General features: G+C 71.3%; 113 protein-coding genes (1 of these 113 only partly in view). 67 read left to right on the top strand and 46 right to left on the bottom strand.

The features are described 5' to 3' along the window. Positions 1-735, bottom strand: the 5' portion of a protein-coding gene (locus tag G6038_RS04385; protein WP_165036100.1) for a ferritin-like domain-containing protein. Its footprint begins 228 nt before the window's first position; 735 of the gene's 963 nt are visible here — the first part of the coding sequence; its start codon is at positions 733-735; its stop codon lies beyond the left edge, outside the window. A gap of 156 nt (positions 736-891) precedes the next feature. Continuing rightward, positions 892-1,521, bottom strand: a complete 630-nt coding sequence (locus G6038_RS04380) for a class I SAM-dependent methyltransferase (RefSeq protein ID WP_165036099.1) — start codon at positions 1,519-1,521, stop codon at positions 892-894. Positions 1,522-1,764: 243 nt separating this feature from the next. On the opposite strand from G6038_RS04380, the gene G6038_RS04375 reads away from it, so the two are divergent. From G6038_RS04375 to G6038_RS04365, 3 genes are all read left to right on the top strand, one after another. After that, positions 1,765-2,304 carry a nitroreductase family deazaflavin-dependent oxidoreductase gene (locus G6038_RS04375; protein ID WP_346772739.1) on the top strand — a complete coding sequence of 180 codons (540 nt, stop codon included), beginning with the start codon at positions 1,765-1,767 and terminating at the stop codon, positions 2,302-2,304. A gap of 287 nt (positions 2,305-2,591) precedes the next feature. Continuing rightward, on the top strand, positions 2,592-2,789 hold the full coding sequence (locus G6038_RS04370; RefSeq protein ID WP_165036098.1) for a hypothetical protein: 198 nt from the start codon (positions 2,592-2,594) through the stop codon (positions 2,787-2,789). An 89-nt stretch (positions 2,790-2,878) separates the two neighbouring features. Next, positions 2,879-4,102, top strand: coding sequence for an EAL domain-containing protein (locus G6038_RS04365; protein ID WP_165036097.1), 1,224 nt, complete (start codon positions 2,879-2,881; stop codon positions 4,100-4,102). Here G6038_RS04365 and G6038_RS04360 read toward each other — a convergent pair. Further along, positions 4,089-5,732 carry an FAD-binding oxidoreductase gene (locus G6038_RS04360; RefSeq protein ID WP_165036096.1) on the bottom strand — a complete coding sequence of 548 codons (1,644 nt, stop codon included), beginning with the start codon at positions 5,730-5,732 and terminating at the stop codon, positions 4,089-4,091. The genes G6038_RS04365 and G6038_RS04360 overlap by 14 nt on opposite strands. A 25-nt stretch (positions 5,733-5,757) precedes the next feature. Further along, on the bottom strand, positions 5,758-7,413 hold the full coding sequence (locus G6038_RS04355) for an alkaline phosphatase D family protein (protein WP_165036095.1): 1,656 nt from the start codon (positions 7,411-7,413) through the stop codon (positions 5,758-5,760). A gap of 222 nt (positions 7,414-7,635) precedes the next feature. Here G6038_RS04355 and G6038_RS04350 point away from each other — a divergent pair, with 222 nt between their 5' ends. Then, positions 7,636-7,836, top strand: a complete 201-nt coding sequence (locus tag G6038_RS04350; protein WP_240918297.1) for a hypothetical protein — start codon at positions 7,636-7,638, stop codon at positions 7,834-7,836. 37 nt (positions 7,837-7,873) lie between these two features. Here the strand turns inward: G6038_RS04350 and G6038_RS04345 are convergent, their stop codons facing one another. Beyond that, complete coding sequence (locus G6038_RS04345) at positions 7,874-8,356, bottom strand: SRPBCC family protein (RefSeq protein ID WP_165036093.1); 483 nt, start codon at positions 8,354-8,356, stop codon at positions 7,874-7,876. Next, the gene (locus G6038_RS04340; protein ID WP_043799194.1) at positions 8,353-8,685 is read right to left on the bottom strand and encodes a metalloregulator ArsR/SmtB family transcription factor; all 333 of its coding nucleotides are present in this window, start codon (positions 8,683-8,685) and stop codon (positions 8,353-8,355) included. Before G6038_RS04340 ends, G6038_RS04345 begins: the two co-directional genes overlap by 4 nt. A 67-nt stretch (positions 8,686-8,752) precedes the next feature. On the opposite strand from G6038_RS04340, the gene G6038_RS04335 reads away from it, so the two are divergent. The 6 genes from G6038_RS04335 to G6038_RS04310 all read left to right on the top strand — a co-directional run bounded on the left by G6038_RS04335 (position 8,753) and on the right by G6038_RS04310 (position 18,424). Beyond that, positions 8,753-9,250 (top strand): DUF2505 domain-containing protein, encoded by a 498-nt coding sequence (locus G6038_RS04335; protein WP_206024250.1) that lies wholly within the window; start codon positions 8,753-8,755, stop codon positions 9,248-9,250. A gap of 114 nt (positions 9,251-9,364) precedes the next feature. Continuing rightward, complete coding sequence (gene recC / locus G6038_RS04330) at positions 9,365-12,661, top strand: exodeoxyribonuclease V subunit gamma (protein WP_165036091.1); 3,297 nt, start codon at positions 9,365-9,367, stop codon at positions 12,659-12,661. Next, on the top strand, positions 12,658-15,954 hold the full coding sequence (locus G6038_RS04325) for a UvrD-helicase domain-containing protein (protein ID WP_346772738.1): 3,297 nt from the start codon (positions 12,658-12,660) through the stop codon (positions 15,952-15,954). Before recC ends, G6038_RS04325 begins: the two co-directional genes overlap by 4 nt. Then, positions 15,951-17,834 carry an exodeoxyribonuclease V subunit alpha gene (gene recD, locus G6038_RS04320; RefSeq protein ID WP_165036089.1) on the top strand — a complete coding sequence of 628 codons (1,884 nt, stop codon included), beginning with the start codon at positions 15,951-15,953 and terminating at the stop codon, positions 17,832-17,834. Before G6038_RS04325 ends, recD begins: the two co-directional genes overlap by 4 nt. A 24-nt stretch (positions 17,835-17,858) precedes the next feature. Further along, positions 17,859-18,062: a hypothetical protein gene (locus G6038_RS04315; RefSeq protein ID WP_006948033.1), complete on the top strand. Its 204-nt coding sequence runs from the start codon at positions 17,859-17,861 to the stop codon at positions 18,060-18,062. Next, positions 18,059-18,424 carry a type II toxin-antitoxin system death-on-curing family toxin gene (locus tag G6038_RS04310; protein ID WP_165036088.1) on the top strand — a complete coding sequence of 122 codons (366 nt, stop codon included), beginning with the start codon at positions 18,059-18,061 and terminating at the stop codon, positions 18,422-18,424. Before G6038_RS04315 ends, G6038_RS04310 begins: the two co-directional genes overlap by 4 nt. Here the strand turns inward: G6038_RS04310 and G6038_RS04305 are convergent. From G6038_RS04305 to G6038_RS04290, 4 genes are all read right to left on the bottom strand, one after another. Next, entirely contained in the window at positions 18,369-19,586 is a 1,218-nt protein-coding gene (locus G6038_RS04305) for an NAD(P)-binding domain-containing protein (RefSeq protein ID WP_165036087.1), read from the bottom strand. The genes G6038_RS04310 and G6038_RS04305 overlap by 56 nt on opposite strands. 115 nt (positions 19,587-19,701) lie before the next feature. Further along, on the bottom strand, positions 19,702-21,330 hold the full coding sequence (locus G6038_RS04300) for a helix-turn-helix transcriptional regulator (protein ID WP_165036086.1): 1,629 nt from the start codon (positions 21,328-21,330) through the stop codon (positions 19,702-19,704). Positions 21,331-21,418: 88 nt separating this feature from the next. Then, positions 21,419-22,168: an ABC transporter permease gene (locus G6038_RS04295; RefSeq protein ID WP_165036085.1), complete on the bottom strand. Its 750-nt coding sequence runs from the start codon at positions 22,166-22,168 to the stop codon at positions 21,419-21,421. Positions 22,169-22,268: 100 nt separating this feature from the next. Further along, positions 22,269-23,084: a mycofactocin-coupled SDR family oxidoreductase gene (locus tag G6038_RS04290; protein ID WP_165036084.1), complete on the bottom strand. Its 816-nt coding sequence runs from the start codon at positions 23,082-23,084 to the stop codon at positions 22,269-22,271. Positions 23,085-23,306: 222 nt separating this feature from the next. On the opposite strand from G6038_RS04290, the gene G6038_RS04285 reads away from it, so the two are divergent. Together G6038_RS04285 and G6038_RS04280 are read left to right on the top strand one after the other, a co-directional pair. Further along, a complete protein-coding gene (locus G6038_RS04285; RefSeq protein WP_165036083.1) occupies positions 23,307-23,966 on the top strand; it encodes a TetR/AcrR family transcriptional regulator in 660 nt (219 codons plus the stop codon). Continuing rightward, the gene (locus G6038_RS04280) at positions 23,963-24,622 is read left to right on the top strand and encodes an enoyl-CoA hydratase-related protein (RefSeq protein ID WP_165036082.1); all 660 of its coding nucleotides are present in this window, start codon (positions 23,963-23,965) and stop codon (positions 24,620-24,622) included. The genes G6038_RS04285 and G6038_RS04280 overlap by 4 nt, the downstream gene beginning before the upstream one ends. A gap of 43 nt (positions 24,623-24,665) precedes the next feature. On the opposite strand, the gene G6038_RS04275 is transcribed toward G6038_RS04280, so the two are convergent. From G6038_RS04275 to G6038_RS04250, 6 genes are all read right to left on the bottom strand, one after another. After that, entirely contained in the window at positions 24,666-26,189 is a 1,524-nt protein-coding gene (locus G6038_RS04275; protein WP_165036081.1) for an ATP-dependent DNA ligase, read from the bottom strand. A gap of 76 nt (positions 26,190-26,265) precedes the next feature. Next, on the bottom strand, positions 26,266-27,348 hold the full coding sequence (gene ugpC / locus G6038_RS04270) for a sn-glycerol-3-phosphate ABC transporter ATP-binding protein UgpC (protein WP_165036080.1): 1,083 nt from the start codon (positions 27,346-27,348) through the stop codon (positions 26,266-26,268). Between the two features lie 29 nt (positions 27,349-27,377). After that, positions 27,378-28,259, bottom strand: a complete 882-nt coding sequence (locus G6038_RS04265) for a carbohydrate ABC transporter permease (RefSeq protein WP_165036079.1) — start codon at positions 28,257-28,259, stop codon at positions 27,378-27,380. Next, positions 28,259-29,224, bottom strand: a complete 966-nt coding sequence (locus G6038_RS04260) for a sugar ABC transporter permease (protein WP_165036078.1) — start codon at positions 29,222-29,224, stop codon at positions 28,259-28,261. Before G6038_RS04260 ends, G6038_RS04265 begins: the two co-directional genes overlap by 1 nt. Beyond that, the gene (locus tag G6038_RS04255) at positions 29,221-30,549 is read right to left on the bottom strand and encodes a sugar ABC transporter substrate-binding protein (protein ID WP_165036134.1); all 1,329 of its coding nucleotides are present in this window, start codon (positions 30,547-30,549) and stop codon (positions 29,221-29,223) included. Before G6038_RS04255 ends, G6038_RS04260 begins: the two co-directional genes overlap by 4 nt. Before the next feature lie 61 nt (positions 30,550-30,610). Continuing rightward, positions 30,611-31,615: a sugar-binding domain-containing protein gene (locus G6038_RS04250; RefSeq protein WP_165036077.1), complete on the bottom strand. Its 1,005-nt coding sequence runs from the start codon at positions 31,613-31,615 to the stop codon at positions 30,611-30,613. Between the two features lie 116 nt (positions 31,616-31,731). Here G6038_RS04250 and G6038_RS04245 point away from each other — a divergent pair, with 116 nt between their 5' ends. The 4 genes from G6038_RS04245 to xylB are packed head-to-tail and all read left to right on the top strand — an operon-like array spanning position 31,732 to position 36,564. Then, on the top strand, positions 31,732-32,748 hold the full coding sequence (locus G6038_RS04245; RefSeq protein ID WP_165036133.1) for an NAD(P)-dependent alcohol dehydrogenase: 1,017 nt from the start codon (positions 31,732-31,734) through the stop codon (positions 32,746-32,748). 11 nt (positions 32,749-32,759) lie between these two features. After that, on the top strand, positions 32,760-34,235 hold the full coding sequence (locus tag G6038_RS04240; RefSeq protein ID WP_165036076.1) for a mannitol dehydrogenase family protein: 1,476 nt from the start codon (positions 32,760-32,762) through the stop codon (positions 34,233-34,235). Further along, on the top strand, positions 34,232-35,158 hold the full coding sequence (locus G6038_RS04235) for a carbohydrate kinase (RefSeq protein WP_165036075.1): 927 nt from the start codon (positions 34,232-34,234) through the stop codon (positions 35,156-35,158). The genes G6038_RS04240 and G6038_RS04235 overlap by 4 nt, the downstream gene beginning before the upstream one ends. Then, complete coding sequence (gene xylB, locus G6038_RS04230; protein WP_165036074.1) at positions 35,155-36,564, top strand: xylulokinase; 1,410 nt, start codon at positions 35,155-35,157, stop codon at positions 36,562-36,564. Before G6038_RS04235 ends, xylB begins: the two co-directional genes overlap by 4 nt. A gap of 10 nt (positions 36,565-36,574) precedes the next feature. On the opposite strand, the gene G6038_RS04225 is transcribed toward xylB, so the two are convergent. Continuing rightward, entirely contained in the window at positions 36,575-36,748 is a 174-nt protein-coding gene (locus tag G6038_RS04225; protein WP_165036073.1) for a hypothetical protein, read from the bottom strand. Positions 36,749-36,894: 146 nt separating this feature from the next. On the opposite strand from G6038_RS04225, the gene G6038_RS04220 reads away from it, so the two are divergent. Then, a complete protein-coding gene (locus tag G6038_RS04220; RefSeq protein ID WP_165036072.1) occupies positions 36,895-37,365 on the top strand; it encodes a VOC family protein in 471 nt (156 codons plus the stop codon). Between the two features lie 57 nt (positions 37,366-37,422). Next, a complete protein-coding gene (locus tag G6038_RS04215) occupies positions 37,423-38,739 on the top strand; it encodes an MFS transporter (protein ID WP_165036071.1) in 1,317 nt (438 codons plus the stop codon). 3 nt (positions 38,740-38,742) lie between these two features. Here G6038_RS04215 and G6038_RS04210 read toward each other — a convergent pair whose 3' ends face one another. Further along, a complete protein-coding gene (locus G6038_RS04210; RefSeq protein WP_165036070.1) occupies positions 38,743-39,387 on the bottom strand; it encodes a LysE family translocator in 645 nt (214 codons plus the stop codon). Positions 39,388-39,482: 95 nt separating this feature from the next. Between G6038_RS04210 and G6038_RS04205 the strand changes: the two genes are divergently transcribed. The 6 genes from G6038_RS04205 to G6038_RS04180 all read left to right on the top strand — a co-directional run bounded on the left by G6038_RS04205 (position 39,483) and on the right by G6038_RS04180 (position 44,637). Further along, on the top strand, positions 39,483-40,373 hold the full coding sequence (locus tag G6038_RS04205; protein WP_165036069.1) for a LysR family transcriptional regulator: 891 nt from the start codon (positions 39,483-39,485) through the stop codon (positions 40,371-40,373). 214 nt (positions 40,374-40,587) lie between these two features. Beyond that, on the top strand, positions 40,588-41,415 hold the full coding sequence (locus G6038_RS04200) for an IclR family transcriptional regulator (protein ID WP_165036068.1): 828 nt from the start codon (positions 40,588-40,590) through the stop codon (positions 41,413-41,415). Positions 41,416-41,460: 45 nt separating this feature from the next. Beyond that, complete coding sequence (locus G6038_RS04195; RefSeq protein ID WP_165036067.1) at positions 41,461-42,255, top strand: 2-keto-4-pentenoate hydratase; 795 nt, start codon at positions 41,461-41,463, stop codon at positions 42,253-42,255. Next, positions 42,252-43,040 carry a fumarylacetoacetate hydrolase family protein gene (locus G6038_RS04190; protein ID WP_165036066.1) on the top strand — a complete coding sequence of 263 codons (789 nt, stop codon included), beginning with the start codon at positions 42,252-42,254 and terminating at the stop codon, positions 43,038-43,040. The genes G6038_RS04195 and G6038_RS04190 overlap by 4 nt, the downstream gene beginning before the upstream one ends. A 2-nt stretch (positions 43,041-43,042) precedes the next feature. Next, entirely contained in the window at positions 43,043-43,240 is a 198-nt protein-coding gene (locus G6038_RS04185; RefSeq protein ID WP_006933877.1) for a tautomerase family protein, read from the top strand. 131 nt (positions 43,241-43,371) lie between these two features. Then, positions 43,372-44,637 carry an acyl-CoA dehydrogenase family protein gene (locus G6038_RS04180; RefSeq protein ID WP_165036065.1) on the top strand — a complete coding sequence of 422 codons (1,266 nt, stop codon included), beginning with the start codon at positions 43,372-43,374 and terminating at the stop codon, positions 44,635-44,637. 751 nt (positions 44,638-45,388) lie between these two features. Here the strand turns inward: G6038_RS04180 and G6038_RS04175 are convergent. The 5 genes from G6038_RS04175 to G6038_RS04155 all read right to left on the bottom strand — a co-directional run bounded on the left by G6038_RS04175 (position 45,389) and on the right by G6038_RS04155 (position 49,049). Beyond that, a complete protein-coding gene (locus G6038_RS04175; RefSeq protein ID WP_165036064.1) occupies positions 45,389-45,706 on the bottom strand; it encodes a DUF3263 domain-containing protein in 318 nt (105 codons plus the stop codon). Between the two features lie 15 nt (positions 45,707-45,721). Beyond that, complete coding sequence (locus tag G6038_RS04170; protein ID WP_165036063.1) at positions 45,722-47,005, bottom strand: FAD-dependent oxidoreductase; 1,284 nt, start codon at positions 47,003-47,005, stop codon at positions 45,722-45,724. Next, positions 47,002-47,325, bottom strand: coding sequence for a 2Fe-2S iron-sulfur cluster-binding protein (locus G6038_RS04165; protein WP_165036062.1), 324 nt, complete (start codon positions 47,323-47,325; stop codon positions 47,002-47,004). The genes G6038_RS04170 and G6038_RS04165 overlap by 4 nt, the downstream gene beginning before the upstream one ends. A 75-nt stretch (positions 47,326-47,400) precedes the next feature. Further along, on the bottom strand, positions 47,401-47,712 hold the full coding sequence (locus tag G6038_RS04160) for an EthD family reductase (RefSeq protein WP_165036061.1): 312 nt from the start codon (positions 47,710-47,712) through the stop codon (positions 47,401-47,403). A 23-nt stretch (positions 47,713-47,735) separates the two neighbouring features. Continuing rightward, on the bottom strand, positions 47,736-49,049 hold the full coding sequence (locus tag G6038_RS04155) for a cytochrome P450 (protein WP_165036060.1): 1,314 nt from the start codon (positions 49,047-49,049) through the stop codon (positions 47,736-47,738). 139 nt (positions 49,050-49,188) lie between these two features. Here G6038_RS04155 and G6038_RS04150 point away from each other — a divergent pair, with 139 nt between their 5' ends. Continuing rightward, positions 49,189-50,202 carry an AraC family transcriptional regulator gene (locus G6038_RS04150; RefSeq protein ID WP_206024248.1) on the top strand — a complete coding sequence of 338 codons (1,014 nt, stop codon included), beginning with the start codon at positions 49,189-49,191 and terminating at the stop codon, positions 50,200-50,202. 180 nt (positions 50,203-50,382) lie between these two features. Here the strand turns inward: G6038_RS04150 and G6038_RS04145 are convergent, their stop codons facing one another. Next, a complete protein-coding gene (locus G6038_RS04145; protein ID WP_165036059.1) occupies positions 50,383-51,408 on the bottom strand; it encodes an AraC family transcriptional regulator in 1,026 nt (341 codons plus the stop codon). A gap of 129 nt (positions 51,409-51,537) precedes the next feature. On the opposite strand from G6038_RS04145, the gene G6038_RS04140 reads away from it, so the two are divergent. Together G6038_RS04140 and G6038_RS04135 are read left to right on the top strand one after the other, a co-directional pair. Further along, positions 51,538-52,755 (top strand): cytochrome P450, encoded by a 1,218-nt coding sequence (locus tag G6038_RS04140; RefSeq protein ID WP_165036058.1) that lies wholly within the window; start codon positions 51,538-51,540, stop codon positions 52,753-52,755. Between the two features lie 2 nt (positions 52,756-52,757). Beyond that, positions 52,758-53,786 carry a 2Fe-2S iron-sulfur cluster-binding protein gene (locus G6038_RS04135; RefSeq protein WP_165036057.1) on the top strand — a complete coding sequence of 343 codons (1,029 nt, stop codon included), beginning with the start codon at positions 52,758-52,760 and terminating at the stop codon, positions 53,784-53,786. A gap of 53 nt (positions 53,787-53,839) precedes the next feature. Here G6038_RS04135 and G6038_RS04130 read toward each other — a convergent pair whose 3' ends face one another. Then, complete coding sequence (locus G6038_RS04130) at positions 53,840-54,862, bottom strand: AraC family transcriptional regulator (protein WP_165036056.1); 1,023 nt, start codon at positions 54,860-54,862, stop codon at positions 53,840-53,842. 218 nt (positions 54,863-55,080) lie between these two features. Here G6038_RS04130 and G6038_RS04125 point away from each other — a divergent pair, with 218 nt between their 5' ends. Next, positions 55,081-56,643, top strand: coding sequence for a 4-hydroxyphenylacetate 3-hydroxylase N-terminal domain-containing protein (locus tag G6038_RS04125; RefSeq protein WP_165036055.1), 1,563 nt, complete (start codon positions 55,081-55,083; stop codon positions 56,641-56,643). 28 nt (positions 56,644-56,671) lie between these two features. Next, complete coding sequence (gene nphA, locus G6038_RS04120) at positions 56,672-57,202, top strand: NADH-dependent flavin reductase (protein WP_165036054.1); 531 nt, start codon at positions 56,672-56,674, stop codon at positions 57,200-57,202. 121 nt (positions 57,203-57,323) lie between these two features. Here nphA and G6038_RS04115 read toward each other — a convergent pair whose 3' ends face one another. The 5 genes from G6038_RS04115 to G6038_RS04095 form a co-directional block, all read right to left on the bottom strand. After that, positions 57,324-57,752: a tautomerase family protein gene (locus G6038_RS04115; RefSeq protein ID WP_165036053.1), complete on the bottom strand. Its 429-nt coding sequence runs from the start codon at positions 57,750-57,752 to the stop codon at positions 57,324-57,326. A gap of 65 nt (positions 57,753-57,817) precedes the next feature. Next, positions 57,818-58,570, bottom strand: a complete 753-nt coding sequence (locus tag G6038_RS04110) for an SDR family oxidoreductase (RefSeq protein ID WP_165036052.1) — start codon at positions 58,568-58,570, stop codon at positions 57,818-57,820. A gap of 163 nt (positions 58,571-58,733) precedes the next feature. After that, positions 58,734-60,212 carry an aldehyde dehydrogenase gene (locus G6038_RS04105; protein WP_165036051.1) on the bottom strand — a complete coding sequence of 493 codons (1,479 nt, stop codon included), beginning with the start codon at positions 60,210-60,212 and terminating at the stop codon, positions 58,734-58,736. Positions 60,213-60,227: 15 nt separating this feature from the next. Beyond that, a complete protein-coding gene (gene dmpG, locus G6038_RS04100) occupies positions 60,228-61,316 on the bottom strand; it encodes a 4-hydroxy-2-oxovalerate aldolase (RefSeq protein WP_165036050.1) in 1,089 nt (362 codons plus the stop codon). Beyond that, the gene (locus tag G6038_RS04095; RefSeq protein ID WP_165036049.1) at positions 61,313-62,191 is read right to left on the bottom strand and encodes an acetaldehyde dehydrogenase (acetylating); all 879 of its coding nucleotides are present in this window, start codon (positions 62,189-62,191) and stop codon (positions 61,313-61,315) included. The genes dmpG and G6038_RS04095 overlap by 4 nt, the downstream gene beginning before the upstream one ends. Before the next feature lie 220 nt (positions 62,192-62,411). On the opposite strand from G6038_RS04095, the gene G6038_RS04090 reads away from it, so the two are divergent. Then, positions 62,412-63,506 carry a VOC family protein gene (locus G6038_RS04090; RefSeq protein ID WP_165036048.1) on the top strand — a complete coding sequence of 365 codons (1,095 nt, stop codon included), beginning with the start codon at positions 62,412-62,414 and terminating at the stop codon, positions 63,504-63,506. A 68-nt stretch (positions 63,507-63,574) separates the two neighbouring features. On the opposite strand, the gene G6038_RS04085 is transcribed toward G6038_RS04090, so the two are convergent. Beyond that, entirely contained in the window at positions 63,575-64,504 is a 930-nt protein-coding gene (locus G6038_RS04085) for a sigma-70 family RNA polymerase sigma factor (protein WP_165036047.1), read from the bottom strand. A gap of 75 nt (positions 64,505-64,579) precedes the next feature. On the opposite strand from G6038_RS04085, the gene G6038_RS04080 reads away from it, so the two are divergent. The 3 genes from G6038_RS04080 to G6038_RS04070 all read left to right on the top strand — a co-directional run bounded on the left by G6038_RS04080 (position 64,580) and on the right by G6038_RS04070 (position 66,050). Continuing rightward, positions 64,580-65,035, top strand: a complete 456-nt coding sequence (locus tag G6038_RS04080) for a carboxymuconolactone decarboxylase family protein (protein WP_165036046.1) — start codon at positions 64,580-64,582, stop codon at positions 65,033-65,035. Between the two features lie 105 nt (positions 65,036-65,140). After that, positions 65,141-65,530: a hypothetical protein gene (locus tag G6038_RS04075; protein ID WP_165036045.1), complete on the top strand. Its 390-nt coding sequence runs from the start codon at positions 65,141-65,143 to the stop codon at positions 65,528-65,530. Positions 65,531-65,705: 175 nt separating this feature from the next. Beyond that, entirely contained in the window at positions 65,706-66,050 is a 345-nt protein-coding gene (locus G6038_RS04070; RefSeq protein WP_346772737.1) for a hypothetical protein, read from the top strand. A gap of 30 nt (positions 66,051-66,080) precedes the next feature. Here G6038_RS04070 and G6038_RS04065 read toward each other — a convergent pair whose 3' ends face one another. Together G6038_RS04065 and G6038_RS04060 are read right to left on the bottom strand one after the other, a co-directional pair. Next, complete coding sequence (locus G6038_RS04065; RefSeq protein ID WP_165036043.1) at positions 66,081-66,512, bottom strand: polynucleotide kinase; 432 nt, start codon at positions 66,510-66,512, stop codon at positions 66,081-66,083. A 119-nt stretch (positions 66,513-66,631) separates the two neighbouring features. Then, positions 66,632-68,329 (bottom strand): fumarate hydratase, encoded by a 1,698-nt coding sequence (locus G6038_RS04060; protein ID WP_165036042.1) that lies wholly within the window; start codon positions 68,327-68,329, stop codon positions 66,632-66,634. A 273-nt stretch (positions 68,330-68,602) separates the two neighbouring features. Between G6038_RS04060 and G6038_RS04055 the strand changes: the two genes are divergently transcribed. Both G6038_RS04055 and G6038_RS04050 read left to right on the top strand, forming a co-directional pair. Continuing rightward, positions 68,603-69,358 (top strand): CPBP family intramembrane glutamic endopeptidase, encoded by a 756-nt coding sequence (locus tag G6038_RS04055; RefSeq protein WP_165036041.1) that lies wholly within the window; start codon positions 68,603-68,605, stop codon positions 69,356-69,358. A 35-nt stretch (positions 69,359-69,393) separates the two neighbouring features. Then, entirely contained in the window at positions 69,394-69,918 is a 525-nt protein-coding gene (locus tag G6038_RS04050) for a 2'-5' RNA ligase family protein (RefSeq protein ID WP_165036040.1), read from the top strand. 10 nt (positions 69,919-69,928) lie between these two features. Here G6038_RS04050 and G6038_RS04045 read toward each other — a convergent pair whose 3' ends face one another. Continuing rightward, positions 69,929-70,144 carry a maltose regulon activator MalT gene (locus G6038_RS04045; protein WP_100056402.1) on the bottom strand — a complete coding sequence of 72 codons (216 nt, stop codon included), beginning with the start codon at positions 70,142-70,144 and terminating at the stop codon, positions 69,929-69,931. Between the two features lie 90 nt (positions 70,145-70,234). Continuing rightward, positions 70,235-71,026: a helix-turn-helix transcriptional regulator gene (locus G6038_RS04040; RefSeq protein ID WP_165036039.1), complete on the bottom strand. Its 792-nt coding sequence runs from the start codon at positions 71,024-71,026 to the stop codon at positions 70,235-70,237. Positions 71,027-71,167: 141 nt separating this feature from the next. Here G6038_RS04040 and G6038_RS04035 point away from each other — a divergent pair, with 141 nt between their 5' ends. Next, positions 71,168-71,503 (top strand): DUF1330 domain-containing protein, encoded by a 336-nt coding sequence (locus G6038_RS04035; protein WP_165036038.1) that lies wholly within the window; start codon positions 71,168-71,170, stop codon positions 71,501-71,503. 12 nt (positions 71,504-71,515) lie between these two features. On the opposite strand, the gene G6038_RS04030 is transcribed toward G6038_RS04035, so the two are convergent. Next, positions 71,516-72,082, bottom strand: coding sequence for a mismatch-specific DNA-glycosylase (locus tag G6038_RS04030; protein ID WP_165036037.1), 567 nt, complete (start codon positions 72,080-72,082; stop codon positions 71,516-71,518). 155 nt (positions 72,083-72,237) lie between these two features. On the opposite strand from G6038_RS04030, the gene G6038_RS04025 reads away from it, so the two are divergent. Together G6038_RS04025 and G6038_RS04020 are read left to right on the top strand one after the other, a co-directional pair. Further along, positions 72,238-73,182: a winged helix-turn-helix domain-containing protein gene (locus tag G6038_RS04025; protein WP_006933925.1), complete on the top strand. Its 945-nt coding sequence runs from the start codon at positions 72,238-72,240 to the stop codon at positions 73,180-73,182. A 124-nt stretch (positions 73,183-73,306) separates the two neighbouring features. Continuing rightward, positions 73,307-74,029 (top strand): DUF1906 domain-containing protein, encoded by a 723-nt coding sequence (locus G6038_RS04020; protein ID WP_165036036.1) that lies wholly within the window; start codon positions 73,307-73,309, stop codon positions 74,027-74,029. Here the strand turns inward: G6038_RS04020 and G6038_RS04015 are convergent. The 3 genes from G6038_RS04015 to G6038_RS04005 all read right to left on the bottom strand — a co-directional run bounded on the left by G6038_RS04015 (position 74,016) and on the right by G6038_RS04005 (position 76,839). Beyond that, positions 74,016-75,443: an MFS transporter gene (locus G6038_RS04015; protein ID WP_165036035.1), complete on the bottom strand. Its 1,428-nt coding sequence runs from the start codon at positions 75,441-75,443 to the stop codon at positions 74,016-74,018. The genes G6038_RS04020 and G6038_RS04015 overlap by 14 nt on opposite strands. 121 nt (positions 75,444-75,564) lie before the next feature. Next, positions 75,565-75,912 carry a hypothetical protein gene (locus G6038_RS04010; RefSeq protein ID WP_165036034.1) on the bottom strand — a complete coding sequence of 116 codons (348 nt, stop codon included), beginning with the start codon at positions 75,910-75,912 and terminating at the stop codon, positions 75,565-75,567. 99 nt (positions 75,913-76,011) lie between these two features. Beyond that, positions 76,012-76,839, bottom strand: a complete 828-nt coding sequence (locus tag G6038_RS04005) for a hypothetical protein (RefSeq protein WP_165036033.1) — start codon at positions 76,837-76,839, stop codon at positions 76,012-76,014. Positions 76,840-77,197: 358 nt separating this feature from the next. Between G6038_RS04005 and G6038_RS04000 the strand changes: the two genes are divergently transcribed. Next, a complete protein-coding gene (locus G6038_RS04000) occupies positions 77,198-78,445 on the top strand; it encodes a mannosyltransferase (protein ID WP_165036032.1) in 1,248 nt (415 codons plus the stop codon). Here G6038_RS04000 and G6038_RS03995 read toward each other — a convergent pair. Beyond that, positions 78,390-78,677, bottom strand: coding sequence for a 4a-hydroxytetrahydrobiopterin dehydratase (locus G6038_RS03995; protein ID WP_165036031.1), 288 nt, complete (start codon positions 78,675-78,677; stop codon positions 78,390-78,392). The two genes, G6038_RS04000 and G6038_RS03995, sit on opposite strands and share 56 nt — an antisense overlap. Positions 78,678-78,702: 25 nt before the next feature. On the opposite strand from G6038_RS03995, the gene G6038_RS03990 reads away from it, so the two are divergent. The 6 genes from G6038_RS03990 to G6038_RS03965 all read left to right on the top strand — a co-directional run bounded on the left by G6038_RS03990 (position 78,703) and on the right by G6038_RS03965 (position 84,822). Further along, entirely contained in the window at positions 78,703-79,107 is a 405-nt protein-coding gene (locus tag G6038_RS03990; protein WP_165036030.1) for a (deoxy)nucleoside triphosphate pyrophosphohydrolase, read from the top strand. A 265-nt stretch (positions 79,108-79,372) separates the two neighbouring features. Beyond that, the gene (gene typA, locus G6038_RS03985; protein WP_165036029.1) at positions 79,373-81,259 is read left to right on the top strand and encodes a translational GTPase TypA; all 1,887 of its coding nucleotides are present in this window, start codon (positions 79,373-79,375) and stop codon (positions 81,257-81,259) included. A gap of 84 nt (positions 81,260-81,343) precedes the next feature. Then, complete coding sequence (locus G6038_RS03980; protein WP_165036028.1) at positions 81,344-83,233, top strand: ABC transporter family substrate-binding protein; 1,890 nt, start codon at positions 81,344-81,346, stop codon at positions 83,231-83,233. Then, the gene (mshB, locus tag G6038_RS03975) at positions 83,230-84,123 is read left to right on the top strand and encodes an N-acetyl-1-D-myo-inositol-2-amino-2-deoxy-alpha-D-glucopyranoside deacetylase (protein ID WP_165036027.1); all 894 of its coding nucleotides are present in this window, start codon (positions 83,230-83,232) and stop codon (positions 84,121-84,123) included. Before G6038_RS03980 ends, mshB begins: the two co-directional genes overlap by 4 nt. Before the next feature lie 50 nt (positions 84,124-84,173). Further along, positions 84,174-84,332 carry a hypothetical protein gene (locus tag G6038_RS03970; protein WP_006933951.1) on the top strand — a complete coding sequence of 53 codons (159 nt, stop codon included), beginning with the start codon at positions 84,174-84,176 and terminating at the stop codon, positions 84,330-84,332. 52 nt (positions 84,333-84,384) lie between these two features. Next, positions 84,385-84,822, top strand: a complete 438-nt coding sequence (locus G6038_RS03965) for a hypothetical protein (RefSeq protein WP_165036026.1) — start codon at positions 84,385-84,387, stop codon at positions 84,820-84,822. Here G6038_RS03965 and G6038_RS03960 read toward each other — a convergent pair. The 3 genes from G6038_RS03960 to G6038_RS03950 are packed head-to-tail and all read right to left on the bottom strand — an operon-like array spanning position 84,785 to position 87,545. Then, positions 84,785-85,519 carry a uracil-DNA glycosylase gene (locus G6038_RS03960; RefSeq protein WP_165036025.1) on the bottom strand — a complete coding sequence of 245 codons (735 nt, stop codon included), beginning with the start codon at positions 85,517-85,519 and terminating at the stop codon, positions 84,785-84,787. The two genes, G6038_RS03965 and G6038_RS03960, sit on opposite strands and share 38 nt — an antisense overlap. After that, the gene (locus G6038_RS03955; RefSeq protein WP_165036024.1) at positions 85,516-87,069 is read right to left on the bottom strand and encodes a PH domain-containing protein; all 1,554 of its coding nucleotides are present in this window, start codon (positions 87,067-87,069) and stop codon (positions 85,516-85,518) included. The genes G6038_RS03960 and G6038_RS03955 overlap by 4 nt, the downstream gene beginning before the upstream one ends. Further along, positions 87,066-87,545, bottom strand: a complete 480-nt coding sequence (locus tag G6038_RS03950; RefSeq protein ID WP_165036131.1) for a PH domain-containing protein — start codon at positions 87,543-87,545, stop codon at positions 87,066-87,068. The genes G6038_RS03955 and G6038_RS03950 overlap by 4 nt, the downstream gene beginning before the upstream one ends. A gap of 174 nt (positions 87,546-87,719) precedes the next feature. Here G6038_RS03950 and G6038_RS03945 point away from each other — a divergent pair, with 174 nt between their 5' ends. From G6038_RS03945 to G6038_RS03895, 11 genes are all read left to right on the top strand, one after another. Further along, positions 87,720-87,908, top strand: a complete 189-nt coding sequence (locus G6038_RS03945) for a hypothetical protein (RefSeq protein WP_006933961.1) — start codon at positions 87,720-87,722, stop codon at positions 87,906-87,908. 60 nt (positions 87,909-87,968) lie between these two features. After that, a complete protein-coding gene (locus tag G6038_RS03940) occupies positions 87,969-90,602 on the top strand; it encodes a bifunctional FO biosynthesis protein CofGH (RefSeq protein WP_165036023.1) in 2,634 nt (877 codons plus the stop codon). Then, positions 90,599-91,300, top strand: a complete 702-nt coding sequence (locus G6038_RS03935; RefSeq protein ID WP_165036022.1) for a hypothetical protein — start codon at positions 90,599-90,601, stop codon at positions 91,298-91,300. The genes G6038_RS03940 and G6038_RS03935 overlap by 4 nt, the downstream gene beginning before the upstream one ends. Positions 91,301-91,429: 129 nt before the next feature. Beyond that, positions 91,430-91,753 (top strand): ferredoxin, encoded by a 324-nt coding sequence (gene fdxA, locus G6038_RS03930; RefSeq protein WP_006933964.1) that lies wholly within the window; start codon positions 91,430-91,432, stop codon positions 91,751-91,753. A 35-nt stretch (positions 91,754-91,788) separates the two neighbouring features. Continuing rightward, positions 91,789-92,874 carry a succinyldiaminopimelate transaminase gene (gene dapC / locus G6038_RS03925; RefSeq protein WP_165036130.1) on the top strand — a complete coding sequence of 362 codons (1,086 nt, stop codon included), beginning with the start codon at positions 91,789-91,791 and terminating at the stop codon, positions 92,872-92,874. 174 nt (positions 92,875-93,048) lie between these two features. Continuing rightward, positions 93,049-94,689 (top strand): L-glutamate gamma-semialdehyde dehydrogenase, encoded by a 1,641-nt coding sequence (gene pruA, locus G6038_RS03920; RefSeq protein ID WP_165036021.1) that lies wholly within the window; start codon positions 93,049-93,051, stop codon positions 94,687-94,689. Further along, on the top strand, positions 94,686-95,705 hold the full coding sequence (locus G6038_RS03915; protein ID WP_165036020.1) for a proline dehydrogenase family protein: 1,020 nt from the start codon (positions 94,686-94,688) through the stop codon (positions 95,703-95,705). Before pruA ends, G6038_RS03915 begins: the two co-directional genes overlap by 4 nt. Before the next feature lie 76 nt (positions 95,706-95,781). Next, positions 95,782-96,477, top strand: a complete 696-nt coding sequence (locus tag G6038_RS03910) for a rhomboid family intramembrane serine protease (protein WP_165036019.1) — start codon at positions 95,782-95,784, stop codon at positions 96,475-96,477. Positions 96,478-96,482: 5 nt separating this feature from the next. Continuing rightward, positions 96,483-97,901 (top strand): acyl-CoA synthetase, encoded by a 1,419-nt coding sequence (locus tag G6038_RS03905; protein ID WP_165036018.1) that lies wholly within the window; start codon positions 96,483-96,485, stop codon positions 97,899-97,901. A gap of 131 nt (positions 97,902-98,032) precedes the next feature. Continuing rightward, entirely contained in the window at positions 98,033-99,298 is a 1,266-nt protein-coding gene (locus G6038_RS03900) for a helix-turn-helix domain-containing protein (protein ID WP_165036017.1), read from the top strand. Between the two features lie 78 nt (positions 99,299-99,376). Then, positions 99,377-100,999: a substrate-binding domain-containing protein gene (locus G6038_RS03895; protein WP_206024245.1), complete on the top strand. Its 1,623-nt coding sequence runs from the start codon at positions 99,377-99,379 to the stop codon at positions 100,997-100,999. 37 nt (positions 101,000-101,036) lie between these two features. Here G6038_RS03895 and G6038_RS03890 read toward each other — a convergent pair whose 3' ends face one another. After that, positions 101,037-102,425 carry an amino acid permease gene (locus tag G6038_RS03890; protein ID WP_165036016.1) on the bottom strand — a complete coding sequence of 463 codons (1,389 nt, stop codon included), beginning with the start codon at positions 102,423-102,425 and terminating at the stop codon, positions 101,037-101,039. A gap of 16 nt (positions 102,426-102,441) precedes the next feature. Next, complete coding sequence (dapD, locus tag G6038_RS03885) at positions 102,442-103,395, bottom strand: 2,3,4,5-tetrahydropyridine-2,6-dicarboxylate N-succinyltransferase (RefSeq protein WP_165036015.1); 954 nt, start codon at positions 103,393-103,395, stop codon at positions 102,442-102,444. 73 nt (positions 103,396-103,468) lie between these two features. Between dapD and dapE the strand changes: the two genes are divergently transcribed. The 10 genes from dapE (at position 103,469) to G6038_RS03835 (ending at position 111,968) form a co-directional block, all read left to right on the top strand. Next, complete coding sequence (gene dapE, locus G6038_RS03880; RefSeq protein ID WP_165036014.1) at positions 103,469-104,545, top strand: succinyl-diaminopimelate desuccinylase; 1,077 nt, start codon at positions 103,469-103,471, stop codon at positions 104,543-104,545. A 56-nt stretch (positions 104,546-104,601) separates the two neighbouring features. Further along, positions 104,602-105,408 carry a TIGR00730 family Rossman fold protein gene (locus tag G6038_RS03875; protein ID WP_165036013.1) on the top strand — a complete coding sequence of 269 codons (807 nt, stop codon included), beginning with the start codon at positions 104,602-104,604 and terminating at the stop codon, positions 105,406-105,408. Then, positions 105,402-105,989, top strand: a complete 588-nt coding sequence (locus tag G6038_RS03870) for a TIGR00730 family Rossman fold protein (RefSeq protein WP_165036012.1) — start codon at positions 105,402-105,404, stop codon at positions 105,987-105,989. Before G6038_RS03875 ends, G6038_RS03870 begins: the two co-directional genes overlap by 7 nt. Before the next feature lie 69 nt (positions 105,990-106,058). Continuing rightward, complete coding sequence (locus tag G6038_RS03865; RefSeq protein WP_165036011.1) at positions 106,059-107,831, top strand: long-chain-acyl-CoA synthetase; 1,773 nt, start codon at positions 106,059-106,061, stop codon at positions 107,829-107,831. Between the two features lie 59 nt (positions 107,832-107,890). Further along, entirely contained in the window at positions 107,891-108,772 is an 882-nt protein-coding gene (gene folP, locus G6038_RS03860) for a dihydropteroate synthase (protein ID WP_165036010.1), read from the top strand. Further along, a complete protein-coding gene (locus G6038_RS03855; protein ID WP_165036009.1) occupies positions 108,769-109,686 on the top strand; it encodes a glucosyl-3-phosphoglycerate synthase in 918 nt (305 codons plus the stop codon). Before folP ends, G6038_RS03855 begins: the two co-directional genes overlap by 4 nt. Positions 109,687-109,724: 38 nt before the next feature. Then, positions 109,725-110,114 (top strand): DivIVA domain-containing protein, encoded by a 390-nt coding sequence (locus G6038_RS03850; RefSeq protein WP_165036008.1) that lies wholly within the window; start codon positions 109,725-109,727, stop codon positions 110,112-110,114. A gap of 2 nt (positions 110,115-110,116) precedes the next feature. Beyond that, on the top strand, positions 110,117-110,740 hold the full coding sequence (locus G6038_RS03845) for a DNA-3-methyladenine glycosylase I (protein ID WP_165036007.1): 624 nt from the start codon (positions 110,117-110,119) through the stop codon (positions 110,738-110,740). Between the two features lie 96 nt (positions 110,741-110,836). Next, positions 110,837-111,004: a DUF3117 domain-containing protein gene (locus G6038_RS03840; RefSeq protein WP_003936084.1), complete on the top strand. Its 168-nt coding sequence runs from the start codon at positions 110,837-110,839 to the stop codon at positions 111,002-111,004. A gap of 112 nt (positions 111,005-111,116) precedes the next feature. Continuing rightward, entirely contained in the window at positions 111,117-111,968 is an 852-nt protein-coding gene (locus tag G6038_RS03835) for a putative RNA methyltransferase (protein WP_165036006.1), read from the top strand. 10 nt (positions 111,969-111,978) lie between these two features. Here the strand turns inward: G6038_RS03835 and glgA are convergent, their stop codons facing one another. After that, complete coding sequence (gene glgA, locus G6038_RS03830; RefSeq protein WP_165036005.1) at positions 111,979-113,154, bottom strand: glycogen synthase; 1,176 nt, start codon at positions 113,152-113,154, stop codon at positions 111,979-111,981. An 87-nt stretch (positions 113,155-113,241) separates the two neighbouring features. Here glgA and G6038_RS03825 point away from each other — a divergent pair. Next, positions 113,242-113,772 (top strand): sugar phosphate nucleotidyltransferase (locus G6038_RS03825; protein WP_165036004.1); only part of this gene is annotated, 531 nt, incomplete at its 3' end.

Here is a 113,772-nt window from a genome sequence, read left to right as displayed (position 1 = left end):
GTGGATCGCCCGGGCGGTCCCGTCCGCTCCTTCGCGGCGGGTGACTCGTTCGGCGGTCTCGAGCGCGGCGTCCCGGCTGGCCGTCAGGGTCTTCGTGGCGACGTCGCCGGCATGTGCGCCACGTGCCAGCAGCGAACCCAGGGCGGGCCGAGTGGAGCGGGCGGCGTCGATCGCGCGGTCGATGCCGCGCGTGGACCACATCAGCGGGATGTTGACGATCCGCACGGCCGCACCGGCGGCGGCCTGCAGCGGGGTGCGCCGCAGCGCGGCGGGTCCGCCGAGTGCATCCTCGGCCAGGACGGTGGTCAGCCACTCCACGGTCGCGCTGTGGGCGGTGATCAGCCGGTCGGCCAGGCCGACGACCGTGGGGGCTGGGGCTGTCGTGGCGAGGGCCTTGAGGTAGCGGGCGCGGTCGAGGAGCTGGTGCTCGAGCGCGAGGTCGCCGAGCAGTGCCTCGTCGAACGGCTGGGCCTGTTCGACCGTGGCCTTCACCGCGGCGGCGGCGCGGCCGACGAACGGGCCGATGACGTCGGGCAGTCCGCCCAGCTCGCGGATGGTGCGCTCGATGGCCTCGGCGCGGGCGCGGCCGTTGGCGGCGTTCTCGGTCAGTTCGCGGCGGACCGCCTCGGTGCGGGCCTGGGCGATGCGGGTCTCAGCGACCTGGATCTCGGTGTTGGTCAGGTCGAGCAGTGCTCGCAGCTGTGTGAGCAACGTAGCGGTGTCGGTCTTGGTCATCGTGCGTTCGCTCCTTCGGTCGATGTCATCGATGGGGCTCACCGACGTGACACGATTCGGCTACCCGGCTCCTACCGGCGGGTAACACGGTGTGAGGGAGGACACATCCACGGGGGTGTGGCCGGGGGCCTGCTGGTCCGGCCCCGACGCCGGCGATCAGTCCGCGCGCGACATCACCGCCACCAGGAACTCGGAATCGTCGGTGAACGGGCGCAGATCCCAACTCGAGAGCTTCAGGTCCACCGCGAGGCCGCTGGCCGCGGCGTCGGCGAGGAACTGCGGGAACTCGTAGCCCCGGTCGGCGCCGAACCCCACGACCGCCCGGCCCGTCGGGGCGAGATGGCGGGCGAATCCCGCCAGTACCGCGCCCCGGGTGGAGGGCGCCAGGAAGGTCATCACGTTGCCCGCGCAGACGATGACGTCGAAATCGGCGGCGACCCCTCGGGCCGGCAGATCCAGCTCGGCGAGATCACCGACGAGCCAGGTCGGGCCGGGATGGTCCTCCTCCGCAGCGGCGATCAGCACCGGATCGACATCGACGCCGACCACCACGTGGCCGGCGTCGTGCAGATAGCCACCGAGGCGGCCCGGGCCGCATCCTGCGTCGAGGACGCGTCCGCCGCGACCGAGCATCGCATCGACCAGCCGGGCTTCGCCGACGATGTCCTTGCCTTCCGCCGCCATCGTCCGGAAGCGCTCCACGTACCAGGTGGAATGCGCGGGGTCGGCAGCGGTGATCTCTTCCCACTGACTGGGGGTGCGATCGCTGGGAGTATGTGCACTCATCGTCGGTTCCTCCTCGGTTCGGCCGCGCGGCGAGCCGCTGTCACCGTGTGCGGCCCACCTTAGGCACCCGGGGCGTCGGCTTGCCGATTGCCACCCGCCCCATGCCCGGTCGCCGACCTGTCTCGGGCAGGTTGACATTTCCGCGCGCTGGGGCAAATCTCCGATGGGACGAATCCGACGACGGCGGCCGCGGCGTGCGCCGTGCAACCTGCCCACTCGACCTCCGGTGCAAAGGAGCGCGACGTGAATTCCCGCGATGTGAATTCCCACGCCCAGCCCGATCGTCCGGTTCCGGACGAGGCGCCCGTCGCCGAGGACCGGCCCGGCACGCCCCGGCAGGTCCGCCGGTATCGCAGGGGCCGGGCCCATCGCCTGGAGAACGCCCTGATGAGCGCGCTGGTCCGGGCCGGCGTCGTCCCGCACTCGTACCTGCTGACCACCCGGGGCCGGCGCACCGGCCGGAAGCGCGCCAATCCGGTCACGGTCGTCGAGCATGCAGGCCGGCGTTGGCTGGTAGCGCCCTACGGGGCGGTGCCCTGGGTGCTCAACGCGCGCGCTTCCGGCCGCATCGGCCTGACCCGCAGGTTCCGCACCCGTCACTACACGATCCGGGAGGTGCCGGCGCGGGAGGCCGGACCCGTCCTGCAGAAGTACGTGGCCATCGCATCCGCGACCCGGGACTACTTCCAGGCCGACAAGAACGCCTCCACGCAGGAATTCGAGGCCGAGGCCGACCGCCACCCGGTGTTCGAACTCGCCCCATCCGGTGCGTCCGAGGGCTGAACCGGACCTCTCCGGCACCGAACCGCTCCGGAACCGCGGCACCCCGGAGAGGCGGCCGGATCCGAAGTCGGATTCCCCCCCGGGGCTGTTATTCATTCGTGACCGTTTGTTGCCGTTCGGTGATGTCGGCAGGGGTAGGAATGTCACCGTAGCGGGGCATGCTCATGCACGTCAGGCTCAGGAGCATCAGCAGCAACGGTCGAGCGACGACCGTGCGGTGCGTACGAGGTTGGGACGTGACCATGGCTACCAGACCGGCATCCCCCGCTGTGTCCTCCGAACGGGCTGTGTCCTCCGAACGGGCCGCGTCCTCCGAACGGGCCGCCTCGCTCGTAGAGAACCCCGGGGTCGGCTGGATTCTGTTGACGCTCTTCGGTCTCGGTGGGGGACTGGTGGCGGCCTCGATCGCCGGGTCGTTCCTGATCGGGATCTCGGTGGTGGTGCTCGTCGGCGGGCTGGCCGCGGTGCTCGTCGCCGCCGTGTGATCTCCGGTCCCGGCTGGGGAAGGTCGGGACCGGGCCCGTCGCCCGCACCGGGCCTATGCGCAGCGGGTCGCGCGTGCGACGCTGGGGTCATGGTGTTCGTCCTCTCCGACCCCACCCGGCACGCGGATACCGAGGCCACGGGCCTGCAGGTGACACCGTCCTACGCGCCGGTGCGCCGACTGGACTCCGGCGCGCTCGCGGCGGTGGAGGTCCAGTTGCGCGGCCCCGCGGACGGGCCGCTCGCCACCGCGGAAGCCCTGCGGGTCGCGGCGCGGACCATGAGCGAGAAGCGGCACCTCGACCGGCTCAAGTGGTCGGTCGCGCAGTCGCGGCCGGTCCGGAACGTACCCGCGCTGGTGGCGATGGACCTGGAGTCGGTCGAGAGCCTCGACGCTCCCGATTCGGAGGGATTGCGGCGCGACGTCGTGGTGATCACCGAGGAGTCCCTGACCGCCAACCCGTCGCGGACGCTGCGCGCGGTGGCCGACGCCCGCCGCGGCGGCAAGGTCGTCGCGGTCGACGAGGTCGGCTCGCGTCCGCAGTCCCTGGCCCTGTTGCCGCTCGTCGAACCGGACGTGATCATCCTCGCGGCGCGGCTGCTGGCCCATCGTGCGGACACGGACACCGCCCGCACCGCGCACGCCGTGGCCGCCCAGGTCGAACGAACGGGCGCGCTCGTGATCGCGGACGGCGTCGACTCCGAACTGTGCCGGCGACGGGCGCTGGGTCTCGGGGCCACGTACGGGCTCGGGGCGCTGTACCCCGCCGTCGACACCCCCGAACAGCTCGACGAAGAGGGGATCGACCCGTTTCCGCCCGCCCCCGTCCGCAGCGTCCGCCCGGAGGAGGTCCGCACCCCGTTCGCGATCGCCTCGGTGGGGCGCCGGCCCGTGCGCAGCCTCAAGCGCCTCCTGGTCGCGATGAGCACGAATCTCGAGAAGCAGGCCGGCGCCGCGGGCCCGGAGACCGTCGTGCTCGGCACCTTCCAGTACGCCCGGCACTTCGGTGAGCGCACCCGCGCGCGGTGGCACTACATGGCGGACCGGATCGCGTACGCCGGGGTGTACGGCGTGGGCCTCGGGCACTACGCGGAGGCGGGCATCCACCACGCACCGCTCGACCCGGACGACCCGCTGGTCGAGGAGTGGAACGTCGTCGTCCTCGGCCCGCACTTCGCGTGCGTGCTGTCGGCCGTGGACCTGCATCGCGGCACCGCCGACCTCGACCGCGAGTTCGACTACGTCGTCTCGTACGACCGCGACACCGTGGTGCGATGCGCCCGCTCGATCATGGACCGGTTCACGACGACGTAGGGCCGGCCGGCGCGGGTGCCACCGGTCCGATCAGGACCCCCGGGTTCAGGATGCCCGCCGGGTCGAGAGCCGACTTGGCCGCCCGCAGGACCGCCGCGAACGGGTCGGGACGTTGACGGTCGTACCAGGGCCGGTGATCCCGGCCGATCGCGTGGTGATGGGTGATCGTGCCGCCTGCGGCGAGGATCGCCTCCGACACGGCGGCCTTGATGTCGTCCCACTGGGCCACCGTGCTGCCCCACCGGCCCGCGGCGTAGATGCCGAAGTAGGGTGCGGGGCCGTCCGGGTACACGTGGCTGAACCGGCACGCGATCACCCCCGGCGCGCCCGCCCGGCGCAGCGCGTCGTTCGCGGCGTCGTGCACCGCCGCCCGTAGAGAGTCGAATGTGTCCCACGTGCAAGCGGTTTCGAAGGTCTCGACGATCATCGACCGCGCGGCGAGGGCGTCGCGCAGGTACGGCATGCGCAGGAACGACGACCGCCACCTGCCCGCGGCGCCCGTGCCCCTCTCGTCGCCGGTGGAGTCGGTCCGCCGCGGCGCCTCCGGCGCGGTGCCGCCGTGTTCGCGGCACAGTTCGACGGCGCGGTCCATCCAGGCGTCCACGGGGTGATCGGCCGACTCGAAGGCGAGCAGGAGGACGCCGCCCGCCGACGGCGTGGCCGCGTTGACGAACGCCTCGACGGGGTCCAGCAACCGGCAGTTGGCGGGCCGGAGACCGGACTGGGCGACGGCGCGGGTCGCCGCCACCGCCGCTCCGTAGTCGGCGAAGTGCACCGACGCGTCCGCCCGCCACCGGGGGCGCGGATGCAGCCGCATCCAGGCCTCGGTGACGACACCGAGGACCCCCTCCGAACCGAGGAACAGGCGATCCGGCGACGGTCCCGCTCCCGAGCCGGGCAGGCGACGCGATTCGCACGTGCCCGCGGGGGTGACGACCCGCATCGACTCGACCAGATCGTCGATGTGGGTGTATCCGGTCGCGAAGTGACCTCCCGAACGCGTGGCCAGCCAGCCTCCCAGTGTGGAGAACTCGAACGACTGCGGGAAGTGGCGCAGGGTCAGACCGGACGGGCGCAGTTCGTCTTCGAGCGCGGGGCCCAGGGTGCCCGCCCCGATGCGGGCCGCCCGGCTCGTGCGGTCGGTCTCCCGAACTCCTTCGAGGGCACCGAGATCCATGCTCACCGCACCGGAGAAGTCGCCGTCGAGCCGGGGCTCGACACCGCCGACGACGGAGGTGCCGCCGCCGAACGGAATCACGGCGACGTGCGCCCGGGCGCACCAGTCCAGGACGTCCACGATCTCGGCCTCGACGGTTGGCCGCACGACGAGGTCGGGCGGATGGCGCAGGTCGCCGAGCAGGTTCCGGACCACATCCCGGAACGCGCGCCCGTGGGTGTGGGCGGCTCGGTCCGCCGGGTCGGAGGAACACAGCGCCGCAAGGGAATCCGGTGGGGCGATCCGCGCGGGCGGCAGTCCGAGCGACTGCACGGCGGGCGGCGGGTGGTCCGTCAGGTCGGCGCCGGGCAGCAGGGCCGAGGCACGATCGACCAGGTCCCGCAGCTCGACGCCGCGCACCGCGTCCTCGACCGTGCCCCAGCCCCACCAGGACCGCGTGCCGGATCCCGTCACCGGACCCGCCTCGCGGTCCGCTGGCTCACAAGGCCGCGTCCGGCGTCGACAGCACGAGGTCGGCGGTGGTGGTGAAGCCGGTGGGCCCGTGCGGGACCCGGCCGGCCCGTTCCAGCACCAGATGCGCGGCGCGGCCGGCCAGGCGCAGCGTCGCTATCTGGTTGCCGAAGAACGGTCCCGTCGCCTTGGTCCACTCGATCGGCACCGGCGGCACCTCCGACACGCGCCCGAGCGCGAAGCGCACGGTCCGTTCCATCGCCCGGCTCCAGGAGACGCGGAACACCGCCCGGACCGCGGCGGGCACGTAGTTGTGCAGCGGCGAGCAGGTCAGCTGGTACACCCGGGTCGACATCGGATCCGGGAACCACGCCTGCGCGACGTAGGCGTGGTGCACGTCGCCCGAGAGCACGCAGATCGTCGCGGGGGGACGGCCGGACGGGCCGGTGCAACGGCCCCGGCCGATGTCGGCGAAGAGCCGGGCGAGCCGGTCGAACGAGTCGCGGAACGCCGCCCAGTGCTCGAGATCCGCGCCGCGACGGACGACCTCCGCCCAGCGGGCGACCCGATTCCCGCGCACCCCGGCGGCGAGCCGCTCGTCCCAGGACTCGAGATCGTGCAGCGCCCGCGGCAGCAGCCACGGCAGCGACGTCCCGACGAGCAGGTGGTCGTAGTCGCCCTGGGTCTGCCGCTCGATCCAGGAGAACTCCGGGTCCGAGACCATCTCCCGCCGGCCGCCGGACAGGACCCGCCCGCACCGCGAGTCGATCACGAGCAGCCGCACCCTCCCGAGGTCGCGCCGGTAGGACCACTGGGCGCCCTTCGCGCCGTCGGCCTCCTCGTCCGCGGCCGACGCGAACTCGCGCAGCAGCGGCTCGGCGTCCCCGTCGGCCTTCCGGACGCGCTGGTACAGCGCGTTCTCCGCCAGCTGGACGGGGTCGAGGTTGCCGAGGTGCTGGTACACCCAGTACGACGCCAGCCCGCCGACGATGCGTTCCTCCCACCACGAGGTGGCCTCGACCTCGTCGCGCCAGGACTGCGAGGTGTTCCAGTCGTCGTGCACGTCGTGGTCGTCGAAGATCATCGAGGTCGGGACGGTGGACAGCAGCCACCGCACGTGCGGATCGGACCACGACTCGGCGTAGAGCCAGGTGTACTCCTCGTAGTTGCGGACCTGCGGGCCGGGAGGCTCGTCGAGGTCGTGGCGTTCGCGGATCCGCTCGAGGGTCTGTTCGGACAGCTCGTCGGCGTAGACCTGGTCGCCGAGGAGCAGCAGCGCGTCGGGCCACCGGTCCGGCGACCGGGTCATCATGCGCTGCGCGTACGCGTCGAGGGCGTCGGCGCCGAGCTTGTCGTCGTTCTCGGTGGCGGACGTGGTGGCGAACCGGCACGAGCCGAAGGCCAGTTCGAGCGGCCCGCCGTCGCTGAGGGTGCGGACGACGGACGCGGGGAAGTCCGGGTGCGGCCAGACCGGATCGCCGTCGAGGCGAACCTCGTACGCGGTGGTCGAGCCGGGCTCGAGGTCCTCGATCACCACCAGTGCGTAGTGGTGGCCGGCCACGGTCCAGGTGTGCTCCCGGTGGCCGAGAATCTCGACGCTGCACGGGTCCGACGTCTCCACCCACACGGTGGCGTCGCTGCGACCGACGTGCCGAAGAACCGGGCCCAGGATCAGCTCTGCCATGGCGCCACCTACCTCGGGGTTCGGATCGGCGATACAGCCATGCGCACGAGCCTACTGGTCCGCGGGGTCTCCGCGGCCCGGCTCGGCCGATTCGTCGCCGGGGGTGGTGCCGGGCGCCGATGCGGAGGATGGTGAGGGGTGCCGGGCGACCGGCGAGCAGGTGTGCACCGCGAGGGGATCGGAGCGAAGCCGTTGAGTACCGAGCACAGGCCCGAGGATCCGCTGGAGAACATCGACGAGGACACGAAGCGCCGGGCGAAGGAACAGGCGGAGGAGATGCAGCGCCGTTACGAGCCGGGGGCTCGGCCGACGGTGACGCTGCCCGGGACCGGGGGGACGGTGTCGGGCACGGCGTTCGCCGACCTCGTCGACACGGGGTCCGACGAGGTCGACGAGGAGGGCGACACCGCGGGCGGGCGCTGAACCCGCACCGCGGGCGGGCGCCGAGCCCGGACGGCGGTCACGTCCGGGCGAGCAGCGCGTCCAGCGCGACGTAGCTCTGGCCGAGGCCCTCCGCCATGCCGGAGTTCAGCATGCCGTCGCGTTCCTCGGGCGTGTGGAACTGCGAGACGGTGACCACGCGGGTGCGGCCGTCGCCGAGGTCCTCGAACGTCGCGGTGTCGATGGCGACGTATGCCGGCATCCCGTCCCACTCGAAGGACTGCACGATGCGGTCCTTGGGCGTGATCTCCCGGAACCGCCCCTCGAATCCGTGGGTTTCGCCGTCGCTGTGCTCGACGAACCGCCAGCGTCCACCCCGTTCGAACTCGTAGCGTTCGACGTCGAGCCGGTTGCCCCGACCCCACCACTGGGCGAGCAGTTCGGGCTCGGTGTAGGCGGCCCACACGCGGTCGCGGTCGGCGGCGAAGACGCGCTCGACCCGGATCTCGCGCTCGCTGGGAGTCGTAACGGCAAGCGGAGCAGAGGGATTCGTGGTGGTCATGACGTTCCTTTCGTTCGGTCGAGGAACTCCGCAAGGCGGTCCATGCGGCCCTCGATCATCTGCTGGTGGTTGCGGATCCAGTCCGCCTCCCGCTCGAGCGGGTTGGTGCCGAGCCGGCAGTAGCGCACCCGGCCCTTCTTCTCGGTGACGACGAGACCTGCCTCCTCGAGTAGCCGGACGTGTTTGGTGATCCCGGTCGGTGTCATCCGATACCGGGCGGCCAGGTCGCTGATCGAGGCCGGTCCGGCGCGCAGGTCCTGGAGGATCCCGCGCCGGGTGGGGTCCGACAACGCCGCGAACGTGGCATCGAGACTCGAATACTGAACCATTAGGTTCAGTGTTGCACCCGGGGCGGAGCCCTGTCAACGGTCCGGGCGGGCCGATACTGTGCAGTTCATGCCGAAGTCCTTCGCCTTCACCACCGAACTGGACCACCACGTCCGGGACGTGCACGCGGCCCTGATCGACGAGCGCTACTGGCTCGACCGGGTGGCGGACCGGGCGAGCGCCACCACGGTGGTCGAGGAACCGCACGGTCCGGGCACCGTGCGGGTGACCGTCACGGACCGGTCCGAACCCTCGGAGCTGCCGTCGATCGTGCGCGGGATGCTGCGCGGACCGCTGGTCGTCGAGCGCACGGACGAATGGGGTCCGCTGGTAGGCGAGGCCGCCGAGGGGCGGCTGTCCGGGGGCGCCACCGGCCTGCCCGTCGCCCTCGAGGGACGCTCGCGGCTGCGGGTGAGCGAGACCGGCGGCACGTTCATCGACGTACAGGGGCAGGTCGTCGTCCGGGTCCCGCTCCTCGGCGGCCGGATCGAGTCGATGGTGCACGGGATGGTCCTGCAGATCGTCGAGAACGATCGGATCGCGATCGCGGCGTGGCTGTCGCGCTGACCTGCCGCGACCGCCCGTTCCGCGCCTGCTGCGCCGCCGCGGCGGCGAGCCCTGTCGCCGCGGTGTGATAAGCCGGTGCAGGACCGGAACACACCGAGCGACGAGGGGACCTGCGTGCTGACGCTGCACCGCGCCGAGCGCGCCGACACCCTGGCGGCCGCCCTCGCCGACCTGCTCGCCGCGCCCCTCGCCGACCCGTTCGCCCGCGAACTCGTCGCCGTCCCCGCCAAGGGGGTCGAGCGGTGGCTGACCCAGCGGCTGTCGACGGTGCTCGGGGGCGCCCGCGGCGACGGCGTCGCCGCCAACATCGACCACCCGTCGCCGGCACGGCTGGTGGACGAGGCGCTGGCCGCCGCCACCGGCCGGGCGGCGGAGGACGACCCGTGGCACCCCGACCGGATGCTGTGGACGCTGCTCGACGTCGTCGACGACTGCCTCGACGAACCGTGGTGCACCGTGCTCGCCCGGCACCTCGGCCGCGACGGCGTCGATCACCGCACCGGCCGTCGCTACGCCACCGCCGCCCACCTGGCCGGCCTGTTCCGCAGCTACTCCACGCAGCGCCCGGAGATGCTCGTCGACTGGGCCGCCGGACGCGACACGGACGGCACCGGCCACGGCCTCGCCGACCACCTCGGGTGGCAGGCACGGCTGTGGCGGCGGCTGCGCGAGCGCATCGGCGACGACAGTCCCGCCGAGCGGCTCACCGCCGCCTGCGCGCGGTTACGCACCGAGCCCGCGCTCGTGGACTGGCCGTCGCGGTTGTCGCTGTTCGGACCCACCCGGCTCACCGTCGCCCAGTGCGCCGTGCTGTCCGCGGTCGCCGCGAACCGCGAGGTGCACCTGTGGATTCCGCATCCCAGCCCGGCCATGTGGGAGGGCCAGGCGGCCGCGGAGCCGGTGCGCCGGCGCGCCGACGACCGCAGCGCCCTCGCGGTGCAGCACCCCCTCCTGGCGAGCCTGGCCCGGGACGTGCGCGAACTGCGCGCGCACCTGGCCGGTCCCGGAGTCGCCGACGTGCACCACCCCGGCCGGCCCGGCCCCGGCACCCTCCTCGGCCGGCTGCAGGACGACCTCCGCGCCGACCGGCCCCCGGCCCGCTCCGCGGCCGCAGACGGCACGATCCGCATCCACGCGTGTCACGGTCCGGCGCGGCAGGTGGAGGTGCTGCGCGAGTGCCTGCTGCACCTGTTCGCGGACGATCCGGGTCTCGAACCACGCGACGTGGTCGTCATGTGCCCGGACGTGGAGACCTACGCGCCGCTCGTGCAGGCCGCCTTCGGCCAGGGCGCCCTCACCCCGCACGACGCTTCCGGACACCCCGGGCACCGGCTGCGGGTGCGTCTCGCCGACCGGGGCCTGCGCCGCACCAATCCGGTGCTGGCGGTCGTGTCGACCCTCGTGGACCTCGCCGACGCGCGGGTGACCGCCAGCGAGGTCCTCGACCTCGCCGCCGCCGCGCCGGTGCGCCGGCGGTTCGGCTTGGTCGACGACGACCTCGAACGGCTGCAGGAGTGGACCGCCGTAGCCGGCGCCCGATGGGGCATCGGCAAGGGGCAGCGAAACACCTTCGGCCTCGGGGACTTCCCGCAGAACACCTTCGGGACGGCGCTGGACCGGATCCTGCTCGGCGCGGCCGCCGACGAGTCGCAGGGCGAGTGGCTCGGGCTCACCCTCCCGCTCGACGACGTCGAGAGCAACGACATCGACCTGACCGGACGGTTCGCCGAATACATCGACCGGCTGACGGTGGCGCTGCACGGCCTGCGCGGCCCGCAACCGGCCGCGCAGTGGGCCGCCGCCCTCGCCCGCGCACTGGACCTGCTGACCGACGTCGAACCCGCCGACGTCTGGCAGCTCGCCCAGGCGCACCGCGAGCTCGCGGCCGCCGTCGAGCACGCCGGGCCGGCGCCGCTGCGGCTCGCCGACGTGCGGGCCATGCTGACGGCCCGGCTCGCGGGGCGGCCGACGCGCGCGAACTTCCGCACCGGTGAACTGACCGTGTGCACGATGGTGCCGATGCGGTCGGTGCCGCACCGGGTCGTGGTCCTGCTCGGCCTCGACGACGAGGTCTTCCCGCGCACCGCGCACATCGACGGCGACGACGTGCTGGCATTGGATCCCTGTCTGGGGGAACGTGATCCGCGCAGCGAGGACCGGCAATTGCTGCTCGACGCCGTCATGTCGGCGGGGGAGAAGCTGCTGCTGTTCTACACCGGCGCGGACCCGGTCACCGGCGCCCGCCGGCCCCCGGCGATCCCGCTCAGCGAGCTGCGCGACGTGGTCGAGACGATGGTCGGTCCCGAGGGCATGGCCGACGTCGTCACCCGGCATCCGCTGCAGCCGTTCGATCCGCGCAACTTCCGGCCCGGCCGCCCGCTGAGCTTCGACCGGGCCGCACTCGCCGGGGCGCGCGCCGCGCAGCATCCGGCGCGGCACCGGCCCGGGCTGCTGGACCGGCCGCTCGCGCCCGTCCCGCGCACCGACGTCGACCTCGCCGACCTCGTCGCGTTCGTCACCCACCCCACCCAGGCGTTCCTGCGGCAGCGGCTCGGGGTGCGGGTGCCCGACCGGGACGAGGACATCGCGGACGCCCTCGACGTCGGCCTCGACCCGCTCGCCCGGTGGGACCTCGGCGACCGCATGCTCGAGGCGCTGCTCGCCGGAACGGACCCCGCGGACTTCCGGGCCGCCGAATGGCGGCGCGGGACACTGCCGCCGTACCGGCTCGGTGAGCTCGCGCTCGACGACGTCGCCGGTACCGTGGACGCCCTGGTGGCGGTGTGCCGGCCGATCTACACGGGACCGGCCGACACCGTCGACGTGAACGTCGACCTCGGCGACGGCCGGCGGCTGACCGGCACGGTCGGCGGGGTCCACGGCACCGTCGTCGCCCGCAGCACCTTCTCCCGGCTGGCGCCGAAGCATCGCCTCACCGCCTGGGTGCACCTGCTCGCCGTCGCCGCGTCGGACCGCCCGGGGCAGTGGCAGGCGATCACCACCGGCCGCGGCCGGTTCCGCAGCACCCCGGCCTGGCGGTCCACGATCAACGCCCCCGCGGACGCGCTCGAGCAGCTCGCCCGGCTCGTGGACCTGCGCGATCGCGGGCTGCACGAGCCGCTGCCGACGGCCACCGCCGCGGCCGCGGAGTACGCCGAGCGGCGTCACCGCGGCGACTCCGTCGAGATGGGCGTCGACGCCGCCGCCCAGGAGTTCGGCTCCACGTACGGCGAACGCACCGACCGGCACATCACCTACCTGTACGGCTCCGGGGTGACGCTGCGGGACCTGACCGCCCTCGCCGCCCGCGACGACGAGCAGGCGTGGCACGGCGAGCCCACCCGGTTCGGCGCCCTTGCGCGTCGCCTGTGGGAACCGTTGCTGTCCAACGAGATCCAGGGGCGTCCGTGACCCGAACCGTGTCGAAGTTCGACCTGCTCGGGGCGCTCCCGACGGGCACCACCGTGCTCGAGGCCAGCGCGGGAACCGGCAAGACCTATGCCATCGTCGGCCTGGCCACCCGGTTCGTCGCCGAGGGGGCGGCGGAGCTGTCGCAGCTGCTGCTGGTGACGTTCAGCCGCGCCGCGACGCAGGAACTGCGCGAACGCACCCGGGACCGGTTCGCCGGCGTCGCGCGGGCGCTGGCCGACCCGGAGGCTGCCCGGCACCACCCCGACGAGCTGATCCGGCACCTCGCCGGCGGCGACGTGGCCACGCACCGGCGGCGGCTGCTGCGGGCCCTGTCCGACTTCGACGCCGCCACCATCGCCACCACGCACGGGTTCTGCCAGCGCATGCTCGACGAGCTCGGTACCGCCGGCGAGCGGGACACCGACGCGGTGCTCGTCGAGGACGTCGACGACCTGACCATCGAGGTCATCGCGGACCTGTACCTGCGCCGGTACGGGCGGGCGGACGCGGCACCGATCTCGCACGCCGAGGCCGCGGAGGCCGCGCGCGCCGCGGTCTTCGATCCCCAGGCCGCCCTCGCCCCCGAGGGTGCCGACGGCACGCCCGCCGGGGAACGCGTCGAGTTCGCCCGGGCCGTGCGGGCCGAGGTCGACCGGCGCAAGCGCCTCGCGGGCCTGCGGGACTACGACGACCAGCTCGCGCTGCTGCACGCGGTGCTGACCGACCCGGAGCACGGCGAGGCCGCGTGCCGCCGCATCGGCTCCCGCTTCCGCGTCGTGCTCGTCGACGAGTTCCAGGACACCGACCCGCTGCAGTGGGAGATCCTGCGCAGCGCGTTCCACCGCCGCACGACCCTCGTCCTCGTCGGCGACCCGAAGCAGGCCATCTACGCGTTCCGCGGTGCCGAGGTGCTGAGCTACCTCGGTGCGATGGAGTTCGCCGACGGCCACCAGGAACTCGTCTGCAACTGGCGCAGCGACGGGAACCTGCTCGCCGCCCTCGACCACCTGTACGGCGGTGCGGCCCTGGGAGATCCGCGGATCGTCGCGCACCGGGTGGAGGCGGCGCAGCCGGCGTCCCGGATCGCCGGGACGGCGCCGCTGCGGCTGCGGCACCTGCCGCGTACCGGGGCCGGCCCGTGCGGCGCCTCCGGTTTCCCGAAGGCCCAGGCGCTGCAGGAACGGGTGGCACGCGACGTCGCGGCCGACGTCGCGGCCCTGCTCGGTGGCGACGTCACCGTCGACCTCGGTGCCGGCGGCCGGTCCGTCGAACCCGGGGACGTCGCGGTTCTGGTGCGCACCAATGCGCAGGTCGCCCTCGTCCACGGTGCGCTCACCGGTGCCGGGATCCCGGCCGTCCTGGCCGGCGGGACGAGTGTCTTCGCGACCCCGGCCGCGCGGGAATGGCTGCGGGTGCTGCAGGCACTCGAACAGCCGCACCGCCCCGACCGGGTGCGGTTGGCCGCTCTGACCTCGTTGATGGGCCGCACCGCCGAGGACATCGATATCCGGGGCGACGAACTCGTCGCCGCGATCGGCACCCTGCTGCGCGAACTGGACGTCGTGTTCGAGCGGTCCGGGTTCGCCGCGCTCTTCGAGCGCCTCGCCGCGTTCTGCGACCTCGAACCGCGCCTGCTGGGATGGCCGGGCGGCGAGCGGGAACTGACCGATCTGCGGCACCTCGCGCAACTGCTCGACGAAACGGCGTCGGCCGAGGCGCTCGGTGTCACCGCGCTGACCCGCTGGCTGACGGAACGGATCGCCGAGGCGGGTACGGCCCGCGCCGACCGCAGCCGCCGCCTCGACAGCGACGCCGCCGCGGTGCAGGTGCTCACCGTCCACGCCAGCAAGGGCCTCGAATTCCCCGTCGTCTACGTGCCGTTCGCGTGGGAGTCGGGCGTGCGGTCGAAACCCGACCGGCTCCTGCTCCACGACGACGACGGTCGCCGCATCCTCGACGTCGGCGGCGAGGGCAGCGCCGGCTACGGCGAGCGCCGCCGGCGCCACGACGAGGAGGTGGCCGGCGAGGAACTGCGCCTGCTCTACGTCGCGTTGACCCGCGCCCGCTGTCACCTGGTGCTGTGGTGGGCTCCGGGGTACAGCACCTCCGGTGCCCCGCTGCACCGCCTGCTCTTCGGCCGCGCGCCGGGCACGTCCGAGATCGCCCACAAGGCGCGCGTGCCCGAGGACCCGATCGTGGCGCAGCAGCTGACCGGGTGGGCCGGCCGGGCCGCCGGAACGGTGTCCGTCGAGGCCGTCGGATCGGCGCCGATCCCCGCCGCCACGTGGGTGCGGGCGCACGAGACCGTCGTGGAGCTCGAGGCCGCCCGCTTCGACCGCGAGCTCGACGACGCCTGGCGGCGCACCTCGTACACCGCCCTCACCGCCGCCGCCCACGACGGGCCGGGCCCGGCCGGCGAGGCCGAACAGCCCGCGAAGACCGACGAACCCGAGGAACCCCCGCTACTGCCGGCCGGCGCGGCGGACGACGGCATCGTGTCCCCGATGAACCCCCTGCCCGGTGGGGCCGTGTTCGGCACCCTCGTGCACGCGGTGCTCGAGGTCGTCGACACCGCGGCCGTCGACCTCGAGGCGGAACTGCTGCGTTGTTGCCGCGACACCGTCGCCGAACAGCTCTCCGACGTCGACCCCGAGGAGCTGGCCGTGGCCCTGCTGCCGGTCCTGCGCACCCCGCTCGCCGGGGGCGCGGGCACGCTCGCCGACATCGCCCCCGCCGACCGGCTCGCCGAACTCGACTTCGAGCTGCCCCTCGCCGGTGGGGACGACCCCGTCGCCACCACCGTCACCCTCGACGGTGTCGCCCGGCTGCTGCGTGCCCACCTGCCCGCCGGCGACCCGTTCGCGTCCTACCCCGATCTCGTGGGCACCCTCGAGCCCACCCCGCTGCGCGGCTACCTCACCGGCAGCATCGATGCGGTGCTGCGGATCCACGGCACCGAGCCGCGGTTCGTGATCGTCGACTACAAGACGAACCGGCTCGGGCCGGAGGAGCTCACCACCGCCCACTACACCCGGAACCGGATGGCCGAGGAGATGCTGCGCGCCCACTACCCGATGCAGGCGCTGCTGTACGCCGTTGCCCTGCACCGGTATCTGCGGTGGCGGCTGCCCGGGTACGACCCGGCCGTGCATCTCGGCGGCGTGCAGTACCTGTTCGTGCGCGGCATGGTCGGTCCGGACACCCCCGCGGGCTGCGGCGTGTTCGACTGGGTGCCGCCGCCCGCCCTCGTCGCCGAACTGTCCGACCTGCTGGCAGGCAAGGAGATCCCGTGACGAACGCCCAGGTGGCCCAGCGCGGCAAGGGGGCCCTGCGGGCCTTCAACGAGGCCGGGGTGCTCGCGGCCGCCGACGTGCACGTCGCGCTGCGGCTGGCCCAGCTGTCCGGGGAGACCGCCGAGGACGTGCACCTCGCGACCGCGCTGGCCGTGCGTGCCGTGCGCGCCGGTTCGGTGTGCCTGGACCTGACCCGGTTGCGGGAGGTCACCGTCGACGAGGCCGCCGAGGTCGATCTCGCGGCGCTGCCGTGGCCGGACGACGACGCCGTCGTCGCCGGGTTGCGGCGCAGTCCCCTCGTCGTCGGGGGCGACCGCGGCCCGCTGCGTCCGCTGCGCCTGGTGGACACCGCCGACGGGCCGCTGCTGTACCTCGACCGCTACTTCCGTCAGGAGGAGACGGTCCGGCAGATCCTCGACGCCCGCGGGCTCGATCATCCCGTCGTCGACGAGCAGACGCTCGAGCGGGGGCTGCGGGAATTGTTCCGGGATCAGCACGACCCCGGCCGCCCGTCCGCCGCACCGGATCGGCAGCGCATCGCCGCGGCGCTGGCTGCCACCGGATGGACCACGGTCATCGCCGGCGGGCCGGGCACCGGCAAGACCCACACCGTCGCCCGGATCCTGGCGCTCCTGACCACGCTGCACGGTCCCGCCCTGCGCATCGGATTGGCCGCACCCACCGGCAAGGCCGCGGCCCGGCTGCAGGAATCCGTCCGGGAGCAGGCCGAGCCGCTGGGCCTGCGCGCCGACCTGTCCGCGATGACCCTGCACCGCATGCTCGGCTGGCAGCGCGGCCGCACCCGGTATCGCTACCACGCCGGCAACCATCTGCCCTACGACGTCGTGGTCGTCGACGAGACGTCGATGGTGTCGCTGACCATGATGTGCCGGCTGCTCGAGGCCGTCCGCTCCGGCACCCGCCTGATCCTGGTGGGCGACCCCGACCAGCTGACCTCCGTCGACGCCGGCGCCGTCCTGGCCGACCTCGTCGCCCGTCCCGTCACCGCCGCGGGGAACCCCGTTCTCGGCCGCGTCGTCGGACCCGACCTCGACGCCGGCGACGACCCCGCGGAGGCGGCGCTCTCGCCGGGGGAACGGAACCGGCTGCGCGGCGGTGTGATCCGGCTCAGCCGCGGCCGGCGGTTCGGTGGTGACATCGCCCACCTGGCCGTCGCCGTGCGGGAGGGCGACGCCGACGCGGTGCTGCGGATCCTCGAGGGCGGGGGCACCGAGGTGTCCTTCCACGCGCCGGATGACCTGGAGGCCCTGCGGCACGACGTCGTCACCACCGCCGCGACCGTCACCGCCGCCGCCGTCGCGGGCGACGCGGCAACCGCGCTCGACCAGTTCGAGACGCACCGCCTGCTGTGCGCGCACCGCGAGGGACCCTACGGGGTGCAGTGGTGGGCGCGGCGGGCGATGGAGTGGATCGCCACCGACACCGGCCGGCGGCTCGACGCCGAGCGCTGGTACCCGGGTCAGCCGCTGCTCGTCACCGCCAACGACCACGAGACCCGCATCTACAACGGCGACACCGGCGTTGTGGTCGTCGACGCAGACGGCGAACCCGTCGCGGCGTTCGCGCGCGGCAAGGAACCGTTCCGGCTCCACCCGAGCCAGCTGTCGGCCGTGCAGACCGTGTACGCGATGACGATCCACCGCAGCCAGGGCAGCCAGTACGGCACGGTCTCGGTGATCCTGCCCCCACCCGAATCCTCTTTGCTGACCCGCGAATTGCTGTACACCGCGATCACCCGGGCGCGCGGTCACGTGCGCCTGATCGGCACCGAGGAAGCCGTCCGCGCCGGGGTCGAGCGGCGGGTGCTGCGGGCCAGCGGTCTGCGCCGGCAGCTGCCGGGCCCTCGCGCCGTCCAGTGATACCAAAGTGGTAGCATCGGACTCGTGGCCATGACACTCCGGTTGACCGAAGAGCAGGAGCGAGCACTTGCGCTGTTGGCGGAGGCCGACGGTGTGAGTAAGCACGAGGCGACGGTGCGTGCCATCACGGAGGCGGCGGCACGGCGCGTGCGCGACACGCGGGTGCAGGCGTTGTCCCGTGACGGCCGGGAGCGATACGCCGCGCTGCTCGACCGATTGGCTCAGTGAACGTCGAGTACCTGGAACTCGAGGATCTGCTCGCGCTTGCGGCGGATCTGGGAGTGCCGCATATTCGCGATCTCGGTCTCCTGGATTCGGCCGCGCACCGACCTCGCTCCTCGCTTTTCGGGCGTGATGCCTATCCGTCGATCCACGAGAAGGCCGCGGTGCTGCTCGAATCGATCGCGCGGAACCATCCGCTGGTCGACGGCAACGAGCGGCTCTCGTGGGTGGCGGTGTTCGTCTTCTACGGCCTCAACGGGCTCGATCTCGATGCGCCGGACGACGACGCGTACGACCTGGTGATCGCCGTCTCTACCGGGATGATCGACTACCGGGCAGCAGCCGAGACACTCGCCGGCTGGACGTAGCGTAGGTCCCCGACGAGCCGTATGAACGGCCGTGCGCCGGAGCGCCGCGTCGGGTCGGAACCCCGGCGGCGACGGGCGCGCGGTGCTCGGCCAGGTGCCGGACGACGTGCCCGGCGTCCGCGCCGGCCCCGCCGACGAGCATCGAGCGGAACGACGACTGGAAGCACAGGCCGGTGAAGTACAGGCCGGGGATGTCGGTCACCACCCCGTGCTCCTCGAGCGGCCAGCCGTCCGGGTCGAGCACCGGCAGATCGATCCAGTCGTAGACCTGACGGAAACCGGTGCACCACAACACGTTCGTCACGTCGAGGACGCGCCCGCCGGCGAGGACCGGGCGGCCGTCGACGACTCCGGTGACCCGTTCGGTGATCCGTTCGACGCCGAGCTCGGCGAGGTCCTCCCGCTTGACCCGCAAAAGCGGTGCGCCGTGGCGGCGTTCGAGTTCACGTACCTTCCGGCCGAGCGGGGTGCGTACGGAGAGCACGTGGCCCCACGCGAACCACACGATCGGGAAGAGCACCCGCATCCGGCGGCTCTCGAGCCGCACCGGGAGCTGTCCCGTGTCGCGGCCGCACAGGATCGTCGGATGTGACGTCGCCACCTCGTAGGCGAGGTCGCCGCCGGAGTGGGAGGCGCCCACCACGAGCACCGGGCCGTCGTTCAGCTGGGCCGGATTGCGGTACTCGCTCGAGTGCAGCTGCACGATCCGCGGGTCCAGCTCGGCCGCGAAGTCCGGGATGCTGGGTGTTCGGCCGAACGTGCCGGTGGCGACGACGACGTTACCGGCCTCGATCCGCATCTCGCCGCAGTCGAGGACGAAGTGGTCGTCCTCGCGCGACAGCCGTCGCACGCGGGTGCCGCCCGTGACGGGGAGATCGAACCGCGCGGCGTACGCCTCGAGATAGTCGGCGACGTCGTCCTTCGTCGGGAAGCGGTGCGGATCGCCGGGGAACGGCATGCCGGGCAGGCCGTCGTATCCGGCGGGGCTGTACAGGCGCAGCGAATCCCAGTGGCTGCGCCAGTTGTCGCCGATCCGCCGGTTCGCGTCGACGATCAGGAAGGGGCGGCCGTGCCGGGCGAGGTGGTAGCCGGCGGACAGACCCGCCTGGCCTGCGCCGATCACGACGGTGTCGATCCGTCGGGGTGCACTGTGGGTGGTCATCGGAACTCCCGGGCTCGAGGGGACTGGACGGATGACGTTAGGCGCCGCCGCCATCGGCCGCGTCGGGCGAAGTATGTAGCCGTCCGCGGACCCCGGATGGGTAGTTCTGTGCAGCTCAGAGCAGGTGGTGCTCGTACGCGTATGCCGTCGCGGCCGCCCGGGACGACACGTCGAGCTTGGTGAAGATGTTGCTCAGGTGCCGCGCCACGGTCTTCTCGCTCAACACGAGCTCACGGGCCACGGCCCGGTTGGTCTTCCCGGTGGCGACGGCCCGCAGCACCTCGACCTCGCGCGGGGTCAGCCGGCCCCGCGCGGCCGGCCGCGTCGGCATTCGCGCGAGGTCCCGCAGGTCCGGCTCGGCGTGCAGGTCCCGGAACGTCGCCGCCGCGGCCTCGTATTCGAGCCGTGCCGTCTCGGCATCGCCGAGCGCGTCACAGCAGCGGCCCTGCAGCACCCGCACCCGCGCGCACTCGTAGGGCGCCTCGAACCCGCGCCAGAGCCCGCACGAGCGGCGCAGCCGGTCGAGCGCGGCGCGCGGTGCGCCCTCGGCGAGCAGGACGGCCCCGGTGACCTGCTCGGCGATCGCGCTCAACGCCGGAGCGTCCTGTTCGCGGGCCAGCGCCGCGAGTTCGTCGGCGCTGTGGCGCGCGGCCGCGACGTCGCCGACGGCGAGCGCGATCTCCACGTGGCCCGCCAGCAGCCGCGGACGATAGAGCGGAAGCGATTCGCCGAGCGCCCGCCGGATCCCGGCGAGCGCCGCGTCGGTGTCGCCCTGACGCAGACGCAACAGCGCCATGCCCGGCTGGATCTCGCGGCCCAGCCGGCCGGCGCGGCGGTAGGCGTCCTCGGCCTCGTCGAACTCGCCGCGCAACCGGTGCAGTTCGCCCTGTTCGTACAGGGCCATGCCGACGGCCGGTTGACCCGGTGGGTCCGACAGCCGCCGGAACGCGAGCCGGGCCAGGTCCATGGCCTCCGTCCAGGCGCCCTCGAGTTGCAGGATCTGCGCGCGGTGTACGAGGCACTGTCCCCGGAACGGGACGAGGCCGGGCTGGGCGTCGCACCAGCGGCCGAGTGCCCGCGTCCATTCCCTGGCCCGCTGCAGCTGGAACGTGCCCTGGCAGGCCTCGATCACCGCGCAGTACACCAGGCCGGCCACGACCGGCGAGACCTCTTCGAGGGTCACGCCGACCATCACCTCGTCCAGCGTGCCGAGACCGCCGGTGACGTCGCCGAGCAGGATGCGGCACTGCCCCATGCCGAGGGTGCTCAGCGCGACGAGGTCGGCGTCGCCGCAGGCTCGGCCGATCGCCTGGGCGGCGGTGAACGTGGGCAGGGCGTCGGCCGGCCGGTTCGCATGCATGTCCTGCACCGCCGCCGGCAGCATCAGGAGGCCGCGTGTCGCGCAGTCCGGGCGTCCGGGCTCGGTCAGGTGCTGGGCCCGGGCGAGCCAGCCGCCGGCGCGCGCCACCTCACCACGGTTCATCAGCAGGAAGCAGAGCCAGAACGCACTGAGTCCGGCCCGCTCGGGGTCGTCGGCGTCGAGATGGGCCGAGAACGCACGTTCGCACAGCGTCGCGCAGTCGTCGTCCCGGCCGACCAGATACGCCGACCGTGCGAACAGGTCGAGGTCGTCGGCGGTGAGGGGCTCGTGCGCGTCGGCGGCGCGGAACGCGTCGAACGCCCGCGTCCAGTCCCGCGCGTGGAACGCTGCCCGCGCGTGGTCGAGCACCGTCGACGGGCCCATCCTCGCTCCCTGCGGCGACCGAACGTGCACCGAGTGGTTGCCTGCGATCCTACGCCCACCGGCCTCCCGGTCCGGGGCGCAGCGGAGGTCAGTCCGGCAGGCCGGGCCGGGTACGGACCGGTGCCAGACCGGAGACGAGGACGACGGCGGTGATCGTTCCGGCGGCCATGATCGCGGCGAGCACCACGATCTGGAAGCGCCCGGCCTCGAGCGGGGACACACCCCCGAAGATCGCGCCGACGAAGGCGCCCGGCAGCGTCACCAGCCCGGTGGTCTTGGTCTGGTCGGTCGACGGGATCAGCGCCGAGTGGACGGCCAGTCGCGTGAGCTCGCGGGTGGACTGCCGTGGCGTCGCACCGAGCGCGAGCCAGCCCTCGACCGTGTCCCAGTTGTCCCCGGTCAGTTCCGTGAAGCGCCGCCCCGCGAGGGTCGCGATGGTCATCGCGTTGCCGACGACGATGCCGCCGATGGCCAGCACGTACCGCGGGGAGAACTCGATGGCGCCGGTGACGAAGACGATCGTGAGCGTCACGGCGATCCCGAGCGCCATCGCACCGGATACGAGGGCCACGTGTCCCGGGCTCCAGCCGATCCGGCGCGACGCGGTGAGAGCCGCCACGGTGAACATGACGAGCAGGGCGGCGCCCACCCAGAGGGGATTCGTGATCACCCCGGACAGGACCACGCTGATCAGGGCCAGTTGCACGGCGCCCCGCAGCACCGCGATCGCCGGCGCGAAGTGGTGCGGGGCGCGGTAGCCCCACAGCACCGCGGTCGTCGTCCCGACGAGCAGTGCCACCCCGACGGCGGTGGGCACCAACTCCAGGGACCAGGTCACCCTCCGGAGGGTATCCGCCGGCGGACGGGGGTGGCCGAATGTGACATGCGTTCGATCAGATCGAAGCGGTGTGACATTCGGCCACGCTGGGTGGGGGCGCTCAGCGGATCAGGTTCCCCAGGTCGACCGGGATCTGCGCGCCGGTGATGTACTTCGCCTCGTCCGAGCACACCCACGCGACGACGGCCGCGACGTCCTCGGGCTGCAGGATCTCGTAGGGCAGGGAGTTCATGTAGATCGGGCCGAGGGTAGTCGCGTATTTCGCGATGAGCGGGTGCAGGTCGCTGACCTTCATGCCGGTCTCCACGCCGGCCGGGTGCACGGTGTTGACCCGGATCCGATGCTCGCCCAGCTCGTTCGCCATCGTCTTCGCCAGTCCGGTGATGCCGTGCTTCGTCGCGACGTAGTGGCCGGTGAACGGGGTGCCCTTGAGACCCGAGACGGAGCTGGTGAAGACGACCGCCCCACCCTCGCCCTGCTCGATCAGGTAGGGCACGGCGGCCTTCGCGGTGTGGAACACCCCGGTGAGGTTGACGTCCACCGTTTCGCGCCACTGCTCGAGGGTGATCTCCCACGACAGCGCGCCCGAGCAGATGCCGGCGTTGGCGACCACCACGTCGAGCCGGCCGAGCCGCTCGACGCCGTCGGCGAGTGCCCGTGAGAGCGCGTCGAAGTCCCGCACGTCCGCGGTCGTGGCGACGATGCGACGCCCGGTCTTCTCGACCAGCCGCACGGTCTCCGCGAGATCCTCCTCCGTGGCGCCCGGGTAGGCGGTCGAGGCGAAGTCGATGCACGCGTCGATCGCGATGATGTCGGCGCCTTCGCGGGCGAACTGCACCGCCTCGGCGCGGCCCTGGCCGCGCGCCGCGCCGGTGACGAAGACGACCTTGTTCTCGAAACGGTCGGCGGCATCCATGCTCGTCTCCTCGGCAGTGGGGCGATCGTCGGGTCGGACGCGGATTCTCCACGTCCGAAGCGGCGGGCGATACCACGGGTTCCGCTCAGCGGGACCGGGGCCCTGGTCCCGGCGTTCGTCGCGCAGGATCTCCACGGCCGATCGCGGTTCGGCACCGCAGCCGATCGCCCCCCATGTGGTTACCGACTAGTAATAGAGCATATGTTCTGTTACGGTCCCGCTATGCCCCGCCCCCGCATCCATGACCTCGACGAGGTTCTCGACGCCACCGAAAGGCTCGTGGTGGAGGGTGGCGCGAGTGCGGTGACGCTGCGTGCGGTCGCCGCGGCCACGGGGATGTCGAACGGGGCTCTGTATCACGCGTTCGGCTCACGGGGCGGGCTGGTGGGCCGGGCCTGGCTGCGCGCGGCCCACCGCTTCCTCGACCTGCAACACGCGTCGGTCGACGAGGTTCTCGGCTCCGCCTCGGCGCCGGCCCGGGCCGTCGGGGTCGAGGCCGTCGTCGCGGCTGCCGATACCCCGGCGGCGTTCGCCGCCCTCTTCCCCGAGTCCTCGCGTCTTCTGCTCACCGTCCGGCGCGACGAGCTGCTCGGGTCCGACCTGCCGGAGGATGTCGCCGCCGAGTTGAGCCGGCTCGATTCGGTTCTGGTCGCGCTGCTCGTCCGCCTGTCCCGGACGTTGTGGGGCCGCGGCGACGCGCGTGCGGTCGCGGTCGTCGAGGACTGCGTCGTCGGTCTGCCCACGGGGCTGTTGCTCCGGCGTCGGCACGTCCCCGACACGGCCTTGCGGCAACGCCTCGAGGCCGCGGTCCGTGCGGTTCTCACCCTCGATCCTCCGCCGGCGCCGCCCCGGCGCGGCGGCCACACGAAAGGTTCTCGATGACTGTCACTCTGACCTACCGGGACAAGATCGCCGTCCTCGACCTCGGCGACGACGAGAACCGGTTCTCCCCGGACTGGCTCGACACCGTCGACCGGCTCCTCGACGAAGCGCAGCAGAACGCGCACGCGCTCGTCACCACGGCGACGGGGAAGTTCTACTCCAACGGCCTGGACCTGGAATGGTTGACGGCGCACGGTGATCGGGCGCAGTGGTACGTCGGCCGGGTGCAGGCGCTGTTCGGCCGCGTCCTCACCTTCCCGTTGCCGACGGTCGCCGCGGTGGTCGGGCACGCGTTCGGGGCGGGCGCCATGCTCGGCATCGCGCACGACTACCGGGTGATGCGCGCCGACCGGGGCTACTACTGCTTCCCCGAGGTCGACATCCACATCCCGTTCACGCCGGGCATGGCCGCGCTGATCCAGGCCAAGCTGAACCCGCAGACTGCAGTCACCGCGATGACCACCGGTCACCGCTACGGCGGCCTCGAGGCCGAGGCCGCCGGCCTGGTCGACCGCACAGCCGGCGAGGGCAACGTCCTGGATGCTGCCGTCGAGCTCGTCACCCCGCTCGCGGGGAAGGATCCCGGCACTCTCGGTGCCATCAAGTCCACCATGTTCGCCGCCGTGGTCGAGTCGCTCGCCCAGGGGCGGGCATGACCGGCCACGAGCGACATCCGGTACCGGACGGAGGTCCGCGGGGCTAACCGGGCTCCGTCCCGGGCAGCAGCGCCCGCACCGCGTCGATCGTGTCCGCGTCGTCGGCCGTCTTGTCGGGGCGGTAGCGCAGCACGCGAGCGAAGCGCAGCGCCACCCCGCCGGGGTAGCGGGGGCTGACCTGCACCCCGTCGAGTTCGATCTCCACGACCAGTTCCGGTCGCAGGTACACCGTGTGCGCGTCGCGGCTGCGTTCGTGCCGCGGGAATTCCTCGGTCTGCCATTGCAGCAGGGCGTCGGTCAGCCCCTTGAACGTCTTACCGACCATGACCGGTTCCCCGCCGTCCGGGTCTCGCGCGCCCAGATGGAGATTGGACAGGTAGCCGGTGCGGCGGCCGTAGCCCCACTCGGCGCCGAGCACCACCAGGTCGAGCGTGTGCTCCGGCTTGACCTTCTGCCAGGCGCGGCCGCGCCGGCCCGCCGCGTAGGGCGCGGTGAGGTCCTTGACGACGACGCCCTCGTGTCCGGCGGCGAGCGCGGCATCGAACTGGGCCTCGGCTGCGGCGTCGTCCGGCCGTAGCACGCCCGGGATCCGGTGCTCGGAGGCGACCCGATGCAGGGCGTCGAGACGCTCGGCGAGCGGTGCGTCGAGCAGGTCGACGCCGTCGAGGTGCAGGCAGTCGAAGAAGTACGGGTGCAGCAACAGATCGTGGGCGGACTCGGCGCCGAAGCGGCTCATGGTCTCCTGGAACGGCCGGGGCCGGCCCGCGGGGTCGAGCGCCAGGGTCTCGCCGTCGAGCACCACCGACGTGCACGGCAGCGCGGCGACCAGATCGACGAGTTCCGGTACGCTGCCGGTGATCTCGCGCAGAGCGCGAGTGAACACCCGCACCGTTTCGTCGTGGCGGTGCACCTGGATGCGGGCGCCGTCGAGCTTGTACTCGACGCTGACGTCGCCGCCGAACCGGCTGTAGGCGTCGGCGAGGGACTGCGCGGGAGAGGCGAGCATCGGCCTGATCGGCCGGCCCACCTCGAGACGGAACGCGGTGAGCGCGTCGGCGCCGCCGGTGAGCGCGGCGGCCGCCGTCACGGACAGTTGCCCGGAGAGCATGAACGCCCGGCGCACCGTCTCGGCGGGCAGACCGGCCGTGGCGGCCACCGCGTCGGTCATCACTCCCTCGAGCGCGCCCTGCCGCAGATCCCCGGTGAGCAGCCGCACCAGGAACTCCTGCTCGGCAGTGGTGGCCGCGCCGAGCAGCGTGGCGAGCAGTTCGCGGCGCCGCCCCGTCGAGCCGGACCCGGACAGACCGGCGAGCTCGGTGAGGGCCCGGTCGACGTCGGAGACGGTCAGCGAGGGCGCGTCGGCCGGGTCGACGCGGGCCCCGGCGAGGGTGCGCCAGCCCACGCCGATGCGGCCCTGGCGCGGCTCGCCCGCCAGCCACGACACCGCCGGCTCGACCTCCACGGGATCGAGGACGGCGAGGAGGCTGCACAGTTCTTCCACCTTGGTCCGGCGCGACCGGGTGGCACCGACGGCCCGTGAGGTGGCGACGATCGTCGAGAAGAGCACGTCCCGACCGTACCGACCACCGCCGGTTCCGGCGCGGATTCACCGCCGCTTCCGACGCGGGTTCGCCGCCGGTCGGTCAGTCGCCGACGCGTTCGCCCGTCTCCGGATGGAACAGGTGCACCGAGCCCTCCCGCTTACGCAGCCGGATCGTGTCCGCCAGCCGGGCCGGCGTGCGCGTGAGCGACCGCGCGACGAGGGTGGCGTCGCTGCGCGCGACGCGGGTGTACACGTACGACTCGCTGCCGAGTTCCTCGACGAGGTCGACGATGGCCTCGACGCCGTCGCCGTCGGTGATCTCCAGCTGTTCGGGCCGGATCCCGACGGTGACGGTCTCGAGGCCGGCGCGGTGCAGCGAGGCCATGCGGTCCCGTTCGACGTCGACGACGGTGCTGCCGATCTGCACGCCGCCGTCGACGATCCGCGCGTCGAGCAGGTTCATCGCGGGCGAGCCGATGAACCCGGCGACGAACGCGTTGGCGGGCCGGTCGTACAGCTCGGTGGGGGAGGAGAACTGCTGCAGCGTGCCGCCGCGCAGCACCGCCACCCGGTCGCCCATGGTCATCGCCTCGACCTGGTCGTGCGTGACGTACACCGTGGTGGTGCCGAGACGCCTTTGCAGCGCGGCGATCTGGGTGCGGGTCTGCACCCGCAGCTTGGCATCGAGGTTGGACAGCGGTTCGTCCATGCAGAACACCTGCGGTTCGCGGACGATCGCCCGGCCCATCGCGACGCGCTGCCGCTGGCCGCCGGAGAGCTTGGCGGGCTTGCGGTCCAGGTAGTCGGTGAGGTCGAGCAGCTTCGCCGCCTGCTCGACCTTGCGCCGCCGTTCGTCGGCGCTCACGCCGCGCATCTTCAGCGCGAAGCCCATGTTCTCGGCGACGGTCTTGTTCGGGTACAGGGCGTAGTTCTGGAAGACCATCGCGATGTCACGATCCTTCGACGGCACGCCGACCATGTCGCGGCCGCCGATACTGATCGAGCCCTCGTCGATGTCCTCGAGTCCGGCGAGCATCCGCAGCGCGGTGCTCTTGCCGGAGCCGGACGGTCCGACCAGGACGACGAACTCCCCGTCCTGGATGTCCAGGTTCAGCGAGTCGACGGCGAGGGTGTCGGAGTTCTCGTAGATGCACGAGGCGTTGCGGTAGGTGATCTCGGCCATGACGATTCCTTCGAAAGTGATCGGGAGAGTTACTTGATTGCGCCGAACGACAGGCCGCGCACGAGCTTGTTCTGGGCGATCCAGCCGGCGAGGACGACGGGCAGCGCCGCCATCGTCGCGGCCGCGGACAGGCGAGCCCAGTACAGGCCCTCGCCGGTGATGAAGCCGACGAGAAACACCGGAATGGTCTGCGCCTGCACCGCCGTGAGGTTGACGGCGAAGAAGAATTCGTTCCAGGAGAAGATGACGCAGATCAGGGCGGTGGCGGCGATGCCGGGCGAGACGAGCGGCAGGATCACCTCGCGCACCGACGTCCACAGGCTGGCGCCGTCCATGTTCGCGGCCTCGAGCAGCTCGCCCGGCACCTCGAGGAAGAACGAGCGCATCATCCACACCGCGATCGGCAGGTTCATCGCGGTGTAGAGGATGATCAGTGCCCAGATGTTGTCGAGCAGACCGATGTTCGCGACGATCACGTAGAGCGGGATGATCGCGGCGACGATCGGCAGCATCTTCGTGCTGATGAAGAAGAACAGGGCGTCCTTGGTCTTGCGCACCGGCCGCAGCGACAGGGCGAACGCGGCGGGCACGCCGAGCAGCAGGACGAGGATCGTCGACACGCCGGTGGCGAACGCGGAGTTGAGCAGGCTGACACCGACGCCGGTGTCGAACACCGCGCGGAACTGGTCGAGGGTGGGAGTGAAGAAGAACTTCGGTGGATCGGAGTAGGCGTCGGCCTCCTGCTTGAAGGCGGTGAGCACCATCCAGAACACCGGGAAGAAGAACCCCAGGGCGGCGATCCAGGCGACGACGCCCCAAGGGTTTGCCTTGCGGTGCTTGCGTTTCCGGGATCGTGACGGGACGGTCTCCGGTGCGGGTAGCTGCTGTGTGGTGGGGGCGGTGGTGCTCATCAGGCGGCCTCCTCTTTGCCCGTGAACGATGTGAAGATCAGCCGCAGCGCGACGGTGGCCACGACGATGGTGGCGACGACGACCACCACACCCATGGCGGCGGCCTGGCCGATGTCGAAGCCGAGGAACGCCCGCTGATAGATGTAGAACGGCAGGTTGGAGCTGGCGGTACCCGGTCCGCCCTGGGTCATCATATAGATGGCGTCGAAGGTGTTGACCAGGTGGATCGCGCCGAGCACGGCGCCGAGTTCGATGAACCGTCGCAGGTGCGGCAGGGTCAGCTCGCGGAACAGGGCGAAGGCGCCGGCCCCGTCGACCCGGCCGGCCTCGAGGGTGTCACGCGGCATGGACTGCAGCCCGGCCAGGATGAGCAGCATCATGAACGGGGTCCACTGCCACACCAGGTTGGCCATGACCGCGGCGAGCGGATAACGGCTGACCCAGTCGATCTGCCCGACGCCGAACGGGGAGAGCACGAAGTTGACGATGCCGAACACGGGATCGAACATCGCGGTCTTCCATATCAGCGCCCCGGCGACGGGGGTGACGAGGAACGGCGTGATGAGCAGGGTGCGGACGATGCCGCGGCCGAGGAAGACCCGGTCGAGCAGCAGCGCGAGCAGCAGGCCCAGCACGACGGAGATCAGCACGGTGCCGACGATGAGGATCACGGTGTTGACGGCGACCTCGCGGAACTGGCTGTCGCGGAAGACGTCCGCGTAGTTCTGCAGGCCCACGAAGCTGCGCGAGCCCGGGCGCACCAGGTTCCACGACTGCGTGGAGTAGTAGAGGGTGAACACGAACGGGATCTGCGTGACCACGATCATGAAGATCAGGGCCGGCAGCAGGGGCCCGCGTCGGCGCCAGCCCTCCGCGCGGGAGACCGCATCGCTCTTGGCGTCCCGCACCCGGCGGATGCGTTCCGAGTCGTCGGCGGTGGGTGCGCCGACTGCCACGGTTGTCATTGTTGATCCTCCCGGTAGGTGGCACCGACGACGTCGGCGTATTCCTGGGCCTGTTCCAGCGCTTCGGTGACGGTCTTCTGACCGGCGATCGCAGCGCTGACCTGCTGGCTCACCCGCGTTCCGAGGTCCTGGAACTCGGGGATGGCCAGGAACTGGACACCGGTGTAGGGCACCGGATCGACCGTCGGGGCGTCCGGCGTCGCGTTCTCGATGGACTGGAGGGTGAGCGGCCCGTAAGCGGCTGCGGCCTCACGGTATTCGGGGATTTCGTAGGTGGACAGCCGGCTGCCGGGCGGCACCCGCTCCCAGCCGAGGGTCTCGCCGACGGTGCGCAGGTACTCCTTGCTCGTCATCCACGAGACGAACCGCCACGCCGAGTCCGCGTTGTCGCTGTCGACGGGGATGCCGAGCGACCAGCTGTAGAGCCAGCCCGCGTCGTCCTTGACCCGGATCGGTGCCGGCGCGTACCCGATCTTTCCGACCACGTTGCTCGACGCGGGGTCCTCGAGGGTGGACACCGCCGACGTGGAGTCGTACCACATCGCGACGCGGCCCTGGGCGAGCTGCGTGGCACATTCGCTGAAACCGCTGGTGGCCGCGCCCGGCTGGCCGTGCTCGCGCACGAGGTCGACGTAGAACTGCACGGCCTCGACGACCTCGGGACTGGTGAGCTGCGCGTTCCAGTTCTCGTCGTACCACCGGCCGCCGAAGGTGTTGATCACCGTGTTCAGCGGGGCGAGCACCTCACCCCATCCGGGCTTGCCGCGCAGGCAGATCCCGGCGGTGTCGGGGCTGTCGAGGCGCGCGGCGGCGGCGGCCACCTCGTCCCACGTGGGGGTGGGGGACAGGGCGATGCCGGCCTGCTCGAACAGGTCCTTGCGGTACATCAGGAACGAGGACTCGCCGTAGAACGGCACCGAGTACATGTCGCCCTCGTAGGACAGCGAGTCGCGCAGGGAGGGAATGAAGTCGTCCTCGTCGTAACCCTCCGTCTGCCGGGCGTAGTCGGAAAGGTTGGTCAGCCATCCGTTCTCCGCCCACTGCGGAGTCTCGTAGTTGCTGATCATCACCACGTCGAACTCGCCGCCGCCCATCGCGGTGGAGGCCGTGATCTTCGCGCGGGCCTGGTTCTCCGAGAGCGTGACGAACCGCAGGTCGATGTCCGGGTTCTCGGCCTCGAACTGTGCGGCGAGTTGCTGGGCGTCCTGCATCTGGGAGTTCGACACCATCGCGATGGTGACGGTCTGGTCGGAGGCGCCGATCGAGCCGGCGCCGGCGCAGCCGGTGAGCGTGAGGCTGAGCGCCCCCGCCCCGGCCACCAGCATTCGGGTGGTCGTTCTGGATGTGTTCACCGATCGTCGCCTCTTCTTCGGTCTCTCCGTGGGGTTATCGGTCGAGTAGCCAACGTGCGCACTCGATGTCGCACACGAGCATGGTGGCCAGGCCGCCGCGCAGCGCCCCGAGCGCGGCCTGGTGTTTGGCGGCCCCGCCGGTGACGAGGACCGCGCCGGGGCAGGCCCGGATGTCGTCGAGCGAGACCGACACGGCGCGGCGGTCGAGGTCCCCGCCGACCGCGGTTCCGTCCGCGTGGAAGAACCGGCCCGCGATCTCGCCGACCGCGCCGAGCTCGGTGAGCGCGTCGAGCATGGCGGTGTCGAGGTAGCTGCCCTCGAACAGGGTGGTCGAGGTGGACACCGCCCCCACGCCGAACATCATCATGTCGGCGCGGCGGCCGATGTCCAGGGTGCGGGAGATCATCGAGTCGGCACGCATGGACGTGACCGTCGCGGGGTCGGCGTACAGGGGAACGGGGAGCCGAACCATCTTGGCCTGCAACTGTTCCGCGCATCGCCCGAGCACGTACTCGGCGCCGGTCTGGTAATCGGACGCGGTGACGGCGCCGTCGAGCTGGACGATCGTCGCGCAGGTCGCCCCGCCCGGCGGCAGGGCCTGCGCGACGGCCACGGTCTCCGGGCCCCACGTGAATCCGAGGGTGTCCGTCGCGCGGATCCGCCGGCTGATCAGGGCGGCGGCGGCCCGTCCGACGCCCGCGAAGCTGGCGGCCTCGTCGAGCGGGCCGGCCGCGTCCACGCCGTCACCGACGACGACGGCCTCGAGCAGACCGAAGCGCTCCTCGAGGGCGCGTTCCTCGTCGGCGTGCAGGTCGTCGCGCAGGTTGGCCGGCACGTTCACCTCGATGCGCACCAGGCCCTGCGCCCGGGCCCGGGCGACGAGGCGTCCCGCGGTCGGCCGGGAGACGCCGAGCCGCGTCGCGACCTCGGCCTGGGTGAGGCCGTCCAGGTAGTACAGCGTCGCCGCGCGCAACGCCAGGCGCAGCTCCTCCGGCGCGGCGGTAGCCGCGGGCTGGTTCGTCACGTGGGGGACGGTCACGACATCTCCTGGTTCGGAGGAACACCGTGAGCAAATGCTCATGGGTGCGTTCATCTGCTCAGTACGCTAGCATCGGAAGTGTGACCCACACAACACCCCCGTCGATCCCGGCCGGCATGCGCGCCGCCGTCCTCGTCGAACCCGGACGGATCGAGATGCGCGAACGGCCGGTCCCCGAACCCGCACCCGGCGACGTGCTCGTCCGGGTCACCTCCGTCGGCGTGTGCGGATCGGACACGCACTACTACCGGGAGGGCCGCATCGGCGAATTCGTCGTCGAGGCGCCGCTCGTCCTCGGCCACGAGGCTTCCGGCACGATCGCCGCGGTCGGCGCCGGCGTCCCCGCCGACCGGGTCGGGCAGCGCGTGTCCATCGAGCCGCAGCGCCCCGACCCCACCACCGACGAAACCCGGCGCGGACGCTACAACCTCTGCCCGCACATGCGGTTCTTCGCCACCCCACCCGTCGACGGCGCCTTCTGCGACTACGTCACCATCGGGGCCGAATTCGCCCACCCCGTGCCCGACACCGTCTCCGACGACGCCGCCGCCCTCTGTGAACCGCTGTCCGTGGGCATCGCCGCCGTCCGCAAGGCGGGCGTCACCGCCGGTTCCCGGGTCCTGGTCACCGGCGCGGGCCCCATCGGGATCGTCACCGCGCAGGTCGCCCGCGCGTTCGGCGCCACCGACATCGTCGTCACCGACCTCGACGCGGACCGGCGCGCGCTGGCCCGGAAGTTCGGGGCGACCGCCGCGCTCGACCCGCGCACCGACGACGTCACCGGCCTGCACGTCGACGCCTACATCGACGCCTCCGGCGCCCCCGCCGCGGTCGCCGCCGCGATGCGGGCGGTCCGGCCCGCCGGCACCGTCGTCCTCGTCGGCTCCGGCGCCGAGACGATGAACCTGCCGGTCCAGCTGATCCAGAACCGCGAGCTGGTCCTCACCGGCGTCTTCCGTTACGCCCACACCTGGCCGACGGCGATCGCCCTCGCCGCCACCGGTCGCGTCGACCTCGACGCGATGGTCACCGCCCGCTTCCCGCTCGAGAGGGCGGCCGAAGCACTCGAATCCGACCGGACACCCGGCAACATCAAGACCGTCGTGCGGGTGCACCCCGGCGACGACACGTAAGGAGCCCCGAAGTGGACCTGGGCGAGAACACCCTGACCACCCTGCCCGTCCCCGGCCCGACCTACTCGCGCCGCGACATCGGCGTCGGCATCGTGCATTTCGGGGTCGGCGGATTCCATCGTGCCCATCAGGCGATGTACGTCGACCGGCTGCTCGAACGCGGCGCCGCCCGCACCTGGGGCATCTGCGGCGTCGGCGTCCTGCCCGGCGACCGCCGCATGCGCCACGCCCTCGCGGCCCAGGACGGCCTCTACACGCTGATCCTGCGCCACCCGGACGGCAAGTGGGAACCGCGGGTGATCGGTTCGATCGTCGACTACCGCTACGCCCCCGAGGATCCCGAGGCGGTGATCGAGCTGATCGCCGCACCCACCACCCGCATCGTCTCGCTCACCGTCACCGAGGGCGGCTACAACATCCGCCACGACACCGGCGAATTCGACGTCGACGACCCCGCCGTCCGCCGCGACGTCGAGCACCCCGACGCACCGGGCACCGTCTTCGGCCTGGTCACCGCCGCGCTCGCGCGCCGCCGGGAGCGCGGGTTGCCGTCGCCGACGATCATGTCGTGCGACAACATCGAGGGCAACGGCACCGTCGCCCGGCGGGCCTTCACGTCCTTCACCGAGCTCGTCGACCCCGATCTCGCCGGCTGGATGCGCGAGCACACCCGGTTCCCCAACTCGATGGTCGACCGCATCACCCCGGTCACGACCGACGACATCGCCCCGGAACTCGACGCCCGCTTCGGCGTCCGCGACCGCTGGCCCGTGGTCGCCGAACCGTTCACCTCGTGGGTGCTCGAGGACGACTTCTCCTGCGGCCGTCCGGCCTTCGACGAGGCCGGGGTGCAACTCGTCGACGACGTCGCGCCGTACGAGCTGATGAAGCTGCGCCTGCTCAACGCGAGCCACCAGGCGCTGGCCTACTTCGCCCACCTGTGCGGCTACCGCTACGTACACGAGGCCGCCCAGGACCCCCTGTTCGCGGAGTTCCTGCTCGACTACATGGACACCGAGGCCACCCCCACCCTGCGGCCCGTGCCCGGCATCGACCTCGCACAGTACAAGCACACCCTGATCGAGCGCTTCGCCAACCCCGAGATCCGCGACACCGTCGCCCGGCTGTGCGCCGAATCCTCCGACCGCATCCCGAAGTGGCTGCTGCCGGTGGTGCGGGAGAACCTCGCCACGGGCGGATCGGTGCGCCTGGCCGCCGCCGTCGTGGCCGGCTGGGCCCGCTACGCCGAGGGCATCGACGAGGCCGGCGAACCCATCGAGGTCGTCGACCGGCTCGCCGACACCCTCGGGCCCCGCGCCCGCAGCCAGCGCGACAATCCGACCGCGTTCCTCGAGAACCGCTCCGTCTTCGGGGATCTCGCCGATCAGCCGCGGTTCGTCGAAGCCTACCGGTGGGCACTCGGGTCCCTGCACCGTGTCGGGGCCCGCGCCACCCTGCAAGCCCTGCGCAGCAAGGTCGAATCGTGAACGGGCCCGTTCTCGTGATCGGCGAGGCGCTCGTCGACATCGTCCGCCGGGGCGCGGCCGAGCCCGTCGAACACGTCGGCGGCAGCCCGCTCAACGTCGCCGTCGGCCTCGGCCGGCTCGGCCGCGACGTCGAATTCGTCACCCACATCGGCGACGACGACCGCGGCCGTCGTATCGTCGGCCACCTCGCGGCCTCGAAGGTGCGGCTCGCCGCCGGCAGCAGCACCGCGGCGCGCACCCCCACCGCGACCGCCCTCCTCGACGAGAACGGCTCCGCCACATACGAGTTCGACCTCGAATGGCAATTGCCCGATCCTCGTCCCACACCCGGTGCCCGGCACGTGCACACCGGATCCATCGCGGCCCTCCTCGAACCCGGTTGCGAGGCCGTGGCCGCGCTGCTCGACCGGCACGTGCCCACCGCGACGATCAGCTACGACCCCAACGTCCGGCCCGCGCTCGTCGGCGAGGACCCGCGCGCCCGCGACCGCATCATCCGGTTCGTCGCGGGCGCCGACGTCGTCAAGGCCAGCGACGAGGACCTGCGCTGGTTCGCCCCCGACCGCGACCCCCGCCACGTCGCGCGGGAGTGGCTCGCACTCGGGCCGGCGCTCGTCGCGGTGACCCTCGGCGCGGGCGGTGCCGTCGCCGTCGCGCGGTCCGGCGCCGTCGAGGTCGCCGCGCATCCGGTCGAGGTCGTCGACACCGTCGGCGCCGGTGACGCGTTCATGGCCGGCCTGCTCGACGCCCTGTGGACCCAGGAGCTGCTCGGCGATCGCGAGCGCCTGCGCGGAATCGGATCGGACGCGCTGCGCACGGTCCTGGACGTCGCCGCGCTCACCGCCGCCCGCACCGTCGCGCGCGCCGGCGCGGACCTGCCCACCCGCGACGAGCGGGACGCCGACCCGAAGGAGCCGTGGTGACGCTCGTCGCCGGGATCGACTCGTCCACCCAGTCCTGCAAGGTGCTCGTCTGCGACGCGCACACCGGCCACATCGTGCGGCAGGGCCGCGCCCCGCACCCCGACGGCACCGAGGTCGACCCGCGTGCGTGGGCGGACGCCCTCGACCGCGCCGTCGCCGCCGCCGGCGGGCTCGACGACGTCGCCGCGGTGTCGGTCGGCGGTCAGCAGCACGGGCTGGTGACTCTCGACCAGGCCGGGACGGTGGTCCGCCCGGCGCTGCTGTGGAACGACACCCGCTCGGCCGCGGCCGCCGCCGACCTCGTCGCCGACCTCGGGGGCGGACAGCAGTGGGCCGACGCCGTCGGCGTCGTCCCGCTCGCCGCGATCACCGTCGCCAAGGCCCGCTGGCTCGCCGACCACGAACCCGCCCGCGCCGACCGCACCGCGGCGCTGTGCCTGCCGCACGACTGGCTGACCTGGCGGCTGGCTGGCGGATCGGACATCGGCGCGCTGATCTCCGACCGCAGCGATGCCAGCGGCACCGGCTACTACAGCGCCGCCGACGACGCCTATCGCACCGACCTGCTCGCACTTGCGTTGCGCGGCCGCCGGCCCCTGCTGCCCCGGGTGGCCGGACCGGCCGAACAGGTCGGGGAGACGGGCCGGGGCGCTGCGCTGGGGCCCGGCGCCGGGGACAACGCCGCCGCGGCTCTCGCCCTCGGTGCGCGCGAGGGCGACGTGATCGTCTCCGTCGGCACGTCGGGCGTGGTCTCGGCGGTCTCGGTCACCCCCACCCGCGACCCCGAGGGGCTGGTCGCCGGCTTCGCCGACGCCACCGGCCGCCACCTGCCGCTCGTGTGCACGCTCAACGCGGCGCGGGTCCTCGACGCCACGGCCGCGCTGCTCGGCGTCGATCACGACGAACTGTCACGGCTCGCGTTGTCGGCCCCGCCCGGCGCCGGCGGCCTCGTGATGGTGCCGTACCTCGAGGGCGAGCGCACCCCCAACCGGCCCGGCGCGACCGGCGCGATCCACGGCCTGCGCCTGACGAATTCGACGCGGGAGCACCTGGCGCGCGCGGCCGTGGAGGGACTGCTGTGCTCGCTCGCGGACGGCCTCGACCACATCACCGCGCAGGGCGTGCCGGTGCGACGGGTGCTGCTCGTCGGTGGGGGCGCCCGTTCCCGCGCGCTGCGCGAGGTCGCGCCCGGCATCCTCGGGGTCCCGGTGGAGGTGCCCGAGCCGGGCGAGTACGTCGCCGTCGGCGCGGCCCGCCAGGCGGCGTGGGTGCTCGACGGCGGCGCGGAACCACCGCGGTGGGAGGGCGGTGCCGTGCAACGTTACGAGACCGACCCGATGCCGGCCGTGCGCGCCCGGTACGCGGAGGTCCGCGACCTGACCGAGGGCACGGCTCGCTGCGGCTGACGCCGGCCGCTCAGGACAGACCGAAGGCACTGGCCAGGAAATCGATCAGCCAGGAGAAGATCTCCGCGGACCCGATCACGCTCGAGCCCTCGTCGGCGGTGTCGGCGAGGGCCGTGCCGGGCGCGAGCGCCGACAGGACTGTGGCGCCGAGAACTGCCGTGATGATGCGAGCCGACGTCCGCATGAGCGTCTCCTTCCGACGGGTATCGAAACCAGTCCATGATCGCCCGTGCGGGCGGCGGTTGCGACCGCGATGAGTTCCGGTTCCGTCTCGGGTCGATATCTGTGACGCCGACAGGGCGCCGTCATCCACCGAGCAAGGAGAAGACGATGCCGAAGATCACCCCGTTCCTGTGGTTCGACACCGAGGCCGAGGACGCGGCCAAGTTCTACACCAGCGTGTTCCCCGGCTCCCGCATCCTGGGCACCACCTACTACCAGGACACCGGCCCCAAGCCGGCCGGCACCGTCATGACCGTCGACTTCGAGCTCGACGGCCAGCGCTACGTCGCGCTCAACGGCGGCCCGGAGTTCTCGTTCACCGAGGCGGTGTCGTTCCAGATCGACTGCGCCGACCAGGACGAGGTCGACCACTACTGGAACGCCCTCACCGAGGGCGGGGAAGAGAGCCAGTGCGGCTGGCTGAAGGACCGCTTCGGGCTGTCCTGGCAGGTGGTGCCGCGGCGGCTCTTCGAGCTGCTCTCCGACACCGACCCCGAGGTCGCCCGGCGCGTCACCGAGGCGATGTTGCAGATGCGCAGGATCGAGATCGCATCGCTCGAGGACGCCGCCCGCGGCTGAACCGGCGCGGCGGCCGAGCCCAGCGGACACCGCGGCGGCGGTGATAGCTTTCGGTCGATGACCACGCGCACCGAGCGGCTCGACGAGCTCCCGTTCACCCGCAGACACGGCAAGCTGCTCCTCGGCTCCGGTGTGGGCTGGGCGCTCGACGCCATGGACGTCGGGCTCATCTCGTTCGTGATGGCCGCCTTGGCCGTGCAGTGGGGCCTGAGCACGACCGAGCTGTCGTGGATCGGTTCGATCGGCTTCGTCGGGATGGCCGTCGGCGCCGCGCTCGGCGGCCTGCTCGCCGACCGGATCGGCCGGCGCCAGGTGTTCGCGGTGACGCTGCTGGTATACGGCCTGGCCACCGGTGCCGCCGCGCTCGCCGGCTCCGTCGCGGTGCTCATCGTGCTGCGGTTCGTCGTCGGTTTGGGTCTCGGCGCCGAACTTCCGGTCGCGTCGACCCTGGTCAGCGAATACGCGCCGCGCCGGCAGCGTGGCCGCATGGTCGTCGCGCTCGAGGCGTTCTGGGCGGCGGGGTGGATCCTCGCCGCCCTCATCGGCTACTTCGTGATCCCGCTCGGCGACGACGGCTGGCGCTGGGCGCTGGCCGTGGGGATCGTCCCCACCCTGTACGCGGTGGTCGTGCGGTTCGGCCTGCCCGAATCCGTCCGGTACCTCGAGAGCCGTGGCCGCTACGGCGAGGCCGAGACGGCCGTCCGGTCCTTCGAGATGTCCGCCGGGCGCGACGCGCCCCCGGCCAAGGAGGAGACGTCGTGTCCGGTGCGCACCGACCCGGCGGCGGCCGAGTCGATCTGGTCGTCGCGGCTGCGGCGCCGGACCGTCGCCCTGTGGACGGTGTGGTTCGGCATCAACCTCTCGTACTACGGGGCCTTCATCTGGCTGCCCAGTCTGCTGGTCACCCAGGGCTTCGACCTGGTGAAGTCCTTCCAGTACACGCTGATCATCACGCTCGCGCAGTTGCCGGGATACGCGGCCGCCGCGTGGCTGATCGAGGTGTGGGGGCGGCGCGCGACCTTGGCGAGTTTCCTCGTCGGCTCGGCCGTGGCCGCCGGACTGTTCGGCCTCGCCGACACCCCCACCCGGATCGTCGCCGCCGGAATGGCGTTGTCGTTCTTCAACCTCGGCGCGTGGGGCGCGCTGTACGCGATCGGTCCGGAACTGTATCCGACGTCGGTGCGGGCCGCCGGGACCGGTGCGGCGGCCGCGTTCGGGCGCATCGCGTCGATCCTCGCGCCGCTGCTGGTGCCCGGGCTGCTCACGGCCGGCGGCAACCCGCTCGTCTTCGGGGTGTTCGCGGCGGCGTTCGCCGTCGCCGCCGTCGCCGCCTACACGCTGCCGGAGCGCAAGGGGCAGGTGCTCGAGGCCTGAGCCCTACGCCCGTGCGGCCGGCGCCTGGCTGCAGGCCGTCGCCACGGCGAAGGCGCCGAGGGCCGTGCCGGTGACGAGGCGCTGGGCCCGCACGGCCCACGGGTGCGTTGCCATGCGGCGCGCGACGGCTGCCGCGCCGAGCACGATCACCCCGTTCACCGTCAGCGCCACCCCGATCTGGACTGCGCCGAGCACGAGGAATTGCCGCCATTCGGGACCGGCGGCGGGCGAGACGAACTGGGGTAGCAGGGCCGCATACATCAGGGCGATCTTCGGGTTGAGCACGTTCGTCGCGAGGCCCATGCCGAACAGTCGCGCCGCCGAGTGCTCGGTCGCCGGGGCCGGGGCGAAGAGTGCACCGCCCCCGGGACGCAGAATGCCCCATGCGAGGTAGGCGAGACAGCCCGCGCCGGCGAACCGCAGGAGATCGTAGGCGCCGGGGACCGCGGCGAACAGGGCGGAGAGCCCGGCCGCAGCGGCGAGCAGGTAGCAGAGGAACCCGGTGCCGACGCCCGCGAGGGACACCAGGCCGGCGCGGCGGCCCTGGGCCAGTGACCGGGAGGTCAGATACATCATGTTCGGGCCGGGCGTGAGGACCATGCCCAGCGCGACCACGGCCACCCCGGCCGCAGCGGAGGCAGAAACCACGGGAACCCCTTCCGTTCGGGACAGGATCGAGAGTGCCGCCCGGAAATGTGCACGTCCATCACAACTTTGTGCAGGGTTCTGTGTAATGTTGCTACATGTTCGACGTCGACGGACTCGTGGCCCTGCGTGCGCTGCGTGACCACGGCACGGTCACCGAGGCCGCGAGCGCCCTCGGCTACACGCCCTCCGCCGTCAGCCAGCGCGTCAAACGGCTCGAGCGACGGCTCGGCGCGGCCCTGACGGCCCCGGTGGGCCGCCGGGTGGTGCTCACCCCCGCCGCGCAGCGCCTCCTCGACGACGCCGAACCCCTTCTCGGGCAGCTGGAATCGGCCTTCTTCCGGGCCTCGGGATCGCCGCGGATCGCCGGCGCGGTCACGGTGGCGGCATTCACGACGGCGATCCGGGCCGGCATCCCCGCGGCGCTGGACTCGGCCACCAGGGGCCGGCCGGATCTGTCCGTCAGGGTCGTCGAGGCCGACCCGGTCGACGCTGCCCTGAGGGTGGCCACCGGGCGGGCCGACGTCGCCGTGCTGCACCACTGGCGGTCGTTGCCGCGGGTGTTGCCCGACGCCCTCGTCGCCGAACACGTGCTCGACGACGGCGCCGACGTGATCGTGCGCGCGGACCATCCGCCGGCCCTCGGCGGAACGTTCTCACCGCAACAGCTCTCGTCGTCGGACTGGGTGTCCACCGGCGAGGGGACGCTGTGCCACGAATGGCTGATGTCCATGTTCGCCGGGCACGGCCTGCGCCCCCGGATCACCTGCACGTCGAGCGACTTCGACGTCCATCTGGACTTCGTGCGCGCCGGGCTCGCCGCCGCGCTGGTGCCGCGACTGGGCCGCAGGCCGCTGGGACCGGACCTGGTGGCGATACCCGCGCCCGGCGCCGTGCGGGTCGTCAGCGTCGTCCGGCGCGCCGGTCAGCTCGACGACCCGACCCTCGCGCACGTCGTGTCGCACCTGCGGATGTCGTTGGGCGCGTAACCCGCCGGCGCCCCGCGAGTGCGCACGTCTCGCGCCGATTCCCGAGGCAGCGTCACGGGATGTGCGCACTCGGTGCGCGTGGAGTCATCCTTCTGTGCATTCCCAGCCATGTTCGCCCGCCATCCGGGGACCTAGTGTTCCAGATCACAAGCATCCGGCGGCGGGTGGTGCGCATCCGAGGCCTCCGCCGCGACCCGAAAGGACGGACCTGGACGTGGCGTCACTGCAGACGGTGCAGAGGATCGGACCGGTGCTGGACCTGTTCACGGTGCAGCAACCCGAGTGGGGAGTCTCCGAGGTCGCGGCGGCGATCGATGTTCCCCGATCGAGCGCGCACGCCCTGCTGTCGAGCCTGGTCGACACGGGGCTGCTCCAGTGCCGCGCACGCGGACGCTACCGGCTCGGTTGGCGCGTCGTGGAGCTGGGAGAGACGCTGCGCGGCACCGTCGACGTCCGGTCCTGTGCCGCCCCGGTCCTCGAGCGACTCGTGGAGAAGTACGGCGAGACAACTCATCTCGCGGTCATGGATCGATGGAACGTCCTCTACGTGGACAAGATTCTCGGCAATCACAACATCACCGTGCAGGGTGCGCGGATCGGGACGCGCCTGGATGCGCATTCCACGGCGGTGGGCAAGGTGCTGCTCGCGCAGCTCGAGGAGATCGAGGTGCGCCGGTATCTGGCCATGCGCCCGTTGCGGCGGCTGACACCGTCGACCACCACGAACCCCCAGACACTTCTGGACGCCCTGGCCGGTGTGCGCTCGGCCGGCTTCGCTGCGGACCTCGGGGAGACCGTCTCGGAGGTGCACTGCGTCGCCGCCCCGGTGCGCGACGACCTGGGTTCCGTCGTGGCGGCCGTGAGCGTGAGCGTGCCCGCGACGCGCTTCGTCCAGCGGCGACCGCAGCTCGAGCGGGCCGTGGTCGGTGCCGCGCACGAGATCACCCGGGCGATTGCCGAAGCCCACGACTGCAGTCCCGCGCTCCTGCGGGACGACCCGGGTGCCGCCGGCCTCACGGCGGCGAGCCCACGCGCCTCCTGACCACGAATCCGACCGCACGAACGAGACAAGCGAAAAAGAGGAGCCATGGACACCGCTGCCCACAAGGCCGCAGACCGACTGCTCGAGGTGTATCGCACGGGGGAACCGATCGATCCGCTCACCCCGGACCATCCCGACGCGTCGATCGAACTCGCCTACCGGATCCAACAGCTGCAGGTCGAGCAGTGGACGCTGGCCGGTGATGTCGTCAAGGGCCACAAGGTGGGCTTGGCCTCCCGCGCGATTCAGCGGCAGATGGGCGTTGATCAACCCGATTTCGGGCATCTGACCGCGAGCATGTTCCACCTCGAGCATCAGCCGATCCCCGCCGGCCGCTTCCTGCAGCCGCGGATCGAGCCCGAGGTGGCGTTCGTGCTCGGCCGGCCGCTGGCCGGTCCGGGCGTCACCGCCGCCGAGGCCGCGCGGGCCGTGGACTTCGTGCTGCCCGCACTCGAGATCGTCGACTCGCGGATCCGGGACTGGAAGATCGGCATCTTCGACACCATCGCGGACAATGCCTCCTCCGGCGGCGTGATCCTGGGGAGCCGGCCGGTCTCCCTCGGTGACGTCGACCTGAGGCTGATCGGATGCACGCTCCACATCGGCGGTGACCTCACGGCGACGGGAGCAGGCGGAGCCGTGCTCGGGTCCCCGCTCAACGCGCTGGTGTGGCTGGCCAACACGGTCGGCCCGCTCGGGGTCACCCTCGAACCGGGGCACGTGGTGCTTCCAGGCTCCATGACCAGGGCGTTTCCCGTGGCGGCGGGCGACTCCATCGTGGCGAACATCAGCGGGCTCGGCAGCGTCACCGCCGTGCTCGGCGGAAAGGACGAGAAATGAGCGACCAGTTGTGGAGCGCGGCCCGCGTCGCCGACGTGCTGCTGCGGGCGGAGGACACCGCGACCCCGCAGACGTCGATCCTCGCGGAATGGGACGGACTGGACCTGGGGACCGCGTACGCCGCGCAGGACATCGCGTTGCGCATGCGGCTCGCCCGCGGCGAGCGGCTCACCGGCGTGAAGCTCGGGGTCACGTCGAAGGCGAAGCAACGGCAGGTGGGCGTGGACTCGCCGTCCACCGCGTGGCTCACGGACAGGATGATCCTGCCGATCGGCGATCCCATCCCGCGCGAGAAGCTGATCCACGCCCGCGCGGAGCCGGAGATCGCGTTCGTCATGGGCCGCAGGCTCGAGGGGCCCGGCGTCTCGGCTGCGACCGCACTGGCCGCGGTGGAGCACGTGGTCGGCGCGATCGAGATCATCGACAGCCGCTTCTCCGGCTACCGGTTCTCGATGATGGACGCCGTCGCGGACAACAACTCGTCCGGACGGTACGTGACCGGTCCGGTCGGCCGCGCGCCGGAGGATCTCGATCTCGCCCTCGAGGCGTGCCTGCTCGAGGTCGACGGCGAGGTGGTGGATTCGGCGACGGGCGCCGCGGTGCACGGACATCCCGCGGAGGCGCTGGCCTTCGCCGCGAACACCCTGGCCGAGCGGGGACTCGCCATCGAGGCAGGGTGGTTGGTGCTCACCGGCGGCATGACCGACGCCGTGCCGGTGCAGCCGGGGGCGCGCATCGCCGCGCACTTCACCACCCTCGGCACCGTCACCGTGGCGGGAGGCTGACGATGCCGTTCATCGACGTGACGATCGCGGAGGGGCGCAGCCCGGACGAACTCCGGAGGCTGATCCACGAACTGACCCAGGCGGCGCACCGGGCCCTGGACGCGCCGCTGCCCAACATCCGGGTGGTGCTGCGGGAGACGCCGAAGACACACTTCGCCGCGGGGGATGTGACGATCGCCGAGCGTGAGACACGGGCCTGAACGGTCCGGCTATTCCGAACTGCGACAGCGCCGGCCGGCGACGAAGTCGAGCATCGTGATCGGGCCGCATCGGGGCGGGGAAGCGGGATACACAAGGGAGACACCATCCCCTGCATCCCCCGGAGAACCCGATGACGTCGAACCCACAGCGCGCCCTCACCCTGGTTGCCGAGCCCGAGCCCGGCTGCGAACGGGTGGCGGACCGGATGTACCACGACCTGCTTTCGCCCCCGGAGGTGCACCAGGTGCGCGACCGTGTCCGGGACTTCGCCGCCCGGACCGTCTCGCCGATCGCCGGCCGGATCGCCGGCGGGGACGAGCGCCTCGACGGGTTCCCCCGGGACGCGTTCGAGGCCATGGCCTCGAACGGTCTGTTCCGCCTTCCCTTCACCGCGGATGTCGGTGGCGACGGGCTCACGCATCGCGCCACGGCCACCGCGGTGGCCGTCGAGGAACTGGCGTACTACTCCAACAGCGTCGCCGCCATCTACGACGTCCATTGCATCCTCGCCGGCACGGCACTGGACCAGGGCACCGAGGAGCAACGGCGCCGATGGCTGCGTCCCGTCGTCGACGGGGAGATCGTCGGGTCGTTCGCGACGAGCGAGCCCGGTGCGTCGAGCGATCTGTCTCCCGAGGCGGTGCAGACCGTCGCGAGCCCGGACGGCGACGGGTGGGTACTCACCGGCCGCAAGCGGTGGATCACCAATTCGGTCGTCGCCGGTGTCGTCGTCGTGCTCGCCCGGACCGGCGACAGCCTCACCACCTTCATCGTTCCCACCACCGCACCGGGCGTCACCGTCGGCACACCCGACCGCAAACTCGGCAACCGCGGGCAGATCACGGCCGACGTGATCCTCGACCGTGTTCCGCTCGGGCCGGAATCGGTGCTCGGGCGGGTCGGCGGCGGCCTGCGCGTCGCGCTCCGCACACTCACCTACGGCCGCATCGGAATCGGCGCCGCCGGCGTCGGCATGGCGCAGGCCGCCTTCGACCGCACTGTCGCGCATCTGAAGTCGCGGCACGCGTTCGGTGGTTCGCTGGCTTCCAAACAGCATTGGCAGTTCGTGATGGCCGACTACGCGGCGGATCTCGAGGCCGCCCGCAGCCTGTACCTGAAAGCGGCGCTCCGGCTCGACGCAGGGGAACACTTTCCCGAGCCCGAAGCGGCGATGGCGAAGCTGCGCGGCACCGACCTGGCGGCGCGCATCGCCCGGGATGCCGTACAGGCGTTCGGCGGCCTCGGATTCGTGCAGTCCCTCGGCGCCGACGACACCGAAGGGCCGGTCGAGGCAATCTACCGGGACAGCAAGATCGGCGAGATATACGAGGGAGCCAACGAGATTCAGAAATGGGTGCTTGCCCGGCAGATTTTCGGGCGGGACCACACCGGGTAGGACTACGGATTCCGCATCGTCCGTCCGAGACTCTTCGGTTCGGACGATGCGGCAGGCTGACCCGCCCTGACAGGTGTCGCCCTCATCGGGTTCCCTCAACGGAGCCCGATGAGGGGCGTCGGACTCCTCCGCCGAGATCAGAGGGTGCATAGACCGCGGTGGGCCTAGGACACCGCCCATGACGGCGCTCTGGATCCGTTCACAGGAGCCCGTCCGGCTCATGAGCACGACCGTGCCGCGCAAGGCGCTGGATCGCCGTGTCGACGACCAGGACCGTCCGCGGCAATGGTGGGTGTCTTGCAGGATCGCGCCGAGGTACGCCCTCTCAGGCACCCGCCGGAGGAGATGGCGGACACGTTGGATTCGATCGCCGGTGTCCGGCCCTGGGGCACCGTGGCGAGGTCGATGTCGAGGACATTGGTAGCGACACTTCAGGTTCAGGTCGACGCTGGATTCGCAGTGCACATCGTCACTCGTCCCACAGCTCTGGTGCCTTCGCTCGACAGCATTCGACGCGAATGGTGACCGCTTCGGAGGCGGAAGTACTGGATCCGCACATCGTTCTCGTCGAAGACGTGCCGGTCCGTGGTGTTGGTCATGCCCTGCGAGAGACCCGTCGATCGGTCGACGAGAACGCCTCGCCGAGCACGAAACCTCGTACAGTCATCGATTGCATCTGTCCTCCCGGGGCTTCGGTGGTAGCCGGCTCCACCGTAAGGCGTGCCGGCATGCCGGCGACCTGGCCGAACGATCAGACCAGCCCCCTTCCGATGGGCAGTGCGCTCGAGACTCGGGCTCCGCCGACCCGCATCGACCCAATGTCGAGCCCGGACGCGCCCTGTCCCGCCGCGACCTGAGCTCCGGCACACTGCTCGGCAGCTCGTTCGATCTGTTCCCGCTCGGAAGGGGACAGCCGAGTGGGAACCTGGCTGCGGAGGATGCGAACGATGTTCTCGTAGAACCGTGTAGTGCTCATCCCGAAGCGAACGAGGATCTCCCCGACGGGTGGACCCCCATACGGTAGCCAGATGCGGGCGAGCTCGAGAAGCTCACGGTCTTCGGCAGACATGGGTCATTCCTTTCGTCAACCGACCGACGACAGCGGGGAGGGAAGGGCAGCATGACGATCGGTCTGTGACTGGCACTGTGACAGAGCATGTTTGAGATCGAAGTTGACGTCACGGGCTTGTTCCGGTGTGAGCGGCATCGTGCAGGCCAGCATCTTGCGCGCTGCCATATGGTCCCGCGGCTTGTTCACCGATTCGACACCCAGCAGGCGCCCATGCCGGAAACAGAAGACGGAGAAGGCACCGTCCGCGACCGATCCTCGAACGACACTGGTATCGGTGCCGGTGGTCAGCCCGGCAATCTGCAACTTGGCCTCGTACTGCTCCGACCAGAACCACGGCACACTGCGGTACGCCGTCTCGGTACCGGTGAGTTGTGCCGCAATACAGCGGGCTTGGTCGACCGCATTCTGGACCGACTCGAGTCGGACGAGCCCTTCGTCACTCACTCCGGGAAACGCTGCGCAGTCGCCGATGGCGGAAATCCGCTCATCCGAGGTACGTAGGTGCGCATCGACAACGATGCCGTTGGTGACTTGCAATCCGGCGTGCTCGGCCAGTTCGGTATTGGGGACGACGCCGATTCCGATCACGACGGCATCGGCGGGGATCGTCTGCCCGTCACAGGTGATCACCCCCCGGGCGCGTCCGTCGTCCACCACGATCCGCTCGACTCCGGTCGACAGCCGCAGATCGACACCATGGGCGAGGTGGAGGGTGGAGAAGAACTGTGACATCGTTTCGGTCAATGCCCTGGCCATCGGACGGGCCATCGCCTCTACGACGGTGACGGACAGTCCGTTCTTGCGGGCGGCGGCAGCGACCTCCAGACCGATGAATCCGGCGCCGATGACCACGAGTGACGAACACGCCTTCATCTGCGCAGTCAGCGCCTCGGCCTCGGAGGCGGTGCGCAGGTAATGGACGCCGGCGGCGTCGGATCCGGGGACCGGTAGGCGGCGATTGCGTGCACCGGTGGCGAGGATCAAGTGATCGTAGTCGACCGTGGACCCGTCCACCAGTTCCACTCGTCGGTCGATCCGGTGAAGTCGCGCGACGGGTTTGCCGCACCGCAACTCGATATCGTGTTCGGCGAAGTATCGGGCCGGACGCAGTGCGAGCGAATCGCGATCGGGCTCGCAGTGCAGATAGGCCTTCGACAGCGGGGGGCGCTGGTAGGGAACGCCGCTCTCGTCGCCGATGAGGGAGATGGCTCCGTCGAAGCCGTGTCCGCGGAGACTGACCGCTGCCTCGAAGCCGGCCTGTCCCGATCCGACCACCACGACGCGGGGGGTGCTCATACTTGGTCCTCCGGCAGGCGGACGATCAGGCCGTCGACCTCGTGGGTGACGACGAGCTGGCACGAGAGCCGGCTGGCGTCAGTACGTGGGCTGACGGTGTCGTCGAGCATCTCGTCTTCTTCCTCGGAGATCGGAGGGAACTTCTCTGCCCACGGACTTTCGACGTAGACGTGGCACGTCGCGCACATGGCCTGGCCCCCGCACTCGGCGACGATGCCGTCGATCCCGGCCGCGATGGCGGCCTGCATGACTCTCTTGCCCGGGGCGACCTCGACCTCGTGCTTGGTTCCATCGGGGTCGATATAAGTGACGGTAGGCACGTCATCTCTCTTTCACGAAAATGAAGCGGTGGTGATGTGGGGTGCCGGCTGCAGCACCCGGCACCCGCGGGTGGGTCAGGGCAGAACCGTGTTTTCGTTGCTGAACAGCAGCGAGATCCCACCGGTGGCGAAGTTCGCCACATCTCCGGCCGCGGACTGTCCTTGTGGTGAGGCAAAAGCTTGCCCGGCCTCGTCCTTGGACTCGAAGCACAGCTCGGCGAGCGCATAGGCAGCGGGGGGATTGCCATCGAGCGGCTCGCACCTGCCGACGGCGAATTTCTTCACGTTCGGTATCTCTCGTACCAGCGGGAGATGCCTGGTGGCGTAGTACTCGTCGAACGCCGCCGGATCGGTGGGCTGATTGTAGACGGTGGTGACGCGGTACATGATGTCCTGTCTGGTCGATGTTGTCAGGGGCGGTCGGCCGGGACGGGATTCTGCTGAGGGTCCCACTCGACCAGCACGTGCTCCGGGCCTCGGAAAGAGGTGTTGGGCAGGTAGGTGAATTCCTGTCCGGATACGAGCGACATGTGCGGAAGACGGCGGGAGGTCTCTTCGAGGAAGATCTTCATCTCCAGTCGTGCCAGTGTCGCACCGAGACAGGTATGGCTACCGATCCCGAACGTCAAGTGCCGGCGCGCGTTTCCACGGTGGATGTCGAACTCGTCCGGCTCGGGAAAGATGTCGTCGTCGCGATTCGCCGACGCGGTGACGATGAGCAGGCGCCCACCCGCCGGGATGTCGACACCGCCGACGGTGGTGTCGTTCACCGCCATACGGCGCCAGGCGACGACGGATCCGCTGTAGCGCAGGCACTCTTCGACGGCCTTGGGGACGAGTGTGGGATCGGCGCAGATCTGCTCCCAGGCACTGCGGTTTTCGAGCAGGGTGCGGAAGGCGTTGCCGGTGGCGTTGGTGGTCGTCTCATGGGCGGCGACGACGCCACTCATCATGATGTTCTGGAGGTAGTTGTCGTCGAACAGGTCGGGATGTTGGCGCTGCATCTCGATCGCGTGCGGGATCCAGCCCTTGGCGTCGGGGTCCGCCTTCAGCTTTTCGACCAGTCCGCCGGCGAACCTCCAGAACTTGCCCATGCCGGTGGCGACGCGGACCTGTTCTTCGCCGTCGGGATGGCCCCAGGTGAACAATGTCTGCTGCATGCCGAAGTGGCGGCAGGTTTCGATGTCCTCGTCCGGGACTCCCAGGAAGATCAGGGCAACGATGCAGGGCACCTCGTAGAGCAGATCGTCGATGAGGTCGGCGCGGCCGGTCTTGACGACCCGGTCGAGGTAGGCGTTGACGACTTCACGGATCTTCGGTTCGAACGTGGCGACGTTGTCGGCTTCGAACGGCTGCATGAGCAGGCGGCGTCGCTGCGTGTGGATCGGCTCGTCCTCGTTGACGATGGTCGGGCCGGGGGCGAACTCGTAACTGCCGAGGATCTGCAGGGCTTCGTCGCTGATCGGAGTGATCTGATCGAGCGTGATCCGCGGTGAGAACACCGCGGGATTCTTGAAGATCTGCTTGATGTCTTCGTAACGGGTGACTACCCAGTAGTCGAGCAGGGGGCTGTAGAACACCGGCTCCTCGGCGCGCGCCTGCCTCAGCGAGGACGACGGATCCACCTGATACGGGCCCTGGAACGGATCGAACCCGGCGGCCATCCGGGATACCGGGCATCCGGTCGGGCTGGTGACGCCACGCGGCGCTTGATCGACGGTCATCTGGTTCCTCCGGTTTCGGGAATCGAAGCTGCCGTAAGCTTCTCGAAGAGACTATGATCGCGGTCACAGCGACGGCTATCCTCTGCGCGTAGAAGTACAGCCAATATGCGCACACGCATGGCGACGATCCGAGCGGAACATGGACACAGTGGAATCGAGCGATACCGGCATTCGGCAGTCCGCGACGACTGCATTCCGGTCGGACGACATCGACGCTTCGCGCACAATCGGCGGCGGAGTGTTCTACCCGCACGAGGTGCGGGTCCTGGGGAGCGAGCGCACATTCGAGATGCAGCTGACCGCGGTGACCTGTGGACCGATCACTCTCGGAAGGCTGGACTATTCGACCGAGGTGGAGATCAGCACCGGTGAGCTGCGCGACGCGTATCAGGTCAACATTCCCCTGAGGGGTGAGCTGGTGACGGGCTCCGGGGACGGACGGATGGTTGCTACCCCGGATGTTGCTGCTGTGTACCGATGCGATCGCCGTACGATGCTGCGGGGATGGTCGTCGGCGCATCCGGCACCGGTACTTGCCGTGAAGATCGACCGGCGGGCTCTCGAGGAACGATTGTCCGAGCGTATCGGTCGCGCGCTCACCGATCCGATTGCTTTCGGTGTCGAATTCGATCTACGCACCGTCCCCGGCCGACAATGGCTGTCGGTGGTGAGGGCGCTGGCTGTGTCCCTCGACGACCCGACGGCCTCAGGACTGCATCCGATTATGGCCGCTCCGATGGCCGAATGCCTGATGAACGGGTTGCTCGTCGCCGCGGACCACGACCATCGGCGCGGGCTGGACACACCGAAAGCGGTGCTGCCCGCAGTGGTGCGGCGAGCGCTGGACTTCATGGACGAGCACGCCGACGAGCCGCTCTCGGTGGCGCAGATTTCCCGACACCTCGGGGTCAGCGTCCGTGCCTTGCAGTTGGGCTTCCAGACCTCGCTGGGAACGACACCCATGCGGCATCTGAAGCAAATCCGATTGCAGCGGGTACGCAGGGACTTGGTGAACGCCGATCCAGAGTCGGCGGGGGTCACCGAAATCGCTCGCCGGTGGGGCTTTCTACACGGCGGCCGCTTCGCAGGGGAGTATCGGGAAGCTTTCGGAGTGAGCCCGTCGCGGGATCTTCGCGCGATTCCGTACCGGTAGCCGACGAAGCTACGGCGATGCACTGACGGTGGCTTACCGAACGGCGGCCAATGCAGTCGAGAACATGCCGCCCAGCCGGTCGGGTAGGAGCGGTATGCCCCGCCTTCTCGCTGCATGCCGCCACACGAGGTCTCGCCACTCGATTGTAGTGGGCGCCGACTTCCGGCCAGGGCCGACCGATCACGAACCGGGCGACGGCCCACCGTCGTGGATAGCGTCACGTCGGAACTGCGCTGGGCTCCTGTCGAAGCGGCGTCGAAACGCGCGACTGAAGTGGGAGACGTCTCGGAAACCCACGTGCTCGCTGATCTCCGCGACCGTGAGGTCGGTCGTCAGCAGTTGGTTCCGGGCCTGCTTTAGGCGCAGCTCGTACAGCCATGCGCGCGGTGTCGTGCCGGCGGTACTGAACAGTTTGTGGATGTACCGAACGGACATCCCCAGCTCGGCGCTGATCTCCGCAGTCGTGTGATCGGGGTCGTGCAGATGCCGCTCCATCGTGCGCTGCACGCTCCGCAGGTCCTGCGCGTGCACGCGCCTGGTGGATCTTGTCGGAGGCGCCGACTCGCCGATCGCGGTGGCGAGCAGGTCGAGCGCCGAGCCGGCGACCGACAAGGACGACCGGAGGGACAGTGGTGCGGCGGTCGTCGCGAGCTCCACGAGGAGCCGCGACACGATCCGTCCTATACCCACCTGTCCCGAGAAGCCGGACCCGGTGATGTGGTCCATTGTGTGCGAGGGCAGGCGGGTGGCCAGTAGTTCGCGTGGGCTGCGCACCACGACTTGTTCGAACGAAGTCGTCCCGTCGACCACGAACGGAGTCGTCGCGTCGAGGATCGCGAACGCTCCGTGCTCGAGCACCGCTTCACTCCCGTTTTGCCGCAGGACCGCGGATCCGCGCCTGATCAGGCAAAGCAGGTAGTCGTCGCTCGGATCCGACCTGATCATCGCCGGTGTGCGAACCACGGCGTGCGGATCAGCGCGCACCAGGCTCACCGTCAGCTCCCCGAGCGACCGGACCGCCAGGTCGGCCTCGAACGGACCCTTCTTGTCCGGCCAGTCGACATCCATCTCGCAGTAGGTTGCCTCCAGGGTGTCCGCCCAGCGCACGCGTCTCTCGGTCGAGGCGAGGCCGCGGGTGCTGAGCACGACCTGCTTGCCGGAATCGTCCGTGCAGACGGAGTCAACCATCGGTGCACTCTCGGTCATGTTCCTACTCACCTCCACACCCTAGTGTTCCAGATCACAAGAGCTCGAGCGACGGGCAATCCGCACGCCGTCCGCCGCTCGTCGGCATTCCTACCTCCGAATCCGGATGAGTACAAAGGAGATACGACCATGACGGCGAGTGCCACCACTTGGATCGACGAGATCACCATGGAGGAATTGGACCGCGACCCGAATCCGATCTACGAGCGGCTCCGCCGTGAAGCCCCGGTCGCGTACGTGCCGGCCGTCGGCATGCACGTCGTGGCGTCGCGCGAGTTGTGCCTGCAGATCACGCAGGACCCGCAGGCGTGGTCCACGGTGATCGCCCCCTCGGGGGGCCGGACGTTCGGCAAGGGAACGGTTCTCGACTCCAACGGCGAGCAGCACCGCAAGATCCGGGAGTGGATCGATCCGCAACTGCGGCCCGGTGCGGTCGACTCCTACGTCGAGGCACTGGTCCGGCCGCAGGCGCGGCGGATCCTCGAGGGAATCGAGGACCTCGGGGCCGTCGACATCCAGGAGGCGTACTTCGCGCCGGTCAGCGTCCGCGCCGTCGGCGACCTCATGGGCTTGACGGACGTCCCGTCGGACACCCTCGTGCGCTGGTTCCAGACACTCGCGCTGTCCTACGGCAACGCCGCGGTCGACGAGGACGGGAACTTCGCGAATCCGGCACCGTTCGAGGCCGGCGACCGCGTCAAGGACGAGATCGTCGCGACGGTCGATCCGATGCTCGACCACTGGACCTCCCACCCTGACCACACCCTCATCTCGCACTGGCTGCACGACGGGATGCCGGAGGGGCAGGTCCGCGACCGCGCCGAGATCTATCCCAACCTCTACGTGTTCCTGCTCGGCGCACTGCAGGAGCCCGGCCACGTCATGACGACCACCCTGGCGGGTCTGCTGCAGCACCCTGACCAGCTCGAACGCGTCGTCGACGAGCCGAATCTCCTGCCGCGCGCGATCAACGAGGGCGCGCGCTGGGTGGCACCGATCTGGAGCGCCGCCGTCAAGGTCGCGAACCGGGAGGTCACCGTCGGCGGCGTCGACCTGCCCGCGGGTACGCCGGTCATACTCGCGTACGGCTCGGCCAACCGCGACGAGACGGTGTGGGAGAACCCGGACGCCTACGCCGTGGACCGGCCGGTCATGCCGCACCTCGCCTTCGGCGCCGGCAAGCACGCCTGTGCCGGCACCTACCTCGGGACCGCGATCGTCCGGATCGCCCTCGAGGAGCTGTTCGAGACGATCCCGAACATCGAACCCGACCCCGCCCGCACCCCGAGCTTCTGGGGCTGGACCTTCCGCGGACCGCAGGGCCTGCACGTCCGATGGGAGGTGTAGTCGTGAGCCACTCGGTGACCGTTTCCGGGCAGGACGGGACCTTTCCCGGGGCGCCCGACCGTTCGGTACTCGAGTCCGCGCTGCGGGCGAACCGATGGCTGCCGCACGCGTGCTCGCAGGGCACCTGCGGGACCTGCAAGATCCGGGTGCTGTGCGGCGACGTGGACCACGGCCGGCTCGACGAGACCATCCTGAGCGAGGCGGAGCGCTCGTCCGGGCTCACACTCGCCTGTCAGGCGAGGCCGCGCACCGATCTGACCGTCGCGCCGTTGAACGACGCGTCCCCGGACGGGCCGAGGCATCCCTTGCGCGACCACACCGGCACCGCGGTGGAGCTGGCCGACATCGCATGGTGCACCCGCCGGCTCGTCGTGGAGCTGGACGAGCCGATGGAGTTCTCCGCCGGTCAGTACGCCGAGCTGGTTGTGCCGGATTCCGGTGTGACGCGCCAGTACTCGATGGCCAATCCGCCGTCCGAGTCGCGCCGCCTCGAGTTCCACATCAAGCAGGTCGACGGAGGGCTCGCGACGGAGGGGTGGATCTTCGGCTCGCTTCGGCCGGGAGACCGGATCGAGTTGCGCGGGCCGCTGGGGCAGTTCGCCCTGGTTCGCCCCCAGGAGGAACCGGCCATCCTGGTCGGCGGTGGAACGGGGCTTGCTCCCTTGAAGTCGATTGTGCGCCATGCTCTCTCCAGCGATCTCGTCCCGAGCATCGACCTGTACCACGGAGGGCGCGGGCAGGCGGATCTGTACGACGTGGACTTCTTCCGGGCGCTCGAGGCTGCCGATCCACGATTCCGCTACCACCCTGTGCTCAGCGAGGAGCAGTGGGACGGTGCGACCGGCATGGTCACCGACGCCGTGCTCGACGACTTCGCCAGTTGCAAAGGGCGCAGCGCGTACCTGTGTGGGCCACCCGCCATGGTCGCCGCGGCGGTCAAGGCGCTCAAACGGCGTCGCATGGCGCCCCGGTTGATCTTCAGGGAGGAGTTCACCGTCGGCGCCGCGCCGCCGGTACTGTCGCCGACGTGACCGGTTCTACGGCCGGATGTCCGGGTTCGTCCCGGCACCCGGCCGGTCGTCGGTCAGTGCCGGTGGCTCGCTGCGCTGTCGGCGCGCTCCTTCCGGTATTGGCCGGGGCTGGAGCCGAAGGAGGCACGGAACGTCCTGCTGAAGTGGGAGACGTCCCGGAAACCCGCGCATTCGCTGACCTCCGCGACGGACATCTCGGTCGTCAGCAGGTACTTCCGCGCGCGCTCGAGCCGGGCCTGGTACAGCCATGCCCGCGGTGTGATCCCGGCCGCGCTGAACAGCTTCTGCACGTTGCGCAACGACATTCCCGCGTCGGCTGCGACGTCCGACAGCGTGAGCTCGGGATCGTGCAACTTCTGTTCGATGACCCGCTGGACGCGGGTGAGATCCTCCGTCCGATGCAGTTGCGCGGCACTGGTCGCGAGCGGACCCTCCGCGAGGGCGGTGACCAGCATGTCGACGGCCGACGAGGCGAACGACACCGCGGCTCCCGGCGAGATCGGAGCCGTCGTGGTCGAGAGGTCGACGAAGAACCGGCCGACCAGTTCGCCGGCCCCGTTGTCGCCGCCGATCGACCGGGCGGTGCCGTGTCCGACGATCCGGCCGGGCAGGCGCGAGGTGAGCAGCTCGGCAGGGGACCGCACCACGACCTGGCGGAACGGGGCGGGGGAGTGGAAGACGAACGGTGCGGAGCAGTCCAGCAGCGCGAATCCTCCGCGCTCGAGGACGGTCGCCCGACCGGACTGCTGTACCTCGACGTGACCCTCGGTCACGATGCACACGAGGTAGCCCGTCCAGGTGTCGGAGGCGATCATCTCGGGTGACCGCACCACGGTGTGGGCGTCGGCGCGGATCGTGCTGATGTGCAGGTCCCCGAAGGGCCGTCCACCCCACTCGGCGTCGAAGTGCTGCCGCGGATCGGGCCACGCCACGTCCATCTCGCCGTAGAGCCGCTCGAGGGTGCTCGCCCACTGCGTGCGGCCCTCGCGCGTGTCGAGCTCCCGCGTGCGCAGCGAGACGAGGGCGGGCGCCGCTCCCTTGCGCGCAGAGTCACCCGATTGTTCGCGCTCAGCCATGTTCCAGCACACCTCCACCTTCTAGTGTTCCAGATCACAGGGACTTGGCGTCCGGAACGATATACCGACATCGCGCCGAAAGCGACATCCGAGAGTGGATCCCCAAGCCGGGCAACGCAATCGGTGCCGATCGTATTGCAGGGCGCGATGCCGGTCGATCCCGTCGTGCCGGTCTCCGAAAACCGATTCTCCACAGCCCGAGATCAGGAGTGAACACCATGACGACATCAGCGATCATCGGCGACGCCGTCGGAGCGCCCAACACCGTCCGGCCCATGACCGGCGACGAGTACATCGAGTCGCTCCGCGACGGTCGCGAGGTGTACTTCCGTGGGGAGCGGGTCGACGACGTCACCACGCATCCGGCCTTCCGCAATTCGGTCCGGTCGGTGGCCCGGATGTACGACGCGATGCACAAGCCGGAAGCGAAGGGCATCCTGTCGGTGCCGACCGACACCGGTAACGGAGGCTTCACCCATCCGTTCTTCAAGACGGCGCACAGTGCCGACGATCTGCTCCTCGCTCGTGATGCGATCGCCACCTGGCAGCGTGAGGTGTACGGCTGGCTGGGCCGCTCGCCCGACTACAAGGCGTCGTTCCTCGGCACCCTCGGAGCCAACGCGGAGTTCTACGGGGAGTACCAGGACAACGCGAAGCGGTGGTACAAGGAAGCGCAGGAACGCGTGATCTACATGAACCACGCGATCGTGAACCCCCCGATCGACCGCGACAAGCCCGCCGACGAGACCGCCGACATCTGTGTGCACGTGGTGGAGGAAACCGACGCGGGCCTGATCGTGTCCGGCGCCAAGGTGGTGGCGACCGGGTCGGCGATCACCAACGCAAACTTCATCGCGCACTACGGCCTGCCGCTCCGCAAGAAGGAATTCGGCCTGATCTTCACCGTCCCGATGGATTCGCCGGGCCTGAAGCTGTTCTGCCGTACGTCCTACGAGATGAACGCCGCCGTCATGGGTACGCCGTTCGACTACCCGCTCTCGAGCCGATTCGACGAGAACGATGCCATCATGGTGTTCGACCGGGTGCTGGTGCCGTGGGAGAACGTCTTCGCCTACGACACCGAGACGACCAACGGGTTCGTGATGAAGTCGGGCTTCATGTCCCGCTTCATGTTCCACGGTTGCGCCCGTCTTGCCGTGAAGCTGGACTTCATCGCCGGCTGTGTGATGAAGGCGGTGGAGATGACCGGCTCGGCCGGATTCCGCGGCGTGCAGATGCAGATCGGCGAGATCCTCAACTGGCGCGACATGTTCTGGGGACTGTCCGACGCGATGGCGAAGACGCCCGATCCGTGGGTCAACGGGGCCGTGCAACCGAACCTCAACTACGGTCTCGCGTACCGCACCTTCATGGGTGTCGGCTACCCGCGGATCAAGGAGATCATCCAGCAGACTCTCGGCAGCGGCCTGATCTACCTGAATTCGCATGTGAGCGACTGGGGTAATCCCGAGATCCGGCCGTACCTCGACCAGTACGTGCGCGGGTCGAACGGCATCGCGGCCATCGATCGTGTCAAGCTGCTCAAGCTGCTCTGGGATGCCGTCGGTACCGAGTTCGGCGGCCGGCACGAGCTGTACGAGCGCAACTACGGCGGCGACCACGAGGCCGTGCGCTTCCAGACCTTGTTCGCCTATCAGGCTCAGGGCCTGGACAACCAGCTCAAGGGCTTCGCCGAACAGTGCATGTCCGAATACAACATCGACGGCTGGACGCGCCCCGATCTGATCGACAACGACGATCTGAAGATCGTCCGGAGCTGAACGGGGTGCAGCGATGAGGAGCACGGTCATGACCGACACCACCCGGGAATCCGATCTCGACGTCACACCTCTGCACATGCGTAAGGCCCTCGGCCGGTTCGTCAGCGGCGTCACCATCGTCACCACCGCCGAGTCCGAGGACGAGGCCTCGGTGCACGGAATGACTGCCAATGCGTTCACCTCCGTGTCACTCGATCCGCCGCTCGTGCTCGTATCGATCGCCAACCGCGCCAAGATGAACGAGCGGATCCGGGAGGCCGGGCGGTACGGCGTTTCGATTCTCGCCGGGGACCAGGAACCGCTGTCCCTGCACTTCGCCGGCGCGGCGAACCAGCCGGATCTGGTCCGGTTCGTGTGGCGCAAGGGCGTGCCCCTCCTCGAAGGTGCACTGGTTCACCTCGCGTGCACCGTGGTCGATTCGCATCCCGCGGGTGACCACACCCTGCACGTGGGCCGGGTGGAGCGGCTCTGGTACGACGACGGGCACCCACTGGTGTTCTACACCGGCACCTTCCGGTCGCTCGAGCTGCAGGGCAGGGACGAACCCTGGGGGTTCTGATCGAGCAGGGCGGGGTGGCCGCGGCGGGCGTCGCGGTCACCCCGCCTCTCGCGTCCCCGAGCGAATGTGCCGTCGTGTCGGATAGATCGACGTAACGGCACATTCGCTCACACCCCGCTGATCACCGCGCCGGCTGTGCGGCTGCCGCGCGCGCCGTGATCTCGCCGGCGCGGGCCGCTGCCGCCGCGGTGCCACCGATGGACCAGTTCACCGGATCGACTTCGACGATCTGTCCGCGCACCAGATCCCGCTGCGCCCCCAGGGTCTCGACGATCAGATCGGTGAATCGCGCAGCCAGCTCCTGGCGCTGCTCGATCGGGCGTCCGGCGAGGACGATCGCGGTGAAGTAGGGGGCCGGGGTGCCGCCGTCGGCGATCACCGTCCCGGCCGTCGCTGCGTCGTCGGGGTCGTACCGGACGACGAACGCCCGCACCCGCTCGATCGGGGAGTCGAGGACCTCCGCGTAGCAGCGGCTCGCGTCGGCGAGCAGCCGACGTCGTTGCTCGGCAGTGTAGGCGCCGTCGACGAGATGGAAGTGTGCAACGGGCATGGCCGCTCCTTTGTGACATGCTGGGGTACAGAACTATTCGACTCCGTGACGATTGGACTCCGTGACTATTGGACTCCGTGCCGGGTCCCGCCGTCGACGGTGAGGACGCTTCCGTGCAGCACGGCGGCCTCGGGGGCGAGCAGCATCTCCAGAGTCCAGCCGATCTCGTCGAGGGTCGGTAGCCGGCCGAGCGTGGTCTTGGCGCGGTAGCGGTTCCAGATCTCGCCGGGGTCGCGGCCGGTCTCGGCGGCTTCGGTCTCGACGAACTTTCGCAGCCGCGGAGTGTCGACAGGCCCCGGCGCGATGGTGTGGGTGGTGACGCCCTTCGGGCCGTACAGCGCGCTGAGCTGGCGCATGAGGTTGAAGACCGCGGCGTTCACCGTCCCCGGCCCGGCGTCGAGCGGGCCGGGTTCGAGTCCGAGCGACCCGGCGATCGTCACGAAACGCGAACCCGGCACCAGGTGGTCGCGGACGGCGTGCAGCAGCCGCACCAGCCCGCCGACCTTGATGTTCGCGCCGACCGCGAGGTCGCCCGGCGCGATGGTGTCGGCCGAGCCGCGCACCGGAAGTCCGGCTGCGAACACGGCCATCCGCACCGGTGCGTCGACGTGCGCGGCGATCGCCTCGATCGCGCTGTCGTCGGCGATGTCGGCGACGCACGGGACGATCAGGTCGTCCGAGGCCGCCAGCTTGTCGAGGTCGTCGGCGTTGCGGGCGACGGCGATCACGCGAAGGCCGCGACGGGCCAGGCGACGGGTGAACTCGGTGCCCATCGCACCGGTCGCGCCGACGACGACACACACCGAGGATGAGGTCATCTCTGTATTCCCCTCTTGCCGTTGTGGATCGCCCGGATGACCCGCGCGGTAGCGGGACGGGCGATCGGTCGTTCGGCTGCGATCGACGCGCCGAACAGAAATCCGCCCACGAATGCCGTGGGCGGATTCCGGTCTGCCGAGCGAATCCGATTCTCCGGCCGTTTCAGCCGCGCAATCGGAGGGTGACCGCGCGGGGTTCGGTGAAGAACTCGCGGGAGTACTGGCCGCCCTCGCGGCCGAGGCCGCTGGCGCCTTCGCCGCCGAACGGCAGGCGCAGGTCGCGTTCGAAGAACGTGTTGATCCACACGGTGCCGGCCTTCCAGCGGGCGGCCATCCGGTGGGCCCGGTCCAGGTTCTGGGTGAACAGCATCCCGGCGAGACCGTAGGGGGAGTCGTTGGCGATGCGCAGGGCCTCCTCCTCGGTGTCGAAGCCGAGGACGGTCTCGACCGGGCCGAAGATCTCCTCCCGCGCGGTGCGGGAGGCGTTGGTCAGCCCGGTGACGACGGTGGGCGGGTAGTAGAAGCCGCCGGCGCGGGCCTCGTCGGTCAGCCGGGAGCCGCCGGTGACGACCTTGCCGCCTTCCTCCTGGGCGAGCTCGACGTAGCCGTGCACCTTGTCGAGGTGGCGCCGCTCGATGAGCGGGCCCATGAAGTTCGACGGGTCCTTCGGGTCGCCGACGGTGAGCGCGCTCGCCTGCTCGGTGAACCGGGCGAGGAACTCGTCCATGATGCTGTTGTGCACCAGCAGCCGGGACCCGGCAAGGCACACCTGTCCGTTGCCGCCGAAGATCGCCCGGATCGCCATCGGCACGGCGACGTCGAGGTCGGCGTCGGCGAAGACGATGTTCGCGGACTTGCCGCCCATCTCCGCCGAGACCGGGGTGTGGTTGACCGCTGCGGCCTGCAGGATCTTCACGCCCGTGGCGCTCGAGCCGGTGAAGGTGATCCGATCCACCCGCGGGTCCGAGGTCAGCGGCCCGGCGACGGCCTCACCGCCGAACCCGTGCACGACGTTGAGCACGCCTTCGGGCAGTCCGGCCTCGAGGGCGAGCTCGGCGAAGCGGTGCGCGGTCAGTGGGGTCTGCGGCGCCGGCTTGAGCACCGCGGTGTTGCCGAAGGCCAAGGCGGGGGCGATCTTCCAGGTGGCCAGCATCAGGGGTGCGTTCCACGGGCTGATCGCCGAGACCACACCGGCCGGCGGGTAGAGCACGTAGGACAGCAGGTCCCCATCGGGGTAGGCCTCGTTGGCGGCCATCGCGACGTAGTCGGCGAAGAACCGCAGATTGTGGGCCACGCGGGGGATTTCGGCGTGCAGCGACTGGTTGATGCTCTTGCCGCCGTCGCGGGTCTCGAGCAGGGCGAGTTCCTCGCGGTGGGCGTCGACCTTGTCGGCGACCGCGTGCAGGATCTTCGCGCGCTCCTTCGGGGACAGCAGCGGCCAGGGGCCGTCGTCGAAGGCGGTGCGGGCGGCGGTGATCGCCGCGGCGCCGTCCTCGGCGGTGCCCGCGGGCACGACCCCGAGCAGCGCACCGTCGTGGGGGTCGCGGGATTCGAAGGTGGCCCCGTCCGACGCCGGCTTCCATTCGCCGCCGATGAGGTGCCGGACCTGCGTGACCGACGGCGAGTTCTGGGTCTGTGTCATGGCAGTCTCCCCGTGTCAGACGCCGGCGCGGGCCGGCAGTTCGTAGGTGCGGCCGGCCAGTTCGGAGGCGACGTCGACGATCATGTCCTCCTGCCCGCCGATGACGCCGCGGCGGCCGAGTTCGAGCAGGATCTCGCGGGTGGAGATGCCGAACTTCTTCGCGGCCCGCTTGGTCGGATGGAAGAACGTCGAGTACACCCCGGCGTAGCCGAGGATCAGCGCGGTCTCGTCGACGATCTGCGGTTCGGTCATCAGCGGCGCGACGACGTGCTCGGCGGTGTCGATCAGCGGGAACAGGTCGACCCCGGTGTCCCAGCCGGCCCGCTCGAACGCGGCGGCGAGCACCTCGGTCTGGGCGTTGCCGGCGCTGGCGCCGAGCCCGCGCAGCGACCCGTCGATGAACGTCGCGCCGTTCTCGGCGGCGGTGAGCGCGTTGGCGATGCCGACACCGAGATTGTTGTGGGCGTGGAAGCCGATGTCGGCGGAGATCGCCTGCCGCAGGGCCGCGACGCGGGCGCCGGCGTGCCGGGGCACCATCGCGCCGGCGGAGTCGACGACGTAGACGACGTCGGCGCCGTAGGAGTCGAGCTTGGCGGCCTGCTCGGCGAGCGGTTCGGGCTCGAGCTTGTGGCTCATCATCAGGAACGTCATCACGTTCAGGCCCTGGTCCTTGGCCCACTCGACGGGCTGCTGGGCGCAGTCGGCCTCGGTGCAGTGCACCGCGACGCGCACGGTCTCGATGCCGGCGTCGATCGCGCCCTGCAGTTCGGCGAGGGTGGCGATGCCCGGGACGTACAGCACCGCGATGTCGGCATTCTCGACGGCGTCGACGGCGGCGCGCACGTACTCGGGGTCGGTGGCGGCGGCGAAGCCGTACTGGATCGAGGAGGCGCCGAGGCCGATGCCATGAGCCACCTCGATGGTGGGGATTCCCGCTTTGTCGAGCCCGCGGGCGATGTCGGCGACGTTGCGGGGGGTGAACCGGTGCGAGACCGACGACATGCCGTCGCGCAGGGTGGTGTCGACGAGGGTGACCTTGCGGCGTCCGTCGGGGGTGCCGGCGGTGCCGGGGGTGGCGGTGTGGGTGGTGTCGGTGGTGCTCACTGGGCTGCTCCCTTGACGAGACTGCGCTCCGCCATGACGTCGGCGACCTGCACGGCGGCGGCGGTGATGATGTCGAGATTTCCGGCGTAGGTGGGCAGGAAGTCGCCGGCGCCGACGACCTCGAGCATGACCGTGACCAGGTCGCCGTCCACGTCGACCAGACGCAAGGTGTAGCCGGGGACGTACTGCTGCACCCTGGCGACCATCTCGACCACGGCGCGCTCGATCGCGTCCGGGTCGGGGTGGCGGACCTTGGCGTAGACGGTGTCGCGCATGTTCATCGGCGGCTCGGCCGGGTTGATCACCGAGATCGCCTTGGCGCGGTCCGCGCCGGCGACCTGCGCGAGTGCCCTGCCGGTCTTCTCGCTGAATTCGCTGAGGTTCTGGCGGGTGCCCGGGCCGGCGCTGTGCGAGGCGATCGCGGCGACGATCTCCCCGTAGTAGGCGTCCGCGGCCTGGTCGATCGCGTACAGGATCGGGATCGTGGCCTGACCGGCGCAGCTGACCATGTTCACGTTCGGTGCGTCGAGGTGCTCGGTGAGGTTGACGGCGGGCACGACGTACGGGCCCACCGAGGCGGGCGTCAGGTCGATGGCCTTGATGCCGGCCGCGGCATACCGGGGTGCGGCCGCGGCGTGCACCTTCGCCGAGGTGGCCTCGAACACCACGTCCGGGAGCTCGGGGCGGGCGAGGAGCCACTCGAGCCCCTCCGCGGTGGCCTCGAGGCCCTCCCGCCGGGCCCGCTCGAGTCCCTCGCTGGCCGGATCGATGCCCACCATGTACACCGGCTCGACATGCTCGGACCGCAGCAGCTTGTACATCAGGTCCGTCCCGATGTTCCCGGATCCGACGATCGCGGCTTTCAATCGACTCATCTGTGGGCCTTCCCTCCAGTGTCGGGGTGATGCCGCCGACGCTAGGGGCGATCCCCTGGTGGAGGGCGGGTGATCCGGCGGTACCGGACACACCCGGCCGAGATCCGGTCGCTGTTCGGCTATCCCGAACAGCGCTGACGGAAGCGCCGGACCCCCGCAAGCTCGTGACATCCACCACAACCGGAGCCGCAAGCCCGGCCAGCGGAGATCAGGAGTAGCCATGACCGACCTCACTGCCCGTTTCGACATCGCGCACCTCGCCCGTGCCGAACTGTTCACCCCCAGGCCGCAGGAAACCCTCGACTTCTTCACGAAGTTCCTCGGCATGTACATCACGCATCGGGAGGGGCAGTCCGTCTATCTGCGTGGGTACGAAGACCCGTACCAGTGGAGCCTGAAGGTCACCGAGGCGCCGGAAGCCGGCATGGGCCACGCCGCGCTGCGCACGAGTTCGCCGGAGGCGCTCGAGCGCCGCGTGGCGTCGCTGAAGCAGGGCAACGTCGAGGGCACGTGGAGCGAGGACCAGTTCGGCTACGGCAAGACCTTCGAGTTCCAGTCCCCGGACGGTCACAACCTGCAGTTGCTGTGGGAGGTGGAGAAGTACGTCGCCCCGAAGGAACTGCAGAGCAGGATCCTCTCGCGGCCGTCGAAGAAGCCGCTGTCGGGCATTCCGGTCAAGCGGATCGACCACCTCAACCTGATGGCCTCGGATGTCACCCCGCTCAAGGACTCGTTCGAGCGGCACCTCGGATTCCGCACCACCGAACGCGTCGTGGACGGCAACGTCGAGATCGGCGCCTGGATGAGCTCGAACCTGCTCGGCCACGAGGTCGCCTGCATGCGGGACATGACCGGCGGTCGTGGCAAGCTCCACCACCTCGCGTTCTACTACGGCACCGGCCAGCACCTTGCCGATGCGGTCGAGATGTTCCGCGACTACGACATCCAGATCGAGGCCGGCCCCGACAAGCACGGGATCACCCAGGGGCAGTTCCTCTACGTGTTCGAGCCGGGCGGCAACCGCATCGAACTGTTCGGCGAGGCCGGTTACCTGCACCTGGATCCGGACGCCGAGACCAAGACCTGGCAGATGTCCGATATCGACACCGGCCTCGCGGTCGGCGGCGCGAAGCTGCCGTGGGAGACGTACTTCACCTACGGCACCCCGAATCCGCTCGCACTCGATCAGCACATCGAGAAGTTCTCGCACTTCGGTCCGGGTGCTCCCGTCGACGACCCCGAGGTGATCGCCGCGGAACGCGCGGTTCCGGACGAAATCGACCATTCCCGAGCGGTTTCGGGATCCCCGGTCTGAGTCCTGGCGGGTGCGCACCTCCCGCGCCGGTTTCCGGCGTGCCGCGACGAGAGGTGCGCACCCGCGTGTCAGCCGGCGTCCGGGAACGTCACCTCGAGCGTCGCGAGCTGATCGGGATCCGACACCACCTCGATCTCGACGATCGCGTCGTCCTCGATGGTGAAGGCGAACACCGTGCGCGGACGGCCGCCCGGCGCCCATGCGGCGCCGGGCACCCCGTCTACGAGCACCGTGCGGGCGGCCTGGGCGCGTCCGTCGAAAACCCTTGCGACGCTGTGGGGGCCGTGAAGCTCGCGCGCGAGCGCCGGTGCGCCGTGAGCCGCGCCGGCGCGGGCCGTCGCCACGGCGACGTCGTCCGCGCGAAGGACCACGTCGGGATCGAGGAGGGCCAGCAGGTCGTCGAACCGCCCCTCCCGCGACGCGGCGAGGAACGCGTCGACGAGGCGACGGCGGCGCATCAGGTCGGCACGTGGGGCGGTCGCGCCCTGGATGCGCCGCCGCGCGCGGCTCGCGAGCTGGCGGGTGGCGGCGGGGGAGCGCTCCACGATCGGGGCGATCTCGTCGAACGGGACGGCGAACAGGTCGTGCAGCACGAACGCGAGGCGTTCGGCCGGGGCGAGAGTGTCGAGCACGACGAGCATGGCCACACCGACCGAATCGGCCAGCAGTGCAGCGCTTTCCGGAACGTCGCGCGGGTCCGTCGACCGAGGTTCGGGACGGTCGGGCTGATCGAGGGGGACCTCCCGGCGCGAGCCCCGGGATCGCAGCATGTCCAGGCACACCCGGCTCACCACCGTCCTCAGCCAGCCACCCAGGTTGGTGACCTCGTCGGTGCCGGAGCGGTGCAGGCGCAGCCAGGCCTCCTGCACGGCGTCGTCGGCCTCGCTCGCCGAGCCGAGCATGCGGAAGGCCACCGCCCGCAGACGATCCCGATGTGCCTCGAACTGTTCGGCGGGGAAGGCGCCGCCGGGGTGGGCCGAGAAGTTTCCGTCGCTCATGTCGTCACATTCTGTCGTCGGGATCCGTCATGGCTGTGACGAACGCACGACCCCGGATGTGACAAGGAGACGATCATGAAGGCTCGAATGACGAATCCCGCGCTCGTGCTGCCCGACGCGGTGACCGCGATGCAGGCACTGGGGAAGGCCGCCGACGGTGGCGGGCTGCCGGCGCGCACCACCCACCTCGTGCATCTGCGAGCGAGTCAGATCAACGGATGCAGCGTCTGTGTGGACATGCACCCGCGGCTGGCGAAGAAGGACGGGGAGACCGACAAGCGGCTGTTCGCAGTGGCGGCGTGGCGCGAGGCGCCGTACTTCACCGATGCCGAGCGGGCCGCCCTGGCGCTGACGGAGGCGGTGACCCGGCTCGCGGACCGCCCCGACCCGGTGCCCGACGACGTCTGGGACGAGGCCGCCCGCCACTTCGACGAGCCGCAGCTGGCCGCGCTGATCCTGCAGATCTCGCTGATCAACGTGTGGAACCGGCTCAACGCGACGGTCAAGCAGGTGGCCGGCGCGGAGTGGTGACGAAATGGCGTTGCCCTCCGAGGCATTTTCTGGAATGATTCCAGAAAATGCCTCGGAGGGTCGTCGCCCACGTTGTGACGGCCCGGAACGAAAAGGAGTGCGCTCATGTTCGCCGCCGGGTCCCGTGCCGTCACGCTTCCATCGATGGTCCTCGGAGGGCTGCGGCCGCTGTACCGGCAGATGGCACGCGCCAACGTGCGCACCGTGGGCTTCGTGCACACCGTGGGTGCGGACCGGTTCGAGGTCCGGCTGACCGCGGCGGCGGGCGGGCCGATGCTCGACATCCGTTCGCAGGACCGGACGATCGCGTTCACGGTGCCGCTCACGGCACAGTTCCGGGCGCAGCCGGAACTCGATCCCGGCAGCTACCGGACGCTGTGCGCGATGCTGACGCCGGACGCGGCTCCGGCGGCCGGCACCGTCGTCCGCTTTCTGCAGGGTCTCGTCGCGCAGGCGCCCGCCGTGCTCTCCCGCACGGACGCCCACGCGGCCTGAGGGAAGCTCCGCGACGGGGTTCGGCTGCCGAGACGGTGCCCGGGGGGCATGATCGGATCGGGACCGAACCGTAGTGGGGGTCCGGAGGAGGGCGGCGATGGCGAAGGAAGGCGAGACACGTCGATTCGGACTGCTCGGGTCCGCGATGGAGGAGTTACTGGAGAGGACCCGCGCCGTGGCTGACGCGGTCGGGTCGATCGGGAGCGACGCCCTCGGCGCGATTCCCGAACCCCTGTCCGCGCCCGCGAACCGGATGCTGGGCTCTCTTCGGCAAGTGATGGAGCTCGTGCCACCCGTCCTCACCGAGTTCGACGCACTCGTCGAGCAGCTGCACGCGCAGCGAAAATCGGTGCAGGCGCTGCAGGCGCAACTGTCGGCGTTCGACCGTCAGCTGGAGGTGGTCGAAAAGTCGCTGGCACCGTTGCACGGTCTGGCCCACGAGTGGTCCCGGCTGCAGCAGTCGCTGCTCGACTATCCCGCCCCCGGCGAACCGAAGAAGTCCGGCCCGTCGGAGGCCTGATCGACCGAATGTGTCGGTAGACGGAGTGCGTCAGAAGTCGCCTTCGGCGACCTGGAAGCACACCAGGCCCATCCGCCGCCACATCCGTACGACCTGATCACGATCGTCGAGGACGGCGACGACCCGGTACCGGTGCCGGACGTACCGGTCGAAGAGTTCGGCTTTGACGATGGAGTCCTTGCGATTGTCGCCGGGCGCACGCATGTGCAGTTCGGTGTAGGGCACCCGGTGCTCGGCGAGCCACTGCTCGGTTTCGGGCCGGCACACACCGTCGCGGCCGGAGACCAGCACGATCGCCGGCTCGTCCGGCGACGCCGCGAACGCGGTCACGGCGGCCATCACGGCGGGGGAGAGCGAATCCTCACCCACGCGGTGCCAGTGGTACGGGCTGCGGTCGCTCATGTGGGCGAGCGTGCCGTCGATGTCGACGATCCACGCCGGCGGCAGCGTCGGATCCGGCACGTACGGGGCCGGGTGGAAAACCGGCTCGGCCGGCGGCCGGTGCCGCCCCCACCGCGGCGTCCCGGTGCGTCCTTTGGGCTGCTGGGACCGCCCGAAGGACGCACCGGCGGCGTAGCCGCCTACAGCCCGGGGCGCTTGCCGATCGTCAGGGTGACCTCGCCGGTGCCGGCGAAGAAGTCGTTGCCCTTGTCGTCCACGACGATGAACGCCGGGAAGTCCTCGACCTCGATCTTCCACACTGCTTCCATACCCAGTTCCGGGTACTCGAGAACCTCGACCTTCTTGATGCAGTCGAGTGCGAGCCGCGCGGCCGGCCCGCCGATGGAGCCGAGGTAGAAGCCGCCGTGGTTCTTGCAGGCGTCGGTGACCTGCTGCGAGCGGTTGCCCTTGGCGAGCATGACCATCGAGCCGCCCGCGGCCTGGAACTGCTCGACGTAGGAGTCCATCCGGCCGGCCGTGGTGGGGCCGAACGAACCGGAGGCCATGCCGTCCGGGGTCTTGGCCGGCCCGGCGTAGTACACCGGGTGGTCCTTCAGGTACTGCGGCATCCCCTCGCCGGCGTCGAGGCGTTCCTTGATCTTCGCGTGCGCGATGTCGCGGGCGACGACGAGCGGGCCCGTGAGGGACAGCCGGGTCTTGACGGGGTGCTTGCACAGTTCGGCGAGGATCTCCGGCATCGGCCGCGTCAGGTCGATCTTCACCGCGGCACCCTTGCCGGTGCCCGACACACCCTCGGTCTCGGCGTCGAGGTGGGCGTCGGTGACCTCGGGCAGGAAGCGGCCCGGGTTGAACTCGAGCTGCTCGAGGAACACGCCCTCCGGGGTGATCTTCGCCTTCGCCTGCCGGTCGGCGGAGCAGGACACGGCCAGCGCCACCGGCAGCGACGCGCCGTGGCGGGGCAGGCGGATGACGCGCACGTCGTGGCAGAAGTACTTGCCGCCGAACTGTGCGCCGATCCCGATCTTGCGGGTCAGTTCGAGCACCTGCTCCTCGAGCTCGAGATCGCGGAAGCCGCGGCCGGTGATCGCGCCCTCGTTCGGCAGCTCGTCCAGGTAGTGGGCGGAGGCGTACTTGGCGGTCTTGAGGGCGAACTCGGCGGAGGTACCGCCGACGACGATCGCGAGGTGGTACGGCGGGCACGCGGCGGTGCCGAGCGAACGGATCTTGGCCTCGAGGAAGCGCATCATCGAGTCCGGGTTCAGGATCGCCTTCGTCTCCTGGTACAGGTACGACTTGTTGGCCGATCCGCCTCCCTTCGCCATGAACAGGAACTTGTAGGCGTTCTCGTGGCCGGCCGCCGTGTCGGCGTAGAGCTCGATCTGCGCCGGCAGGTTCGAGCCGGTGTTCTTCTCCTCCCACATGGTGAGGGGAGCGTTCTGCGAGTACCGCAGGTTGAGCCGGGTGTACGCGTCGTACACGCCGCGGGCGATCGCCTCCTCGTCGTTGCCGGGACTGAGGACGTGCTGGCCGCGCTTGCCCATGACGATCGCGGTGCCGGTGTCCTGGCACATCGGCAGCACCCCGGCGGCGGCGATGTTGGCGTTCTTCAGGAGATCGAGCGCGACGAACTTGTCGTTGTCCGACGCTTCCGGGTCGTCGAGGATGCTTGCGAGCTGCTTCAGGTGGTCCGCGCGCAGGTAGTGCTGGATGTCGTGCAGCGCGGTCTCGGTGAGCAGGCGCAGCGCCTCGGGCTCGACCTGCAGGAAGGTGCGGCCGCCCGGTCCTTCGACGGTGGACACCCCCTCGGTGGTCAGCAGCCGGTACTCGGTGGGGTCTTCCCCGATCGGCAGCAGGTCCTCGTAGAGGAAGTCGGCCATTTCTTCTCCTGAACTGTCCTGGACAGCGGGGCTGATGTTCGCGACAAGGCTAATGCCGGCGACACGGCGCTCCGACGCCGGGGCGTGTGACGCAAGCCGCTCCCGCACCCATCGTGACCTGCGTCACTACGGAAATCGGCGGTCACTGTGTCGGCGGTCACGGTGACGACGGACCGCAATCCGTACACTGGTATGGATGGTTCGTACGGCACAGGAACGGGTACTCGGACGGCACCGCTTCCGACAGACCTACCGGCGGGAGTTCGAGAACACGTGAGTACCGAGACCGTGCCGACGACGGCACTTGCCCATCGCGGATCGCTGCGCGGCTTCCACGCCTGGCTCGACGTCGCCGTCGTGGTGGTCGTTCTCGTCGCCACCAACCTGATCGCGCACTTCACCACCGTGTGGGCCAGCATCGCGACGGTGCCCATCGCGGCCGTCGTGCTCGTCGCGCTGATGCGCCGCCGGGGCATGCGCTGGTCCGAACTCGGGCTCTCGCCGCGCCACTGGCGCTCCGGCTCGCTCTACGCGCTGGGCGCCGCGGGGATCGTGCTGGCCGTGATCGCCGTGGGCGTGGCGCTGCCCCCCACCCGGCAGTTCTTCCTGTCCGACCGCTACGCGACGATCTCCGGCGCGCTCCTCGCGTCGATGATCGTCATCCCACTGCAGACGGTCATCCCCGAGGAACTCGCGTTCCGCGGGGTGCTGCACGGCACGCTCGAACGTGTCTCGGGTGCGCGCGGCGTGTTCGCCGCCGGATCGCTGCTGTTCGGCCTGTGGCACATCGCCTCGTCGCTCGGGCTCACGAACGGCAACCGCGGGCTGAGCGGCATCCTCGGCGGCGGCCTGTGGGGACAGGTGCTGGGCATCGCCGGAGCGGTCGTGGCGACCGCGGCCGCCGGATTCGTCTTCACCTGGCTGCGCCGCCGCAGCGGGAGCCTGATCGCCCCGATCGCCCTGCACTGGTCGCTCAACGGCGCCGGTGCCCTGGCCGCCGCCCTGGTCTGGCACGCCACCCTGAACTGACCGCCGGCGAACCGCCGCCGCGGTACCGTGCGCTGATGGCACTCGCGGTCTGCCTGCTCTTCGACGCCGCCGCCCGGCGCGCCCTGCAACAGCTGTGGGCCCGGCTCGAAGATCTCGGTGTGCCGACACTGCTCACTCACACCCACGGCCGGCACGTGCCGCACCTGTCGTACGCGGTGTTGCGCAGCTACGACGCCGACGACGTGACGGCCGCGCTCGAGGCGCTGCCCGACGGCGGGCCGCTGACCCTCTACTCCGACGGCCTGGGCGCCTTCCGGCGCGGACGGGTCTGGCTCGCGCCCGCCCCCACCGCCGACCTCCTGCGGCGCCAGCAGCGCGTGGTCGACACCGTCACCGCCACCGGCGCGGACCTGCACAAGCACTACCGGCCGGGCGTATGGACCCCGCATCTGACCCTCAGCCCCCGCGCACGGTTGGACGACCTGCCACGGGTGGCCGCGGCCGTCTACGACGTGCTGCCCCTCGCAACGGCCGTGGCCGGCGCGGCACTGATCGACACCACGACGGGAGAGCGCCGTCCGTTGCGGCGGGTCCCGTGACCGACGTCGCTCACTCCTCGGGGTTCTCCACCCACTTGCCGTAGGGCGGGGGCCCCTCGCTCATGATCTGCACTCCGAAGTGCGGGGCGTGCTTCCACACGTAGCCGTGCAGGGTGTGTTCCTCCGACGTCTGCGTGTTGACGAGGACGAGGTCTCCCGTCGCTCGCTCCTCGAGCGAGAACCCGCTCTCCGGGCCCTCGAGTACCCACCACTTCTTCCTGCTCATGATCGATGCCCTCCGGTGCGGGACGGGACAGGTCTCGGGCCGGACGTTACTCCCGAGCGGGCCTTCGCGGCACCGGTTCGCCGATCCGGGTCACCGGCTCCCCAGCAGACGGCGGGTGGTCTCGTCGGCGGGGTAGAACGCCTCGATCGCCAGTTCGGCGACGGTGACGTCCAGCGGCGTGCCGAACAGCGTCGTCGTGCTCAACAGGGACAGCTCGCCGTCGTCGGTGCGCAGCCGCAGCGGCACCACCAGGGCGTGGGCGCCGGCCGGATCGAGCTCGGCCTCGTAGCCGTCGTCGCACGGGTAGGCGGCCAGTTCGGCGTGCAGCCGTCGCAGCACCGGGTCACCCGTCGCGGCGAGCTGATGCCGCAGGCGTGTCAGCAGGTGCGCCCGCCACTGGCCGTGGTTGGCGATGCGCGGCGCCATGCCCTCCGGGTGCAGCGTCACCCGCAGCACGTTCACCGGGGGCTCGAGCAGCCGCGGGGCGCACCCGTCGAGCAGACCCACCACGGCGTCGTTGGCGTCGACCATCGTCCAGTGCCGGTCCACCACCAGCGCCGGATACGGCCGGTGCGACGCCAGGATCCGCTCGATCGCGTCGGCCACCGCGGCCATCGGCACGTCCCCGAGCCGGTGCTCCGGATACGCGGGGGCCAGGCCAGCGGCGAGGAGCAGCGAGTTGCGCTCCCGCAGCGGGATGTCGAGCTGATCGGCCAGTCGCAGCAGCATGGTGCGGGTCGGCCGCGACCGGCCGGTTTCGAGGAAGCTCACGTGCCGCGCCGAGACCTCCGCCCGGTTGGCGAGCGCGAGCTGACTCAGGCCGCGACGCTCGCGCCAGTGCCGCAGCAGCACTCCGACGGGTTCCTCGTGCACGGTGGTCATGCCCGTCACCGTAGCCGCGAAGCGGGAAGGGCAGCCATTACCTGCCGGGTAATCGATTCGGGCACCGGGGCGCGGCAGTCTCCTCGATGTGCGGCACAGATGTGCGGCACACCGCCGCCACCGACCGACCGGGAGGACCCCATGACCGCCTACGCGATCGCCCATCTTCGCTCCGTCGACTTCGGACCCGAGATCGTCCGGTACATCGAGGAGATCGACGAGACCTTCACGCCGTACGGGGGCAGATTTCTCGTCCACGGCGTCGAACCCGAGGTCCACGAGGGACCGTGGCCCGGCCATGTCGTGGTCGTCGAGTTCCCCGACCTCGAGCAGGCCCGCGCCTGGTACCGGTCGGCGGCCTACCAGGCGATCCTGCCGTTGCGCACCGAGCACTCCGACAGTTCGGCGATCCTCGTCGACGGCGTGCCGCCGGGGTACCGGGCGAGCGACTACCTCGCCAAGGTGGGCCGCGCCTGATCCGTCCGCGGTTCAGCGCAGGATCCCAGCCGCGCGGGCCGGTGCCGCATACGCCTCGGCGAGGGTGTCCACCGTCTCGTGGGCGTTGAGCCCGCTCGGATTGGGCACCACCCACACCGGCACCCCGCCGAGCGTCTCCTCCTGCAGGCCCGCGGCCGCCTTCCGGTGACCGAACGCCGACCGGTACGCGGTGATGCCGGCGACGGCCACCACCCGGGGCCGGTGCAGCGCCACCACCTCGGCCAGCCGCACCGCCCCGGTCCGCAGTTCCTCGGCCGTGAGCTCGTCCGCGCGGGCCGTGGCGCGCGGCGCGAGATTGGTGATCCCGACGCCCCGCTCGATCAGGTGCGCCCTGTCGTCGTGGCTCATCCCCGCGGTGGGGTCGACGGGCCGGAGCAGGATGCCGGCCCGCAGCAGCGCCGGGTAGAAGCGGTTGCCGGGCCGTGCGAAGTGCGCGCCCGTCGCCGCCGTCCACAGGCCCGGGTTGATGCCCACGAACAGCAGTCGGCAGTCCGGCCCGATCAGGTCGGGTACCACCGTGTCACGGAAGCGTTCGAGTTCGGCGCGCGTGAATCCCACCCGTCCCACGGTAGCGAGCGGCGCCGCCGGCCCCGGTGGCGCCGGCACGGGGAGTGTGGCCGCCATCGCGTCCGCAGCCATCGGCTAGGGTGAAATGCGCGTCGTGGCGGGACCGGACAGCCGCGGCGAGCAGGGCCGAAACGATAGGGGAAGGTGTGCAGCGCCGGAACGTGATCGGTAACCCCGTCGGAGACTCGTCCGGCCGCGAGGTGGCGCTACCGCCGTACACGGATCTGCTGTGGCCCACCCTGCAGGCGCTGATCGGGCTCGGTGGCTCGGCCTCGATCGAGGAGCTCGAGAAGGCCGTCATCGCGCGCGAAGGTCTGTCCGAGGCCGCGCGGTCCGTACTGCACGGCGACGGGCCGGTCACCGAGATCGAGTACCGGGTCGGCTGGGCGCGCACCTATCTCAAGGGCATGGGGCTGCTCGCCAACACCCGGCGCGGTGTGTGGAGCGTCACCGACCGCGGCCGCGCAGTGCAGGAATCCGAGATCAAGCCCCTGCAGGTGGCATACACCGCGGAGAAGCGGCGCAAGCGGCTCGTGCGCAACGCGTCGTCGCGCGCGCAGGTGGTGACCCTCGCGGCCGCTCCCGAGGACCCCGAGCTGTGGCGCGAGCCCGTGCTCGCCGCCGTCGCCGAGCTCCCGGACGAGGGCTTCGAACGGCTCGCCGTCGCGGTGCTCCGCGCCGCCGGCTTCACCACCATCTCCGTGCCCCCGCACGGCGGTCACCTCGACACCGGCTCCGACAACGACGTCGACGTCGAGGGCACCGGCGTGCTGCGGGTGTCGCTGCTCGGCTTCTCGGTGTTCTTCCGGTTCCTGCGCGGCCCCGAGCGGGCGGGCGCGGACGTCGTGCGCGAGTTCCGCGCCGCGATGGCCGGTCGCGGCGAGAAGGGCCTGCTCGTCACCACCGGGACGTTCGGCGACGACGCCCGTGCCGAGGCGCACCGGCTCGGCGCGCCGCCCATCGAACTCGTCGACGGCGACGGCCTGTGCGATCTGCTCAAGGAGCACGGTCTCGGGGTCCACACCACGGTGCGCACCGTCGAGGACGTCGCCCTCGTTCCCGCCTTCTTCGCCGAGCTCGGCGGCCGGTAGCCGCGCCGCGCCCCCGTCGCGCGGGCCCCGAATCCCGATGTGCCCGCGCGGGACCCGCGAGTGTGGTGCAATACCGGAAGCTCGACACCCTGTCCGCCGTGCACGCTCGTCCAAGCGAGGTTCGATGGCCATCTCACGTCGGGAACTGTTGCGGTACGCGGCCGTCGGCTCGTGCGCGGCCTGGGTGTCGGCCGTCGCCGCCCCCGGGGTGGCGCAGGGCCGGGAGGTGCTCGGCACGATCGTCGACTACTCCGCGGCCGTGCCGTCGCCGTCGTCGATCCGTGCCGCCGGGCACATCGGTGCCATCCGGTACGTCTCGGACCGACGGCCGGGCGCCGAGTGGATGCTGGCCAAGCCGCTGACCGAGTCGGAGGCCGCCGCACTCGTCGCCGGCGACCTCGAGGTCGTGTCGTGCTACCAGTTCGGCAAGGCCGACACGGCGGACTGGCTCGGCGGATACGACGCCGGGGTCCGGCACGCGACGCGCGGCCTCGAACTGCACCGGGCGGCCGGGGGACCGGCGGACCGGCCGATCTACGCCTCGATCGACGACAATCCGTCCGAGCAACAGTTCGCCGACCTGATCGCGCCGTACCTGCAGGGCTGGCACGACGTGCTCGGCGCCGGGAACACCGGCGTGTACGCCAACGCGCCGACCATCTCCTGGGCCCGCGACGCCGGCCTGGGATCGTTCTACTGGCAACATGATTGGGGCACGGCCGAGGGCTACGTCCATCCCGCGGCGAACCTGCACCAGGTGGGCGGCGGGACGATCGACGGCATCGGCATCGACGTCAACAGTGTATTCAGCGCCGACTACGGGCAGTGGTCGCTCACCGTCGGGTGAGCCCGCCGGGCCGCGGCCGGGGAACGGCGGCGGTCAGGCCCAGCGCGACGGCAGCGGCCGCGACCGACAGCAGGAAGGTGGCGCGGAACCCTTCGAGGGCGGGCACCGTGTAGGTGCCGACCGTCGTGGTCATCGCCGCGAGCACCACGCTCACCACCGCCGCGGATGTGGACGTCCCGATCGAACGCATCAGCGTGTTGAGACTGTTCGCGGCGGCGGTCTCGGACAGCGGCACCGCACCCATGATGAGGGCCGGCATCGCCGCGTACGCCAGCCCGATCCCCGCCCCGATGATCATCCCCGCCACGACGATGTGCCATATCTCGGTGTACGCGACGTAGACCAGCACGTAGCCGGCGCCCACGACCACGACCCCGCTCGCCAGGGTGACCCGCGGCCCGTAACTGCCGGTGATCCGCGCGGAGACGGGGGACAGGGCCATCATGACGACCCCGCCCGGCGCGATGAGCACGCCGGTCGTCACCATGGACAGCCCGAAGCCGTAGCCCGTCTCGGTGGGGGCCATCAGCAACTGCGGGAACGCGAGCATCTGTCCGTAGATCGCGAACCCGACGGCGACCGACGCGAGGTTGGTCAGCAGGACCGGGCGCCGCGCGGAGATCCGTAGATTCACCAGGGGTCGCGCCGTCCGCAGTTCGTAATGTCCCCACACGAGCGCCGCACCGGCGGCGGCGGCGAACATGCCCAGGGTCAGGGGATTCGACCAGCCCCAGGTGCCGCCCTTGGTGACGGGCAGGAGCAACAGCGTCAGCGCGACCGAGAGGCCGATCGCGCCGACGACGTCGAACCGGCCGGGGTTGCGGTGGGGTGACTCCGGGACCACCTTCAGCACCATGGCGATGCCCAGCAGGCCGAACCCGGCGGCGGCGGCGAACAGCATGTGCCAATCGGCGATCTGGGCGATGGCCGCGGCGACGGGGAACCCGACGGCACCACCCACCCCGAGGGTGGCGCTGATGGTCGCCATCGCCCCGGCGATCCGCCGGGGCGGCAGTTCGTCGCGCAGGATCGCGATGCCGAGCGGGATCGCGCCGGTCGCCGCGCCCTGCAGGGCGCGGCCGGCGATCATCGGGAGCAGCGACTCGGCGAGGGCGCACACGAGGGAACCGGCCACGACCGCGCCGAGGCTGACCACCAGCATGCGCCGCTTGCCGAACATGTCGCCCAGCCGGCCGCTGATGGGGGTGAGGACGGCCGCGGCGAGAAGGGTGGCGGTGACCGCCCACGAGGCGTTCTCCACGGACGTGTCGAGCAGCTGTGGCAGCTGGGGGAGCAGGGGGATGACGAGGGTCTGCATCAACGCGACGACGATCCCGCACAGGGAGAGTACCGCGACGAGACCACGGGGTGCGGGGCGTTCGGCTGTGAACGGAACGGGGGTCTCGACGGCCATGCGCCTCCTCGGGGTCGGGGCCGCGCGCTGCGGGCGGGCATGGACGTGACCTACGAGATGTATCAGGTTCCCCGCCGGGAGGGCGGCCGCGCGCCCGTCGATCGGGACGCAGGCCGGCCGGTCAGCTCTGGCAGTGCGCGGTGGGGTCGGGTTCGGCGGCGGTGACGACGAGCGTGGGATGCGGGTCGTCGGGGGCATCGTGGACACCGCGCCACGACAGCAGCGACCAGCGGGACAGTCCCGACAGCGCCGAGCCGAGGCTGGCGAACGACAGCGACGACAGGGCCGAACCGAACGAGCCCACCGAACCGACGGACAGCACCGACCCCACGCTGCCGATCGACAGGATCGAGTACGCCGAGCCGATGGACAGGATCGAGCCCTCGGAGCGGACGGACAGGATCGACCGGTGTGAACGGCGCGAGCGCAGGGACCGGGAAGCGGCGAGCCCGGACGGTGTTTCGGCCATGTCTCGGTCTACCACGCGGTCCGCGGCTCCGGAAGCGTCCGGACGACCGAGGCCGCCGGGGATGATCCCGGCGGCCTCGGCAGACGTGCGGATGAGCGGTCAGGCGACCGTGACGAGCCCGATCGTCGGCAGGAAGGTGCACGAACGCGGGGCCGCGCCTGCGGCCTGCGTGGTGATGCCGCCGGAGATCACGGCGGCCACGTTGCCGGAGCCGGTGTCGGCGATCGCGCTGAGCGTCGTCGGCCCGTCGGGGTTGATCCGGGCCTCGTCGGTCAACGTCGCGGTGCCGCTGCGACCGTTGGAGACGTTGATCCAGCTCACCGTCAGCGGCTGCGCCTGCTGGTCGGCGAACTTGGCGGTGCCCAGCGCGGTGAACACGAACCCGGCCTGGCCGGCCTTCGGGCCCGGCGGCGGGAGCGGCGCGGGGCCGGCCACGGCGAGCGCGGTGCCGATGGAGTCACCGCCGTCGCGGATGCAGTCCTGGCCGATGCTCGGGTACAGGAACTGGGAGATCGCCACGGCGCCCGGGTCCGGGAGGTCGGGTCCGCCGCCGCCGCTGCCGTCGAGGAAGGTGATCACGCGCTGGAGCAGGGCCTTGACCGAGTCCGGCAGCTGCGAGTTCGCGAGCAGTTCCTTCGCCTGGTCGAGGAGCTGATTCTTGCCGTCCGCGACGTCGGCCGGGCCGGCCGCCGCTCCGACGATGGCGGGGGCGAGGGAGGCGAGGGCCTCGACCTCCTCGGGGGCGGCTGCCTGGGTGCTCAGCATGCCCATCAGCGACTCGATCGACAGATCCGCCGGCACCTGGTAGCCGGCGAACTCGGGCGGCAGCTGAAGCACGTCGGGGATGCCCGGAACGACGGGTTGCGCGACCGCCTGCGACGGCACGGTGAGCGCCGCCGCGGCGGCGAGAGCGCAGGCGGTGATCATCCTGCGCGTTGCTCGGGTTCGAAGCACTTTTCCCCATCCTTGTCGTTGAAGCGGCTCCGGGGCGCGAGGCGCCGATGCCGCTGACGGCTCGGGGAGACACTTTATGTAGGCCCCCCGATCAGTACAAGCCGTGGCCGGTCTCACAGCCGCCGCCCGTACTCGCGGGAGTCTAGCCATAACGTGTTCCGATCAGTGGTGTCCGCTCGAGACTACGTGTGACTGATGTGGTTTTAGTGAGAGTAGATGAAACTGTTACTGATGTGAGTATCGTGTTCGGCCCGCCGCCGTGGAACGGATAGTCTGCATCCGTCCCCGGTCCTTCCCCCGGGGTGACGTGACGACGGGAGGCCGCACCGCAGTGTCCGATCCGGTTCGCCCGCATCGACTGTGGTGGTGCGCGGCCCTGCTGGCCGTCTCCGTCGGGGCCCGGCTGGCGTGGAACTTCCTCACGCCCAACGGCATGAATCTCGTGGATCTGCACGTATACGTCGACGGTTCGGCGGCGCTGCTGCGCGGCGAACTGTACGACTTCACCTACACCCGGGACACCCCCGAGTTCTCCCTGCCCTTCACCTACCCGCCGTTCGCGGCACTGGTCTTCTTCCCGCTGCACTATCTGCCCTTCCCGGCGGTCGGGGTGGTGTGGCAGCTGCTGACCGTCGCCGCCCTGTTCGGCCTCCTGCGCATCAGCCTCGAGCTGCTGTTCGGTCCCGCGGCGCACGGCGCGCGCTGGACGGCGGTCGCGCTCGTGTGGACGGCGGTAGGAATCTGGACGGAGCCCATCCGCACGACCCTCGACTACGGACAGGTCAACGTGTTCCTGGCGTTCGGCGTGATGGTCGCGGTCCGCAGCAACCGCTGGTGGCTCTCGGGCGGACTGGTCGGATTGCTCGCCGGCATCAAGCTGACCCCGGCGATCGCCGGCATGTACTTCGTGGCGCGACGGCGCTGGGCGGCGGCGTTCTTCTCCGCGGCGACCTTCGCCGCCACCGTCGCCGTCAGCTGGCTGGTCCTCGGCGACCAGGCGCGGACCTACTTCACCACGTTGTTCGGCGACGCCGACCGGATCGGGCCGGTGGGATCGGTGTGGAACCAGTCGCTGCGCGGAGCGCTGAGCCGCATCGTGGGGCACGACGTCGGCACCGGGCCGCTGTGGCTGGCGGCGGTCGCGGTCTCGGCGGTGCTGGCCTTCGCGGCCTGGCGTGCCCTCGGCCCGGACGACCGGCTCGGCACGATCGTCGTCGTCGAACTGTTCGGGCTGCTGGTGTCCCCGATCTCCTGGATGCACCACTGGGTGTGGGTACTGCCGATGCTGCTGTGGCTGGTCTACGGGCCGCTGGCCGGCCGTCTCGGCACCCGCGTGCTCGCCGGGTTCTGGGCGGTGCTGACCGTCGTCGGGGTGCCGTGGCTCCTCGGCCTGGCGCAGGACTCGATGTGGGACATCTCCCGCCCCGCCTTGCTGGCCTGGGCGGGCGCGTGCAACGTGGCCGGGGTGCTGGCGGTGTACGCGTGGATCGTCTACACCGGGCGCCCGGCTCCGGCCCCGCCCGTCAGCCGCGGGCCAGCGCGTCGATCTTCCGGGCCAGTTCCACGTCCGACCCGGTGATCCCGCCGGCGGAATGGGTGGAGAGCGAGTAGGTCACCTTCCGCCAGCGGATGTCGATGTCGGGGTGGTGGTTCGCCGCCTCGGCCGCCTCGGCCACCCTGTCCACCAGCGCGACGGCCTCGGGGAAGGAGGAGGACTCGACGGTGCGCACGATCGCGTTCCCGTCCCGTCGCCACTCGGGGAGCTGGGCGAGGGCGGTCTCGATGTCGGCGTCGGAGAGCAACTCGGCCATGCCCCATTCTGGGACGATGCCGCACATGAGTGCAACGACGGGCCGAGCGGACGAGGTGGTGGCCGGGGCGATCTTCCGCGACGGCCGGCTGTTGCTGGCCCAGCGCGTCGGGCCGCCGGAGCTGGCGGGGCTGTGGGAGCTGCCGGGCGGCAAGGCCGAGCCGGGGGAGTCCGCCGAGGCGGCGCTGCGCCGGGAGCTGCGCGAGGAACTGGGCGTGGAGGTCGCCGGTGCGCAGCGGGTCGGGGTCGAGGTACCGCTGGACGGCGGCCGGGTGCTGCGCGCCTACCGGGTGGAGCTGCTCTCCGGGGAACCGCGGCCGCTCGAGCACGCGGCACTGTGCTGGGTGGACGCCGACGAGCTGGAGCGGATCGACCTGGTGCCGAACGACCGGCTGTGGCTGCCGGAGCTGCGCGCGCACCTCGGGCGCTGACGGCGCGGCGGGTTCGCCGATCGGCGCACCGGGACGTGGCGAACGTCACGATCCGGCCCGCGAACTGGCGAATCGGCCGTCGGCGGGCGCGAGGCACCACGTCCGACCTGTACTGTATTGGAGGCCGCAGTGCCTGTGCGGGCCGTTCGCGGCCGTGAACGGGTGACTCGCATTCGCGACGCGGCCACCGCAAGAACGCCGTACGGGCGAGGTGCCGTCTGGGTCCAGTGCCGTGTGGCCGGACAACAGCCAGGAGAGCCATCGCGTGAGCACCGCCAGTTTCCGCAACGTCGCCATCGTCGCGCACGTCGACCACGGTAAGACCACCCTCGTCGACGCCATGCTGCGCCAGTCGGGCGCCTTCGCCGAGCGCGCGGAACTCGTCGACCGGGTCATGGACTCCGGTGACCTCGAGCGCGAGAAGGGCATCACCATTCTCGCGAAGAACACCGCCGTGCACCGGCACAACGGTGACGGCACCGTCACCGTCATCAACGTGATCGACACCCCCGGTCACGCCGACTTCGGTGGCGAGGTCGAGCGCGGCCTGTCCATGGTCGACGGCGTCGTCCTGCTCGTCGACGCGTCCGAGGGCCCGCTGCCGCAGACCCGTTTCGTGCTGCGCAAGGCGCTCTCCGCGTCGCTGCCGGTGCTGCTGGTGGTCAACAAGACCGACCGCCCCGACGCCCGCATCGCCGAGGTCGTCGAGGAGACCCACGACCTGCTGCTCGACCTCGCCTCCGACCTCGACGACGAGGCCTCCGAGGCCGCCGAGCAGCTGCTGGATCTGCCGGTCCTGTACGCCTCCGGGCGCGAGGGCAAGGCGTCCACGGAACAACCCGAGAACGGACAGGCGCCCTCCGCCGAGAACCTCGACGCGCTGTTCGACGTCCTCATGAAGTACATCCCCGCCCCCAAGGGCGATCCGGCCGCACCGCTGCAGGCCCACGTCACCAACCTCGACGCCTCCGAGTTCCTCGGCCGCCTGGCGCTGCTGCGCATCCACAACGGCGAGCTGCGCAAGGGCCAGACCGTCGCGTGGATGCACGCCGACGGCGTGAAGAACGTGAAGATCACCGAGCTGCTCCAGACCATCGGTGTCGAGCGCCGGCCCGGTGACGTCGCCGTCGCCGGCGACATCGTCGCCGTCGCCGGCATCCCCGACATCATGATCGGCGACACCCTCGCCGATGTGGACGACCCGGTCGCGCTGCCGCGCATCACGGTCGACGAGCCGGCCATCTCGGTGGTCATCGGCACCAACACGTCACCGCTCGTCGGCCGCGTGCAGGGCCACAAGCTGACCGCGCGCATGGTCAAGTCCCGTCTCGACTCGGAGCTGGTCGGCAACGTGTCGCTGCGCGTGCTCGACATCGGCCGCCCCGACGCCTGGGAGGTGCAGGGCCGCGGCGAGCTGGCGCTGGCCATCCTCGTCGAGCAGATGCGCCGCGAGGGCTTCGAGCTCACCGTCGGCAAGCCGCAGGTGGTCACCCGGCAGGTCGACGGCAAGGTGCACGAGCCCTACGAGGAACTCACCATCGACAGCCCCGAGGAACACCTCGGCGCGATCACCCAGCTGCTCGCGGCCCGCAAGGGCAAGATGGTGCAGATGTCCAACCACGCCGCCGGATGGGTGCGCATGGAGTTCATCGTCCCGTCGCGCGGCCTCATCGGGTTCCGCACCGACTTCCTCACCGAGACCCGCGGCACGGGCATCGCCAACGCCGTCTTCCACGGCTACGCCCCGTGGGCCGGGGAGATCCGCGCACGGCACACCGGCTCGTTGGTCTCCGACCGCTCGGGCTCGGTCACGCCGTTCGCCATGATCCAGCTCGGCGACCGCGGCACCTTCTTCGTGGAGCCGGGCAGCGACACCTACGAGGGCCATGTCGTGGGCATCAACCCGCGCGCCGAGGATCTCGACATCAACGTCACCCGCGAGAAGAAGCTCACCAACATGCGCTCCTCCACGGCCGACGTGATGGAGACCCTCGCGAAGCCGATCACCCTGAGCCTCGAGGAGGCCATGGAGTTCTGCGCGTCCGACGAGTGCGTCGAGGTCACCCCGGAGATCCTCCGGGTGCGCAAGGTGCACCTGTCGGCCACCGACCGGGCCCGCGCCCGCTCACGGGAGAAGGCTCGCAACAAGTAGTCGCGGCAGTGGACGAGTAGTGCGGCAGGGGTGGTCCCGGCGCGGCCGGGGCCACCGCCGCATCCCGGAGGGAAGGGAGGCCGGATGCGCAGGATCGCCGGGATCACCGCGGTCGCCGCGGTGCTGGGGTTGACGGCGTGCACCGCCGATCCGCCGCCGCCGATCGAGCAGACCGAGCCCACCCGGACCCCCGCCCCGGTTCCCCAGCTCAACACCGTCGTGGTGGCCGTCGACGACGTGGGCGCCGGGTTCAACCCGCACCTGCTCGCCGACCAGTCGCCCGTCGGCAACACCGTCGCCGGGATGGTGCTGCCGAGCGCGTTCCGGCCCGTGCCCGACCCCGCGCGGCCCGGCGCCACCGCGTGGGTGCTCGACGAGTCCGTCCTCGCATCGGCCGAGGTCACCTCGCAGGTGCCGTTCACCATCACCTACCAGGTGCGCGACGAGGCGCAGTGGTCCGACAGCGCGCCCATCGCCGCCGAGGACTTCCGGTATCTGTGGCAGCAGATGATCACCCGGCCCGGTGTGGTCGATCCCGCCGGATACCGCCTCATCGAGGACGTCGGATCCTCCGGCGGCGGCAAGACCGTCACCGTCACGCTGCGCGAGCCCTACCCGGCGTGGCGGGAACTGTTCACCCATCTGCTGCCGGCCCACCTCGTCAAGGACACTCCGGGCGGTTTCACCACGAGCCTCGCCGAATCGATTCCGGTGTCCGGCGGGCAGTTCCATGTCAAGTCCGTCGACCGTGGCCGCGGCGAGATCCTGCTCGAACGCAACGATCGCTTCTGGGGGACGCCGGCCCGGCCCGACCGGATCCTGTTGCGCCGCGGCGGAACCGACGCGCAGCTCGCCGAGTCCATTCGCACCGGCGACGCGCAGGTCGCGCAGATGCACGGCGGGGGATCCGCGCTGCTCGCCCAGCTCGGCGCGATCCCGCAGGTGCGCACCGGCACCCAACTGCAACCCCGCGTCCTCGAGCTGACCCTCAACGGCCGCACGACCGAGTTCGCCGATCCGCGCGTGCGCCGGGCCGTCCTCGGCCTTCTCGACCCGGACCTGCTGGCCACCGTCGCGGCCGGCACGGAATCGGCCGTCGTCGCGGCCCGTGCGCAGGTGCTCGCCCCGTCCGATCCCGGCTATTCGCCGACGATGCCGCCGCGGCCCGGCCGCGAGGAGTCCCTCGCGCTCCTCGCCGGGGCCGGCTATGTACCGGCCGGTCCGGCGGCGATCGAAGCGACCACCACCCCGACGCCCGAGACGGCGACGACGGGACTGCTCGCCCAGGGCGACGTGCCGCTCACCCTCGTGCTGGGCGTGCCGGAGAACTCGCCGGTGGCCGACGCGGTCGCCCGCACCGCCGCGGACCAGCTGCGTGGGGCCGGCGTCGCCGCCACCGTGGCGACGTTGCCGCCCGACGAACTCTACGGCGACGCCCTCGTCGAGGGAACCGTGCATGCGGTGGTCGGCTGGACGCGCGCCGGAGGCGACCCGGCCGCCGCTGCGCTGTCCCGATTCGGTTGCCCCCCAGTGCTTCCCGAGCAGGATCCCGGCTCCGTCGAGCCGGCTCCCGCGCCCACCCCGACGCCGCAGCCCGCCCCCGACGGTGACGTCGAGCCGGCTCCCGCGCCCACCCCGACGCCGCAGCCCGCCCCCGACGGTGACGCCGGGCCGGTTCCCGACGACGAGATCGAGGCCGCCGAGGCGCAACTCGCCGCACCGAGCAACGTGTCCGGGGTGTGCGACCCCACCCTCGACCCCGAACTCGCCGGAGCCCTGCGCGGCGCCGGCGACGTGCCCGCCGTCCTGGCCGGGGCGCAGCCGAAGCTGTGGGACCTCGCCGTCACCCTGCCGATCGTGCAGGACCGCACCGTGATCGCCGCGGGACCCGGCGTCGAGGGCGTGACGCTGGCCGGCTCGATCCCCGCCGGTCCCCTGTCCGACGCGCAGAACTGGTGGAGGACCACACCGTGACCGATCGGAACACCCCCGCGCCGAAACGCCTGCTGCTGGTGCACGCCCATCCCGACGACGAATCCATCACCACGGGCGGCACCATCGCCCGCTACGCCGCCGAGGGCGCCGAGGTCACCGTCGTGACGTGCACCCTCGGGGAGGAGGGCGAGGTCGTCGGCGACGAATGGGCGCAGCTCACCGCCGACCGGGCCGATCAGCTCGGTGGCTATCGCATCCACGAACTCGGCCGGGCGCTGGCCGCCCTCGGCGTGCCCGCCCCCCGCTTCCTCGGCGGCGCCGGGCATTGGCGCGACTCCGGGATGGCCGGTACCCCGTCGGCCGCGAACCCGCGGGCCTGGGTGAACGCCGACCGCGACGAGGCGGTGGCCGCACTCGTCGCGGTGATCCGGGAACTGCGCCCGCACGTGGTGGTCACCTACGACCCCGTGGGCGGTTACGGCCACCCCGACCACATCCGGGTGCATCACGTCGTGACCGCAGCGGTCGAGGCCGCGGGGACCGGCGCCTACCCGCACGCCGGCGCACCGTGGAACCCGGCGAAGCTGTACTGGACCGTCACCGAGGCGAGCGCCCTGCGCCGCGGCATCGCGGAGATGACCGTCCTGCCCGACGGGTGGCAGCGTCCCGGCCCCGACGACCTGCCGTGCGTGCCCGACCAACAGGTCACCACCGTGGTCGACGTCGCCGGCGTGCTCGACGCCAAGCGGGCGGCCCTGGCGGCGCACGCGACCCAGGTCGTCGTCGCGCCCGGCGGAGCACAGTTCGCCCTGTCCAACCTCGTCGCGCAGCCCGTGCTGGAGCAGGAGCACTACGTGCTCGTCCGGGGCGACCGCGGCGACGTCGACGGCTCCGGCCGGGAGCGTGACCTCTTCGCCGGGCTGAGTTAGTGTGACCACGAGCACCGGACAGGTGATCGCGGTCACACGAGAGGGTCCTGATGTACAACTGGTCCGTCCAGAACCAGATCGTCGCATTCGTCGATTCGCTGCGTCCCTACGCGGACCAGATCAACGCCGCCTACTACCAGGCGCTCTACGGATTCGCGGACCAGGCCAGCCACGTGCTGACGCTCATGGGCTACCCGCCGGTGCCGTGATCGGCCGGGACCCGGTGACCACCTGCCCGCGCCGGTGGCGCACTATCGAACGATGACGGTCGATCCCGCCACCACGGCCACCGAGGTCCCCGCCCCGCCGGCGCCGAAGCCGCGGCCGGGCATCGTCGCGCTGCTGACCTTCGACGGCTTCCTCTGCGCGCTGCTGTCCGTGTTCTTCCTCGGCCTGTACATCGGCACGGTGCCGTTCCCGATCACGATCGTGCTGGCCGGCGCGGCGAACATGCTCCTGGTGCTGGCGATGCGCGCCGAGACCGGGTCCACCTCGCGCGCGGCGTGGCCGCTGTTGGCGTGGATCGTCGGTTTCGTCCTGTGCCTGGCCGGCGGTCCCGGCGGCGATCAGCTCCTCGTCGCCGACTGGCGGACCCTGCTGCTGCCGGTCGGTGCGCTCGCCCCCGCCGGGTTGCACCTGTTCGTCGCCCGCATGGCCGCGCTCACGAGCGCAGTCCGGCAGCCCGCGCCGCGTCCGTGAGCACGGCGGTGAGCATGGCCGGGGTGAGCCGGCCGGTGAACGTGTTCTGCTGGCTCACGTGGTAGCAACCGAACACGTGTAGCGGCCCGCGGTCCGCAGCGTCGCCGCGCGGCGCGAGTTCCACCGCCGTGCCGTGCCCGAATCCGGGGCGGGGACGCGGAACGGCCCAGCCGGCGCCGTCGAGCACCGGAAGCAGTGCCTGCCATCCGAAGCCGCCGAGCACCACGACCGAGCGCAACGTCGGCGTCAGCAGCTGCAGCTCCGCGTCGAGCCAGGTGCCGCAGGTGTCCCGCTCCTGCGGCGTCGGCCGGTTGGCCGGCGGCGCGCAGTGCACCGGCGACGTGACGCGGGTGCCGAACAGCTCGAGGCCGTCGCCGCGGTGCGTCGCGGTGGGCTGCGACGCCAGGCCCGCCGCGTGCAGCGCGGCGTACAGGAAGTCGCCCGAGCGGTCACCGGTGAACATCCGGCCGGTCCGGTTGCCGCCGTGCGCGGCCGGGGCCAGGCCCACGATCAGCAGGGACGCATCCGTCGGTCCGAACCCGGGCACGGGACGCGCCCAGTACTCCTCGTCGCGGTAGGCGGCACGCTTCTCCCGGCCCACCTGCTCCCGCCACGCGACCAGGCGCGGGCAGGCCCGGCACTCGATCAGGCGCGCGTCGAGCGTCGCCAGGTCCGGGGGCCGATCGGTCGGGTTCATCGGCGCGCCCAGATGTCGCCGGCCCCGGGAGTGACCGCCTCGACCAGCGCCCACGCCTGCTCCGCGGGGAGGTCCACCACCGCGTAGCGGCCCGTACCGGCCGGGGTTGCGGCGACGACGGTCGCCACCCCGGCGCGGCGCTGGAAGAACGTCTGCCGCACCGTCCAGCCGATGATGCCGTCCGCCTCGAGCGAGACGCGGCGCCGATCCAGCGACCCGCCGCGGGTGATCAGCCACGTCGTCGCGTCGTGCGTCCCCGCGCCCAGCACGGCATGCCCCAGGCTGCGGTAGCGATCCCACGCCAGCCCCACCGCCGCCACCGTGACGACCGCGGCCGCCGGCCCCCAGGCCGCCACCGGGACCGTGCGGCCGGTGACCGCGACCGCCGTCGCACCGGCGGCGACGGCCAGCGCCACGGGACTCAGCGCCCGGGTGAACCGTCGCCGCCGCGCCGCCGGGCCGTGCGGCCGCAGCGGGGCGTCGAGCTGACGCGTGTCGCGCAGCACCGCCGCCGCGACCCGCCGCGCCTCGGCCGAGGGCGCGGGCGGTAGCAGCAGCGACGACTCGCCGTGCTCGGCGGCGACGCCGGTCATCACCGCGTCCAGGCGGGCCCCGCCGGCCAGGCGCAGCGCAAGTGGCTCGCGAAGGCTCACTCCGCGCAGGCGGCGCCGGTCCAGGGTGGTGTGCCGGTGCCGCAGCAGGCCGTGCCCGACCCGCAGCATCCGCCCGTCGTCGGTGACCGACAGGTCCGCGTACAGCAGCACGTAGCGCACGCACGCCACCAGACTCGCCACCACGCCCAGCACGAGCAGGCCGAGCACGGCGGCGACGAACGGGCCGGCGGCCTCGATCGACGACAGCCCGCGCTCGACGGTGGCCGACTCGCCGATCCGCTCGGCGATCCCGTACTGGAAGGCGAGTCCCACCACCGCCGCGACGGTGACCAGTCCCGTGGTCGAGAACGGGGCGTAGCGCACCCAGCCCGGCCGGAACCGGGCGATCCCGGTTTCGGCCGGCGCGGCCACCTCGTCCGTCTCGTCCGCCGCTCCCGTGTGCGTGCCGAGCAGGGCGGCGCGCAGCGCCGGCACAGCGCCGACCGCCAGGCCGTTCAGCTCGAACCGGTTGCGTTCGTGTCCGGCGCCGGTCCGCTGGCCGGTCCCGATCCGCACGACCGCCAGCCCGAGCAGCCGGTGCAGCAGGCGCTGTTCGACGTCCACGGACCGGATGCGGCTGCGCGGTACCGACAGCAGCTGGCGCTGCAGCAGGCCCCGGCGCAGCTCCACGTGCACCGGTCCGATCCGGTAGGTCGTGGTGAACCAGCGCAGCATGCCGATCACCACCAGCAGCGCGGCCACCGCCAGGCCCCAGCCGTGGTTGCCGCTGCTGCTGCCGAGCACCACCGACGCCACCAGCACCGGCAACAACCGCAGTACCTCCTCGACGGGGTGGATCAGCAGCATCCGCGGATCCAGCCGCAACCACGGCTGCTCGGCCTCGGCGGCGAGGGCGGGGGCGTCCGCCCGCTCCGGCGGCACGGGTACGTCGCTCACGTGGCATCGGCCTGACTGCTGCCGGCGATCGCGGTGAGCCGGGCGGCGGTGGCGTCGGCGACCCCGACGTCGAGGGCGGTGATCTCCACGGCGCCCGCGGACGACGCGGTGGTGACGGTGACGGTCGCGAGGCCGAGCCACCGTTCGATCGGGCCCCGCTCCGTGTCGACCGTCTGGATCCGGGAGATCGGCGCGATCCGGCGTTCCTGGGTGATCCACCCCGTGCGCGTGTACACGGCGGTGTCGGTGATCTCCCAGCGGTGCACCCGGTACCGCCACAGCGGCATCACGGCGATGTGCGCGACGGCGAGAACCGCGGTGGCGACGCCGGCGGCGACGTGCCAGCCCGGGTGCCGGCCGGAGTCGACGATCGCCCACATCACCTGCGCGGCCACGACCGGCACCCACAGCAGCGCGGCGCTCACCGCCCACAGCAGCCGCGCCCTCGGGCTGGGGCGCCACGCCGGATCGGCCATCGTCACCGGCGGCGGGGCGGCCCTGCCGGCTGCCGGGGGCGGCGGGGAGTCGTCCCGGTTCACGCGGTTCTCCTCGTCGGTGGTGTCCAGTCGGTTCCAGGCTAAGCTGATCGGGCGAGCAAACCCGGCAATGCCGCGTCCGGGTTCGGAGTCGACACGAGGAGGAGGACCGCCGTGACCGAATCATCGGAGACCACCGAATACACGGAGCTGCCCGAGGCCGATCGGATCGAGCAGGAGATGCCGGCCGAGGACGAACCGGCCGACGACGAGGTGACCTCGGTGCCGCTCGAGGTGGAGCCCGCGGACGTTCTCGAGCAGAGCCGGGTCGTCCCGGGAGACGAGGACTATCCCCGCGAGTGAGTTCGCCGGGGACGTGCCCCCGAGGTGGCATGGGTACGGCGGGTGGCGCATGATCGGCGAATGACCGATTCGACCCACGACGGTGCCACGCCCGCGATGTTGCCCCTGCCCTCGGTCCGCGCCGGCGCGGCCGGGCCCGTGTCGTCCGCGGCGGATCCTGTGCGGGTTTCGCCGTCGGGCATGCGGCGGGCGTTGCGGCGCGCGCGGGACGGGGCGACGCTCAACGTCGACGAGGCCGCGATCCTGCTCGCCGCCCGCGGATCGGATCTCGAGGACCTGTGTGCCTCGGCCGCCCGGGTGCGCGACGCCGGTCTGCTCGCGGCGGGCAGGCCGGGCACGGTCACGTATTCCCGCAAGGTGTTCGTCCCCATCACCCGGCTGTGCCGGGACCGCTGCCACTACTGCACGTTCGTGACCGTGCCGGGCAAGCTGCGCGCCGCCGGGCAGGGGATGTATCTCGAGCCCGACGAGATTCTCGACATCGCCCGGCGTGGAGCCGAACTGGGTTGCAAGGAAGCACTGTTCACGCTCGGTGACCGGCCCGAGGAGCGCTGGCCGGAGGCGCGGCAGTGGCTCGACGAGCGGGGCTACGACTCGACCCTCGACTACGTGCGCGCGATGGCGATCCGGGTTCTCGAGGAGACCGGGCTGCTGCCGCACCTGAATCCCGGGGTGATGAGCTGGGCCGAGATGTCCCGTCTCAAGCCGGTGGCCCCGTCGATGGGCATGATGCTCGAGACCACGTCGACCCGGTTGTTCACCGAGCAGGGGGAGTGCCACCACGGCAGCCCCGACAAGGATCCGGCGGTGCGGCTGCGGGTACTCACCGACGCGGGCCGGCTGTCGGTGCCGTTCACGACCGGCATCCTCGTCGGCATCGGCGAGACGCTCACCGAGCGCGCCGAATCCATCGCGGCAATCCGCAAGCAGCACAAGGCGTTCGGGCACATCCAGGAAGTGATCGTGCAGAACTTCCGGGCGAAGGACGACACCGCGATGCGCGACGTGGACGACGCCGGACTCGACGAGTTCCGGGCCGCGATCGCCGTGGCCCGGCTCGTGCTCGGCCCGTCCATGCGCATCCAGGCACCGCCGAACCTCGTCGCCGCGGACGAGTGCCGCGCGCTGCTCGCCGCGGGCGTCGACGACTGGGGTGGGGTCTCACCGCTGACCCCGGACCACGTCAACCCGGAACGGCCGTGGCCGAACCTGGACGCGCTGGCACGGATCAGCGCCGACGCCGGGTTCACCCTCACCGAGCGGATCGCCGCCCAGCCGCAGTACGTGCTGGCCGGGCAGCCGTGGATCGACCCGCGGATCGCCGCCCACGTGCGCGCGCTGGCGGACCCGGCGACGGGTCTGGCCCGGGACGTGACCCCGCAGGGGCAGCCGTGGCAGGAGCCCGACCTCGATTGGGAGTCCAGCGGCCGCGTGGATCTGAACTCCGAGATCGACGTGACCGGTCGCAACACCGAGTACCGCTCCGACCTCGGCAGCGCGTTCGGCGACTGGGACACCGTGCGCGAGCAGGTCCTCGCGCTCGGCGCGAATGCCCCGGTGCGGCTGGACGGGGACGTGCTCTCGGCGCTGCGCGCCGCGGAGAAGGACCCCGCCGGTTGTACCGACGCCCAGTACGTCGCTCTCGCGCACGCCGACGGGCCCGGCCTCGAGGCGGTCGTCGCCCTGGCCGACCAGCTGCGCCGCGACACGGTCGGCGACGACGTCACGTACGTGATCAACCGGAACATCAACTTCACCAACATCTGCTACACCGGCTGCCGGTTCTGCGCGTTCGCGCAGCGCAAGGGCGACGCCGATGCGTTCACCCTGTCCACCGCCGAGGTCGCGGACCGGGCGTGGGAGGCGCACGTCGCCGGTGCCACCGAGGTGTGCATGCAGGGCGGCATCGACCCGGAACTGCCCGTCACCGGCTACGCCGACCTGGTCCGCGCGGTCAAGGAGCGGGTGCCGTCGATGCACGTGCACGCCTTCTCCCCGATGGAGATCGCCAACGGCGTCTCCCGCAGCGGCGTGTCCGTCCGCGACTGGCTGACCGAGCTGCGTGAGGCCGGCCTCGACACGATCCCCGGCACCGCCGCGGAGATCCTCGACGACGAGGTCCGCTGGGTGCTCACCAAGGGCAAGCTGCCCACCGCGGAGTGGATCGAGGTGGTCACCACCGCGCACGAGGTGGGGCTGCGGTCCAGCTCGACGATGATGTACGGCCACGTCGACCAGCCGCACCACTGGGTGGGGCACCTGAACGTGCTGCGCGGGATCCAGGACCGCACCGGCGGCTTCACGGAGTTCGTGCTGCTGCCGTTCGTGCACCAGTCGTCGCCGCTGTACCTGGCCGGCGCCTCGCGGCCCGGTCCGACGTTGCGCGACAACCGCGCCGCGCACGCGCTGGCGCGGATCATGCTGCACGGCCGGATCGACAACATCCAGACCAGCTGGGTCAAGCTCGGTGTCGCCGGCACGCAGGCGATGCTGCAGGGCGGCGCCAACGATCTCGGCGGCACCCTGATGGAGGAGACGATCTCCCGGATGGCGGGTTCCCAGCACGGCTCGGAGAAGACCGTGGCGGAACTCGTGGCGATCGCCGAGGGCATCGGTCGCCCGGCCCGCCAACGGACCACCGCCTACGCGCCGCTCGCCGTCGACGGGGGCGCCCTCAGCGGGGCCGGCCGGTGAGCCCCCGGCTGGGCGACGGAGTCGTCGCGGCGGCCCTGGACGTGACCGCCGCGGGCGCCGGGCCGCTGTTCGACCTGGCGTACCTCGACCCGTTCGGGCTCAAGGCCCGCACGTTCGTGCCGACGGTGCGGGAGCGGACCCCGGTCGAGCAGGTGCTCGACGCGGCCGCGGCCGTGCTCGACGCCGGTCGCGTGCCGGGCACGGCGGCGTGGGCGGCCGCCTCGGCGCAGGAGCGGGTGAACTGGTGGGTCGGTGGGCTCGGCTCGGTCTCGACGCTGCCCGTCGCATTCCCGGGCATGCTGGGAGTGGTGGGCCGGATGCTGCCGCTGCAGGACGCGCTCGGCGTCGTCAACCAGGCGATCGTGCTGCTCGCCGTCGCCCGGGAACGCGGAGTCCACGACCGCGACCGCCAGGTGCGGATGCTCGCGGCCGTGCTGTGCCGCCGCGACCTCCTCGGCACGGGCGAAACCGGGACGCCGCTGTCGTGGGTGCGGCGTCCGGTGCGGTCGACGATCGACCTGGTCCGGGCGGTGAACGCGGAACTCGCGCGGCGTCCGCAGCCGTCGGGCGCGTGGCGCGCGCTCGGAGTGCTGCCGCTGGTGGGGGCACTGGCCGGATACGTCGGAGAGCGGTCCGCCCTGTCCCGGGCCGCCGCGGACGGGCAGCAGTGGCTGGGCGCCCAGCAGGGGCCCGTCTAGTCAGGGCACCCTAACTCGGAGGGGCGTCCCCGCGGCGGGGGATACTGGACGTCGACGGACGCGGAGCGCGCCCCGATTCGGCGTGACCGTGCAGGTGGGCGGGCGACCAGAGAGGCAGGGAGAACACCAGTGACGTACACGATTGCGGAACCGTGCGTGGACGTGTTGGACAAGGCGTGCATCGAGGAATGCCCGGTCGACTGCATCTACGAGGGCGGTCGCATGCTGTACATCCATCCGGACGAGTGCGTGGACTGCGGTGCCTGCGAGCCGGTGTGCCCCGTCGAGGCGATCTTCTACGAGGACGACGTGCCGGACGAGTGGAGCGCGTACGTCAAGGCCAACGTCGACTTCTTCGACGATCTCGGATCCCCCGGCGGCGCCGCCAAGCTCGGCAAGGTCGACTACGACCCGCCGTTCGTGAAGGCGCTGCCGCCCATGGGCGAGGAATAGTGATCGGCGGTACCGTGGCGCGCACTCGTCGTTCGGTGGCCGCGAGCCTGCCGGACTTTCCGTGGGACTCGCTGACCGGCGCGAAGGAGAAGGCGGCCGCGCATCCCGACGGCATCGTCAATCTCTCGGTCGGCACCCCCGTCGACCCCGTCGCCCCGGTCATCCGTGCGGCGCTGCTCGCCGTCGCGGAGGAATCCGGGTATCCGACCACCCACGGCACGGAAGCGCTGCGCGCCGCCGCGGTCGGGGCGCTGGCCCGCCGCTACGGTGTCACCGGCATCGACGAGTCCGCGATCCTGCCGGCCATCGGCACCAAGGAGATGATCGCCTGGCTGCCGAGCCTCCTCGGCCTCGGCGGCAGTGACCTGGTGGTGATCCCCGAGCTGGCGTACCCGACCTACGAGGTGGGAGCGCTGCTCGCCGGCACGCGGATCATTCGTGCCGACGGGCTCAACCGCCTGGGACCCGAGGGCGCGGCGCTGGTGTTCGTGAACTCGCCGTCGAACCCGACGGGCAAGGTGCTCGGCCTCGAACACCTGCGCAAGGTGGTGGACTGGGCGCGCAGCCGCGACGCGATCGTCGTCTCCGACGAGTGCTACCTGGGCCTGACCTGGGAGGGCGAGGCGCTGTCCGTCCTGCACCCGAGCGTGTGCGACGGCGACCACACGAACCTGCTCGCGGTGCACTCGCTGTCGAAGACGTCGAACCTGGCCAGCTACCGCGCCGGGTTCGTCACCGGCGACGCCGAACTCGTCGCGGACCTGCTCGAGGTGCGTAAGCACGCCGGCATGATGGTGCCGCTGCCGATCCAGGCGGCGATGACCGTCGCGCTGAACGACGACGAACACGAGAACGCGCAGCGCGAGCTGTACCGCAAGCGCCGCGAGGTGCTGCTCGCGGCCGTCCGCGGCGCCGGGTTCACGGTGGATCACTCCGAGGCCGGCCTGTACCTGTGGGCGAGCCGCGGCGAGGAGTGCCGCGCGACGGTGGACTGGTTCGCCGAACGCGGGATCCTCGTGGCCCCGGGCGAGTTCTACGGTCCCGGCGGCGTCCAGCACGTGCGGATCGCGCTGACGGCCTCGGACGAGAGGATCGCGGCCGCCGCGCAGCGGCTGATGTGACGCGCGCGCAGCGGCTGATGTGACGCGCGCGGCGGCGGATGTGCCGCCCGCGCGGCGGAGGCGACCGTCCGGCGGCGCAGCCGTGCACCGGCGCGCGGCGGAAGCGACGCTGCCCGAGCAGGATTGCCGTATGCGACGCGGTGTTCGGCGCTACCCTGGGCCCAGGGAGGCCCCATGGACGCCGTCACTGCAGTTCCTGCGCCGGCCAACGAGCCGGTCCACACCTACGCTCCCGGCAGCCCGGAGCGGGAGCGTCTCACCGCCAAGCTGAAGGAGCTGGCGGCCGAACCGGTGGATGTCTCGCACGTCATCGGCGGCGACCACGTGCACGGTGAGGGCGATCGCTTCGACATCGTCCAGCCCCACAACCATCACGCGGTGCTCGGCACGCTGCGCAACGCCACCCCGGCGGACGCGACGGCGGCCGTCGAAGCGGCGACGGCTGCGGCCCCCGCGTGGCGGGAGATGTCGTTCGACGCCCGCGCGGCCGTGCTGCTGCGAGCCGCCGACCTGCTCGCCGGGCCGTGGCGGGAGACGCTCGCGGCCGCCACCATGCTGGGCCAGTCCAAGTCGGTGCAGCAGGCGGAGATCGACGCGCCGTGCGAACTGGTCGACTTCTGGCGGTTCAACGTGCACTTCGCCCGCGCGCTGCTCGCCGACCAACCGTCCTCGTCGCCGGGCGTGTGGAACCGGATGGACTACCGGCCGCTCGAGGGATTCGTCTACGCGATCACCCCGTTCAACTTCACGGCGATCGCCGGGAACCTGCCCACCGCGCCGGCGCTGCTGGGCAACACCGTGGTGTGGAAGCCCGCACCGACGCAGTCCCTGTCGGCGTACTGGACGATGCGCCTGCTCGAGGCGGCGGGGATGCCGCCGGGCGTGATCAATCTGATCACCGGGGACGGCCGGGTCGCGTCGGAGGTGCTCCTGCGCGATCCGCGGCTGGCCGGTATCCACTTCACCGGTTCGACCCGGACGTTCCAGCACCTGTGGCGGGAGGTCGGGGCCAACATCGACGGCTACCGCACGTATCCGCGGCTGGTGGGGGAGACCGGCGGCAAGGATTTCGTCCTCGCGCATCCGTCGGCCGATCCGGGTGTGCTGTCCACGGCCCTGATCCGGGGGGCCTTCGAATACCAGGGCCAGAAGTGTTCGGCGGCGTCGCGGGCGTTCCTGCCCCGCTCCCTGTGGCGGCGCATGCGCACCGAGTTCCTCGACGAGGTCGAGAACCTGACCTACGGCGACGTGACCGACCTGTCGAACTTCGGCGGCGCCCTGATCGACCGGACCGCGTACGAGAAGGTCGTCGGCGCCCTCGGGCGGGCCCGTGACCGCGAGTCGATCGAGATCGCCGTGGGCGGCGGGTACGACCAGTGGGTCGGCTGGTTCGTGCGGCCCACCGTCCTGCTCGCCGACGATCCGGGTGACGAGTCGATGTGCACGGAGTACTTCGGTCCGGTGCTGAGCGTGCACGTCTACGACGACGCGGAGCCGGACGCGTGGAGGCGGGTGCTCGACCTCGTCGACCGCGGCGCCCCCTACGCGCTCACCGGGTCGGTGGTCGCCGAGGACCGCGCGGCCGTCGAGGAGGCCACCGCCGCGCTGCGGTTCGCGGCCGGCAACTTCTACGTCAACGACAAACCCACCGGCGCGGTGGTGGGGCAGCAACCCTTCGGCGGCGGCCGGGCGTCCGGCACCGACGACAAGGCGGGCTCGCCGCTGAACCTGCTGCGCTGGGTGTCGGCGCGGACGATCAAGGAGACGTTCGTGCCGCCGACGGACTACCGGTACCCGCACATGAAGGGCGGGTGAGGTCCGTGGTCGCCTCGGAACCGCTGCCGTCGCCGCCCGTGACGTCGCGGGCGCTGCCGCGGCTGGCGTCGAACCCGCTGCGGCCGGTGATCCTCGCCGCCGCGAAGTCGCCCCGCGTCCGGGCGCTGGTCACCACGGCGCCGCCGACACGCCGGCTCGTCGACCGGTTCGTCGCCGGCGACACCCGCCCCGACGCGCTGGCGGCCACGAAGGCCCTGCTCGGCAGCGGGCGGGCGGTGAGCATCGACCATCTCGGGGAGGACACCACCGATCTCGCGCAGGCCCGGGCGATCGTCGCCGAATACGAGGCGCTGATCGCCGACCTGACTCCGCTGGTCGATCGCGGTGCGCCGATGCCGGCGGTGGAGGTGTCGGTCAAGCTCACGGCGCTCGGCCTGGCCCTCGGCCCCGAGGGCCCCGGCCTCGCGCTCGAGCACGCCCGGCAGATCTGCGCGGCCGCCGCCGCGGCGGGGGTGTGGGTCACCGTCGACGCCGAGGACCACACCACCACCGACGCCACCCTGTCGGTCGTGCGGCGGCTGCGCGAGGACTTCCCCTGGGTCGGTGCCGTGCTGCAGGCCTACCTGCGCCGCACCGAGGCGGACTGCCGGGACCTGTCGGGCCCGGGCTCGCGGGTGCGGCTGTGCAAGGGCGCCTACCGCGAACCGGCGTCGGTGGCGTACCAGGATTCCGCCGAGGTGGACGCCTCGTACCTGCGGTGCCTGCGGGTGCTCATGGCCGGGCAGGGTTATCCGATGGTGGCCTCGCACGACCCGGCGATCGTGGCGGCCGCGGGACCGCTCGCCGCCGAGTACGCCCGTGGCCCGGACGGATTCGAGCATCAGATGCTGTACGGGATCCGCGACCTCGAACAGCGCCGGCTCGCCGGCGCCGGGCTGCGCATGCGGGTGTACGTCCCCTACGGGGCCCAGTGGTACGGCTACCTGATGCGGCGGCTCGCGGAGCGGCCGTCGAACCTGCGGTTCTTCCTGCGCTCGGTGGTGTCACGGGATTGAACGCCCGGTGCCGGGGGAGCGGACCCGCCGTCGACGGAACCGGACGCCGGGTACGTCCGCAGGTACATTGACGCCCGTGAGCACCTCGGACGCCGACCCCGGTTCGGTGCTCCTGCTCGCCCTCGTCGCGGCCCTCGCGGTGCTGCTCGCGCAGCGTCGGTGCGCGCCGCCGGGGCGGCTGGTGTGGTGGCCGCCGCCGGGGCGGCTGCTGTGGCCGCCGCCGGTGACCGCGCTCGTGCTGTGGCTCGTCGTCGCGGTCCCGTCGCTGCTGCGCCTGGCCGTGCCGTCGCTGCTCGGGACGTTCGGTCGCGACCCGCTGCGGATCCGCGCCGAGGAGGAATGGTGGCGGGTCCTGACCTCGGTGCTCGTGCAGGACGGCGGCGTGTTCGTCACCCTGGTGAATCTGCTCCTGCTCGCCGTCGTCGCGACCGTCGCGGTGCGGGTGTGGGGCCCGGGCCGGGCGGTCGGGTTGTTCGCGGTGAGCCAGCTGCTGTTCGGACTGTTCACCGCGTTCGTCTCGCCGTCGACCGGTGCCGGCAGCTCGGGCGCGTCGTTCGCCGTCGCGGGGTCGATCGCGGGCCTGTGGCTGGCGGTCGGTGCCCGCGGGGCCGTGCTCGCGGCCGCCGTCGGCATCTGCCTCGCCGGCGCCGGGCTGGTGGTGGCCGGTGACGGGCACGGCGTGGCCGTCCTCGTCGGTGTGCTGCTCGGCGCGGTGCTCGGGACGGTGGCGCCGCCGCGCCGCGCCGCCCTCGCGGCGGCTGTGCGATCCTGACCGACGTGTCTTCGCTGCTTCGTTCCCTCAACCCTCTGGCCGTCGCGCGCGGCGACGACCTGCCCGACGCCGTCCGCATCGACGGGCACACGCTCTCGCGCAGCGACATCGTCGGAGCGGCCGGTGCCCTGGCCCGCCGCATCGGCGGAGCCGAACGTCTCGCGGTGCTCGCCGCGCCGACCGCGACGACGGTGATCGCGGTGGTGGGCTGCCTGCTCGCCGGGGTCACCGTCGTCCCGGTGCCGCCGGACTCCGGTCCCGCCGAACGCGAGCACATCCTGCGCGACTCGGGAGCGCAGGCGTGGCTCGGGGACGCGCCGGACGAACCCGGCCTTCCGGTGGTGCCGGTGCGGCTGCACACCCGCGACTGGCACAGCCACCCGGAACCCGATCCGTCCCGCACGGCGTTCGTGCTCTACACCTCCGGCACCACCGGAGCGCCGAAGGGCGTGCTGCTGAGCCGCCGCGCGATCGCGGCCGGGATCGACGCGCTGGCCGAGGCGTGGGACTGGACCGAACGCGACACCCTGGTGCACGGGCTGCCCTTGTTCCACGTGCACGGCCTGATCCTCGGCGTGCTCGGTCCGCTGCGCGTCGGCAGCCGGCTGATCCACACCGGCAGGCCCACCCCGGAGGCGTACGCACAGGCGCACGGCACCCTGTACTTCGGGGTGCCGACGGTGTGGTCGCGCGTCGTGGAGGACGAGGAATCGGCGAAGGCCCTGAGCGGTGCGCGGCTGCTCGTGTCCGGCAGCGCGCCGCTGCCCGTCCCGGTGTTCGAGCGCCTGCGCGAGCTGACCGGGCTGACCCCGATCGAGCGGTACGGGATGAGCGAGACGATGCTGACGCTCAGCACCCGGGTCGACGGGGAGCGCCGGCCCGGATGGGTCGGTACTCCGGTGCGCGGCGTCGAAACCCGGCTGCGCGACGAGCACGGCAACGACGTCCCCCACGACGGGGAGAGCATCGGCGGGCTGCAGGTACGCGGGCCGATGCTGTTCGACGGCTACCTGAACCGTCCCGACGCGACGGCCGCGGCGTGGACCCCGGACGGGTGGTTCGTCACGGGCGACGTCGCGGCGATCGATCCGGGCGGATTCCACCGCATCGTCGGTCGCGAGTCGACGGACCTGATCAAGTCCGGCGGCTTCCGGGTCGGTGCCGGCGAGATCGAGACCGTGCTGCTCGGCGATCCGTCCGTGCGGGAGGTCGCGGTGGTGGGCGCCCCCGACGACGATCTGGGCCAGCGCATCGTCGCCTTCGTGGTGCCCGCACCGGAGGGCCCGGCCGTCGACCCGGGCGCGCTGATCGAGCTCGTGGCCCGTCAGCTCTCGGTGCACAAGCGGCCGCGGGAGGTGCGGGTGGTGGACACCCTCCCGCGCAACGCGATGGGCAAGGTCCAGAAGAAGCAGCTGCTGACCTGACCCTCGGCCCGTCGTCGCCACTCCCGGTGTGAGCCACGTCTCGGCGGGACCTTGTCCGATTCGCCCGGGCCACGTACCTTCCTACGGCAGAGTAAGTTCGTCTCATTCCGGAGTCATGGGGGGTCCGCGGAATGTCGGTGTCCGAATACGGTTCGCGGTCCGGGGTGGCGTTCGTCGTCGACGGAAGGCCCGCCTCGGTCCCGCTGCGGGACCTGCCCGCCGTCGCCCGCAAGCTGGTCGCGCACTTCGCGGACAACGTCGCGCCGTGTTCGCTGCAACCGGGCGAAGCCCTGCGCGGCGACGTCACCGAGATCACCGTCCGGTGTCTGCGCCTGGCGATCCAGGTGCTCGACACGGGGGAGCTGCCCACCGACGCCGACCTGGCGGAGCTGCGCAGCAGCGCCGCCCAGTGGGCGCGCGCCGGATTCCGTCTGGAATACATGCTGCGCATCTATCACGAGGGCATCCGGCTGGGCTGGGAACTCGTCACCGCAAGGGCCCGCGAGGGCGACGTCGAATCGGTCGCCGCGGCGTCGCGGCTGTGGATGGCACTGCTCGAACGCGTCACCGTCGCCGCGACCACCGGGTTCGTCGCCGAGCTCGAGGCGATGCGCCGCAACCGCGACGTCGCGGCCCAGGAGCTCGTGACGGCCCTGCTCGGCGGGCAGGACGCCGCCGCCGTCGCGCGCCGGTCCGGCCTCGAACTGGCCGAGCGGTACACGGTGCTGGGCGTGCGGCTGGGCCGGCACCCGGACGAGCGCAACCCGCACGTGCGGCCGGAGGTCGTCGCGCGGCGTACCCTGCGGCGGCTCGAGACCGAGCTGGACCGGGTGTGCGACGGCCGGCAGCTGACGATGCTCGGGCCCGAGGGCGGCACCGTACTGCTCGGCGACACCCCGGCCGAGCACATCCGCACCGCGCTCTACGAGCGGGTCGCGCGCGCCGCCGGGGTGCCACTGACGGTCTCGCTCGTCGAGTCCGACGTCCCCGGCATCCCCGCCGCGGCGCACCAGGCGCACGAGCTGCTCGAACTGGTGGGCCATCTGCGCCGGCCCGCCGGCGTGTACCGGATGCAGGACCTGGCGTTCGAGTATCAGCTCACCCGGCCCGGGCCGGCGCGCGAGCACCTCGTGCGGGTGCTCGACCCGCTGGCCGACGCGCCGGAGCTGGTCGAGACCCTCGAGACCCACATCGCCCACGAACTGAGCCGCCAGCGCACCGCGCGGAGTCTGCACGTGCACGCCAACACCGTGGACTACCGGCTCAAGCGGGTCGCGCAGCTCACCGGGTTCGATCCCACCGTCCCCTCCGGGCTGCGGCACCTGCACGCCGCGCTCGTCGCGCGGCGCCTCCAGAGCGGAGCGGCAACCGGCGGCTCACCTTCCGCGGGCACGTGAGACCGGACCGTTACGATGTGGCGCAGATCATGACGACGGTGTGTGCCGCGCGGCCCGGCACCGGCAGGGGAGGACCACATGGCAGGAGGCCGCCACAGCGTGCGGACGGCACGTGACGGCCGATCGACCCGGGTTGTCGTCGTCGGAGCGGCGGTGGTGGCACTCGCGGCGGCCGGAGTCGGCGTCGTCCGCGCCCTGGCCGGGGGATGCGACACCGTCGAGCAGTACAGCCTCGCCGTCGCTCCGAGCATCGAACCGGCCGTGAGTTCCGCCCTCTCGGGGAACGCGGACACCCACTGCTACGAGTTCACGGTCGACACCGCCGAACCGGGGGACGTCGCCGGGCTGCTCGGCACGGGGATCGACGCGCCCGACCTGTGGATTCCGGACGCCCGGTGGTGGGCGAGTCGCGCGGCACCGACCGCCGCCGGGCCGGTACAGATGATCGCGGGGGCGGTCGCGAGCACCCCCGCGGTGCTCGTCGGGCCCCCGGGGGCGGTTCCGGAGGTGTCCACCTGGCGCGCCGCCCTCGCGATCCCGGATCTGGTGCTGGGCAACCCGCTGCGGACCGGTGTCGCCGCCGCCCCGATCCGGGCGGCCCTGGCCGAGACCCAGGACGACCCCGTCGCCGTCGGCACGGTACGCACCGCCATGGTGCCCCTGGCCCAGAAGGAGAGCATCCGCACCGAGGAGGCGCCCAGCGGCGCCGACCTGCTGGCGACGATCGGCGCCGACGGCGGCATCGGCGTCGCCACCGAGCAACAGGTGCTGGCCTTCGCGACAGCGAACGAGTCGGCCCTCGAGGCGCGGGTACCGGACAACGGCAGCATCCTGCTGGAGTATCCGGTGGTGGTGACGGCGCCCGTGCCCGACCGGCACCATCGCGCGACGGACGCCGCCCGGGTACTGATCGAGGTGCTGGGCACGGAGAAGGCCCTCGACGTGTTCCACGACCACGGGTTCCGCGGGCCCGACGGCGAGCCGCTGCCCGACGGCCGCGGCATCGGGGGCGTGCCGCTGCTGTCACTGCGGGACGAGGCGATGGCGGAGGAGGCGCTCGGCGCCTGGTCGCTGATGGCGTTGCCGATCCGCACGCTCGTCGCGATCGACGTGTCCGGTTCGATGCAGTTTCCGGCCGGTGACGGCACCCGGATGGACCTGACGGTGCGGGCCGCCCTCGCGGGCAATGCGATGTTTCCCGACAGCGTCTCCGCCGGGCTGTGGGCGTTCTCGCAGAACCTCGGCGGTGACGGCCAGGACTATCTCGAGCTGGTGCCGATCCGGCGGTACGACACCGACGTCGACGGGCGCACCCAGCGTGAGGTGATGGCGGCCCAGGCGGAGAAGGTGCCCGGTCTGGTCGGGGGTGGCACCGGCCTGTACGACACGACCCTCGCGGCGTTCCGCGCCGTGCAGCAGAGTTACGACCCGCGCGCGGTCAACAGCGTCATCGTCCTCACCGACGGAGCGAACGAGGATCCCGACAGCATCACCGAGGCGCAGCTCCTCGAGATCCTCGCGCGGGAGCAGGACCCGGCGCGGCCGGTGATCGTCGTGACGATCGGCATCACGGAGGACGCGGACGCGCAGACGCTCGCCGAGATCTCCCGCGTGACCGGCGGCTCGAGCTACGTCGCCCGCGACCCCGCGGACATCGCGAACGTGTTCGTCAACGCCCTCGCCGACCGCGGCGAGCGCTGAGGCTGCCGGTCGCCCCCGGAACTTGCCGTGCCCGGAACTACCGCGCCGCGGTGCGGGACCGGCTCCGGCGCTGCCACAGCCGGGACATCGCGGCGATGAACAGGAACAGCACCGCCGTCGAGGCCAGCTGTATCCGCGCGGCGGAGTCGAACAGCATGAGCACGATGAACGCTCCGAGCATGGCCAGGGTCAGCCAGCTCAGGTAGGGGAACGCCCACATCCGGACGGTGAGGCGGCCCTCCTGTTCGAGCGTGGGCCGCAGCCGCAGGTGCGAGACGACGATGAAGATCCAGATCGCCAGCAGGGCGGAGCCGACCGCGTTGAGCAGGATGCCGAGGATGTCCTCCGGCAGCCACCAGTTCAGCAGGACCGAGACGAACCCGAAGAACACGGACAGCAGCACGGCGTTGCGGGGAACACCCGTGCGGGAGAGCTTCGCGAGCACGGTCGGGCCGTCGCCGCCCCGGCCGAGGGAATACGCCATGCGTGAGGTGCCGTAGACGTTGGCGTTGAACGCCGACAGCAGGGCGATCACCACGACGAGTTCCATGAAGCCCGACACGTACGGGAGGCCGGCGATGTCGAGGACGCTCACGAACGGCGAGGTCTCCCCGCTCGCCGACGTCCACGGCAGCACCAGCACCATGATCGAGATCGAGCCGAGGTAGAACAGGCTGATGCGCCACACGACGGTGCGTACCGCGGTCGCGATGGACCGCTCGGGGTCGCGCGACTCGGCCGCGGCGATGGTGACGATCTCGATGCCGCCGAAGGCGAAGGCGACGGCCAGCAGGCCGGCGGCGATACCGGCGAGCCCGTTGGGGGCGAATCCGTCGCCGTCGCCGAGCAGGTGTGTCAGTCCCACCGGCTCGGTGTCCGGCAGCAGACCGAACACCAGCAGCACACCGATGACGAGGAACGCGATGATGACCGCGACCTTCAGCGCCGCGAACCAGAACTCGAACTCGCCGAAGTTGGCGACCTTCGCGAGGTTCACCACCGCGAAGAACGTGACGAACACCAGGGCCACCACCCATTGCGGCACGCCCGGCAGCCAGCTGCTCACGATCGCCGAGGCGCCGGTGATCTCCACGCCCAGCACCATGATGAGCATGAACCAGTAGAGCCAGCCCATCGTGAAGCCGGCCCATTCACCGATGCCGATGCGGGCGTAGTGGGAGAAGGATCCGCTGGCCGGGAGGGCCGCTCCCATCTCGCCGAGCATGCGCATCACGAAGACGATCATGATGCCGGCCAGGACGTAGGAGACGATCACCGCGGGCCCGGCGGCGGCGATGCCGACGCCGGACCCGAGGAAGAGGCCTGCGCCGATCGCGGAACCGAGCCCCATCATCGTCAGGTGCCGGACCTTGAGCCCGTGCTCGAGGTGGTCGGCTTCGGTGAGGGTGTGCTCGGTTTTCGACACGATCGGTTTCTCTGGGTCAGTCGTTGGCGTGCAGCGCCGCATTCAGTTCGACGCCGGTGCCCTTGGTGGGAACCACCTCGACGGCGCCGCTGACCGAGTTGCGGCGCAGCATCAGGTTGGAACGGCCGTTGAGGTCCTTGGCCTTGACGACGGTGCCGTCGGGGCCGCTGACCTTGGTGCCGGCGGTGACGTACAGGCCGGCCTCGACGATGCAGTCGTCGCCGAGGGAAATGCCGACACCGGCATTGGCTCCGAGCAGGCAGCGCTTGCCGATGGCGATGACCTCCTTGCCGCCGCCGGACAGGGTGCCCATGATCGACGCGCCACCACCGATGTCGGAGCCGTCGTCGACGACGACGCCGGCGGAGATGCGCCCCTCGACCATCGAGTTGCCGAGCGTGCCCGCGTTGAAGTTCACGAAGCCCTCGTGCATCACGGTGGTGCCGGCGGCCAGGTGCGCGCCGAGGCGGACACGGTCGGCATCGGCGATGCGCACCCCGGACGGCACGACGTAGTCGACCATGCGGGGGAACTTGTCGACGCCGTACACGGTCACGGGGCCACGGATGCGCAGGCGCGAGCGCACCAGTTCGAAGTTGTCGACGGCGCACGGGCCGTAATTGGTCCACACGACGTTGGCGAGCAGGCCGAACACGCCGTCGAGGTTGGCACCGTGCGGCCGGACGAGGCGGTGCGACAGCAGGTGCAGCCGCAGGTAGGCGTCGTGCGCGTCGGCCGGGGGCTGCGACAGGTCGGCGATCGTCGTGCGGACCGCGACCTGGTTGACCTCGCGCGCCTCGTCGGCGCCGACCAGCAGCGCGAAGTCCGACGGGATGTCCGTGCCCTCGAGCCGGGACGTGCCCGTCTCGCTGTATTCGCCCAGCGTGGGGGCCGGGTACCAGGTGTCGAGAACGGTGCCGTCCGCCGCGATGTTGGCGATGCCTACTGCTGATGCTCCCTGTGCACTCACGGTCGTGAAGCGTACGCGAGGCGTCGTCGTTCTCGCGGACGGCCTGGGAAATCGCCCCACGTATTGTTCTTGCATGCCTGCACCGCGCCTGGACCTGCACGCCGATCCGATCGAGCTGACCGCCGCGCTGGTCGACATCCCCAGTGTCTCGCAGGACGAGACGGTGATCGCCGACTCCGTCGAACAGGCGCTGCGCGAGCAGACCACCGGCTTCGAGATCGTCCGCAGCGGCAACGCGGTCCTCGCGCGGACCCGGCTCGGCCGGCCGAGCCGGGTGCTGCTGGCCGGGCACCTCGACACCGTGCCCATCGCGGACAACGTGCCGTCGCGGCGCGACGGGGAACTGCTGTACGGCTGCGGCACGGCCGACATGAAGTCGGGCGACGCGGTGTTCCTGCACCTGGCCGCCACCATCGAGGACCCGGCGCACGATCTGACACTGGTCTTCTACGACTGCGAGGAGATCGCCGCGGCCCACAACGGTCTCGGCCGCATCGAGCGGGACCTGCGGGACTGGCTGGACGCGGACGTGGCGATCCTCGGCGAGCCGACGGCGGGGCAGATCGAGGCGGGCTGCCAGGGCACCCTTCGGGTGCGGATCGCGACGACCGGGGTGCGGGCGCATTCGGCGCGGTCCTGGCTGGGGGACAACGCGATCCACCGGCTGGCCCCGGTGCTGGAGCGGCTCGCGGCCTACGAACCGCGATCGGTGGACATCGACGGCTGCGTCTACCGCGAGGGTCTGTCCGCGGTACGGATCGCCGGCGGCGTCGCCGGCAACGTGGTGCCCGACGCCGCGGACCTCGACGTCAACTTCCGGTTCGCGCCCGACCGCACCGTCGAGCAGGCTCTCACGCACGTGCGGGAGGTGTTCGACGGTCTCGACGTCACCCTCGAACTCACCGACAGCTCGCCCGGCGCGCTGCCCGGCCTGGCCCACCCGGCCGCCGCGGATCTCGTCGCCGCGGCCGGCGGCCGGTTCCGGGCCAAGTACGGGTGGACGGACGTCGCGCGCTTCGCGGCACTGGGGATCCCGGCGGTCAACTACGGTCCCGGCGATCCGAATCTCGCGCACAAGCGCGACGAGCACGTGCCCGTGCAGCAGATCACGGAGGTCGCCGGCACGCTGCGGAGGTACCTGGCCGGCTGACGCACGATGGGGGGCATCGGCCGGGGCGGCACCGCGGCATCCCCTAATCTGAGCGCATGGCGCGCGACACCGACCCCGGATCCCGCGACCGTGCGAGTGCCGATGTGGTGCACCGCGGTCCCGTCCAGTTGCGCCGGGACCGGGCGACCGAGACCACGACGATGGACCAGCGCCTGCTGGACCGGCGGGGCCCCTCCGACTGGGTGCACACCGATCCGTGGCGGGTGCTGCGCATCCAGAGCGAATTCGTGGAGGGTTTCGGTGCGCTCGCGGAGGTGCCGCGCGCGGTGGCGGTGTTCGGCTCGGCCCGCACCCCCGTCGACCACCCCGAGTACGTCACCGGCCGTGCCCTCGGGGCCGCGTTGGCGGCGGCAGGCTATGCGGTTGTCACCGGTGGCGGGCCGGGGGCGATGGAGGCGGCCAACCGGGGCGCGAGCGAGTCGGGCGGGTTCTCCGTCGGACTGGGGATCGAGTTGCCGTTCGAGCAGTCCCTCAACGAGTGGGTCGACCTCGGACTGAACTTCCGTTACTTCTTCGCCCGCAAGACGATGTTCGTGAAGTACTCCCAGGCCTTCGTCTGCCTGCCCGGCGGTTTCGGCACGCTCGACGAGCTGTTCGAGGCGCTCACGCTGGTCCAGACCCACAAGATCACCCGGTTCCCCATCGTGCTGCTGGGCACCCACTACTGGGCGGGGCTGCTCGAATGGATCCGGCACGCGATGGTCGGCGAGGGACGGATCGCGCCGAGCGACCTCGATCTGCTGTACCTGACCGACAGTGTCGAGGAGGCGGTGCAGATCGTCGTCGACGCCCATCGCGGGCAGGACGAGTCGGCGCTGTACGGAGGGGGCGGGGCGTGGTGAGCGGTTTCCATCCGTTCGAGGGCATCGGCGGTCAGCGCACCGTCGAGGCGCGGGCGGTGTGCGTGTACTGCGCCTCCGGGCCGGTCGACGAGTCCTACCTCGAGCTCGCGGCGGCGGTGGGGACCGCCATCGGACAGCGCGGCTGGCAGCTCGTCTCCGGCGGCGGCAACGTGTCGATGATGGGTGCGCTCGCCCAGGCGGTGCGTGCCGCCGGCGGGCACACCGTCGGTGTGATCCCCAAGGCGCTGGTGCACCGCGAGGTCGCCGACGTCGACGCCGACGAGCTGATCGTCACGGACACGATGCGGCAGCGGAAGCAGGCGATGGAGGAGCGTGCCGACGCGTTCGTCACGCTGCCCGGCGGGATCGGCACCCTCGAGGAATTGTTCGAGACGTGGACGGCCGGCTATCTGGGCATGCACGCCAAGCCGGTGGTGCTGCTCGACCCGGTGGGGCACTACCGGGGGCTGCTGGACTGGCTCGAGGCGATGGTGCCGACCGGCTTCGTCAACCGTCACGCGCTCGACGGCCTGCAGGTCACCGACGACATCGACGACGCCCTCGACCGGTGCGCCGGGTGAGGGGCTTCCACTTCGCGCCGAGGTTGCTTACTCTGCAGTAAGTTCCTGTCCGTCCGTACCGAGGATGCCATGACCGAGTCCGGCTCGACGATTTCCCTGGTGGGTCTCGCCACCCAGCTTCCGCGAATGCTGCCCGACGCACCGAGCCTGCTACGCGGCGCGCTGGGGCTCACCCGGCGGCCGGAGGCACGCGAGACGATCGGGTCGGTGTTCCAGCGCCTCGCGGAGCGGAACCCGGACCGGCCGTTCCTGCGGTTCGAGGGCGACGCCCTCAGCTACGGCGACGCCAACGCCCAGGTCAACCGCTACGCCGCCGTACTCACCGCGCAGGGCGTGCGCACCGGCGACGTCGTCGGCGTGCTGATGAAGAACCGCCCGGAGGCGCTGCTCGTCGCGCTCGCCACGGTCAAGCTAGGTGCCGCGGCCGGCATGCTCAATCACCATCAGCGCGGCGAGGTGCTCGCGCACAGCCTCGGCCTGCTCGACAGCCGGGTGCTCGTGGTCGGGGAGGAGTGCGAGGAGGCCCTGGAGTCCCTCGACGGGGCGCCGCCGGCCGGAAAGGTGCTGCGCGTCGGCGAACTCGACGACCTCGCCGTCGCCGCCGACTCCGCGAACCCCGCCGTCACCGACCGCCTGCAGGCGAAGGAGACCGCCTTCTTCATCTTCACGTCGGGTACCACCGGCATGCCCAAGGCCAGCCGGATGACCCATTTCCGGTGGCTGAAGTCCATGTCGGGGCTGGGCAGCCTCGGTGTCCGGCTGCGCCGTGACGACACCCTGTACTGCTGCCTGCCGCTGTACCACAACAACGCCCTCACCGTGTCGCTGTCGTCGGTGCTCGCCGCCGGCGCCACCTTCGCGCTCGGCCGCAAGTTCTCCGCCACCGGTTTCTGGGCCGACGCGAAGCGCAACGGCGCGACGGCGTTCGTCTACATCGGGGAGATCTGCCGCTACCTGCTCAACCAGCCACCGTCGCCGGACGACCGTGACCACAACATCCGGTTGATGGTGGGCAACGGACTGCGGTCCGAGATCTGGACCGAGTTCACCGAGCGGTTCGGCATCGCCCGCGTCGCCGAGTTCTACGGCGCCAGCGAGTGCAACATCGCGTTCGTCAACGCCCTCAACCAGCCCCGCACCGCGGGTGTCTGCCCGCTGCCGTACGCAGTGGTCGACTACGACCACGAGACCGGCAAGGCGCTCCGCGGACCGGACGGCCGGCTGCGCCGCGTCGGCCGCGGCGAGGTGGGCCTGCTGCTGGCGAAGGTCACCGACCGCGCCCCGTTCGACGGCTACACCGACCCCGAGGCGAGCGAGTCCAAACTCGTGCGCGACGGCTTCGAGGACGGCGACACCTGGTTCGACACCGGCGACCTCGTCCGCAGCCAGGGCTTCATGCACGTCGCGTTCGTCGACCGCCTCGGCGACACCTTCCGGTGGAAGGGCGAGAACGTCGCCACCACCGAGGTCGAGGCGGCCGTGTCGGCGAACGAGTCGATCTCGCAGGCGGTGGTCTACGGGGTCGAGATCCCCGGCACCGACGGCCGGGCCGGCATGGCGGCGATCACGCTCCACGACGGTGCCGAGTTCGACGGCCCCGCGCTCGCGGCGCAGCTGTACCGGGCGTTGCCGTCGTACGCGGTGCCGCTGTTCGTCCGTGTCGTCGACGAACTCGAGCACACCTCGACGTTCAAGAGCCGCAAGGTGGACCTGCGCAAGCAGGGCTACGCCGACACCGGCGACGACGCGGTGTACGTGCTCACCGGGCCGGGGGAGGGCTACCGGCCCGCGTACGACGGCTACGTCGAGGCCGTCGCCGGGGGCGAGCTGCCGGCGGGCTGACTACCGCCGGGCCGGTTCCTGCCCGGGGCCGCCCGCGGGTGCGTGCCAGGATGGAAATCATGACCGCCTCCGTCACCGTCTCGCCGACCCTCTGCGGCCGCCCGGTCGCCACCGACCGGGCCCTGGTGATGGCGATCGTCAATCGCACCCCGGACTCGTTCTACGACCGGGGCGCGACCTTCACCGACGACGCTGCGATGGCGGCCGTGGACCGGGCCGTGGCCGAGGGCGCGGACCTCGTCGACATCGGCGGCGTGAAGGCCGGCCCCGGCGAGGTGGTCGACGCGGCGGAGGAGACCCGGCGGGTGGTGCCGTTCGTCGCGGCGATCCGGGCCCGCCACCCCGGGCTGCTCGTCAGCGTCGACACCTGGCGCAGCGACGTCGCGCGGCGCGCGGTGGCGGAGGGGGCGGATCTGATCAACGACACGTGGGCGGGTGCCGATCCGGAGCTGGTGAGCGTCGCTGCCGAACTCGGCGCGGGCATCGTCTGCTCGCACACCGGGGGCGCGGTACCACGCACCCGGCCGCACCGCGTGCGCTACACCGACGTCGTCGCCGAGGTGACACGAGAGATCGTCGCCGCGGCCGAGCGGGCCGCAAAGGCCGGGGTGCCCGGCGACTCCATCCTCATCGATCCGACCCACGATTTCGGCAAGAACACCTTCCACGGCCTCGAGTTGTTGCGGCGCGTGGACGTTCTCGTAAATACCGGGTGGCCCGTGCTCATGGCGCTGAGCAACAAGGACTTCATCGGGGAGACTCTGGGAGTGGAACTCGCCGACCGGTTGGAGGGCACATTGGCAGCGACAGCACTTGCGGCCGCGGCAGGCGCGCGGATGTTTCGGGTGCACGAGGTGGCGGCGACCCGTCGCGTGGTCGACATGGTGGCGGCCGTCGCCGGCACGCGGCCCCCGGCGCGCACCGTGAGGGGGCTGGCATGAGCACCGCGATGACCCGGCCGTGGGCCGAGGCGAACAGCTGGGACGAGCCCGGATGGAGCATCGCCGAACTCGAACGCGCGAAACGGGGCCGGACCGTGTCGGTGGTGCTGCCCGCGCTCAACGAGGAGACGACCGTCGCGGGGGTGGTGGACACCATCCATCCGCTGCTGGGCGGGCTGGTCGACGAGCTGATCGTGCTGGACTCCGGGTCCACCGACCGCACGGCGGAGCGGGCCCGCAGCGCCGGAGCCCGCGTGCTGTCCCGGGAGGAGGCGGTGCCGGGCCTCGCCCCGGTGCCCGGCAAGGGGGAGGTGCTGTGGCGCTCCGTCGCGGCCACCACGGGTGATCTCATCGCGTTCGTGGATTCGGACCTGCTCGACCCCGATCCGGCGTTCGTCCCCAAGCTGCTCGGACCGCTGCTCACCGGCGAGGGAATCCACCTGGTCAAGGGCTATTACCGCCGCCCGCTCCGGGTCAGTGGCGCCGAGGAGACCAACGGCGGGGGGCGGGTCACCGAACTGGTGGCGCGGCCGCTGCTCGCGGCGCTGCGGCCGGAGCTGACGTGTGTGCTGCAGCCGCTGGGCGGCGAGTACGCCGGCACCCGGGAACTACTGTCGGCGGTGCCGTTCGCGCCCGGCTACGGCGTCGAGATCGGGCTGCTGCTCGACACCTACGACCGGCTCGGGATCGGCGCGATCGCCCAGGTCAACCTCGGCGTGCGCAAGCACCGGAACCGGCCGCTCGGGGAGCTGGGGGTGATGAGCCGGCAGATCGTCGGCACCATGCTCGCCCGCTGCGGGATCCCCGACTCGGGAGCGGGCCTGACCCAGTTCCTGGTGGACGGCGACGCGTTCGTTCCCGTCACCACGGAGGTCAGCCTCGCGGACCGGCCCCCGGCCGCCACCGTCGCCTGACCGGGCGCCCTGTCGGTGGCCCGTGCCAAGATCGGTACATGCTGACGGTTCTGCTCTACCTGCTCGTCATGGTGGTCGTCGGCGCGGTGCTGTTCCTCGTGGCGAGCGCGGTGTTCGGCCGCGGGGAGACCCTGGCGCCGATCCCACCGGATACCACCGCAACGGCCCTGCCGGTCACCGACGTGACCGGCGCGGACATCCGGGATCTGCGTTTCCAGCAGGTGGTGCGCGGCTACAAGACCGCCGAGGTGGACTGGGCGCTCGACCGGCTCTCGCACGAGATCGACGACCTGCGGGCCAGGCTCGCCGAGTACGAGGACGCCCAGCGGGGCACGCCCGGCGGCGACGGTGGGGACGCCGCGGTGGGGCAGGCCGACGCATCCGTTGCAGCAGAGGCCGCAGGGGACCGCTCGGACAGGGGGGAGTAGCGATGGACGAGGACCGGGTGCGCTGTCCGTGGGCGGTGGATCCGCCGGGGTCCACGCTGTACCGGGACTACCACGACGAGGAGTGGGGCCGCGAGCTGCACGGGCGCGACGAGCTGTTCGAGCGCCTTGCCCTCGAGGCGTTCCAGTCGGGGCTGTCGTGGCTGACGATCCTGCGCAAGCGGGAGGCGTTCCGGTCGGCGTTCGCGGGGTTCGACGTCGAGGTGGTCGCCGGCTACACGGGCGACGACGTCGATCGCCTGCTCGACGACGCCGGCATCGTCCGGAACCGGCGCAAGGTCGAGGCGGTGGTCGCCAACGCCCGGGCGGTGCTCGAGCTGGACGGCACGGACCTCGACGCGCTGCTCTGGTCGTTCGCACCGCCGCGGCGCGCCCGGCGTTTCCGCTCCGTGACGGAGGTGCCGGCGGTGACACCGGAGTCGACGGCGATGGCCCGCGAACTGAAGCGGCGCGGCTTCGCGTTCGTCGGCCCTACCACGGCGTATGCGCTCATGCAGGCCACCGGCATGGTCGACGATCACCTCGCTGGGTGCTGGGTCGAGACGGACGTTCGACCAGCTTCCGGCCACATTAGGGCAGAGTCAGCTACCCGGCGGTCGGCCGGATAGGGAAGAATGATGTGGCGAGCCTCGTCGAATTCCGGCGAGGTCCCCACGGTAACCCACGCGCGCAAGAGTCGAGCGCAGATTTGGAGGGAGCAGAGGATGGCGGCCATGAAGCCCCGGACCGGGGACGGTCCCCTCGAAGCAACCAAAGAGGGACGAGGAATCGTCATGAGGGTTCCACTCGAGGGTGGCGGACGTCTGGTCGTCGAACTCACGCCGGAGGAAGCTGCAGCGCTCGGCGAAGAGCTCAAGGGCGTCACCAGCTAGGTGTCGGCAACCGGCGACGATTCGCCGGGTTCTCCGGGCCCCGCGCGCCACGGTGCGCGGGGCCCGTTGCTGTTCGTACTCCGGTGCTCTTCGTATCTCGGAAGGACTGCCCGTGCTCGACGCGGTGACCGATCTGCTCGCCTGCCCGCAGTGCGAGCGCGGACTCGACCTCGACGACGGCGTGCTGCTGTGCGAGGCCGGGCACAGCTTCGACGTCGCCCGCCAGGGATATGTCAGCCTCCTCACCGGGGCCGCGACGCGGTTCACCGGCGACACCGCGGAGATGATCGCTGCGCGGGCGGACTTCCTCGATGCGGGACACTACGATCCGCTGCTCGCGGCCGTCGCCCGCTCCTGTGCCGAACGTCCCTGCGGCGACGGCACCGCGCGCGTCCTCGAGGTGGGCGCCGGCACCGGGCGGTATCTCGCGGCGGTGCTCGACGCGCTGCCGGGCAGCCGCGGCGTCGGGCTCGACGTGTCCAAGCCCGCGGTCCGGCGCATCGCCCGCAGCCACCCCCGCGTCGGGGCCGTGCTCGCCGACGTGTGGCGGCAGTTGCCGATCCGCAGCGGCGTCCTCAGCCACGTGCTGTCCGTCTTCGCGCCGCGCAACGCCGCCGAGACGCACCGGGTCCTCGCGCCGGGCGGTGTGCTCGTCGTCGCGGCCCCCACCCCGTCGCACCTGCGCGAACTGGTGGCCCTGCCCGGCATGGTGCAGGTGGACGAGCGCAAGACCGAGCGGCTGGGGGCGGCCCTGTCCGGCGCGTTCGAGCGGGTCGACCGCGCCGACGTGCAGTTCACCCTGGAGCTCGACCGCCCCGCACTCGGACGGCTGGCCGGCATGGGGCCCTCGGGGCACCACCTGACCGCCGAGCGGCTGTCGGAGCTGGTCGCGGGGCTGCCGGAGCCTTTCCCGGTGACCGCCTCGGTGACGGTCACCGTGTGGGAACGGCGCGAGACGCACTGAGCCGGGACGCTCAGTGCCGCGCGGCGGCGACCTCCTGGTACACCGCGAGGGTCTGCCGTGCGATCTGCGCCCAGGAGAACTCCGCGATGGCCCGCACCCGTCCGGCCCGGCCCATCTCCGCGGCCAGGGCGGCGTCGCCGGCGACCTCGTTGATCGCCGCGGCCAGCGCCTGCTCGTACGCCCGCGGCTCGTAGGAGTTGTAGTGCACGAGCCGGCCGGTGACCCCGTCCTCGACGACCTCGGGGATGCCGCCGACGTCCGATGCGACGACGGCGGTCTCGCAGGCCATCGCCTCGAGGTTCACGATCCCCAGCGGCTCGTACACCGACGGGCACACGAAAACTGATGCCGCGGAGAGGATTTCACGGACCGATTCGGTGGGGAGCATCTCGCGGACCCAGAAGACGTTGCCGCGCCGGCGCTCGAGTTCGGCCACCGCCTGCTCGGTCTCGGCGGCGATCTCCGGGGTGTCCGGCGCGCCGGCGCACAGCACCAGCTGAATCCCGGGGTCCACGTCGTGGGCGGCGGCGATGAGGTGCCCGACGCCCTTCTGGCGCGTGATGCGCCCGACGAACGCGACGATCGGCCGATCGGAGTCCACCCCGATCCTCTCCAGCGCGGACGGCTCTCCCGGCCCGGCCGGGCCCGGGTGCCACACTCCGGTGTCGATGCCGTTGCGTACCACGTGCACGCGGGCGGGGTCGACGAACGGATATGCGTCCAGCACGTCGAGGCGCATCCCCGCGCTGACCGCGACGACCGCGTCGGCGTGCTCGACCGCGTTGCGTTCGGACCACGAGGAGACGCGGTAGCCGCCCCCCAGCTGCTCGGCCTTCCACGGCCGGCGCGGTTCGAGCGAATGTGCGGTCAGCACGTGCGGCACGTCGTACAGCTCGGCGGCGAGATGGCCCGCGAGGCCGGTGTACCAGGTATGTGAGTGGACGACGTCGGCGCCGCTCGCGGCGTGCGCCATCCGCAGCTCGGCGGACAGTGTCGTCAGCGCCGGGTTGGCGCCCGCGAGTTCGGGGTCCGGGCCGTGGACGAAGGCGCCGTCGCGGGGCGCTCCCATGCAGTGCACGTCGACTTCGCACAGCCGGCGCAACTGCGCAACCAGTTCGGTGACGTGCACGCCGGCACCACCGTAGACCTCCGGCGGGTACTCCCGCGTCATCATTGCCACCCGCACCGGATCAAACTATCCGGCGCGTGACGTTCCGGCCACCGATGGGCCTCTTCGCTGGCGGCGGAGGGGGGTGACGGATAGGTTGACTGTGTGAGGAGCCAGCCCCATGTGCTTGGAATCGTGCTCGCCGGTGGCGAGGGCAAACGCCTGTATCCGCTGACGGCGGACCGCGCGAAACCGGCGGTACCGTTCGGCGGTGCCTACCGACTGATCGACTTCGTACTGAGCAACCTGGTCAACGCCGGTTTCCTGCGGATCTGCGTACTGACCCAGTACAAGTCCCATTCGCTGGACCGGCACATCTCCCAGACGTGGCGCCTGTCGGGCTTCACCGGCGAGTACATCACCCCGGTGCCGGCGCAGCAGCGGCTCGGGCCGCGCTGGTACACCGGCAGCGCCGACGCCATCCTCCAGTCGCTCAACCTCGTCTACGACGAGGATCCGGAGTACATCGTGGTGTTCGGCGCGGACCACGTCTACCGGATGGACCCGGAGCAGATGGTGCGCCAGCACATCGAGTCCGGCGCGGGCGTGACCGTCGCCGGCATCCGGGTGCCCCGCAGCGAGGCGTTCGCGTTCGGCTGCATCGACAGCGACGAGCACGGCCGCATCACCCAGTTC

The organism is Rhodococcus sp. 14C212 (assembly GCF_011058195.1).
Taxonomy (GTDB): domain Bacteria; phylum Actinomycetota; class Actinomycetes; order Mycobacteriales; family Mycobacteriaceae; genus Rhodococcus; species Rhodococcus aetherivorans.
This window is presented reverse-complemented; position numbering and strand designations above follow the sequence as displayed.

Excerpts from the sequence above, each read along its gene's own strand:
- G6038_RS04380 (WP_165036099.1), bottom strand. The coding sequence starts at position 1,521 with ATGAGTGCACATACTCCCAGCGATCGCACCCCCAGTCAGTGGGAAGAG.
- G6038_RS04365 (WP_165036097.1), top strand. The coding sequence starts at position 2,879 with ATGGTGTTCGTCCTCTCCGACCCCACCCGGCACGCGGATACCGAGGCC.
- G6038_RS04355 (WP_165036095.1), bottom strand. The coding sequence starts at position 7,413 with ATGGCAGAGCTGATCCTGGGCCCGGTTCTTCGGCACGTCGGTCGCAGC.
- G6038_RS04345 (WP_165036093.1), bottom strand. The coding sequence starts at position 8,356 with ATGACCACCACGAATCCCTCTGCTCCGCTTGCCGTTACGACTCCCAGC.
- G6038_RS04340 (WP_043799194.1), bottom strand. The coding sequence starts at position 8,685 with ATGGTTCAGTATTCGAGTCTCGATGCCACGTTCGCGGCGTTGTCGGAC.
- G6038_RS04335 (WP_206024250.1), top strand. The coding sequence starts at position 8,753 with ATGCCGAAGTCCTTCGCCTTCACCACCGAACTGGACCACCACGTCCGG.
- G6038_RS04305 (WP_165036087.1), bottom strand. The coding sequence starts at position 19,586 with ATGACCACCCACAGTGCACCCCGACGGATCGACACCGTCGTGATCGGC.
- G6038_RS04300 (WP_165036086.1), bottom strand. The coding sequence starts at position 21,330 with ATGGGCCCGTCGACGGTGCTCGACCACGCGCGGGCAGCGTTCCACGCG.
- G6038_RS04290 (WP_165036084.1), bottom strand. The coding sequence starts at position 23,084 with ATGGATGCCGCCGACCGTTTCGAGAACAAGGTCGTCTTCGTCACCGGC.
- G6038_RS04285 (WP_165036083.1), top strand. The coding sequence starts at position 23,307 with ATGCCCCGCCCCCGCATCCATGACCTCGACGAGGTTCTCGACGCCACC.
- G6038_RS04280 (WP_165036082.1), top strand. The coding sequence starts at position 23,963 with ATGACTGTCACTCTGACCTACCGGGACAAGATCGCCGTCCTCGACCTC.
- ugpC (WP_165036080.1), bottom strand. The coding sequence starts at position 27,348 with ATGGCCGAGATCACCTACCGCAACGCCTCGTGCATCTACGAGAACTCC.
- G6038_RS04265 (WP_165036079.1), bottom strand. The coding sequence starts at position 28,259 with ATGAGCACCACCGCCCCCACCACACAGCAGCTACCCGCACCGGAGACC.
- G6038_RS04260 (WP_165036078.1), bottom strand. The coding sequence starts at position 29,224 with ATGACAACCGTGGCAGTCGGCGCACCCACCGCCGACGACTCGGAACGC.
- G6038_RS04255 (WP_165036134.1), bottom strand. The coding sequence starts at position 30,549 with ATGCTGGTGGCCGGGGCGGGGGCGCTCAGCCTCACGCTCACCGGCTGC.
- G6038_RS04245 (WP_165036133.1), top strand. The coding sequence starts at position 31,732 with ATGCGCGCCGCCGTCCTCGTCGAACCCGGACGGATCGAGATGCGCGAA.
- G6038_RS04225 (WP_165036073.1), bottom strand. The coding sequence starts at position 36,748 with ATGCGGACGTCGGCTCGCATCATCACGGCAGTTCTCGGCGCCACAGTC.
- G6038_RS04220 (WP_165036072.1), top strand. The coding sequence starts at position 36,895 with ATGCCGAAGATCACCCCGTTCCTGTGGTTCGACACCGAGGCCGAGGAC.
- G6038_RS04215 (WP_165036071.1), top strand. The coding sequence starts at position 37,423 with ATGACCACGCGCACCGAGCGGCTCGACGAGCTCCCGTTCACCCGCAGA.
- G6038_RS04205 (WP_165036069.1), top strand. The coding sequence starts at position 39,483 with ATGTTCGACGTCGACGGACTCGTGGCCCTGCGTGCGCTGCGTGACCAC.
- G6038_RS04195 (WP_165036067.1), top strand. The coding sequence starts at position 41,461 with ATGGACACCGCTGCCCACAAGGCCGCAGACCGACTGCTCGAGGTGTAT.
- G6038_RS04190 (WP_165036066.1), top strand. The coding sequence starts at position 42,252 with ATGAGCGACCAGTTGTGGAGCGCGGCCCGCGTCGCCGACGTGCTGCTG.
- G6038_RS04185 (WP_006933877.1), top strand. The coding sequence starts at position 43,043 with ATGCCGTTCATCGACGTGACGATCGCGGAGGGGCGCAGCCCGGACGAA.
- G6038_RS04180 (WP_165036065.1), top strand. The coding sequence starts at position 43,372 with ATGACGTCGAACCCACAGCGCGCCCTCACCCTGGTTGCCGAGCCCGAG.
- G6038_RS04175 (WP_165036064.1), bottom strand. The coding sequence starts at position 45,706 with ATGTCTGCCGAAGACCGTGAGCTTCTCGAGCTCGCCCGCATCTGGCTA.
- G6038_RS04170 (WP_165036063.1), bottom strand. The coding sequence starts at position 47,005 with ATGAGCACCCCCCGCGTCGTGGTGGTCGGATCGGGACAGGCCGGCTTC.
- G6038_RS04160 (WP_165036061.1), bottom strand. The coding sequence starts at position 47,712 with ATGTACCGCGTCACCACCGTCTACAATCAGCCCACCGATCCGGCGGCG.
- G6038_RS04155 (WP_165036060.1), bottom strand. The coding sequence starts at position 49,049 with ATGACCGTCGATCAAGCGCCGCGTGGCGTCACCAGCCCGACCGGATGC.
- G6038_RS04150 (WP_206024248.1), top strand. The coding sequence starts at position 49,189 with ATGGACACAGTGGAATCGAGCGATACCGGCATTCGGCAGTCCGCGACG.
- G6038_RS04145 (WP_165036059.1), bottom strand. The coding sequence starts at position 51,408 with ATGACCGAGAGTGCACCGATGGTTGACTCCGTCTGCACGGACGATTCC.
- G6038_RS04140 (WP_165036058.1), top strand. The coding sequence starts at position 51,538 with ATGACGGCGAGTGCCACCACTTGGATCGACGAGATCACCATGGAGGAA.
- G6038_RS04130 (WP_165036056.1), bottom strand. The coding sequence starts at position 54,862 with ATGGCTGAGCGCGAACAATCGGGTGACTCTGCGCGCAAGGGAGCGGCG.
- G6038_RS04125 (WP_165036055.1), top strand. The coding sequence starts at position 55,081 with ATGACGACATCAGCGATCATCGGCGACGCCGTCGGAGCGCCCAACACC.
- nphA (WP_165036054.1), top strand. The coding sequence starts at position 56,672 with ATGACCGACACCACCCGGGAATCCGATCTCGACGTCACACCTCTGCAC.
- G6038_RS04115 (WP_165036053.1), bottom strand. The coding sequence starts at position 57,752 with ATGCCCGTTGCACACTTCCATCTCGTCGACGGCGCCTACACTGCCGAG.
- G6038_RS04110 (WP_165036052.1), bottom strand. The coding sequence starts at position 58,570 with ATGACCTCATCCTCGGTGTGTGTCGTCGTCGGCGCGACCGGTGCGATG.
- G6038_RS04105 (WP_165036051.1), bottom strand. The coding sequence starts at position 60,212 with ATGACACAGACCCAGAACTCGCCGTCGGTCACGCAGGTCCGGCACCTC.
- G6038_RS04095 (WP_165036049.1), bottom strand. The coding sequence starts at position 62,191 with ATGAGTCGATTGAAAGCCGCGATCGTCGGATCCGGGAACATCGGGACG.
- G6038_RS04090 (WP_165036048.1), top strand. The coding sequence starts at position 62,412 with ATGACCGACCTCACTGCCCGTTTCGACATCGCGCACCTCGCCCGTGCC.
- G6038_RS04085 (WP_165036047.1), bottom strand. The coding sequence starts at position 64,504 with ATGAGCGACGGAAACTTCTCGGCCCACCCCGGCGGCGCCTTCCCCGCC.
- G6038_RS04080 (WP_165036046.1), top strand. The coding sequence starts at position 64,580 with ATGAAGGCTCGAATGACGAATCCCGCGCTCGTGCTGCCCGACGCGGTG.
- G6038_RS04075 (WP_165036045.1), top strand. The coding sequence starts at position 65,141 with ATGTTCGCCGCCGGGTCCCGTGCCGTCACGCTTCCATCGATGGTCCTC.
- G6038_RS04060 (WP_165036042.1), bottom strand. The coding sequence starts at position 68,329 with ATGGCCGACTTCCTCTACGAGGACCTGCTGCCGATCGGGGAAGACCCC.
- G6038_RS04050 (WP_165036040.1), top strand. The coding sequence starts at position 69,394 with ATGGCACTCGCGGTCTGCCTGCTCTTCGACGCCGCCGCCCGGCGCGCC.
- G6038_RS04045 (WP_100056402.1), bottom strand. The coding sequence starts at position 70,144 with ATGAGCAGGAAGAAGTGGTGGGTACTCGAGGGCCCGGAGAGCGGGTTC.
- G6038_RS04040 (WP_165036039.1), bottom strand. The coding sequence starts at position 71,026 with ATGACCACCGTGCACGAGGAACCCGTCGGAGTGCTGCTGCGGCACTGG.
- G6038_RS04035 (WP_165036038.1), top strand. The coding sequence starts at position 71,168 with ATGACCGCCTACGCGATCGCCCATCTTCGCTCCGTCGACTTCGGACCC.
- G6038_RS04020 (WP_165036036.1), top strand. The coding sequence starts at position 73,307 with ATGGCCATCTCACGTCGGGAACTGTTGCGGTACGCGGCCGTCGGCTCG.
- G6038_RS04015 (WP_165036035.1), bottom strand. The coding sequence starts at position 75,443 with ATGGCCGTCGAGACCCCCGTTCCGTTCACAGCCGAACGCCCCGCACCC.
- G6038_RS04010 (WP_165036034.1), bottom strand. The coding sequence starts at position 75,912 with ATGGCCGAAACACCGTCCGGGCTCGCCGCTTCCCGGTCCCTGCGCTCG.
- G6038_RS04005 (WP_165036033.1), bottom strand. The coding sequence starts at position 76,839 with ATGATCACCGCCTGCGCTCTCGCCGCCGCGGCGGCGCTCACCGTGCCG.
- G6038_RS03995 (WP_165036031.1), bottom strand. The coding sequence starts at position 78,677 with ATGGCCGAGTTGCTCTCCGACGCCGACATCGAGACCGCCCTCGCCCAG.
- G6038_RS03990 (WP_165036030.1), top strand. The coding sequence starts at position 78,703 with ATGAGTGCAACGACGGGCCGAGCGGACGAGGTGGTGGCCGGGGCGATC.
- G6038_RS03980 (WP_165036028.1), top strand. The coding sequence starts at position 81,344 with ATGCGCAGGATCGCCGGGATCACCGCGGTCGCCGCGGTGCTGGGGTTG.
- G6038_RS03970 (WP_006933951.1), top strand. The coding sequence starts at position 84,174 with ATGTACAACTGGTCCGTCCAGAACCAGATCGTCGCATTCGTCGATTCG.
- G6038_RS03965 (WP_165036026.1), top strand. The coding sequence starts at position 84,385 with ATGACGGTCGATCCCGCCACCACGGCCACCGAGGTCCCCGCCCCGCCG.
- G6038_RS03960 (WP_165036025.1), bottom strand. The coding sequence starts at position 85,519 with ATGAACCCGACCGATCGGCCCCCGGACCTGGCGACGCTCGACGCGCGC.
- G6038_RS03950 (WP_165036131.1), bottom strand. The coding sequence starts at position 87,545 with ATGGCCGATCCGGCGTGGCGCCCCAGCCCGAGGGCGCGGCTGCTGTGG.
- G6038_RS03940 (WP_165036023.1), top strand. The coding sequence starts at position 87,969 with ATGACCGATTCGACCCACGACGGTGCCACGCCCGCGATGTTGCCCCTG.
- pruA (WP_165036021.1), top strand. The coding sequence starts at position 93,049 with ATGGACGCCGTCACTGCAGTTCCTGCGCCGGCCAACGAGCCGGTCCAC.
- G6038_RS03900 (WP_165036017.1), top strand. The coding sequence starts at position 98,033 with ATGTCGGTGTCCGAATACGGTTCGCGGTCCGGGGTGGCGTTCGTCGTC.
- G6038_RS03895 (WP_206024245.1), top strand. The coding sequence starts at position 99,377 with ATGGCAGGAGGCCGCCACAGCGTGCGGACGGCACGTGACGGCCGATCG.
- dapE (WP_165036014.1), top strand. The coding sequence starts at position 103,469 with ATGCCTGCACCGCGCCTGGACCTGCACGCCGATCCGATCGAGCTGACC.
- G6038_RS03875 (WP_165036013.1), top strand. The coding sequence starts at position 104,602 with ATGGCGCGCGACACCGACCCCGGATCCCGCGACCGTGCGAGTGCCGAT.
- G6038_RS03865 (WP_165036011.1), top strand. The coding sequence starts at position 106,059 with ATGACCGAGTCCGGCTCGACGATTTCCCTGGTGGGTCTCGCCACCCAG.
- folP (WP_165036010.1), top strand. The coding sequence starts at position 107,891 with ATGACCGCCTCCGTCACCGTCTCGCCGACCCTCTGCGGCCGCCCGGTC.
- G6038_RS03855 (WP_165036009.1), top strand. The coding sequence starts at position 108,769 with ATGAGCACCGCGATGACCCGGCCGTGGGCCGAGGCGAACAGCTGGGAC.
- G6038_RS03850 (WP_165036008.1), top strand. The coding sequence starts at position 109,725 with ATGCTGACGGTTCTGCTCTACCTGCTCGTCATGGTGGTCGTCGGCGCG.
- G6038_RS03845 (WP_165036007.1), top strand. The coding sequence starts at position 110,117 with ATGGACGAGGACCGGGTGCGCTGTCCGTGGGCGGTGGATCCGCCGGGG.
- G6038_RS03840 (WP_003936084.1), top strand. The coding sequence starts at position 110,837 with ATGGCGGCCATGAAGCCCCGGACCGGGGACGGTCCCCTCGAAGCAACC.